Source organism: Arsukibacterium sp. MJ3 (assembly GCF_000987765.1).
GTDB lineage: Bacteria > Pseudomonadota > Gammaproteobacteria > Enterobacterales > Alteromonadaceae > Alishewanella.
The window spans coordinates 1-115,343 of the sequence record NZ_LAHP01000003.1; the positions used below are offsets into that span (position 1 = coordinate 1).

Consider the following 115,343-nt stretch of genomic DNA (forward strand, 5'->3'; position numbering starts at 1 on the left):
ACAGGTGGCCGGATGATGCCGAAATCAGTGGCCGGATGATACCGAAATGGGCGGCCGACTCATGCCGAAATCGCTGGCCGGATCATCCCGAAATACGCAACTCAATGGCGTTGGTCGTATAAATCGCTTTGCGGATATCCGTAGGGTAATTAAAGATGGTGTTTAAGTTCTGCCAATGTGCTCGCCATGACTTACTGATCTGCGGGTATTGCTCGTCCCAGGTTTCACTGAAACGCTCTAGTTCAAGCAAGGCTTCCTCTTCTGTACTTGAACGATAAACCCCCTTTAAATCAGTCGTAACCGCCTTGTAGTCTTTCCAAGAAACGTATTTAAGCGAATTACGCACCATGTGCACGATACACAGTTGCACATGGGTTTGTGGGAACACCGCGTTAATGGCATCAGGAAAGCCTTTGAGGCCATCCACACAGGCAATAAGGATATCTTCTACACCACGGTTTTGCAGCTCAGTCAGCACGCTTAACCAGAACTTGGCGCCTTCGTTCTCGGCTATCCACATGCCCATTAGCTCTTTCTGACCTTCGGTATTAATGCCAAGGGCGAGGAAGATCGATTTGTTGATAACCCGCTTGTCTTGCCGAATTTTGACCACCAAGCAATCGAGGTAAACAATAGGGTAAATGGGATCTAGTGGTCGTGATTGCCATTCGGTCACTTTATCGATAACCGCATTGGTGACACGTGATATCAACGTGGGTGAGATGTCTGCCCCGTACCATTCATCAAAGGCTTTAACGATTTCTCGTGTGCTCATGCCTTGCGCATATAGCCAAAGAATTTTGTCATCCATGGAGGTAAATCGAGACTGGTTTTTTTTAACCAAGATAGGCTCAAAAGAACCATCACGGTCACGCGGAGTATCGAGGGCGAACTCACCCTCTTCCGTTTTTATCCGCTTAGACGTCGTGCCGTTACGACTATTCTTTACGACTGACTTGGCATGTTTCTCGTAACCTAAATGCTCATCCATCTCAGCGTTTAAAGCAGCCTCAACGGTTATTTTCTTCAGCATTCGGCTGAAATCATTTAAGTCTTGTGGGGTTTTTATGCCTTTGGCCGCTTCTTTAGCGAAAGCCTCTAGTTCTTTTCTGTTCATTTGCATCTGCCTATCCTTAACTCTCAGTAGAGTAATTTATGATAAGCAGTTACACAAAATTCGTTACATCCTCTAGGCCGTTTTTTGCTCTGGCACGTAACATACAACTTAATTTTGTTCGAAGCCCCAAATCCTACATATAAGAAAAGCTGATCAATGCCAGCTTTTCTTACGCAAATGCAAACCGTCTCTGTCTTTAATAAGCCGGCACTGAAGCTTCAGGCTGCTCTGTCTTTCTTACATCAACGCTTAACACGCCTTGTTCGTATTGCGGTTTTAACTGATAACCTAACTTGTGCAAGCATTTAAGCAAACGCTGGGACGTCAATTTGTCTACTTTCCAGTTCATAACGCAACTTACCTGCGGCTGATTTAAGCCCAATGCTTTTGCGGCCTGCTCTTGGCTCAAATCACGGTCTCTGACAATAGATGAAAGCACCTGCATTAAATTAGCACGCAGCAGAAGCTCAGCCGCTTCCTCTGGTTTACTTTCTCGACCTACTTCGAAAATATTAGAATACTTGATTCCCATAGGAGCCTCTAAAAATGTCAGACATTCTAATTATATTCGTTTTGATATAATTAGCAAGTCGCCCTATACTTTATAACCATCACGGCGCAAATCCTCCAACATGGCTTTATAACGGGCTTTTACTAACTCCATAGCCGGTCTATCTACTCCATTCGTCGTCTTGACCCAGCTATGCAGCAAATAAAGTCGGTTGGCGAACCTTACGCAATAAACTACCCGATAAGCAGGGCTGCCATTGATGGAAAGTTGAATAACGCTTACCCCTTTGCCAAGCCCCTTTAGCGATTTGCTGGTAACTCCATCACCGGTGTAATATTCGTCTTCAGGTAACACCCCCTGATCACCAGCCACTGCATTCAACGTTACCCCAAACTGGTCTCTTTCATGTTGAGGTATTTCTAAATACTCTCTGCAGGCTCGTTCACTTACAAAATGAAACTCCTTCAATAGTTAGCTCCTAGCTGTAAAATTTTTCAGGATATTAGCACACAATAAAAAGTATGAACCTACCAGACCATAGCCCGTTAAATTTAGAAATGTTCAGGTGATACAGCTCAATTAACTATACCCACTAATCGAAAATATTTGTGTCCAGCAAACACTTTCGCACCACATATGGCACCACAGCGAATGAAAACACGCTGCAAAGCCTGTTATGCCTACTTGTTCGATTCCTGTTCCGGCAGCCAAAGCAACAAAGATGCCCACCATAAAGCCAGAACAACTGCCGGAACTAATGAAAGCCTTAAACTAGCGCAAAACTAGCCTCTGTTGAATAGATCAGGTATGTGGTTTATTCTTACTATCTTCCAGCCCACCTGCAGGAGCCCCAGTGGCGAATCACTCCAGCACATCAGAGGGTCCACCCGGCTGCCGTAATCAACCAGGCAGAACCATGAGAGTACTCAATGTCGTATTCAGTTTCTGCTTCTGGCTGGGCATATGGGCATTGCTGAGCAGCGCAGAGGGCTGGGCATTCGGGATACCTCTGGCAGCGATCGCAACCTTCGCCGGCTACCGCCTCGAACTGCGCATTGGCTCATTGCGTTGGCAAGCGATACCAGCTTTTCTGGGATTCTTTTTGCGCGAGCTATTTTCAGGTGGCTGGGACGTAGCCCGCCGAGCGCTGCACCCGCGTTTACCAGTGTCACCGGCCTGGAAGACGTTCGCTCTGACCAGCCGGGATCCGCGTGTTTGCCTGTTGTTATCGGCCATGGTTGGCCTGTTGCCCGGTACACTCTCATCGCATTATGAAGATCAAACGCTGCATGTGCATGCGCTGGATCAGCATCAAGACTGGGGAAAAACCGTGGCACAACTGGAATTACACTTGTCGCAATTACTCAAAGAACAAATCGCATGATAATGCTTGCTACCATATTGCTCGCAAGCATTGCCGTGGGTCTGTGGCGCGTGGTGCGCGGCCCGAGTCGTGCCGACCGCCTGCTCGCCGTGCAGTTGTTAGGTACTACCGGCGCAGCGGTGCTTTTATTGCTGGCCCATACTCAGAGTCAACCGGCGTTGATCGAAGCCGCGCTGGTGTTGGCCGTGCTGGCTGCAGTGCTTAGCGCGGCACTAGTCCAACTATTACGCCGGAGCCAACATGATTGAGTTGAACACTTGGCTATGCTGGCTTAGCTGGCCGTTTCTGCTGGCAGGGTTATTTTTCTTTCTGGCCGGAACCGTGGGGCTATTACGTTTCCCCGACGCCTACAGCCGCCTGCATGCTGTCACCAAGGCTGACACCTTGGGCCTAGGTTTGCTCGTGGTCGGTCTGTCGCTGCGTAGCGACAGCTGGCAATCGGTTGCTCAGATGCTGCTGGTCTGGCTGCTGATCATGGCCTCCGGGGCGACTGCCTGCCAACTATTGGCGCGCTACCAGCGTGACGCGGATAGGGTTGACGCCAAAACCATTCAGGAGCAACCCTCCGATGGCCGCTGAACAGCTCTTCGATCTGACGCTGATTCTGTTGCTACTTGGCCTCGCTGGTGCGGCGCTGCACACGCGTAGTCTGTATACCTCCATTGTACTGTTCATCGTATTCGGTCTCATGCTGGCGCTCACCTGGGCCCGGCTGGGCGCTGTCGACCTGGCACTGGCGGAGGCTGCGATTGGTGCCGGACTGATCGGCGTCATGCTGCTCGCAGCGCTGGCTCGCAGCGCCGCAGACTCTACCTCCCAACCAGCCCGTGTGCCGCTGTCGATAAGCTTGCTGCTCGGGGTGCTAGTGCTGGCATTACTGATCCGCGCGATACAACCACTGGCGGACAGTAACAGTGTGCTACCCGCTTTGGTCGATACGCACCTGGACGAGAGTGGCGTGAGCCATCCGGTCACGGCGGTGCTGCTGAACTTTCGCGCCTGGGATACGCTGCTGGAGCTGGTGGTATTGTTACTGGCACTGATCGGCGTTCGCCAGTTGGGCAGCTCTGGTATGGCTTTACCGCCGACCTGGCCACTGCTACGCGCCTGGAGCCGAATGCTCGCGCCGCTGACGATCATCGTCGGTGGTTATCTGTTGTGGCGCGGCAGCCATGCGCCCGGCGGCGCCTTCCAGGCCGGGGCCGTGCTCGCTGCCGGCGCGGTCATGCTACGCCTCGCCGGCCTGCTACCTGCTATTCGCTGGAGCCGCTGGCCGGTCCGCGCGCTTATGTTGGGCGGCGTGGCAACCTTTGCTCTGGTAGCCGCTGGCACCCACTGGATGGGTGACGGCTGGCTAAACTACCCGCCCGGGTGGAGTAAGCAACTGATCCTGCTGATTGAAATAACCGCCACCCTATCGATCGCCACCAGCCTGACTGTTCTGGTGATCGGCGAAAACGAGCACCCTGCGCCGTGACCAGTACTCTGATTTATTTGTGTGGTGGTGTCAGCCTATGGGTGCTGGGCCTGCACGCCCTGCTGGTTCACCGCAATGCCTTACGCCGGATCATGGCGGTCAATGTGATGGGCAGCGGTGTGTTCATGGTCATGGTGGCGCTGGCCAGCCGGGACTCAGCCGTCGATCCGGTACTGCAAGCCTTGGTTGTTACCGGTCTGGTGGTAGCGGCCAGTGCCACCGCCTTTACCCTGCGCTTGGCAACGGCTGATCCGCTCGACGAAGACGACCAAGAGCGCAAATGAGCGCGGCGCTGCTCAGCCTGCTGATCCCGTTGCTGACCGCGCTGATCTTACTATTGGTAAGGGTCCGCGCCGGCAGCCTGGTGATACTGGCGAATGCCACTAGCCTGGGGTGCGCAGCATTGGCTTTGCACCAGGTGGTTATCAACGGCGCGCAGCAGCTCAATCTCGGCGGCTGGGAAACGCCGCTGGGGATCCGCTTCGAGCTCGGCCCGCTCACCGCGCTGCTGCTGGTGTTTACCGCCCTGATTCATCTGCTGGTGGCGATTTATGCCCAACGCAGCCGTCACAGTCAGACTCGTGATACCGACTTCTGGCCCCTCTCTTGTCTGTTGCATGCCAGCCTGGGCGCCCTTTGGCTGTCCCGCGATCTGTTCAATTGGTATGTCACTCTGGAATTGCTCGGGCTGGTCGCGGTGGCAATGGTGATTCTCTCGGGGCCGAGGTCACATGTACCAGCGCTACGCTATCTGCTACTGTCACTTGCCGCATCGCTGTGTTACCTGCTGGGTGTCGCGCTGCTCTACGGCCAATACGGCGTGCTGGATATACGTGCGCTCGCCGGTGTCACATCCAATGACCAGGTCACGCGCTTGGCCCTGCTATTGCTGACGCTGGGGTTGATGATAAAGGCCGCGCTCTGGCCTTTGCACCAATGGCTTCCAGCTGCCCACGCAGCTGCGCCCACGGCGGTTAGCGCGCTACTCTCGGCGCTGGTGGTCAAGGGCCCCCTGTTCATCCTCTGGATGCTCTGGGATAACGTGGCACCAGAAGAACTCGCTCGGCAGGCGGGTATCTTCTTCGCAGTGGCCGGTATTGCCGCCCTGGTCAGCGGCGGTCTGGCTGCACTGCGCACACCCTGGATCAAGGTGCTGGTGGCCTATTCGACGGTCGCCCAGCTAGGCTATGCCCTGCTGGCTCTGGGTCTGCTGCTGTATTGGCAGGACGCGACCATGTCCATCGCGCTGTGGCTGTTCGTGATTGCCCACGGCCTGGCCAAGGTATCGATGTTCCTGGCCGCCGGCGAGATACAGGCGACGTTGGGAAGCCGGCATGTCAGTGCGCTCAAGGGGGCCAGCCAGACCATGCCGATTGCCATGTTCGCGTTCGCAGTCGCCGGCGGCAGTCTGATCGGCCTGCCGCCCAGCGGCGGCTTCGTAGCCAAATGGGTATTGTTGCAGCCGCTGTTCCTGGAGCCTGCCCGCTGGCCCTGGGCCCTGGGCGTGCTGCTTGGCACTCTGGCCAGTGCCGGCTATGTATTCCGGGTGGTAGCCATCGCCTTTGATCGTGCCGACCCGAATCCGCCGGATTATGATCCCGATGTCTCGGCCCAGTGGCTGGCGATGTTGCCTGCCCTTATTGTATGGGCCATGGCCTTGATAAGCGAGCCGCTGATCGAATGGTTCCAAGAGGTGGGGCTGTGATAACCGCCTGGACCACGCTGCTGCCGCCGGCAATCATACTCAGCTCGCTGTTGCCCGGCCTGGTCATATTCAGCCTGCGCGAAGATCAGGTGAAGCTGCGCATCGGCCTCAACCTGTTTGCCGTCATCCTCAAGCTATGCCTGGTCGGGGTGATGCTCTGGGGCGTCAATCAGGGGCTGGAATTTCGCTTCGCCATTGGCTTCCTGCCCGGTGGTGGCCTAGTGCTGCAGGGGGATGCCACCTCTTTGCAGTTCGTTACCCTGTCCTCGGTGCTATGGCTGGCGACCACCGTCTATGCGATCGGCTATCTCGAGGATTCGCCACTGCGCTCACGGTTCTTCGGCTATTTCAGCCTGTGCGTCAGCGCGACGGTGGGCTTGGCTCTGGCCGGGAATCTGGTCACCTTTCTGCTTTTCTACGAACTACTAACGCTAGCAACATTTCCGCTGGTGGTTCACCGGGGCACAAAGAAAGCACTGCACGCCGGACGTGTTTATCTTGCCTACACACTGGGTGGCGGTGCGCTTCTAATGATGGGCATTGCACTGTTACACAGCATCACAGGCAGCCCCGAATTTCAGGCAGGTGGCTACCTAGGCCCCCTGCTCGATGCTCATAAGCCCAGCCTGATACTGGCCTTCGCCCTGATGATCAGTGGTCTGGGCGTCAAGGCCGCATTGATTCCCCTGCACGGCTGGCTGCCCCTGGCAATGGTCGCACCGGCGCCGGTCAGCGCTCTGCTGCATGCTGTCGCGGTGGTCAAGGCTGGCGCCTTCGGCATCGTTCGGGTGGTGTATGACGTTTATGGCGTTGAGCAGGTGCAGACCCTTGGACTGGCAACACCACTGCTGGCGCTGGCAGCAGCAACGATCCTGTACGGTTCATTTAAGGCGTTGCAGCAACAGGAATTGAAGAAAAGACTGGCCTACTCCACCATCAGCCAGGTGTCATACATCACCCTTGGTGTCGCGTTGATGGGCCCAATCGCCGCCGTTGGCGCGCTGGCGCATCTGGTACACCAGGGCCTAATGAAGGTGACACTGTTCTACTGCGCCGGCAATTTCGCAGAAACCCTGGGCATCCATCGGATAAACGAAATGAACGGCGTTGGCAAACGTATGCCGCTGACAATGGCTGCGTTCACGTTGAGCGCACTGGGTATGATCGGCGTACCGCCTACCGCCGGCTTCGTCAGCAAGTGGTATCTGGGTCTGGGCGCCCTGGAGGTCGGGCAAGATTGGGTGTTGCTGGTGCTGGTGCTTTCCGGCCTACTCAATGCCGCCTACTTCCTTCCCCTGATCTATCGAGGCTGGTTTGCCGAGCCGCCGACACAATGGCCGGAAGAACACGCCCTAGGTAACGGGCGACCAGGGCTAGGAGAAACCCACTGGATGCTGCTCGCTCCGGTACTGTTCACCACACTGCTGGCCCTGTTGGCCGGCGTGCTGGCTGGCAGTGAGCTAAGCCCGCTGGCCTGGAGCCAACTGATCATCAATCGGCAGTTCGGCTTATGAGTGCTCTATTCTGGTTGCTTGTGCCTCTCTCTCCGCTACTCGTGGGCGCCCTGCTGTGGCGCTGGCCGAATCGCATCGGCCCCTGGCTCTGGTTGTGCTGTCTACCAGCACTGCTGCTCAGCCTGTGGCCAGCTCCAGCACTGGAGCTGGGAATACTCTGGCCGGGGGCAGCATGGGCCGCGGAGGATCTGCTCGCTCGCGCCTGGTTGGCATTCAGCGCACTACTCTGGGGCTGCGCAAGCCGTTTCGCGCACACCGATCTGGTCGACGATCAACACCGTTTTCGCTTCTGGTCCTGCTGGCTATTATCCCTGAGCGGAAATATGCTACTGGTAATAGCCCAGGATGCCGGCAGCTTCTATGTGGGTTTCAGTTTAATGAGTCTGGCCGCCTACGGGTTGATCGTGCATGAGCGCGGCCCTGCACCGCGGCAGGCCGGACGGCTCTATCTGCAACTGGCCATCTTAAGCGAGATGCTTATTTTCGCCGGTATGCTACTGCGTATTCACGAAGCGGGCGGCGCGCTAGAGCTGGCGGCCTGGCAAGCGGTGCCCGTTGGCTCGCTGACAGCAATCGTACTGTTGCTTGGCTTTGGGCTGAAAGCTGGTTTTTGGCCACTGCACGTCTGGCTTCCGCTGGCTCATCCGGCTGCACCGGCGGCCGCCAGCGCAGTGCTGTCCGGCGCAATGATCAAGGCGGGGATTCTGGGTTTGTGGCGGTTCCTGCCAACGCAGGACCTCTGGTTGCAAAGCGTCGCCCTGGGGTTATTGGCCATCGGTGCCATCAGCGCATTCTATGGTGTGGCTCTGGGGCTGATACAAAGCAAGGCCAAAAGCGTCCTGGCCTACTCATCCGTCAGTCAGGTTGGCTATCTGTTGGTGGTGCTTGGTCTGGCCTGGCTGCACCCCAAGTCCAGCGCCGCGGCTGCCACCTTATTGGCTCTTTTTGGCGTGCACCATGGTCTGGCCAAGGGTGCCTTGTTTATGGGTGCAGGCCTGGCAAGTCATTATCGGCTCAGCCCTTTGCACTGGCTGTTGATGGCTTTACCGGCAATGGCGCTGGCGGGATTGCCGCTAACCAGTGGTGCAGCGGTCAAGATATTACTAAAGGATGCCGTTTATGCCAGTGACGTCAGCCACTGGCTGATACTATTGACAGCAGGCTCCGCAGCAACGGCGATACTCTTGCTGCGCGCCCTCTGGCTGATGTGGCGGCACCAGCCCGAAGGCTGCACAGACTCGCCCCCGAAGGGTCAGTTAGTACCCTGGGCACTGCTCTGCGTGATGCCGGCTCTGTTGCCGTGGCTTTGGCCCGCATTGCGCGAAGCACTGGTAGCCAGCCTGCCAGTAAAGGCCTTGTGGTCGGCAAGCTGGCCACTGCTTTTGGCAGCGGCTACCGCCTGGACAGTCCACCAGTCAGGCTGGACCATTCCCGGGGCACTGCAGAAGTTGCCCAATCCAGCCCGTGCCGGATCGCTGAGGCTCAAGAGAGTTATGCAACGCCCACCCTTGCCGGCGGTTCAGCCGCAGATACAACGCAGTCGCTGGCGCGCTATGGAGCGACGCTGGAATCGACTCTGGGCCAACGGAGCCGTTACTACCAGCGCCTGGATTATCAGTGTGCTGCTGCTTCTGGGTTGGCTGGGCTGAACAGTGTCAGCAGCCCTGTCAATACTTCCGGCGGGATTGCCTCGCCATTGAGCTTAATTTGGCCATCCGAGTACCTCAATTTAGTTACCAAATTGTCTTCTTCTTGCCTGGCCAGCTTGGTACTTTCAGCCAAGGTGGCGACCATCTCGACGACTATAACGTCTATATGGCCATTCGACTCCCGCAAACGCTATTACAAAACAAACGGTTCGGTATCTAAGACAAACTGTGGAATAAGCTGGCTGGCGCTGGCCAATATGCTTTTGTTTTTTAAATGCATAATCCGCACATTTACCTGAGCACCACGCTGGCTTTGCTGCACAGTGCCACTAAGCACATAATCAATTTGCTGATTAGCAGCAACCTGGCCAGCCCGGTTGCTAAATACCTGATCACCCGCGTTAGTTAGCATGATGCCGCCAGTAAGTTTATGATCAACCATAATAAGGCCGTAACGCGGCATTTGTTGCAAAAAACGCTCTGCCAGTGCATTACCCAGAGGATGTAAAGCGTCACGCGCTGGCGTTAAACTGGTAAAACCTGCCACTGCCACAATATGATTGGCAAACGGCTCGGTGCTATTGTGATAAAGCTGCATGGCTAATTGTGCGACGTAATCATCTAACGATTTTTGACTGGCATACAGCCTGTTGGTAACCGGATACGTCATTAGTACCTGCTCCACTGCAACAGGATGTGCACGATTATCATTACTGTGAGTAAGTATATAAGGCGTTATCGCTGGTGCCGGCTGGGCATGCGTTTGCTTGCCAGGCAGTAAGCTACTGCAACTGGTTAGCAATAATACAATGGTGCCAGTAGCAAGTAGTAGTATGTTTTTTATCATAATAAATCCCGATATTCTAAAATCTATTCTAGTATATCGGCGCTACAGCCATGTTCTTTAGTGGTTTTGCTATTTAATCCGCATAACTTGTTCACCCTGACGGGAGATTACCGCCTGTACAATATGCCGTGGAATAAAGCTGCGAGCAGCGGAAATAACCCGCTTATTATCGATTTGTACCAACCGCGCATTCACTAATACGCCCTGCTGATGCGTGGTCAAGGTGCCGGTTACCACATAGCGAATGGCCACTTCTTCTGACAGCTCCTGATAATTACGGCTTAACACGAAATCACCACTTTCAGTTACTCTGATATAATCGGTTACTTTGTAGTCCAGTACCGGCACACCAAATTTATGCAGATCATAAATCATGGCTTCACTTAAATGGTTACTGAATACCGAGCCTTCATCTAATGGCGAGTCAACGTAACTAAAGTCGGTTACTCCTACCTGGCTGTCGCTGTCCAGGCTAAGTTGTAGCGCCATTAATTCGTGAACCAGATTACGCACATAATCGTTCACCGTCAGTAAGGGTTGCTGTGACGGGCTGTATTGCTCATTTCCAACCGGAGATACGCTGGTTGGCAGCTGCGTTATTCGCTGCGCTCTGCTGCTTTGTTTATCAGCCTGCTGGCCGGTAACCGTTACGGTGCGATCTGATGCAGCACAGCCGCTAAGCAGTATGGATAGGGCTAAAATAGTAAACTGCTTCATTTGGTATCTCCTGCCGGGCTTTGCCGATAAAACATCGCACCGCGTTTATTAACCTGCTGGGTGCTCCACAGCACGTTAGCCGGAATATAATCGGTTACTGCGGCTAACACCTGCTTTGATGGAATGTGAATAAGCCGGGCGTTGACGATCACGGCATCCTGTTGCAAGGTATAAGTACCGGTTAACAACGTATTGGCTGTGCCTTTAGCATTAATATCTTGTAGCTGACGGGTCAGTGCCTGCTCAAAGTCGCCAGCCAGCATGACTTCATTACTTAATCGGTACTCATAAACCGCGTAGCCAAACTGCCGGCTGTGAGCCAGCATACTTTCACTGAGCTGATTAGCAAAATCACGCTGTTCGCTATTAGCATCGTGTAGATGCAAAGCCGAAGCGGGCACAAAACTGCTGACGGCAATTTTCGGCCGGGTCAGCCACAACGGGCTGTCATCTAACTGGGCAAACAATTGCCGGGCTAAACGCTCAGTATAAAAACCAAGCGGATGTTCACTTAACGCCATCTCTGCCGCCAATGCGGATACCGGCGGCACCGAACGCGCACATCCAGAAAGCATTAAGCCCGTTAGCAAAATACCTACCGCTAACCATAAACCCTTCATATTTACCTCATTCTTGCCAGCTTACTTGCCGTTAGCATTGCAACAGCAAGAACTAGGCCAAAATAACAACTAATACCCTGTCATTAAATCGCCACCGGCGCTTTAATGTGCGGATGAGCCTGGTAGTTTTCTAACGTAAAATCGGTAATGCTAAAACCAAAAATATCCGTAATGTCCGGATTAAGCTGCATGCTGGGTAACGGATGCGGCTGCCGGCCTAGCTGAACATTCACCTGCTCTAAATGATTTAAATACAGATGGGCGTCACCAAAGGTATGCACAAAATCGCCCGGCTTCAGGCCACACACTTGCGCCACCATTAACGTTAATAAGGCATAACTGGCAATATTAAACGGTACACCGAGGAAAATATCGGCGCTTCGCTGATATAACTGGCAGGATAGGCGGCCATCATTTACATAAAACTGAAACAACGTATGGCAAGGCGGCAAGGCCTGTTTACCCATAGCCGCGTTTTCTTTAGGCGAATAGTGTGTATCGGGCAATACCGCCGGGTTCCAGGCACTGACGATAAGCCGACGCGAGTCGGGGGTGCGTTTTATGTCATTAATAAGCTGACTTATCTGGTCAATTACCTGACCATCATGGCTAGCCCAGCTGCGCCACTGTGCACCATAAACGGGGCCTAGCTCGCCGCTTTCGGTCGCCCACTCATTCCAGATTGACACGCCATTATCCTGCAAATAACCAATATTGGTGTCACCTTTTAAAAACCACAATAATTCATGAATAATGGAGCGTATATGGCATTTTTTAGTAGTAATTAATGGAAAACCCTGTTGCAAGTCAAAGCGCATTTGATAACCAAACACACTGATAGTGCCGGTGCCAGTGCGATCAGTTTTACGGTGGCCCTGTTCCAAAACATGGCGCATTAAATCCAGATACTGCTTCATTTAGCACCTCGAACCGGTGAAGATGGTTTACTGTTTAGATAAATAATTAAGCCAAGACCGGTAGCAATCATTGGCAGGCACAGCCATTGCCCCATTGTCATGCCCGCCGATAGTACGCCAAGATGTGCATCCGGCTCTCGAAAAAACTCCACAATAAAACGAAACACACCGTAGCCTAGCAAAAATACGCCGCCCAAGGTGCCGGTAGCGGGTTTTAAACGTCTGACTAATACAATAATAACAAACAATAGTATGCCCTCAAGCGCTACATGGTATAGCTGTGAGGGATGACGCGGCAAACTACCGGCATTCGGGAACAGTACTGCCCAGGGTACATCCGTTACTCTGCCCCACAGTTCTGCATTAATGAAATTACCCAGCCGGCCAGCTGCCAGACCGAGCGGAATGAGTGGCGCAACAAAATCACCCAGCTCCAGATAAGATTTGTTATAACGCCTGGCGAACCATAGCATTGCCAGTAATACACCTAATAAACCACCATGAAACGACATGCCACCTTGCCAGGTTTTAAACAGGTAAAGTGGCTCGGCAACGAACTGGTCAAAATTGTAAAACAATACGTAGCCAATACGGCCACCAACAATTACCCCTAAAAACCCGAAAAATAGTAAGTCGCTAACCTGCTCTTTTGTCCAACCAGAACCGGCTTTTTCAGCTGCCCGATTGGCAAGCCAATACGCCATGCCAAACGCCACCGCATACATCACGCCATACCAATGAATACTGACCGGGCCGATTGACACCATAACCGGATCGATATCGGGAAAATTGAGATAAGAATTTGTCATAATTGTCCTTAAAAAACACTTACTAGCTAAATACCATTCTGGCCGCAACCAGCATCAGAAAAACCCCAAACACTCTTTTAATCATCAGTACCGGCAAACGCTGGGTCATGGCTGCGCCAAAGGTTGCCGTAAACACCGACGTTGACACAATGCCAAATAATGCTGGCAAGTATATATAGCCAATAAAGCCATCTGCCAGCCGGTAATGCTGCCAGCCGGCGATAACATACCCTAGGGTGCCTAACACAGCAATAGCGATGCCACTGGCAGCGGCGCAGCCAATGGCACGGCGCATATCAACCGAAAAATAATTTAATACCGGAACTACTAGCGCCCCGCCCCCTATACCCATTAAACCGGAAATAGCGCCAAGCACAGCAGCAATAGCGGCTAACAAGGGCTTAGCCGGAAGCAACGCCCGGCCAATAATACTGCGCGAGCCGAGCATTCTTAACGCGAGTAAAAATACCGCCAGGCCAAAAAAAATTTTTAAAGTAGCGCCATTAATATGATGGGCTAATAAGCCAGAGACACCGGCACCGATACCCGCGCCGAACATAATAGTGCCGGCTAATGTCCAGCTGACATTATTACGCTTATGGTGGGCACGAATAGATGAGCTTGAGGTAATAATAATAGAGGCTAATGACGTGGCAATAGCAACCACCATTACCGCTTCTGAGCTAACCACGCCTAATGCCGGTAACAACACCACCAACACCGGCACTATCACCAGCCCACCGCCTATACCCAATAAACCGGCAAGAAAGCCAGCAAAACAACCAATAAGCGCCGAAATTAGAATAACTGTTAACAAGGTACTTCTCAATATAGATGCTGCGGCACAACCCGGTTGGCTGCGCTATTCAAATTGTGGTTAGCGTTACGCGCGTAACTGACTTAGCAGTTGTTTATGTTCTAAAAATTTCTGCACTTGCTGTTTAACTTGCTTCGGAGACTGGCACGCTAACACCTCAGGCAACAACGCCTCCAGCTCGGCGATATTAACCCGGCGTAATAACCATTTTATTTTGGCTAAATTACTGTTATTCATACTAAAACGACTATAACCCATGGCCGCAAGCACCAATACACCTGCCGGCTCACCGCCAAGCTCGCCGCAAATACTAATGGGAAAATGCAATTGTCTCGCCTGAATCGCCAATAAATGTAATGCGCGTAACACCGAAGGATGCAAGGCATCATACAGATTGGCAACCCGGGCATTATTCCTATCTACCGCGAGTAAATACTGCGTAAGATCGTTAGTCCCGACCGAACAAAAATCCACTCTGGCAGACAGTTCAGGCAGTTGATACATAATAGAAGGGACTTCAATCATTACGCCAATTTTCGGCTTGGGCAAGGCAATGTTAAGCTCGTCACTTACTTCAAAACTGGCTTGCCTTATTAACCTGATGGCTTCGTCTACTTCAGCCAAATCGGAAATCATCGGCAGCAAAATATGCAAATTATCCAGCCCAACATTGGCTTTTAACATAGCCCTTATTTGCACCAGAAAAATTTCTGGGTGATCGAGCGTAAGCCGAATACCGCGCCAGCCTAAAAAAGGGTTTTCTTCCACAATACTAAAATACGGTAAGGCTTTATCACCACCAACATCCAGCGTGCGCATTACCACGCTTTTGCCGGCGTAGCTGCTAAGCACTTTACTATACAACTCTACCTGTTCCTGCTCGGTTGGAAAACGGCTGCGTATAATAAACGGAAATTCGGTACGGTACAGCCCTACGCCATCGGTAAATTCAGCATTACTGGTTTCCAGCTCAATTGCCAGGCCACAGTTCACCATAAGCTTAAACGGCTTGCCACAAGCTGACTGTGACGGTAACGCGACCTCTTGCTGATAGCGTGCACTTAATGCAGCGTCTTCACTAATTAACCGTCGGTATTCAACACAAATGGCTTCCATTGGCGACAATAAAATCCGCCCCTGGTAGCCATCAACAATAACCTGCTGGCTTTGCCAGTGCAGCAGCGGCAATTCATTAACGCCCATTACCGCCGGAATGCCCAGTGCTCTGGCCATTATCGCAGCATGTGAGTTAACCGAGCCTCGTAATGACACAATAGCAACCAGTTGCTCACGCGGCACTTCGGCCAACATAGTCGCCGTGACGTTGTCAGCGACCAATACTACCCGTTGTGGCAGTTTTACCTTACGCTGCTCAGAGTCGAGCAAATTATTCAACACCCGTTGCCCCAGATCCCGGATATCGGTGCCACGCTCACGCAGATAAGGGTCATCCATATCGTCAAACTGCCGGGCAAACTTTTCTACAACCCGTTTTAAAGCGCTTTTGGCGCACCAGCCCTCGGCAATTTGTTGCTCGATTTCCTTACCCAAACTTGCCGCATCTAATAGCTGATGGTACACGTCAAAAATAGCCAAAGCATCAGCGGGAATATGGCCGGCCATGCGCTCGGCCAGCCGGTTAAATTCTGCTTTGGTAGTTTTCACTGCCCGGTAAAACAACGCCAGCTCTTTCTCGGGTTCATCCGATCGTTTTAGCGAGATAGCATCAAAGTCACTGGAGGGTTGTAAAACATATGCTTCACCAATGGCCATTCCCGGGGCCCCGGGCAAACCGGCAAGCTGACCCGATTGCTTCATGGTTGAAGGCCGTTGGCTGGCGGCATCGCGCATTTCTGCATTGGCTAACACTGACGCCAGCTGCGCGCCCAGCGTAACTAAAAAGGACTCTTCATCCTCGCTAAATACCCGCTCTGCCGATTGCTGAATGGTGAGCACACCCAGTACTTTACGATGATGAATAATCGGGCAGCCCAGAAACGCAGAAAAGCGATCTTCACTAACCTCCGGGGTTACCTTGAAGCGAGGGTGCAATTGAGCCTGAGCCAGGTTAATCGGTTCTTCCCGTTGCCCTACCCAGCCAATTAAGCCTTCAGAGAAACCAATAGCCACTGTACCAACCGCATCCTGGTTTAAACCATCGGTTGCCATTAGCATAAAATGTTGTTGCTGATAATCAGCCAGATAAACCGAACAGCACTCAGTAGCCAGTGCCGTTTTAATACTAGACACTAAGCCAGCCAGAGCATTGTCTAGAGCTGGCTCCTGCGCCACATCCTGAACAATCCGCCGAAGCTGGCTTAACATAAGTACCTCATTGTGCTGTTGGTTATACCTTTTTTTAATATTTTTTCTTGATATCTTTGCGGGTGAAGGGCAAAGCAACCGGGGCAAATTCACGCATGACTTTACGATACACTTCTCGTTTAAAAGCCACCACTTGGCGCACTGGGTACCAATAGCTGACCCAGCGCCAGTTATCGAACTCAGGATGCGTCGTTACAGCCAGATTTACATCTTCTTCACGGCAGGTCAAACGCAATAAAAACCACTTTTGCTTTTGCCCGATACACACAGGGTTACTGTCTTTGCGAATAAGCCGTTTCGGAAGTTTGTAGCGCAGCCAGTGCTTGGTAACACTGACAATTTCTACATCTTCGGGCCGTAAGCCCACTTCTTCATGCAATTCACGATACATGGCCTGTTCAGGCGTTTCGCCGTCGTCAATGCCGCCCTGTGGATACTGCCAGGAATGCTGACCATATCTTTTTGCCCAAAACACCTGTCCATTGGTGTTACAAATCACTATGCCGACATTGGCCCGAAAACCTTCGGCATCGATCACACAAACCTCTAGCGAGTCTATTTCTGCTATAACAAAGATTCTTTCACAAAGTGACAGTTACAGCAAACGGAATTTCAAAAGCATTACATTAAGCACTTATTAAAAGTTATCCACATTTAAAGCCCTAACCAATAAGCCAATGTGCACTTCTTCACAGAGTCTGTGGATAAAGCTGTTGTTAAGCGGCGTAGGGCCTTGTAATTAAAATTTACTTAGCACGAGCAACACCGATAATTCCTGAACTAAAATATATAATTACAATAACTTATGAAATTACTACTGAAAATTCTGATTATATAACGCTGTGCATAAGTTCGTTTGCTGCGTTTTTAAGCAGCGAACGGCTCTTAAAAGTGCTAGGGTACAACTTAGTTTACCTGCCAGATGTTTTAACGGCCGAAGATACAACAGCCAATGATTATCCAATGATTGTGACAGACTCCTTGAAAACAGCTGAGCAACTGCTACAGCGCTGCCAAGCCATAGCAGGCTTAACTCTTGGCCAACTGGCTGCCCAGTTGCAGCTGAGCGTTCCTGCAAACTTAAAATGTAATAAAGGTTGGGTGGGCCAGCTGCTGGAAATTGCCTTAGGTGCTGAAGCAGGCTCACAAGCCATACCCGATTTCCCCAACCTTGGCATTGAATTAAAAACCCTGCCTATTAACGCTCAAGGCAAACCACTGGAAAGCACTTATGTCTGTGTTGCACCGCTTACCGGGGTAACCAGCCAAACCTGGCCGCAATCCTGGATCTGCCAAAAGTTGCAACATGTGCTGTGGGTGCCGATTTTGGCTGAACGACACATTCCGGTTGCCGAGCGTATTATTGGCTCGGGGTTTTATTGGCGGCCGTCGCCGACAGAATCGCAGGCCTTGCAACAAGATTGGGAAGAATTAATGGAGCTCATTACGCTGGGCGGTATTGATCAAATTCGCGGCGCCCATGGCAAGGTGTTGCAACTACGGCCCAAAGCTGCCGACAGCAACGCGCTAACGAATGCGGTAGGGGCTAATGGCGAGTCTATTCAAACCTTGCCACGTGGCTTTTACCTGAAAGCCAGCTTTACCGCTGCAATACTGCAGCGGCAATTTGGTTTGGCGATTTAGTCCTGATAACGCTGCACAATTTTCTGGTATAAACCGTTTTGCTTAATGGTAGCTAATCCGCGGTTAAATTCAGCGACCAATTGCTCTTCAACCGACGCTTTGCTGAACATGACATATACATCGTTATTACCCAGAGTAATATCGTGAGGTTTAATCAGCGCTTCCAGCCCTTTTCGTCTTAATATTGAGGCAGCAACAAACCTGTCTTCCAATAAACCGTCTATTTCTTCATCTAATAGCCGCGCCATATTCATCTCGCTGATAATGGCGCCGACAAACTGCGGCTGATAATCAATTGCACCATACAACTTATCAATTTCATCGCCGTAATAATATTGGTTCACTATACCCAGTTTATAACCGGCGCTGATAAAACCAGTAATATCCGTTACTGGCAGGTTGATATCATCGCCCCGGACAAACAACTGAAACTGCTCTTGCCGGTAAGAATTTGAAAAGTATGCAAAAGACTGGCGGTCCTGTGTAATAGACGCCCCCAGCACAAAATCTATTTCTCCCTCTTTCAGTGAACCCAGTAGCTCAACCCAGCTACCTTGCACCATAGTCAGTTCGCACTGCATCTCCGCCGCAATTGCCCGAACCAGTTCTACATCCAGGCCGCTAACGGTATTGCCTACTGTCATGTATTGGTAAGGCTCCCAGGCATCAAAGCCCATGGTAAGAGTACACATAGGTGGCACAGCTGTCATTGGCTGAAATGGCCGCTCCGGCGCAACAGCTATTGCGGGTTCAGACACAGGCTGGCAAGACATTATTAACGACAGGACAACTAACAGCACTAAAATCTTGATAGACTTCATAAATCACCTCAAGGCGTTATGATCTTAGTACAAGCTTAGTGCAAATTTGATTTTTTGCGCAGCCGCCAACTTACTTATTCAGCGGCTTTATTCCTTGCAACCGATGTTGCTTTCACTGGCATCTGCAGTAATACGCGCCAAAGTGATTGCTGCCGTTTGCTATCACGAGCTTCGTGCCACATCCGGCGCCATTCGTAAAACGTAATAGTTAACGGGTTAGTCGAGCTAAACTCATCTGTAAGACCAAATTGACAGGGCTCATCCGCTTGCTCTGCCACGAAAGTGCCGAATAATTTATCCCAGATAATTAATACCCCGGCAAAATTCCGATCAATATAGCGGCTATTGCAAGCATGATGTACCCGATGGTGTGAAGGGGTATTGAAAATATGTTCTAAAAAACCAAGCCGGCCAATCGCCTGAGTATGCACAAAAAACTGGAAAGCTAAGTTCAGCGCCACCACCGCAAATACCAGCAGCGGATCATATCCCACTAAAATCATCGGCATCCAGAATAGCCACATACCGGATAATGGATAGGTTAAACTTTGGCGAAAAGCAGTACTGAAATTCATATGGCGGGAACTATGATGAGCAACGTGCGAAGCCCATAACCAGCGAATGTGATGTGAGCCACGATGGAACCAATAGTACAAAAAGTCTTGCAAAATAAACGCTAACAGCACATTTAATGCCGTAAGTTCTATGTTGAACAAGCGGTACTGATGCAACCAATAAAATAACGGCATTAGCAGCAGTAACGCCAGCATGTCTGCGCCCTGATGCAGCAGTGCCAGCATGGCGTTAGCTAAGGTATCTCGCCATTGGTACCAGTTTTGATGCCTGATAACAGCATAGTGCCACTCCAACACCACGCAAATAATAAACACCGGGCTTAACAGTAATAAAATCAGTTCTATTGGCGGCATAGGCAGTTATTCCAATATGTTGTTAGCGCACCGGTAAGTCGAAGCTGTCGAACATGCGATCGATCTCTTCTTGGTTTCGCAATAAATTGGCCCGCTCCACCACGTCTTTGGTTAGGTGAGGCGCGAAACGTTGGATAAAATCATACATGTAAGTTCTTAAAAACGTCCCTTTACGAAAGCCAATTTTAGTGGTGGAAGCTTCAAATAAATGGCTGGCGTCTAGCGCCACTAAATCCTTGTCTAATTGCGGATCAATCGCCATGGAGGCAACAACACCCACCCCTAAACCTAATCTAACGTAAGTTTTTAATACATCGGCATCTGTAGCGGTAAAAACAATGCGCGGCTCCAACCCTTTAGCGGCGAAGGCCCGGTCTAACTCAGAGCGACCGGTAAAACCAAAAACATAGGTAACAATAGGATGTTGAGCAATATCTTCCACCGCTATATTACGGCCTAATTGCGCCAACGGATGGTCCTGGCGCACAATAACACTGCGATTCCAGTGATAACACGGCAGCATCACCAAGTCATGATATAAATGCAACGCTTCAGTTGCAATGGCAAAATCAGCCTCACCGCGCGACGCTGCCTCTGATATTTGTTGTGGTGTGCCCTGATGCATATGCAATGACACCTTTGGGTATTTTTGCATAAAACTGCTTATCACCGGCGGCAAAGCATAACGGGCCTGAGTATGGGTGGTGGCAATGTTTAATTTGCCTTGATCCGGCAAGGTATGTTCTTTTGCTACCGCTTTAATACTTTCAACTTTAGCCAGAATTTGCTGTGCTATCTCCATTACATCACGCCCAGCCGGTGTTACGTGCGTTAGATGTTTGCCGCTGCGACCAAACACCTGAATGCCCAATTCGTCCTCCAGCATCCGAACCTGTTTACTGATCCCAGGTTGCGAGGTATAAAGGCTTTCTGCGGTTGCCGACACGTTTAAGTTATGGTTTAACACCTCAACAATGTAACGCAATTGCTGTAATTTCATCTGGCCCAAGTCCGGTAAAAAGTGGTCTTAGCTAATATACCTGTCTTGTCAGATATTCCAACTTATTTTTATAAATGGCCGTGTTATAACTATTTCGATTAATGCAGCAAAGCGCCAGCCCTAATATAAACAAACTGGATTTACGCCATGGGAACACGTTAACCTAACCCTGAACAGCAGAAAACTGTTCTTTGCTGCCATTTCAGATTACTATCATTTAATTACACTATTTAAAGCGCGAATGCGGTTAGAGGTTTGCATGCTGTTACCTATTATCATCTCGCTAGCTATAGCTTTGGTGATCATCGCTGTTATCGTTAATGTTGTGCAACAACACAAAGAACGGATAGCTAAATTAAAACGGGCAGAATTTACTAAATTACGCCATTTACTGGATGATACAGAAGAGATGTTGGTTAATACGTCTAATGTGCCTTTTACCCCAGCCATAACCACTTTGTTATTAAAGCGCACTGCCAGCGCGCTGCGCGCTATGGTAGAACTTGAGACAGGAACCAGAGAATTAAAACAACGGTTACAAGAAACAGAGAATAGATTAAAAGACCCTGTCAGTGCAGATGTAACAAACACCGACACGCTAACGCTGCCCGATAATGACCAGCAACTTATTGCGCTTATTCGTGGCATTAAGAAACTACGTGCCACCTTACGCAGTGAGCATGCCAAAGGTACTATTGATACCTCTACTGTTATTACAGAGGATAAACGGTTAGAGGTTTTGCAATTGCGCATAAATGTTGAAAGCCAAATTAAGCGTGGTAGCCAAGCCCGAAATAACAAGATGTTGGGTTCAGCCAGGCAGTATTTTGAAAAAGCGTTAACGTCCTTAAGCAACAGCAGCCATCAGGATGACTATGTTACTCATCGTAAAGCTGAAGTTATACAAACGCTTGAAGATATTGCCACCGAGCTTAAAGCCGGTAATGTACGCGATCGGGAAAAGAAAGAAGAAAAAGAAAACAAAGATATTGATGAGCTATTTGCACCAAAACGTAAATGGTAAAATCAGAAAAGGCACCTACAGGTGCCTTTTCTGATTGAGTCATACCAACTCGTTTTATTTCACAACGGCTTTATCTTTCGTCGACACAACCCATTTACTCTTTTCATACCAGGCGGCCCAACCGGTTGCTTTGCCGTCTTTCTCGGTCATTACGTACTGTTGTTTGGTTTTGCGACTCCAACGCACAATACTGGGGTTCCCCTCTTTGTCTTTTACCGGTGCATCGGCCAGATAATAAAACTTAGGCGAAATTCGCTCCCGGAAGGTTTTAAGCTCACTTACCAATGGTGCTCTTGTTTCTCGTGATTTTGGAAAGGTTGCAGCTGCCAGAAACAAGCCCGCCGCCCCGTCGCGTAGTACAAAATACGTTTCAGACTTTTCACACTTCAACTCTGGCAAGTGTACCGGATCTTCTTTAGGTGGCGCCGCTTCGCCGCTGCGCAGTAACTTGCGGGTGTTTTTACATTCACTGTTTGTACAACCAAAATACTTACCGAAACGGCCCGACTTAAGCTGCATATCAGCACCACACTTATCACACTCAATAAGCGGGCCCTCGTAGCCTTTAATTTTAAAACTGCCTTCTTCTAACTCGTAGCCATCACACTCCGGATTATTACCGCAAACATGTAACTTACGCTGCTCATCAATTAAATAGCTGTCCATGGCGGTACCGCATTTGCCGCAACGTTTTTTCTGGCGCAGCGCTTCGGTTTCCAATTCATCATCATCTGATACTTTAATGGCTTCATCACCGGGCAGTAAATTAAGGGTAGTAGTGCAACGTTCTTTCGGTGGCAGATTGTAGCCGGAACACCCCAAAAACACCCCGGTAGACGCAGTACGAATGCCCATTTCACGGCCACAACTAGGGCATTTAATGTCGGTTAACACAAACTGGTTAACGCGCATGCCGCCTAGCTCGGGGTCTTGCTCTGCCAGTTTTAGTTTATCGGAAAAGCCGGCATAAAAGTTATCCAGCTCTTTGCGCCAGGTGCGCTGTCCCTTGGCAATGTCATCCAGGGTAAGCTCCATATTGGCGGTAAAATCGTAATTCATTAAATCATCAAAATTTTCAACCAGCCGATCGGTAACAATTTCACCCATTTTCTCGGCATAAAAACGTTTGTTTTCGGCCCGCACGTAACCACGTTCCTGAATAGTAGAAATAATGGCCGCATAAGTAGAAGGCCGGCCAATGCCGCGCTTTTCCAACTCTTTTACCAGGCTGGCTTCACTAAACCGAGCAGCGGGTTTGGTAAAGTGCTGGGCACTTTGCAATTGCTGCAATTGCAGTTGCTCACCTTTTTTAACATCGGGTAATTCGTTGTCTTCTTCACCTTTACGTTTCACCGCGGGTTGCACCCGGGTCCAGCCATCAAAGCGCAATACCCGGCCTTTAGCTTTTAATTCAAAATCTGCTGCAGCCACGATTATATTGGTAACATCGTATTGAGCCGGTGGCATTTGACACGCCACAAACTGACGCCAGATTAGCTCGTACAGTTTACGGGCATCGGCTTCCATATCACCCAAGTCACTGGCTAACACGCTAACGTTTGATGGCCGCACCGCTTCGTGTGCCTCCTGGGCATTAGCTTTACTGCCATAACTAATTGGCTCTGGGGTCAGATAAGCCTTACCAAATTGTTGCACAATATAATCACGGCAATTGCTAACGGCTTCAGAACTCAGGTTGGTTGAGTCGGTACGCATATAGGTAATATGCCCGGCTTCGTATAACCGTTGTGCCAGCATCATGGTCTTTTTAACACCATACCCCATGCGGGTACTGGCCGCTTGTTGCAACGTTGAGGTAATAAACGGTGCCTGTGGTTTACTGCTGCTGGGTTTATCTTCACGCTCTTTTACTTCGAACTGAGCATGCTGCAGTTGTTGTAATGCCTCATCAGCTTGCTGTTTGTTTACCGGCTTAAAGGCTTTACCTTGCTCGCGCACCACGTCCAGCTGCAAAGCCTGTTTGGCTTTGGTTAGCGTGTCGGCCGCCAATGTCCAATATTCTTCCGGCACAAAGGCTTTAATTTCCCGCTCGCGTTCTACCACCAAACGTACCGCTACTGATTGCACCCGGCCGGCAGACAAGCCCCGCGCTACTTTTTTCCATAACAGCGGCGATACCATAAAGCCTACTACCCGGTCTAAAAAGCGTCGGGCTTGCTGGGCATTAACCTGGTCAACGTTTACCTGGCCAGGCTCAACAAAGGCATTGGTTATTGCCGACTTGGTAATTTCGTTAAACACTACCCGCTTAAACTTTTCAGGTTCGCCGCCAATAATCTCCTGCAAATGCCAGGCAATGGCTTCGCCTTCACGGTCTAAATCCGTGGCCAGATATACAATATCGGCTTTTTCAGCCAGGGCTTTTAGTTCTTTCACCACTTTTTCTTTGCCCGGCAAGATTTCGTAGCGGGCTTTCCAACCGTGCGCTGGGTCAATACCCATGCGGTCAACCAGCGCGTTGTAGTCTTTTTGCTCTTTGCTCAGGCTCTTATCGACAACACGAACTTTGTCTTTACTACTACTGGTTGGCAGATCCCGGATATGGCCAACGCTTGATTTAACGACAAAGTCGTTACCTAAATATTTATTAATTGTTTTTGCTTTTGCCGGTGATTCGACTATTACCAGTGATTTCGCCATCTTAAAACCTGAATTCCCTAACTGTAGCCGCCTTTTGGCCGCCCTTTTTTAACATATATCCGCAAACCGCAGTTGTGACAAGTGAATAAACTGATTATTATGCAATTCGGGCCATTTTCAGGCTCACCGGCTATCTAATAGCCAACTCTGAATGAAGCAAATAAACGTAAGCGGCCGTAACAATAATAAAAACAGTGCCCCTTCCAACAGAAGGATATAAAGCAAAAATGAAGTACTTTGAAGCAAATTTCGATGGTCTGGTAGGACCAACCCATAACTATGCCGGCTTATCTGTCGGTAACGTGGCGTCGTTATCTAACGCTAACAACACTTCCAACCCAAAACAAGCTGCAAAACAAGGTTTGCAGAAAATGAAAGCGCTGCAAGACTTAGGTTTAGTGCAAGGCGTATTGGCACCACAGGAGCGCCCTGACGTATACACGCTACGCCGCCTTGGCTTTACTGGTTCAGACAGTGATGTCATTGCCACCGCAGCAAAACAAGCGCCAGCGGTATTTAGGGCGGTTTGCTCGGCTTCTAGTATGTGGACGGCCAATGCTGCCACTATTTCACCCAGTGCCGATACTGCCGATAATAAAGTGCACTTTACCCCGGCAAATTTAACTAATAAGTTTCACCGCTCACTCGAACCACAAACTACCGGCAGAATATTACAAGCTATGTTTGCCGATCCTGCACATTTTGCCCATCACCAACATTTACCTGACAATGATCATTTTGGAGATGAAGGCGCAGCGAATCATACCAGACTATGCAGCGATTACGGCAAAAAAGGTGTAGAGCTGTTTGTGTTTGGTCGTTATGCGTTCGATCAAACTAAAGCGGCACCGAAACGTTTCCCGGCCAGGCACACATTAGAAGCCTGCGAAGCTGTCGCTCGCCTGCACGGCTTAAGCCATGATCACGTGGTTTATATGCAGCAGAACCCGGACGTTATAGACCAGGGTGTTTTTCATAACGATGTGATTGCGGTGGGCAACCAGAATGTGTTGTTTTACCATCAGCAAGCTTTTGTTGACACCAACAATAAACTGGATGAACTACGACGCAAATTTGGCAATGACAGCGAACTGTTCCTGATTGAAGTGAACGATAATGAGGTATCAGTACAAGAAGCAATTAATACCTATTTGTTTAATACCCAGGTTGTTACCTTAGCCAATGGTGAAATGGCCATTATTGCCCCAACAGAATGCCAGGACAACCCAGCTGTAGGCCGATATTTAGCCGAACTAACTGGCCGTGGCACGCCAATAAAACATGTGCATTATTATGATGTAAAACAAAGCATGCGTAACGGTGGCGGCCCGGCCTGCTTAAGATTACGGGTTGCGTTAAGTGAGCAAGAGCACCAGGCAGTTAACCCGCATGTACTAATGAATGACCAGCTGTTTGCTACCCTGAATAACTGGGTTGATAAGCACTATCGTGACCAGATAGCAGAAGCAGACTTAGCTGATCCGCAACTGCTTAAAGAGTCACGGGCAGCGCTGGATGAGTTAACCCAAATATTGCATTTAGGTTCAGTTTATCAGTTCCAGCGTTAAGTAAATTTAGCCATTAAAAAAACCGCCAGCTGGCGGTTTTTGTTTTGTAATCATTAGAGAAGCCTATCGGCTCCTCTAATGTATTTAACCATTATTTACCTATCATCACTGACCGGCACTAACAATGAACTTGTTAAACCCGATGGTGCCGTAACATCTATAGTTAAGAAACCACTCAGTTTATTATTACCCTGACCAGCAGGTTCCTGGGTCATTGCGAAGGATAAACTTACTGGTACTCGACTAGTGGTATTAGGGAATGCGTAGCTGTCTGAGCCGACTAATACACCATTATCTACGCTAACATCTACTGAAGTACCAACTGGTAATGGATTATTGTACAAATCAGCTATAAACAAGAGTAACGAAACTGAGTCTGCACCACTACCAGAACTTAAATCTATTGAACTTACTTCACACATTTTACGGCCAACAGTTGATCCTCTTACCTCAAATACTTCTGGGCTTGAAGAGTTGCTATTAACTCTGACAGAACGTGCTGTTACTCCAGGTATTGCATTACAATCTGTAGCATAGGTTGTTAATCGGAAAAAAGCTTGATCACCAGACATAATTATTTCTTGGTTCTGGAAAACATTTACTAATTCACGACTGCATAATCCTGCCGTTTCGTCTTCTTGACGACATAGCAATCCATTGTAATTTCCGTTTGCCGAATTAAATATACCGTCAGTATTGTAATCCACGAACTCTTCAAACTGATCACCCTCAGGGGAAGTTGGTGAACAAGGGTTCGCTACATCATCACAACTATCACCACGAAACTTAGCATCTTCATTATTATCAATGAATGCTTCAGTTAAGTCATAAGCAATAACAAATTCACCTTGATCAAACCGGCCATTACCATTTAGATCGGTAAAAGACTCCTCACCAATTGAATAGGCGAGAATAGTTGCTCTTCCTCCTAATGGTTGATCAAAAGTTATACCATCATCTCTAACAATGCCGTAAGGACAAGGCTTACCAGCATCACATTTATCGATAATCGTGTTTGTAAAACCAACTGTAAATGGCCTTGGATTTTGACTGCGCCATTTAACGTCGCAACGGCCATTTAAGGTTGTACAGTTTGGTTCTATGGATCCACCTTCTGCAACAAAGTTAACGGCTGTGCCATCCGGTACAGGGTTGTTAAAGTGGTCAGCCATAAAGATGGTTACATCGACTTCATTACCATCGAAATTAAGACCGTGAACGTTAAATGCTGAACGCGATAACGAGAAGCTATTTTGATCCGCTAACCCGGTACTAACCGTTAGCACATCTGATGGAGCGGTTACTACAACGATACCACTCGCAATCGTCTGCTCACTGCGGGCTATGACTCTGGTTGGCGTTGGAACGATACCAGAACGAACGACTGTCTGGACAATACCATCAATATTGGTAAAGCCATTAAGTTGAGCCAGTTCTAACCCACCTACAGCTGTTGCCAAAGAGAAATTGACTTGTCTACCCGCTACAGCATTGCCATTTGCATCAATTAAACGAAAACGAACAATAGACGTTTCAGTGCGGTTAGCGCCACCAGTGCCTTTTAACGCCAATAGTGGTGCTGATACATCTAAAAACTCAATTGAACCTATTGCAGCTTCAGACACATTCACAACAACAGTGCCACTAACAGTATTACCGCCTGTTATAACAGTTGCAGTAATTAAGTCTGCACCAACGCAACCTGATGCACGATAGGTAGAACGAGCAACACCACCAATACTCGTTACGGCTTGATCAATAACGGCAAGGCCGGCTTGAACGCAACCTGAAGTAAACTCAACCCCTAATGGTGGCATGTAAGGCATACCACTTCTTGAAATATCAACTGATATTAGAGTTGACGATCCAGCAGCTAATGTTTCACCGACAGCTAGGCTAGACGTAACAACTATATCTACATCGACGGCACCAATTTCAAAGGCTTTAGTTCTGGTGGTGTTTATAGCAGTTACCGAAACCTCACCCGCACCAACATCACGACCTGCAACTAAATCTAATAATGCTATACCATTCTCATCGGTAATAGCCGTACCCGCTCTTGGGCTTATAGATCCAATAGTGGTTGTGGCAGACACTAAAGTTTGAGCCAATGGTGTCGTTGAGCCTTCACGCGTTACTTCGATGTATAAGATACCTGGTTTCTCGGCTGAGATACTGGTTGCTTCAATACAGCTATTAGGGTTTCGGGTCGCTCTAAAATCAACCGGACAATCGGTAAGAAGTCTAAAGTTAATGCTGGCTGTAACTTGATTCGGATCAACTTCATCTCCTCTGGTATAAAAGCCAATTGCAGCTGAAACACCCTGATATTGAGCACTTACGGTCCCTGCTCCCTCAGCAGTACCAGCAACAAGATTAATTCTTGCTTCACCCAAAGTGTTAGTTAATGCAGTACCTGTAGAAGGTCGCAAACTTCCAAGAGTTGAGCTAAAACTTACGACTTCATTTATAACTGGGTCACCATCATCGTTTAGTACCATTGCTACAACTTGACCACTATTAGCGGCACTTATTTCACTAGTTTCAGTACCCGTAACACTAGAAATTAAGCTTAAGCCAATAGTAAACTCTGGCGAGTTGCCTAGAAGCGGAGTATCACCTGCACTGGTAAAAGTGAAAGTTTCACTAACAATTGTTACATTTGCTAAAGTTACGTATTGTGCAACAATTTCGCCAGCACCAGCCACTGTCCCAGCAAGTAAGTCAATATAAGCTATACCAGTAGCATCTGTCATAACTCGCCCTGATGAGGGGTTGACCAGACCAGCAAAACGAGATTCCACTAAAATCAATTTGAAAGCGGAAGGCAAACCACCTTGAATTAATGATACTTTTACTCTGCGAGGATTTGCAAAATTAACATCGCGTACCACATTATCAGTTGCTGCCTCAACTACCTCGGCAGTAATAATAGTCTCAGCTGATTGGTCACCATTTGATTCAAAAACATAAGGAAGTGAACTCACCACTTCATCAACTGCTTGATATGTTGCAAAAACGATACCTGCCCCAGGCACATTACCAGCAAACAACTGAATCTGTGCAACACCAGAATTATCAGTTCTTGCGGTACCAACAGATGGAATAATTTCACCGACATCATTCGCTAGTTCGTAAGCAACTAACTGGTTTTCTAATGGAATACCATCAAATGTTAATGTCGCTAACAAAGAGCCTTGATTATCCTTGCTAACGTTTCTGGTAGTAATGCCTGAAGAATCAACCATGGTTAGAGTCATTAAGTACTTACTTTGAATCTCGTCACCTTTAGTTGAGAAACTTATTGTCTGTTCAACCGCTTGATAACGTGCAGTCAACGTGCCAGCACCTTCTAAAGTACCCGCCGTTAAGATGATTTGAGCTTCACCATTTACATTCGTCAAGGCTGTACCAAAAGCGGGTTGAATACGTCCAAGTGTACTCGTAAAACTAACTACTTGATTAACTACCGCTTGATTGTCCTTATCCAGAATACGCGCAGTAACTGAACCAGGATTAGCTTGCGATATCTCAGTTATTTCAGTTCCTGCAGCATTATTTAATGTTAGATCAATGGTAAAATTAAGATTATTACCTGGAAGCGGAGTGTCACCTGCAGATGTAAACACAAAAACATCAGATACGATCTGTGCACCTGCGCTATTCGTAAAGCGTGCTTGGGCTTCACCCGCACTCGCGATAAAACCAGCACGAAGATCAATCCGCGCCACACCGTTAGCATCAGTCATCGCTCGACCCGTTGTCGGGTTAATTTCACCTGCACCTTCAACACTAAATGTTACTAATTTGAACGGAACTGGAGTCCCATTTTCAGTTACCGTTGCGGTTAGCAGGCGGGGTGTTGCGAAAGCAACATCACGTACTAACTGATTACTTTCATCCAATAAGCTTAACGTCAGTGCACTTATTACCCGATCATCACCTAGAGAATCAAATACAAACGGTAGGGACTGAATAGTTTCATTTTGAATTGCTACGACCGCATTTATCTGACCAGTACCTGCAACCTGACCGGCCAAAAGACTTAACTCAGCAATACCTTGACCATTGGTTCTAGCAGTACCGCTAACAGGGGATAATTGGCCTATTCCTGAGCTTAGGCTAAAACTAACTAATTGGTTGGCAACCGGTGAACCGTTAAGACTCAATGTCGCTTGTACCTTACCAGGCTCAATCCTAGAAATAGTCCGAATATCGACATTAGAATTATTTTTTAAAGTTAATGATAAAACATATGAACTAATAACTTCATCACCCAAAGATGTAAATCCTAGGCTTTGACTTTTAGCTTGAAAACTTGCTTCAATAGAACCTGCACCAAAAATAGTACCTGCAGTCAATGTTACCGTTGCTTCACCTTGTTCGTTAGTTAAAGCAGTACCAAAGGCTGGTTGAATTCGTCCAAGAGTTGAAGTAAAAGATACAACTTCATTAACTACTGGCTGGCCTAAGCTATTTCTAATGACGGCAACAATTATACCGGGTTGAGAATTTGAAACCTGACTGATCACATTTCCAGCTTGGTTAGTCATAGTTAAGTTAATGCTATAAGCTGTTTCGTCGCCTTGAACAGGCGTATCACCAGCAGTAGAAAATACGAAAGAATCGGATTTTACCACCAAATTGTTTGCAGTGGCAAAAGTAGCAGTAAGAGTACCAGCACCCGCTTCTATGCCAGCAATTAAGTCGACACGTGCAATGCCATTGATATCGGTCATTGCAGAGCCGTTAATTGGGTTTAAAACACCCAAAGAACCTAGCTCAAATTTTATAAGTTGAAAAGCACCTGGCTGACCATCAACAAGCAATTTAGCTTCAGCAATACCTGGAGAAAAATGAGAAACCTCACGAGCCACGGTACCATCATGTTTTAACAAGCTTACCGATAGTTCAGCAGATAATCCACCTAGCACAGAAGCATCAAACACAAATGCATTGGAAGATATTGTTTGATCTGTTGAAACTTGATAAGTCGCAATGACTTGAGCAGACCCTGAATTCTCACCAGCTTGCAGTTGAATTTCTGCAACACCATTTTCATCAGTTCTTGCACTGCCCTCCTCTGGTGAAAGCTTACCAACATTACCATCCAGAGTAAATTTGACTAGTTGATTCTCAAGTGGTTGGTTGTTTTTTCTTAGGCTAGCCCTGAGTTTACCTGGAGATGCTGTAGTGACCTGGCGAACTTCTTCACCGGCAGAATTAATAAGAGCAACAGTAAGAGTGTAATTATCTGTTACACCACCACCAGAACCGCCGCCACCGGTGCCGCCGCCCGAGTTGTTATTGTCCAAAGTACCGCCGCCGCCGCAGGCGGCCAGCGATGTAATCATTAATGCAACAAGAAGTTGCCGGATGTTCCGCATGAAAACTCTCCCTAGCTGTTTTATATATAGTTTTTGTTAATTGCATCTTAAACCATTAATTATCGCTACGTCACAGCAATTTTAAAAAAGTTTTACTGTGCCCTGCCCAATAGCACTGCAAACTGATAGTCTTAGCAATATTCTGCACTGATATATAACATTACAATGAGCAATAATAAAAAACTAGGGTTAACTGCCCGTATTGTTATCGGCATGGTTGCTGGTATTTTAGTTGGTTTCTTTTTTAAAGCTATTCTGGCTGGTCAGGAAGAGCGAGAACTGGTGTTTTTTGGCTTTTCCATGCCATTAAAAGCCTTTTTTATCGATGGCGTCTTTCATGTTGGTGGTGAAATTTTTATTGCCAGCTTAAAGATGCTAGTGGTACCACTGGTATTTGTATCGCTGGTGTGTGGTACTTGTTCGTTGTCTGATACGTCGTCTTTGGGCAGGCTTGGCGGTAAAACTATTGGCCTGTACCTTATTACCACGGCAATTGCTATTAGCCTGGCGATGACAGCAGCCATAGTCGTTGGCCCCGGCAAAGGCGTTGCCATGCAATCAGATGCCAGCTTTGACATTTCAGAAGCGCCATCGTTGGCTCAGGTATTTATCAATATTTTTCCCAGTAATCCAATTGAATCGATGGCTCAAGGCAATATGCTACAAATTATTGTATTTGCCGTGTTGTTTGGTTTAGCCATGGCGTTAAGCGGTAAACCTGGTGAGCGTTTGGCGATGGTATTTACTGATCTTAGTGAAGTAATAATGAAACTGGTCAACATTCTGATGAATTTAGCGCCCTATGGCGTGTTTTTCTTAATGGCTAAATTGTTCACCACTCTGGGTTTTGAAACCATTGCCAGCCTGGCAAAGTATTTTGGGGTAGTACTAACGGTATTGTTGTTCCACGGACTGGTCAGTTACAGCATTATTCTGAAATTACTCACCGGTTTAAACCCGTTAATATTTATACGAAAGATGCGTGATGCTGCTTTATTTGGCTTTAGTACCTCTAGCAGCAATGCCACCATGCCAGTAACGATGGAAACGGTAACTAAAAAACTGGGTGTTAAAAATAGCATTGCCTCTTTTACTGTGCCATTAGGTGCCACCATTAATATGGACGGCACGGCAATTATGCAGGGTGTTGCTACGGTATTTATTGCTCAGGTATTTTTAGTGGATTTAACCATAGGCGATTACCTGATGGTTATCTTAACGGCTACCTTAGCCTCGATAGGCACTGCTGGGGTACCTGGGGTTGGTTTAATTATGCTGGCCATGGTATTACAGCAAGTAGGCTTACCGGTTGAAGGTATTGCATTAATTATTGGCGTTGACCGGCTGCTGGATATGACCCGCACTGCAGTGAATGTTACCGGTGATGCAATGGTGTCATGTGTGGTTGGTAAAAGTGAGAAGCAATTCGACCAGGCGGTATTTGATGATGAAAATGCCGGTTTAAAGGATGAAAGCGTTGATTTTCATCATTTGCGTTAATTCACCTCCTAAAAAATAACAGTAAAAAACAGGCTTAATAGCCTGTTTTTTTATTGTTTAACACCTTGATTAACGCTGCCAATATTGATGCACCAGCTTTTGCCACCATAGCGCCAGCACATTGGCTGAGCCGATACCGACCTTTTCTGCCAGGCCTTTTTTTAGCTGGTACTTCACCGTAAACAAACGATGGCTGGGTAGTTTTGCCATTACGTAATCGTCACTGGTTTGAATATGATCAACCAGGTTAAGCTCCAGCGCCTGATAGCCAAACCAATGCTCGCCGGTAGCCACCTTCGAAATAGTTAACTGCGGTCGGTGCTGTTGTACAAAGGTTTTAAACAAATCATGCGTGTCTTCCAACTCTTGCTGAAACTTTTGCCGGCCTTTATCTGTATTTTCACCAAAAAGTGTTACCGTGCGTTTAAATTCACCGGCGGTAAACTGTTCAAAGTCGATATGATTTTTCTGTAATAACTTGTGAAAATTGGGCAACTGCGCAATAACGCCGATAGAGCCCAGAATGGCAAATGGCGCAGCTAAAATTTTATTGCCAATACACGCCATCATATAACCACCACTGGCAGCAACCTTATCCACCGCCACGGTTAGGCTAATATTCTGCTGGCGGATCCGATCCAGTTGTGAGGCAGCCAGGCCATACCCATGCACCACACCACCACCACTTTCCAGCCGCAGCAAAACTTCATCTTGTGGTTTAGCAACAGCGAGTAACGCAGTAACCTCTTCGCGCAATGAATCGGTCTCGCGAGCATCCATCGAGCCATTAAAGTCAAGCACAAATAGGCAAGGTCGCTCCGCTATTTGCCGCTTGTCAGCTTTTTGTTGTACTTTTTGCCACTGCTTAAAGGCTTTTTTGTCAAGTAAGCGTTGTTGTAACTCTGCAGTTTGTTGCTGATAGTGTTTACCCAGATCAGTAAATTCCAGCTGACCTTTCTTACTTTTAGGCTTGTGGCTAGCACTCACCACAATACCCACCACCAAAGCGATAGCAAAGACAATGGTTGCTGCCTTTGCCAAAAACATACCGTATTCCAATAAAAATGCCAAAGTTATACTCCTGTTTGTTTGAATATCGTTATTCTATCTGGATTAAGCAAAAGAAAAAGCCCGGTGCATTTGCAACCGGGCTTAAAAACAGTGCAACAATAAAATTAATTACCGCTGGCTAATACCGTTGGGTTAGATACAAACAAACCTTGACCTCTGTTTAAGAAGAAGGTCACACTCTGTGTTTGCATTTCAACGGTTGCTGCAGGGCTGGATACCGGACTTAAAATAGAACCATGATTGCCAGTACTAAAGCGCGCTATCGCATTGTTACCATTTAAACCTAGCCCACCGGCGCTGGCAGGCACACTAATTGCACCTAACAACCGAGCCAACGGCTCTGTACCGGCTAATGGCATTTTACCCGCCGCTAACGCCGCTAGCGGATTAAAATTACCGTTTGGAATAACTTGATCCGGCAGATTATTAGCACCATCTCCCACTACTTCAATCATGTAAACCGGCGTTTCGCTATTAACCAACCGCTCTGCGTAGTTATTGGGATCACCCGCATCCGTTACCGTCTGTGCGGCAAACGCAAACTGGGTTAAAGTAGCAGCTACCCGCTGTTGCTGAGCCGCATTTGCAGGCTCAGTTAAGGTCATCAAATAAGCATTTACTACCGGCGCAGCGCAAGCTGGATATGCGGCAGCAGTTTCTGCCGTAGGCATGCCGCAACTGGTATTAGCCGCAACATAGCCTACAAACTGATTCGTTAACTCACCACCCGCACCCAACATAACGCTGGCTTTAATTAACGGACCAAACGATGCAGAATCAAGCAGGAAATTGGCCACAGCGCCACCTGGCATTGCTAACACTGCAGTTTCTACACTGTATAGCGCATCTAAAGCGGGTATACCGGTTGTAGTATTCGCCAGTGCCACCATAGAAGTACCACTAATGCCACCTAACGAATGGCCTAAAAACTGCACACGACTGGTGTCTAAATCAACGCCTTGCACAAAGTTAAGGGCTAAACGCAGTGCCAGCATATCGGCAATACTTTGCCGCAGATTATCGCGGGTAACTAATAAGTTACTCAGGTTCATGTACACCGTAGCACTACCGCTACTGGCGTTTATTGGACCAAAACCACGATTGCCGTGTAAGGGGTGATCAATGGCAACAGTAGCAAAGCCTTGTGAGGCTAAAGTGCCGGTAATGGCCAACATATCAGAGCGACGTGAAGTAATACCATGTTGCAGAATTACAATGGGCCAGCCGGTAGCAGGCATCGGAATGACATTGGCATCAGGCACGGTCATCTGTACATCAACTGTTTGATAACCATTTATTTTTGGAATGGTATTAAACTTTGTCAGGTGACGGGCAGAGTCAACCCCTAAGTCACGCAAAGCACCACCGCTAAATGCCTGACAGGCACCATCATTTTCAGATACCGGCGTGGCAGGTTTCATGGCCGGTGGCAACGCCGCAATAATAGCACCACTGTCACAGCGCGCCGTCCAGCGGGTATTCAATGGCGCGGTTGGGTTAGCTTCCGTGGGTAAGCCAAGATAATAAGCCAGATTTAATGAACCCGTGTAATAGCGGGTAATGCCAAAAGCCGGGTTACCGGCAAAAGCAGGGTTTAACTGTGATACGGTTAAACCGGTATTATTTACCACTAGTGGCGATGGACCATATCCCGTTGGCGTCGGTGATGCCATCAACTGTTTTAAGGTAGACAACACCGCGCCCACCGACTGAGTGGTAATGGCAGCAGTATAAATAATGTTATCTTTATCTAAGCCTTCGTCCCGCACCATAACATTTTCAAAACTGTTGATCACAGCTTGCAAACCACGCTGCGAGGCAGTAGCCAGTGGCAAGGTAGCCGCGTCCTGTTTTACCAATTCATAAGCAGTAGACGGTTTAATTGACTCGCCATTGCTGTCTTCAAGTATGCTGGTTAAAGCCAGTAAATACGTGGTGGCGTTATTAAGTGGTCTCAATGGTATAACGGCCACACTATTACCACGCCCTGCTGTGATAAAGTCCCGACCGAACTGTAATTCTTCAATAATTTGGCAGGCAGCACCACGTGGTACTGCAGTACAAGAAGCTTCTGGTGACGAAGGGTCACCCATTAATGCCTTAAACACCCGCACTGCGCCCGGCCGCTGAGCAGTAGCGGCATCTAAAGTTACACCAGCGGCAAAACTCAGTTCAATAGCAAAAGGATTCTGTGTTGACCAGCCATCCAGTGCACCTAGTGCTACTTGCGGGTTGGTATAATCCGGGTTAGCACCACTGTCCAGGGTTAATGTACCGTCGGTAGTTCCCTGAAACAGTAAATCATTTGGTACCGACACCCTGCCCGCAGTTGGGTCGAATACTACTCTGGAAGCCGGTGCAACCGCACCTTGCTCAGCAACATCCTGCTTTATATCTTCTAATGAATCACCACAACCAGCCAGGCCGACCGCTGCCGCAACAGCGATACTAATAGCAAGCTTTTTCATATTGTCTCCCCGTCCTTAAACGCTTATTTTTTTATTGCAAAGCAATAACGTTGCTTCGCTTATTACGAATTCTTATTAGTGTAAAGTGGCTGCCCCTGTTGAACAGCTACGACCAGTTAAAGTTAACTCAAAGTCTGGCAGATCGCTAGCGCAAAAATACAGTTGATAGCAAGAAAGATGCAAAATAATTGATTTAAGCGTATGCTTGCGCCGTTTTTCAGTGCTTACAGGTTAGAATACATGCATAACTACACTGCGCCTGCAGAGGCCTTAAAGAATAAAGTTATTTTAATTACCGGAGCTGGTGACGGCATTGGCCGCTGTGCGGCCTTAACATTCGCGCGGTATGGCGCCACAGTAATTTTACTGGGTAAAACAGTAAAGAAACTTGAAGCAGTATATGATGAAATTATAGCCGCTAACGGCGCCGAGCCGGCCATTGTGCCACTGGACTTAAAAGGGGCTACCGCATCACATTATACGGATATGGCAGCGACTATTGCCCGCGAGTTTGGCCAACTCGATGGCGTATTACACAACGCCGGTTTGCTAGGGGTGTTAAGCCCGTTTGAGCATATTAATCTCGCCAGCTGGCAAGATATTATGCACATTAATGTCACAGCCGCCATGCTGATGACTCAGGCATTAATGCCCGTGCTTAAAAAAGCACCTTTGGCATCAGTGGTGTTTACCTCTTCCGGGGTTGGCCGCGCAGGTAAGGCGTATTGGGGCCCTTATGCGGTCTCAAAATTTGCCACTGAAGGCCTTATGCAGGTAATGGCTGATGAATATGCAAACAGTACCATCCGCGTAAACTGCATTAATCCGGGCGCCACCCGCACCGCCATGCGTGCAAAGGCTTATCCGGGTGAAAACCCGGCACGCTTAAAAACCCCGGCTGATTTAATGTGGTTGTATTTGTATTTAATGGCCGATGACAGCCAGGCAGTAAATGGTCAGTCACTAAATGCACAGCCTTAACAGTGGCTAACAGTGGCGCGCATTGCCGTTATCTTTAAAGTATGAAAAACCGGCTACATAGCCGGTTTTTGTATTAAAAAGTAACCCTTTGTACATTTCAGACTTAGCGTTTGTCTAAAATCTCAGCGCCGTTTGCCACTGCCCACTCATTCCAAATTAACACTTTTGAATTAAAGTTCTCAACAGCTTGTAACGTAGCATCTGCAATAAGAGTGTCAATGTCTTTGGCAAACTTTTTATCAACTTTCGCAAGAGGCATTACCTGAACTCCGCGCTGTTGTAAGCCTTTTTTCATAGTGTGAGTCCGCAGTAACTGTAACTGACCATTCTCAACATAGAAAAACTGACTGTCTTTGTTAATCGTTTTAAATTTAGGTTTTACCGGACGTTTAACGCTACTGGCTTCACTGTGCTCTGCTACAACGACATCACTACTTTGTTTATAACCCAATTGCTCCATGGTAAAACCTTGATCTTTGGCATATTGTTCAACCCGAGCGATAACCTCAACTTCCTGTTGCCGCTCAGCCATTACGCTATTTAAAGTTTCAATAACATCAGTTAATTTTACCAGCGTTAATTCTTTAGCCGCTTTCTTTAATTCTTTTTTATCAGATAATATAGACACTATTTGCTCCTTAAATGAAATTTAATAGAGAATAAACAATTTAACGCGTGAAATAAAGCAAGCCGAGCGTTTAGAACAAAGATAAATGATAATAAAAATTATTCTATTCAGACTCTATTAAGAAGCGCTTTATATCAGCCGTTTTTTGCTGCATTAAGCCAATATCACCTTTTGACTCTACGTTTAACCGAACAACATTTTCTGTATTAGAAACTCGCAGATTAAAGCGCCAATTACCAAAATTCATGCTTAATCCATCAATATCATCTGTTTCAATTGCTTGTGGCGCATAGTACTCAGCTAATCTTGTAATAACCTTAGCCGGCTCATTAATACTAAAGTTTATTTCGCCCGAAGACGGATAATCGGCAATCATTTGACTGACTAACTGTGACAGTTTTTTACCTGATAAAGATAATAACTCGGCCACTAGTAACCAGGGGATCATGCCGCTATCACAGTAGCTGAAATCACGAAAATAATGATGTGCGCTCATTTCTCCGCCATAAATAGCGTCTTCAGAACGCATTCGCTCTTTAATAAAGGCATGGCCTGTTTTACTGCAAATTGCCTGACCGTTATGCTGTTTAACAATGGCGGCAGTATTCCAATACAACCGCGGATCGTGAATTATTTTGGCCCCCGGTTGTTTTTGTAGAAAAGCGGCTGCCAGTAAACCAACAATATAATAGCCTTCGATAAATTCGCCCTGCTCATCAAACAGAAAACAACGATCGAAATCGCCATCCCAAGCAATACCGAAGTCAGCCTGATAATGGCGCACGGCTTCTGCCGTTGCCTGGCGGTTTTCTACTAGCAAAGGATTGGGTATACCGTTAGGAAAGTCACCGTCAGGCTGGTGCTGAATTTTAATAAAGTGCACAGGAATAGCATGTTGGATAAAGGCCTGCTCTAATGCATCCACAACATGACCAGCAGCGCCATTACCGGCATTCACCACCAATTTTAGTGGCTTAATAGTGGCGCTGTTAATATAACTGAGCAAATGTTCAATGTAGGGAAGCAGAATACTGTGTTTTTTATAACGCGCGGGCCCCATTTGCCAATAGGCTTTACCAGCAAGTGTGTTACTTTGGTGTTGTAATGTTGCCAGCGCTTGCGGGTCCATGATATCGGTTAGCAGGCGTTGCGTTTCGTCACGAATAGTTAATAAACCGGTATCACCGCTTATTGGTCTGGCACCTGCTCTGACCAATTTCATGCCATTGTAGTCAATAGGATTATGGCTGGCGGTAACTTCAATGGCGCCATCAATTTCCAAATACTGAGCAGCAAAATACACTTCTTCAGTACCGGTCATGCCCAAATCCAGTACCTCAACCCCTTCGGTTAGTAATCCTAAAGCTAATGCCAACTTTAGCGGCTGAGAGCTGTGCCTTATATCGCCACCCACTGCCACACGGGTCGGTTTAATAACGCGAGCATAAGCACGACCAATACTGTAGGCAATTTGCTCGTTAAGCTCATCACCAAGCTTGCCCCGAATATCGTAAGCTTTAAAACAGCTTAGGTTAATCATCTTAACCCCGGCCGTATTTGTCGGCAAACCTAATAATATCATCTTCTCCCAGGTAACTACCTGATTGTACTTCAATCAGTTCCAGCGGAATTTTGCCGGGGTTTTCCAGTGAATGAATAACCCCAATAGGAATAAAGGTTGACTCGTTTTCAGTTACCATAAACTCCTTGTCACCGTTTCTGACTAAAGCAGTACCACTTACCACCACCCAATGCTCTGCCCGGTGGTGATGTTTTTGCACTGATAATTTTGCGCCCGGTTTTACAGTAATATGTTTTACCTGATATCGGTTGCCTTGGTCGACTGAGTCATACTTGCCCCATGGCCGAAATACTTCCCGGTGCACGTCAACCTCGCTGCGACCATATTGTTGCAATCGTTGCACAATATTTTTTACCTGTTGAATATCGTCTTTATTCGCCACCAAAACAGCATCTTTTGTTTCAACCACGATAACATTGTTAAGGCCAATTACTGCCACCAGCCGTTCTTCAGCATTAATGTAACTGTTGTGTGTTGTCTCCAGCATAACATCACCACGACAGGCATTACCCTCGGCGTCTTTGGCCATAACCTGCCATAACGCATCATAACTGCCAACATCGCTCCAGCCAGCATCTAACGGCACCATTACCGTATTAACTGATTTTTCAAGCACCGCATAATCCAGTGAATCGGCAGGACTAGCGCTAAAGGCAGCACTATCTAGCCGGACAAAGTCTAAATCTGACGAGGCGTTAATAACCGCTTGCTGACACGCACTGACAATGTCGGGAGCAAATTCTTTAAGTTCTGCCAATAAGCTGCTGGCTTTGAACATAAACATGCCGCTGTTCCAGCAATATTCACCCGATGCCAAATAGTGTTCTGCTGTATTTTTATCAGGCTTTTCTTTAAATTCTGTTACCTGGTAGGTATTCGGCATGTTCGCTATAGTTTGCTCACTGCGGCGAATATAACCATAACCGGTATGTGCGCTATCCGGCACAATACCAAAGGTGACTAATTTACCCGCTTCTGCGGCCAGCCTGGCTTCAGCCACGGCTTGCTGAAAAGCAGGAATATTCTGAATGACATGATCGGCAGCGAGTACTAATAACACAGGATCTTGCTGATCTTTTAGTAATTGCATGGCCTGAATCGCCGCTATAGCAATAGCCGGCGCAGTGTTTCGGCCAACAGGCTCTAGCATTATACAGGCATCATGGATATGCAACTCGCGTAATTGTTCTGCCACCATAAAACGATGGTCTTCGTTACATACTAATAATGGCGCCGCTAAGCCTTCAATACCTTTTAAACGTAATAAGGTATTTTGTAGCATACTTTTTTCGTTAACTAACGGTAAAAACTGTTTCGGTTTTTTGGCTCGGGATAAAGGCCAGAGCCGGGTACCCGACCCTCCAGATAATATAACTGGGATCATTGCAACTCCTTGCGCGACTTTCCATAATGAAAAAACTAATATTTAACATAGTATAGCCAGCTTTTTCAGCTGGCGTCATCCTGAATATTTTTCATAGAGAAACCTAATCTAATCAAAGTAACCTTTAATAAGTCTGCTCGGAACTGTTAGTTGCGGTAGAATCAGCTATCTTAACCCGACTTTTTTGCTGGACAGGTGTTATGCCAAATTTTAAAAACTTATTTATCAAAAACAGAGACTGGGCAGATCGCATTGAACGCGAGCAACCCGGTTTTTTTAAGCGGTTGTCAGAACAACAAGCGCCAGAATATTTATGGATAGGCTGCTCTGACAGCCGGGTGCCCGCCAATGAAATAGTAGGATTGCTACCAGGCGAGTTATTTGTGCATCGCAATGTTGCCAATTTAGTGTTGCATTCTGATATGAATTGCTTATCGGTTTTGCAATATGCTATTGATATTCTTAAAGTAAAACACATCATCGTGGTCGGCCACTATGGCTGTGGTGGTGTAAAAGCGGCCATGATGAAACAGCGGGTGGGATTTGTTGATAACTGGCTGCGTCATGTTAAAGATGTTTATGCCATGCACCGGCATGAATTAGACTGCCTTTCTGATGAAAATGAACGGCTTAACCGCCTTATTGAATTAAACGTGATGGAGCAAGTGCGTAATTTATGCCATACCAGTTTTGTGCAGGAAGCTTGGGAGCGGGGCCAGCCACTGGTTATTCATGGCTGGGTGTACAGTTTAGATAATGGCCGGGTAAAAGATCTTCGGGTCAGTCACACCTCTGCCGATAAAATTGATGACATTTATGCTATGGACCCGCTGGAAAGCTTGGTTAAAGCTGCGTTGCCAGAAAACTAAACATGTTAAACGTATCGTGTTTTAGCACTACTTAAAGCACTACGGTTTTATTGCCATGCACCAACACCCGGTTTTCTACCACCAACTGCAGCGCACGACTAAGCGCTGCTTTTTCAACATCCCGGCCTGCTTTAGCCATATCATCTGCACTAAAATTATGATCTACAGTGCGCACTATTTGTTCAATAATCGGCCCTTCATCTAGCTGCTCATTAACAAAATGTGCGGTAGCACCAATAATTTTCACACCGCGCTCAAACGCTTGCTGGTAAGGGTTAGCACCGATAAAAGCAGGTAAAAAACTATGATGAATATTAATAATCCGCTGCCGATACTGAGCCACAAAATCGGCAGTTAAAATTCGCATAAATTTAGCCAGCACTAAAAACTGCGGCTGATAGGGCGCGATCACTGCTAGCATTTTCTGCTCGTGCTCAGTGCGACTCAGCCCCTGATGGCTAATATAGTGATAAGGAATAGCAAATTTATCAGCAAGGCTTTGCAGTTCAGGATAATTTCCAACAATAGCGGCGATATCGAGCGCCAGAGAGCCATCAAACACTTTTATTAAAATATCACCAAGACAATGTGCTTCTTTGGTAACGAGTATTACCACCCGCTTTGCTTCATCACTTAATACACTACGGCGGCTACCAACCGGTAAAGCACGATCTAAATCAAACAATAACGTGCTGTCATTAAATACCCCTTCCAGCACCGTTCGCATATAAAACTGGCCAGTGACCGGGTCAACATATTCGGTATTCCGAATAATATTTAACTGATGTTTGTAACAAATATTGGTAATTTGAGCGATCAATCCTTTAGAGTCAGGACATTCGGTTAGTAGCGTTTTCCGTTCCATCTTTTATCCTTTAATTTACCTCGTCAGTGTTATTCTTACTTAATAACCGTATAGCGTCAAAGATATTTAGATGGCTATACTATTACTTGTTGTTTGCCTGTGGCAACTGCATAATGCCGATTAAGCAGGATGATGGCGTAATGTTTCTACAATGAGTTCCTTTCAATTTAATGTTATTGGCACTATTGAGTCGCCCTATAAACAAAAGTTTGCTATTCCACGTCAACCTGGCCTGATAGCTGAAGCCCGCGGCAAGTTGGTGTTAGAACCGCCTTACGCTGATGATGATATTATTCGGGGTATCGACAGCTTCAGTCATTTGTGGCTGCTGTTTGTGTTTCATCAAACCGCTGACAAAGGCTGGTCATCATTAGTCAGGCCCCCTAGGCTTGGTGGTAATACCCGAAAAGGTGTTTTTGCTACCCGCGCAACATTCCGACCAAATCCAATTGGCCTTTCTGTCGTACAACTAGACAGGGTTTACCGACAAAACGGCAAATTAATCCTGGAACTTAGTGGTATCGATCTACTTGATGGTACACCGATTTTAGACATTAAACCGTATTTACCCTATGCTGATGCCCTGCCGAACGCCTTAGGCGGTTTCGCCGACAGCGCACCAGAAACTCAAATGACGGTAAGCTTTAGTGAGCAGGCTAGCACCTATTGCCAAAAACAACCGGACTATCCCGGCTTGGCGATATTAATCGAAAAGGTGCTGAAACAGGATCCACGGCCATCTTACAAGAAAAAACGACAGGCCGAACAATACTATGGCATGACGTTGTATCACTTTAATATTAAATGGACTGTCAATGGAGAACACAATCATGTTACTGAAATCTCTCAGCTATTTTAGTTTGTTAATGGCTGCAGCCAGTAGCATAGCCATACCTGCTTTACCTGAACCGGTAAGCAATAACAGCGTTACCAGTACCACCGTGCGGGGTAAAACCTACGTTATAAGTTCCATGGGTATTGGCCCTGGCAAACAAGGCAGTGATATTCATAACAAAGTTTGGATGCATACCGTAGGCGATTTTCGTTGGGAGCAGTTACCCGATGTACCCAGCCAACAGCGGTTAACCGGCCGTATTGCGGCCAGCACGGTAGCGTTAAATAATAATTTTTTTCTGTTTGGTGGTTTTACCATCAAACCGGATGGTAGTAAGCAGACTGCCGCCGACAGTTACCGGCTAGACCCGGTCACCCGGCGCTATACCCGGATTAACGATATGCCGGTGGCCGTTGACGATGCCGCGGCGTTGCCCTTTGAAAATCGTTACATATACCTGGCAAGTGGCTGGAGCGATTATGGCAACGTTAACCTGATGCAGTTGTTCGATAATTTTACTCAGCGCTGGTCTCAGGCTACGCCATTCCCGGGTAAGCCGGTGTTTGGTTTAGCTGGCGGGATCAGCGGTAATACCCTGCTACTGTGCGATGGCGTATCAATAGAATATCTGGCGTCCAAACCACGAAATTTTGTTAGCGAGCCTGCTTGCTGGCAAGGTAAAATAGGCAGCAACCCTAATGAAATTGCCTGGCAACAAGTACCACATCCTACCGGCAAAGCCCGTTTCAGAATGGCGGCAACCGGCACCGTATTAAACGGTGAAAACGTTATCGTGTTCGTTGGTGGTAGCCAAACGCCTTATCATTATAGTGGATTGGGTTTTAATGGCCAAAAAGCCGAGCCAAGTAATGAGGTATGGGTTTATTCCGTTGCCAAGCAGCAATGGTTAGCCGCGGCCAATAGCACTGCCGTGATGGATTTACGCAATTTGCTCGACATCAATGGCGAACTTTATACCCTTGGCGGAATGACATCCGGGCAACAAACCATAAATAAGCCAATTAAACATCAGATTGAACTTCTGCCAAACTAAATGACTTGCTAGAATGAAGGCAAATTTTAGACCACATTTGAGAGCAGTATGCGTACCAGCCAATATTTATTATCTACGGTAAAGGAAACACCGGCCGATGCCGAAATTATCAGCCATAAGCTGATGTTAAGAGCGGGCATGGTTCGTCGGCTTGGTTCAGGTATGTTCAGCTACTTGCCAACGGGCGTGCGGGTACTACGTAAAGTTGAAGATATCGTTCGCCAGGAAATGAACAAAGCCGGTGCCATAGAAGTATTAATGCCGATGGTGCAACCTGCCGAACTATGGCAAGAGTCTGGCCGATGGAACACGATGGATGCTGAGCTGCTGCGCTTTAAAGACCGTCATCAACGCGACTACGTATTAGGGCCGACACACGAAGAAGTAATTACCGATCTGGTGCGCCGGGAAATTACCAGCTATAAGCAATTACCGCTGAATTTATACCAAATTCAAACTAAATTTCGGGACGAGCGCCGGCCACGCTTCGGCGTAATGCGCGCCCGCGAATTTTTAATGAAAGATGCCTATTCATTTCATTTAGGGCAAACCAGTTTGCAGCAAACCTATGACGCCATGTACAGCGCTTACTGCAATATTTTTAATCGATTAGGGCTGGATTACCGGCCAGTGCTAGCAGACAGCGGCGCTATTGGTGGCAGCGTTTCACATGAATTTCATGTATTAGCAGAGTCTGGTGAAGATGCCATCGCGTTCTCTGACGCCAGTGATTATGCAGCCAATATTGAAATGGCTGAAGCATTGGCGCCAAAAGGCACCAGGCCCGAGCCGGCTCACGCACTAAGTGAAGTAGCAACGCCAGCTGCTGGCACAGTAGCAGAAGTAGCTGAGCTGTTAAAAATAGAGCGCAACATTATTGCTAAAACGTTGTTTGTGCTAGGACAAGCCGACGAGCAAGGCCAGCAACCATTAGTGGCATTGGTACTGCGCGGTGACCATGAACTCAACGAGCTTAAAGTGGAAAAACTGCCAGGTATCGCCAGCCCGTTACAATTTGCTTCAGAAGAGCAAATTCGGGTGCTATGTGCTGCTGGCGCCGGTTCAGTCGGCCCGGTTGGTTTAACAATTACGATCATCGTTGACCGCAGTGCTAACACCCTGGCTGATTTTGTGGTTGGTGCCAATAAGGATGGCTATCATTTAACCGGAGTGAACTGGGATCGGGACATCAGCCACTATCAGGTCGCCGATATTCGCAACATCGTTACCGGTGATGCCAGCCCTTGTGGTTTTGGCAACTTGGTAATTAAACGCGGCATTGAGGTTGGTCATATATTTCAACTGGGCGAGAAGTATTCCAAAGCACTGAAAACCGGCGTATTAAACGAAGAAGGCAAGCATCAAATATTAACCATGGGCTGCTACGGCGTAGGTGTTTCGCGTATTGTTGCCGCAGCAATAGAACAAAATCATGATGAATACGGTATTATCTGGCCAGATGCCATTGCCCCATTTCAGGTGGCATTAATACCGATGAACATGCATAAATCGGTACGGATAGCCGAAGTTACGCAGCAACTTTATCAGCAACTAACCGCTGCTGGCATTGAGGTGTTGTTTGACGATCGCCGTGAACGCCCCGGCGTGATGTTTGCTGATATGGAATTGATAGGCATACCTCACGCTATAGTGATTGGCGAGCGCAATCTGGATAACCAGCAAGTCGAATATAAAAATCGGCGTAGTGCTGAAAAAGTACTGCTAGACATTACTAATGTCGTTGCTGACATTAAGCAAAAGCTGACAAGGTAATTCATACAGACTAGCAGGTTAGTTGCAACATTAGCGTTGCGAAAGCCTGTTAGTTTCCTCTCAAAAACAAATCGTATTTCCTTCAAACCTAATTAGGGCCTTAGCGCGCTATTCGCCCCTTATATTTGTGCCATATTTGGATCTTTAAATTAGAATAGTCTAAATTTTAATTGCAGCTTACTTGATATCTCTCTACAATAACTCCACGTTATATGCATATTCTTTTTTGATATATGGAGGCAAAATGTTAGCCTTATTAGGTGCTATTATCATTGGTCTAAGCCTTGGCCTGTTCGGTTCGGGTGGTTCCATTTTGACAGTACCCGTACTGCTTTATCTTATTGGTATGTCCGCACCGCTCGCCATTGCCTCATCATTGTTGATTGTTGCCGGGATCAGTTTATTTGGTTCAGTGCACAATGGCATCAAGAAACTGATCAGCTGGCGGCACGTACTTTGGTTTGGTATACCTGGCATGTTAGGCACTTACGGTGGTGCCTGGCTGGGAACACTTATCGATAGTCGTTGGCAATTATTGGTGTTTGCGCTGTTAATGATTGTTGCTGCGGTTTTTATGTGGCGTAGCAAACTACAGGATACGGCCAACCAGCAACCTTTTAACAAACTAAAGGTTATTGCTGATGGTTTAGCAGTTGGGGCTATTACCGGCTTTGTAGGGGTCGGTGGCGGCTTTTTAATTGTACCAGCCCTGGTGCTAATGGGTGGCCTGCCGATTGCAATCAGTGTCGCTACCAGCCTGCTGATTATCGCCATGAAATCTTTTGTAGGTTTTGCTAAATATTATTCGGTGTTTAGCGTTCAGGGTTTACAATTTGACTGGTCGATCATTAGTTTAATGATTGTCGCGGGTATTGCGGGTAGCTATCTGGGCGGTTGGATAGGCCGGCGTTTACCTAAAGAAAAGCTACAACGGGGTTTTGCTGTATTCCTGGCAATTATGGCCGTAGTTGTTATTAGTCAGTCAGTACTGTAAATCCAAGCATGTCAATGACAGGAGCAATTTATGAAAACATCACAACAGCTGATCGCCGAAGCGAAAGGCAATATTAAAGAAGTCAGTGTTACTCAGCTAACAAGTTACTTACAACATCACCAAGAGCCAAGGCTTATCGATGTGCGTGAACCCGCTGAATTTGCTCAGGCACACATTATTGGTGCAGTAAATTATCCTCGGGGGGTATTAGAAATGCAAATTGCTAACCACCCTGCTATCGCGGCCAGTGGCTGTGCTGCTGATATAGCCTTACAACAACTGGCTAATGAACCGCTATATCTTATTTGTCGTTCTGGCGGGCGCTCAGCGCTAGCCGCAGAATCATTGCAGCGAATGGGCTTTACTGACGTCTATTCAGTAGCCGGAGGCATGCAAGATTGGCTTGAAGCCAAGTTGCCAACCACTATAACTAATGAATAGCTAAGGATTTTTATGGATAATTTTACGCCTGTTTCAGCGCTTATTGGCGGTGGCTTAATCGGGCTTGGCACGTTGTTACTGATGGCAACGCTGGGCCGCATAGCGGGTATTTCCGGCATTGCCAGTCTGGCCATATTGCAACGTGATGGTCGCAGCTGGCGACTAGCATTTATTGTAGGCTTACTGTTAGGGCCTTTGTTGGTCAGTATCATCATTAACGATTTTACTTACAGCACACCAGATCTCAATAGTCGTACGCTTATTGCCGGCTTGTTAGTAGGTTTGGGCACGGCTTGGGGTAGTGGTTGTACCTCCGGCCATGGTATTTGTGGTATAGGCCGTTTTTCCCCCCGCTCCATTGCCGCCACCCTGATGTTTATGGCAACCGGTGTTGCTGTAGCCAGCTTTTTTTAAAGAGTGAGATCACTATGCAACTTTTTTTCGCACTACTATCAGGCTTACTTATCTCAGCAGGTATTGCCATTTCAAAAATGATCGATCCCCTTAAGGTCATCAGTTTTTTAGATTTGTCCGGTAATTGGGATCCTAGCCTGGCATTAGTGATGTTGGGGGCTCTGGTGGTTTATACGCTCGGTTTCAAGTTGGTCTTAAAGCGGTCAGCACCCTTATTTAGTAGCCATTTTAAACTGCCAACCAAGCAAACATTGGATAAACCATTATTACTCGGTGCTGCAATTTTCGGGGTAGGTTGGGGCCTGGCAGGCTACTGTCCCGGTCCAGCCATTGCGGCCTTGCCGGCAGCCAGCACCGGCACCCTGGGTTTTGTATTAATGATGGTATTAGGCTGGTTAGTGGCTGCTAAAATACCGCTTAAACTTTAAGGCGTGTTTACATTGCTGCGAATGCGCTGGATAAAGGCTGTAATTCAATGAGTTGATGTTAGTCAGCGGCTTATTTCATTGCTATAGTAAACCAACACATCTAGCAATAAAGCGGGTTGAATGCCCGCGATAATTGATTAAGTTGGTTAATGTGAATACGTCACTTGAAAACATTTTACTCAATGTATCGCTTAGCACGGTGCTTGATAGCGGAGACAGTAAGGCTGCAGAGCTATTATTAATGCAAGCCTGTTTGGATGGTTTACGCGTTGCCTGTGTCAGCCTCTGGTGTTACAACGATAAAAGAGATGTAATCACCCGAGAGTTACTGCTAGATAGCAACCAGCAGCAAAACAATGATAAATCTTCTTTTTATCGTGATGATTTACCAACTTACTTTAAGGCACTGGACCATCAGCGGGTTATCCGTGCCGATAACGCCCTCACTCATCCGGCCACGGCAGAGTTTACCGAAAACTATTTAATTCCAGCCAATATTGTTTCAATGCTGGATGTGCCCATCCGCTTTAGCGGCGAAATGATTGGTATTATTTGTTGTGAGCAAAAAGAACATTTAAAACAGTGGACGGATGATGAAACTCACTTCGTTGCTGCACTTGCCGATCTGTATGGCCGGGCACTTACTGCAAAACAGAAAAAACAATATCAGCACGAGCTTGAACAGTTAAACCTGCAACTTGAACAACGCGTAGCCGAGCGCACAGCGCAACTGGAACAGCATATTATTGAGCTGCAGCAAACTCAGGCACAGTTGGTAGAATCTGAGAAAATGGCCTCATTAGGCGCCTTGGTTGCCGGAGTGGCGCATGAGGTAAACACACCGCTGGGAATTGCGATTACCGCTAACTCGCACTGCGTTGAGCTTACCGGCAAACTACACGCTCTGCTCGCAAGTAATACCTTAAGTCGAAGTAAACTGGAACAGACCATTTCAGCACTGCATGACAGCCATGCTGTGATTGAGCGCACGTTAAATCGCTCGGCAGAGCTGGTAGTGAATTTTAAAAAAACCGCAGTAGATCAATCCAGCTTTGAAATACAAACCATTAATGTAGCCGACTACATTCACACCCTGGTGTCAACACTGCAGCCTTATACTAAAGCCTACAATGTTAAGCATATTATCCGTTGTCCGCAGCCGGTTAGCATTACAACCTATCCTGGAGCGATAGCCCAGGTTATTACTAACCTGGTAATTAACGCCTGTATTCATGCTTTTGAACAACACAAAAACGATAATCAGATAATTTTTTCAATTAAACAAAATAGTAAAAATAATATTGAAATAAGTATCGAGGATAGCGGAAAAGGTATTGCAAAAGCAGAGCAAAAGCGGATTTTTGAGCCTTTCTATACTACGAAACGCAGTAATGGCGGCAGTGGCTTGGGGTTGGCTATCGTCTACAATTTAGTAGCCAGCACGCTGGGGGGCACTATTAATGTCGATTCAGCACCCGGCAGAGGTGCAACATTTACACTTACCTTGCCGGCAATTTGCCCAGCTGTAAGTAAAAAAGTATCAAGTATGACTTAACAGGCTACACGAACCTGATAATAACAATACTTAATTAGTTAACGAAGGATACTACAGAGTGGTGTGTCTGTTTGTACACAAACTGAATTGGCGGAGCGGACGGGACTCGAACCCGCGACCCCCGGCGTGACAGGCCGGTATTCTAACCGACTGAACTACCGCTCCGCAATCAGAAAGCGTGTTGTTGCTATGGCGGAGCGGACGGGACTCGAACCCGCGACCCCCGGCGTGACAGGCCGGTATTCTAACCGACTGAACTACCGCTCCGAAGAAGCAACAAAAATTGGCGGAGCGGACGGGACTCGAACCCGCGACCCCCGGCGTGACAGGCCGGTATTCTAACCGACTGAACTACCGCTCCGCGCTAATTACACCAGACAATTTCATTTGGGTATCGTCTGTTGCGGCGTGGATGATACGGATAAGCCGAAAGCCCGTCAACTCCTTTTTTGCCGCTTTTGGCTATTCCTTAATCATCCGGTAAGGAAAGATCCAGAATATCATCCAAATCGTTGTTTTTTTGTGCTTTTGTTGGCGTAGCCGGTTGTTTTTTATTGCTGCCGGTTGCAGATGCGGCTTTTTTCTTGGTATCAGTGCTGGCTGACGGCTTACGCCAAAACAACAGGGAACTACGTTTTTTACCACTGACAACAAACCAAATTGCCACGCTACCACTTAGTAGAATAACCAGGTTTATCGCAATAACCATGCCCCAAGGGAATTCGGCTAAGTGCTCTGGCTGTTCAACTGGCATCGTTACCAATTCTTCGGGCAATTGCTCTAATGCTGGTGCAGCAACCGTTTGCTGGTTAACAACAAAACTTAATTCGGGCAGGGTAAGCATAAACTCGCGGCCATCTTGCCAATTACCAAATACCGCCAACTCAAGAATGTAACTACCAAAGCCTTTGTTCAGCAAGCTTAGCGACAATTCAGTATTCTCTGCCGTATTTAGCGCGAACTGATCAACACTGCCATCAGGGTAGCGTACCCTACCTTGAATAAGCACACTGTCTGCTACAACCCCAGGCTCTGTTAAATGAAACAGTACCTGATGATTCCCGGTGTCTGTTGTCGCCAACACCACTTCGGGTGTTATTGGTGCAGGTTTTAAAATAAGCGGGGCTTGCTCAACCTCTCTGGTATAAAGTGCGGTGCGCACAATGTATTTAGGCGTCCACTGGCCAGCAACAAAATCAAGTTTAAATTCACCGGTAAATACCCCATCCCTAGCCCGCTCATCATAACCGCGGCCATCATCCCGAAAGGCCGCAACATGAATAATCCCTCGGCCAAAATTACTATATTCAGCATTATTAGTACTGATAAAAATGACTTCCAGCATAAGCACTTCGCCAAAGTCACGGGCATTTACCGCCGCGCCGCCATTTAATAACCGCGCGGTGACTTTAACGGTTTCCCCCACCATTAGATTAGCGGGCAGCGGGTCGACATCAAGCTTAATATCGGTCAGTACCATAATCCGGCTTTCAGGCAATAAATTGCCTATGGCCTGCCATGGACCTGGCATCGGATCATTAATTTCAATTAAATCGTAGGTTGTTGCATCATGCCAGCGAACTTGGTTTTGCTCTGCAGTATTAAAATGCAATTTACTACCATCGGGTCTTACCAACACCACCGACGCACTGCCTGGACGGCGGAAAAACAGCAAGGTGATGGTGTCAACTTCACTGTCAATCCGAAAACGATTTTCAAAAAAAGGGATTTGATTTTTCGTTGGTAAATCCGCTAATAAGGAAAAACCTTCTACCAGCGCACTCGATTGCGCGTCGGTTGCTGGCAGCCCCGGGTTGTCCTGCAGGGCATGTACTGCAGCAGGTAACAGCAATATTGGCAACAACAGTAACCCATAAAGCCATAAACTTAATTTCGCCACAGGCAGCTTCCCCCTTTTTTCTGAACTATATCAAGCCGGCTTTCATGTGCTTGTAGTTCATCGGCCGAGGCAGTTATAACCTTAAGCTTACTACTGCGGATTAGTGCAATGTGGCCAATATCGCCAGATCCGTCTTGTTCTTGCTCTGCCGCCAAATTTAAGCTGCCCTGGCCACCGGTCATCAGTAAATAAACATCGGCCAAAATTTCCGCATCGAGCAAAGCGCCATGTAACGTACGGTGGCTGTTGTTAATGTCGTAGCGACGGCAAAGCGCATCAAGGTTGTTTTTTTGGCCTGGATGCAGTTCACGGGCTAATTTAAGGGTATCTAGCACGGTACAATACTCGCTTACCGGCGGCAGTGCCGGCCGCAGTCTGGCAAACTCGTGATCCATAAAGCCTATGTCAAACGCCGCATTATGAATAACTAGCTCAGCACCTTGTATATAGTTATAAAAGCTTTGGGCAATTTCTCGAAATTTCGGCTCGGCGATCAAGCGCTGGTTGGTAATACCATGCACCGCTATTGCTTCCGCTTCGATTTCCCGTTCCGGATTAATATAAACATGAAAGTTATTGCCAGAAAACCGACGGTTTATCAGCTCTACACAACCTATTTCAATAATACGATGGCCTTCGCGGGGGTTAATACCTGTGGTTTCGGTATCCAGAATAATTTGTCGTTTTGCCATGATAGATTTCGCTTTTTACTACATTTAAGGTAGATTATACGCCGTTTTGCTTCGAGGAAAGGCTTTATGCAGAAAACTGTTGCGATTTTCACTGACGGATCTTGCCTGGGTAACCCTGGGCCTGGCGGTTACGGTGCTATTTTGGTGTATCAGCAACATCGCAAAGAACTCAGCGGTGGTTTTCGGTTAACCACCAACAATCGGATGGAGCTACTGGCTGCTATTATTGCGTTAGAAAGTTTAACCAGCCCCTGCTCGGTCGATGTCACCACCGACAGTCAATATGTACGTTTGGGCATAATGCAATGGCTGGCCGGTTGGAAACGTAATAATTGGAAAACCAGCCAAAAACAGCCAGTTAAAAATCAAGACTTATGGCAACGGTTAGATACTGCAGCAGCCAGCCATAATGTTAATTGGCACTGGGTAAAGGGTCATGCTGGCCATCCGGAAAATGAACGGTGTGATGTGCTGGCTCGCACTGCAGCAGAGGCTAAGCCCAGTACTGTAGATTTAACTTTTGAGCAAAGCCAACCAGCAAAAAGTTAGTACTGCCAGCCATTAACCGGATCTGAGATACAAATTCAACTGCAGCTGGAACCTCGATTTGCTTATCACAGAGTGCCTGAGCCCGAGCTATAGCGAGGGCGAGTTGCTGTGATAAGCCAAGGCGAGCGTTGCAGCCGCAGTTGAATACACTAATCTCTATTACTCGCCAGCTTTCTCTATGCCAGTTGCAGCATTCGCCGCCAACATTTTTTCCAGCTCGGTAATAAAGTCTTTATCGTCTGGTGTGGTGCGGCTACCAAAATGTTTTACGGTTTGTTCGTCGCTGCTAATCAAATACTTATTAAAGTTCCAGCTTGGTGTTTCACCCGTTTTAGCAATAAGCGCTTTAAATACCGGATTAGCGTCATCGCCTTTTACTTTTGAGCTGGCAAACATTGGAAATTTTACACCATACGTCAGGTAGCAAACTTCTGCCGTTTTTTCAGCATCATCATATTCTTGCTTAAAGCTGTCTGACGGAAAGCCTAATACCACCAGACCTTTGTCTTGGTATTTCTGGTACAAAGCTTCAAGCCCTTCAAACTGTTTAGTAAAACCACATTTACTGGCCGTATTAACGACCAAAATAGTTTTACCCTGGTAACTTTCACATAAATCGACACTTTCACGGGTATTTAGCTGCTGCATAGAATGACCTAAAACGTCACCACACTGATTCGCCATTGCCGGAGTGGCGAGGACGGTAGCTGCAATTGCCGCGGCACTTAACCATGTTTTCATTTTTTATCTCCGTTGGTGCAGTTAAACCTATCGCTTTGCATACGCCGGTTTAACCTAAACCGATCTGTTGTAAATCGGTAGCAGTTAATTAAAATCGATAGGTTAGCTTTGCCCTGATGGTACGTGGTTCTATCGGGTGTGAATGACGATCTTCTTCGCCCTCAGCCGGTTCCCCCTGTAAGCGTGAAGCATAAAAATAATCAATATCGTTATCGGTACTGTCAAGTATGTTTAATAAATCTAACGCTAATTGCCATTGTTGCCAGTCGTACTGATAACCGGCATTTAATACTGTTGTGGTATCTGAACGTTGCTCGTTGAAGCTATCCAGCGTGCGTTTTCCAAAATGACGCAGCCTTAAACTGGCCTGCCATGAGTTATCCGCTTTGTAAATCAGTCCCATACTGGCGACCAGTGGCAAGGAACCATCAACAAAATTACCTTCGCCTTCCTCCTGCTCAGTAAAACGTGAGCGGGTGAATGCCAGTTCCACATCCAGACTCCAGTTACTGCCCAGCCAATAGTAAGCGGCCAGTTCCACACCATAACGTTCGGTACTGCGGCTTGGCTCATTGTTACCAGCGTCGCCAACATATAATAGCTCAGAATCAACCTGCAGATACCATAGTGCTACTGATGCATTAAAAGAGGTATAGTCGAAAAAGCGTAACCCCAGCTCTGCACCATTGGATTTAACCAGTAAATCTACTGGTGCTATACGCGCTAGCGTTACTGGATCGGCAACGGTAGTTGCGCCCCGAGCATCATTCGAATGAAAGCCCTGCCCCGCATTTATATAACCCTGCCAGTTGGGCGCAAACTGATAACTTATGCCCGCTTTTAACGACAGAATATCATCAGAGGCGTCGCCAGAATTGGCGGTGGTTAACGCACTGTTCACTGCAACGTCCATATAGTCATAACGCAGCCCCAAGTGCGCAGTCCAATCAGCAGTTAGCTGAATGTCAGATTGACTATACAAGCCTACAGAGCCCTGAGTTATGCGGTCGCTTCGCACGGTATTTAGCCGTTGCCGCAATCGGGTATTATATAACCCAACCTCATCGATATCGTCATACCGAAGCGCTACCCCAGCAACATGCTCTAGCGCAAACTGCCCCAGCCGATGGTGCCAGTGACGGCTCAGTTGCCCGCCATAAATGCGACGGTTATCAACCTGTTCAAACTGATCGCCATTAACCGAATCAGTTAAAAAGTAAGTAAAATTAGACCATAAATCCATTTCTGATGTTATTACATACGCATTTGCCTGCCAGGCATCACTGTACCAGTTAGTCGAAAGGCTATAACGATCACTGTTGCCACCAACGGTGGTATCTAGCGAACCCAGCCGGTCAATCTGACCACTGGCAACCGCTCGTGCCGGTATTTGATCTGCCGCATTCCAGCTGTTGTTATAAGCCATAGCCGTTACTGACAATTGACCACTGGCCAATGGCTGACTATAACGTAGCACACCATTTAACTTATCGACATCTTCATCAATATCTGTCCAGGGGCCATCGTATTGCTGTAGCTCAGCCGCGGCTAACACATTACCACGGCCTAGCTGGCTGCTGCCTTTTGCCACCAAACGCCGATAGTTGTCCTGGCCCAGCGCTAAAGAAACCTGATTCGCAGTGCGGTTTTGCACACTGAAACGGGCAGAGCCGGCCGCCGAAAAATCGCCGCTATTGGCATGGTAAGCGCCTTTCTGGTAATCAATTTGACTGATCAGTTCGGGCAATATAAAACTTAAATCGGTATAACCTTGACCATGGCCGTGGCTGCGCATATTTACCGGCATACCATCGACAAAGGTACTGAAATCGGTACCATGATCCAGATTAAAGCCACGTAAAAAATATTGGTTAGCCTTACCGCTGCCACTGTGTTGCGTTACCACCATGCCAGGTATAAATTCCAGGATTTCGCCGGTGCGAAGCAATGGCCGGTCGCGTATTTCAGCATTACCAATTACGCCTTCGGAGGCAGAGCTGGCCTGGCCAAGCAAGTCGGTTTGCCGGCCTTTAATGATAATTTGCTCCATCATATGAGCAGACAGCGGATCAGCTGCAACGTCAGTTGATTGCCAACTTAATGCTAATGCGCTAAATAAAACACTGTAATGATAAGTTTTCATAATTCATCCACAATGAAAAATTTATTGTATGGGAAAAACAATTGACTCTGCCGACAACACGGCATTAGCACTGGCTGTCGGAACCTGCCATGACAGCAGCAATTTATGGCTGGGTTCGCTGGCAAATAACGCCTGATAAGTAAGTTGCCAGTTATTACTGCTATTACAACTGACAGACAGTGGCAATAACAGATATAAATCTCGCTGTAAGCGCTGTAACTGCCAATCAGCTGCGGCAGCTGGCGTTATTTGGCAAGACTTACCATCACTGCTAAAAGTGATCTGTTCGGTTAGGTAAGCATTAAGCGTTGGCGCGCTATCCAACACCTGTTGCCAGGTGACCTGATGGTTGTCTTTGCTGGCAATAAGCCGTGCCTGCGCTAAATCATGTAGCGCAACTTTCCACACCATGACCGGTTGGCCCTGCAGGCTTTTTACATCCATATACGCCGTACTGAATTTATGCGCCAGCGCATTAGCAGCAAATAACCCGGTTAACCCTAAATACAAAATTAATTTAAGTCGTTTGTTCATCGCGATATCTCTTTAAGCCGGGATAGCGCCAGTTTACTTTGCTGCAGCAGCTGAAAGTCATCAGGCTCTTTGGCACTTCGATAGTTAAGTTCCGCCCAATACACTGCAGCTTGCGGGTTCGGTTCAACTTTCAAAAAATAATAGGCTAAATCGGCAGTATGGTCGGTATCGCCGCGGGCCAGCCTTACCTCCACACGCTGAGCTAGTTCAGCAGCAAACGATGATTGTTCAGACAATTGCCGTTCAGCTACAACCAGCCTGATCAGCAAGCTGTCGGCAAGACCAATAGACTGCTGCTTTACCGACAGTTTTTGATAAACCTGACTGGCCTCGCCCAGCTGCAGACTGAGATCTGCCCACTTTAACCACAAACTGGTGGGTGCCGCTGCCACTACCGGACTAAGCCAGGCTTTGGCCTCACTAATTTGACCTAACTGCTCGGCTTGTTCAGCTAAAATCCCCCGATACCAAAGATCAATTTGAGCGGGAAGCAACGATTGCCGCCGATACAGCGCTATCAGCGCCGGATAACTTTGTGACCAATCGCCTTTACGACCGGCTACTTCATAACTGCAAACAGAAAATAAAAATAACTCTTGCTGCCACAGCCGGGCGCAAGCGTTTTGAGCAGCCTGATGCTGAGCAGTTGCCAAATAAATGCGGGCAGCCATAAGGCTGGCAGAAATATGTTTGGGTTGCTGCATAAAAACCTGATTAAGGCTGATTAATGCGGCTTCAAACTGGTGCTGTTGCTGCTGAATATCGGCAAGTAATAACCAATAATTGACAGAAGTATAAACGTTTGAACTTACCGTGCTCAACCAGTGGTCTGCTTCATGAAACCAGGGTTCAAAACCAGGTTGACGAGCCCCTTGCAGATACAACGCCACCAGCTCAAGCGCGGTGCTATCGCTCTGTTGCACGGCCAGTTGCAGTAATAATTGCTGCATTTGCTTAGTTAACGGCAACGGTGTACCTAGTGCTAATGTATCAGCGGCTGCGGGTTTATAACTTTCAGCATGGGTTACCGAGCATAGTGCTAAAAGCAGTATAAATACGATGTATTTCATAGGCGTGCCTTGATAAAAAACGGGGCGAATAATCGCCCCGTTTTAGTGCTGCTTAGAGGCCATCCAGCAGATCGGCATAATCTGCCTCTGCCATGGCGTCCATGGTGAAGTTACGACCATTAACAGACAACGGCGTGGCGTCTTCTTCCTGCGCAAAAGCAGTGCGGGAATAACTTAAAAACGACACTGTTGCTACTTCAACCGTAATATTTACCTGGCCTGCAGCTGAAAGTTCACCGTCAGTAACCGTAATAGCAAAACTATCACTGCCGGTAAATTCTGCAGATGGGGTATAGGTAAAATTACCATCTGCCGACAGCGTTACACTGCCGTTAGCCGGCTGTGCGTTAAGGGCAAACGTAAGACGGTCACCATCGATGTCTTGTGCTGCGACTTTGTCTGTAATAGCGACATCGGTCTCGGTAACAAAGCTATTGACACCGATTAGTGGTGGGCTGTTTAACTTTGTATCTGAATTACACCCTGTGAGCACAGCGGCACACAACAGTGTTACGGCTAAACTATATTTATTCGTTTTCATTATTTACTCCTTAGTTGGGTGAGCCGGCCAGCGGCGTTAGCAAGTAAGGAAAGCTGCTATCAAACATAGCGGCATTTATTGGTGCGCCATCAGTAAAGGGGACATTACCTACCGGGGCATCTTCTGGCAAACAATAGCCCAGATTGGTTGGTGTGCCGTTCACCGGAATGTCATGACACAGCGCGCCCATTACTACCCGTAACGCAATATCAACGACATCATCACCAGGCCGGCGACCGTTAGGGAAACCTGCTAAGTCATTACCGGCGACACCAAAGGCAGACTGCATCGCCGCAGGCTTAGCCGCTATCGCGGTGTTTAAGCGCAACATTTCTGAAGGAGTAACGGTAGCCTGTTGATTTACACCCTCAACACCGGTTAAAAAGGCATTAACCAGGTCAAGGCGTGGAAAGTTAGACGGTGCTAAATCTTCAATATTGGTTCCCAACGTAGTATTTACCGCGTCTTTAAACAGAATATTCAACAATGCCGGTAAGCTTGGGTGTGTAACGTAATCAGCAAACTGACCATCATCAGCCGGCTTACTGCTATTAAATTTATCTTTGTCGGCCAAACCAATAACCAGTTCGTTTACCAGTGGGTTACTTAAGCGTGATACCTGAACTAAAGCACCGCCGTTAACTTCTGGACGTGCAAAGGTTGCATTCGGGTTTAAAATGCGTGCTTGCGGTAAACTGGCTGTAGTCCAGGCACCAATTACGCCATTACCGCCACCAACCACACAGCTCTTCGGCACTTCAATAGCCAAGGTAGTAACATTTTTATCCGCTAAGTCATCGTTAGCATTGCTTTGGGTAATGCCGCCAGGAAAGCCACCGCCGTCGCCTGCGCCTGCTGCGCTGTCACCTTCTACCGGCACATAATTAACTAAATCGAAGGTTTCACCCAGGTTAACAACAAAAGAGTCCTTACGCTGGCCTACAAAAATTCGTGCCATCGCGTCGCAACCTGGCAGGGTAACATCATAGGCATACTGATCTGCGTAAGCCTGATAAGCAGCACTGTTGCTAAACGTTTTATTTCCAACATAATCATATGGCTTAGTGAATTGCATTGCACCATCCGGTGGGCTTAGCATCGTACCACCGCTACCCGAGTCCACTTCTACTGTGTAGTTTTCGATAAAATTAAGTGAAGCCGAATTACCCGCCGCCACACCACCAACATTTTTAAGTGGTACCGCCACCATTTTCTGGTTACCCGCAGGTCCGATGGGCAACTTCACACCAGCACCATCATTGGCTAAGGTATTTTTAAAACGAAAGTTAAAGCTCATATTGGACATGGCATCGCCATCATTATCAATATGTATGCTGTACACTGCCGCCGGATCCAGCGCAAAATAATTTGGCCCACCGTAAGCGTCTTGCAGTGGAATGTAGTTTGCAATAACCGTGACATAGCCTTCACGTCCGGTTTCATAGCTGTTAAACAAGTAAAAATCGGTTGCATCGACTGTTGGTGCGCGGGTAATGCTTGGCGCTTCACGATGGCTTGACGCCTGCGCATTACTTAGCAGGGTTATTGCGCTGATTGCCGCGGTTACGGCAAGAAAGGTTGCTGTACGTTTCATATTATGTTTGTCCTTTAGATTAAATTGCGACCTAGAAACGACTGACTTACTAAACTAGATGCAGTAAATGAAAAATAAATGAATAAACCGTTAAAACGGTTTATTCATTTCCTTACAACGTGATAATTTCAGCGGTAAACAACACCGGCCCGCTGGGTGCGCCGGTTATTGAACCGCCAAGCGGTTCAAAGCTGACTGCCAGAGCAGCGATAGCTATACCCTGCGCAGCATCAGGCCAGTCTAACGTTTTCTCGCCTTGTTGTGGTAATAGGCCTAACGATATCGGCGCTGCTCCGCTTGCCGGGAGCATCCATAACTCATAGTCGTTACGTTGCTCTGCTCCCACCGCCGCAGTCGCTTTTACTGTGAACTTTTGCTGTGCTTTACTAACCAACCACCAAGCTTTGGCCTCACTCGTTTGAATAACCGCTATATCTTGAGGCGGCAAACTGCCAAGCATTGGCCTAAGCATAACTACCGCCAACATTAGTGTAGCAGCCAGTGCCAAACCCACCCATAACGGTCTTATTGCCGCACGCTGTGGTTTAACAAAAGAGGCATTTTTCCATCCCAAACGCTGTTGAATTCGCTGCCAAAGCTGCGAGTTCGGCATGGTTTCTGGCAAGCTTTCTGCCAGTGGGTTTAAATGCTGCTCCCAGCGCCATAACGTTTGGCGCACCACTGGTTTGGCCATAATAAGCTGTTGAAAACGCCGCCTTGCTGCACCGCGCATTGCGCCCAAAATAAAGTCAACGGCAAGGGCATCGAGTAATTTCTGATCTTGATACTTCATGCTTCAAGGCACCTTTTAAGTTGAGTTAAACCGCGTCGGATCCAGCTTTTAACTGAGCCAAGTGGCGAACCAGTGTGTTGGGTAATTTCCTGATGGCTTAGTCCGTTAAAGTAAGCCAGCTGAATAGATTGTCGATGCTCATCGGTCAGCCCTTGCATACAATCGTCCAGCTTAACTTTTTCCCGAACCAAGCCTATTACCTCCCCCGGCTGGACCTCAAAAGCTTTTTCATCCGCTAACTCATCGCTTATGTCTAAATGTTCGGCCTTAACCCGGCGAGACTTCAACAGGTCTAACGCCCGATAGCGAGTGATACTGATCATCCAGCTCATGACACTGCCTTTTTCGGCATGATAATCAGCCGCGTTATGCCAAATACGAACATACGCATCCTGCAATACATCTTCTGCCCAATCATTGCGCCGCAGCAAATGCAAACTTATTGAAAACAATTTACCTGAAGTTGCTTGGTATAATTGCTCGAACGCCTGCTTGTTGCCTTGTGCCGTGGCGTAAAGCCAGTGCAGCAATTGTTGCTGTGATTGCTCCATAATGTTCCTTGTTTAGTTACCACTAAGTAATAATTACGAGTTAGCATTAAAATTAGATGCACTCTTTGGCGTATTAAATCGACATTCTTGCTTCTTTAGAAACGATCAGCTGTTATCAGTCTCCATTTTTCTGCTGCTCTCGTATGCTTGTGTTAATGGCTAAACCATAACAGCTAATCTGAGAAATTTAAGTTCTACACCGCACATAGTTCCCAAGATTAACAACAGCAAGAGCATAGAGTAATTCCTGATACTTCATGCTTCTTTTATAACGATAAGCTATCATCAGCTTCCATATATCTGCTGCTCTCGTATGCTTGTGTTACTGGCTAAACCATAGCAACTAATCTGAGAAATTTATGCGTATTTGTTTTTTGATGTATCCGTGGGAAAAAGTAATGCCCGACGGCGACAGTACCATCCGGATGATCCATGAAGCAGTAAGCCGCGGTCACAGCGTAGCGATTACCCATGCCAACAATCTGACAGTTCGAGATAGCATTGCTCAGGCATTCTGTAAAGTGGTGGTAAAAGGTCAGAAAATCTCTAATAATATCGCCAGCTTTTATCAAAAAGTTGAATTTAATCAACAGAAATTACCGCTGGCAGCTTTTGATGCAATCTTTATTCGGTTGAACCCACCGCTCGACCCGATAGTGTTGAATTTTCTGGATTCAGTGCGCGAAGATACCTTTATTATGAATGACTTAGATGGCATTCGCATTGCAAACAATAAAATGTATACCGCATCACTGCACGATCCTGCTAATGAGTTTATTCCGGTTACTCATGTTTCTAAAAATAAAGACTACCTGGCGCGGGTGCTGGCTGAATCCCCTAACGATAAAATGATCTTAAAACCGTTAAACGGCTATGGCGGTAAGGGCGTTATCATTATGGAAAAATCGGCTGTACAAAGTGCCCGTTCTTTACTGGATTTTTATATTGGCGATGGTGACAAAGGCAATTACGTTATTTTGCAAGAGTATGTTGAGGGCGCAGAACAAGGCGACATCAGAATTTTAATGCTTAATGGTAAGCCAATTGGGGCAATGCGCCGTATTCCACCGGCAGATGATATGCGCTCAAACGTGCATGCTGGCGGCTCTGTGGTTAAGCATCAGTTGAGTGAACAAGAGAAAAAACTGTGCTCCCATATCGGCCCGCGACTGGCACGTGACGGCTTATTTTTTGCTGGTATCGACGTTATAAACGGTAAACTAATTGAAGTTAATGTAATGAGCCCTGGTGGGATCGCCAGAATAAACCGGCTGAACAAGGTGCGTCTTCAAGAAAAGGTTATTGATTTTATTGAAGATATTATTTCAAGCAAACAAAATATCTCGCCACGTAAACATGTATTTCAACCTTTGCTGGCTGCAGCAGAACAACAAATTGATGCTAAGTAAAAAAATTTATCGTTAAACACAAAATTATTCACTGTTGTATCCGTTGAAAAAACGGTAAATAGGCAAAAATAACCGAGGTATTGTCTATGTTAGAAACCGTAAGCCCCGAGTTTGAAGCTGAAGATCTTGCCACTGATATTGAGCTGCGTAAAGAAGTTGGCAAAGACAGTAAAGCAAAACAAAAGTACGAAGCACGTCGGCGCATTGACGATTTACTCGAGCAAAAGCGGCTACGTCAGCTATTAGATGATTGGGAAGTGGAAGACTGAACGACCGGCTTATTACGCTAATAGTAAGAACGCGATAAAAAACCAACAAAAAAGGTGCATTAGCACCTTTTTTATGTTTCAAAACATTACACTACTGCTAACTAAACCGCTTTTCTGGTTTAATAACGCGCCAAAAACTCCGCACGGGTTCGGCCGTCATCTTTAAAGATACCACCAAGTGCTGTGGTCTGAGTTTTAGAATTCATATCCATTACCCCGCGCGATTTAACACAGTAGTGCACCGCATCCATGGTCACTGCCACATCTTTAGTTTGCAGCAACGTTTGCAACGCCAATAAAATCTGCTGGGTTAGACGTTCCTGCACTTGTGGGCGCTGCGCAAAAAAGCGCACAATACGATTAATTTTTGATAAACCGATAATTTTACCCTGTGGAATATACGCCACCGTCGCACTGCCATCTATGGTAACAAAATGATGCTCGCAAGTACTGGTAAAGCTAATATCCTTAACCTTAACCATTTCCCGCACCTGCATTTTGTTATCAATCAGGGCGATTTTTGGAAAGTTACTGTAATTAAGGCCGCTAAAAACTTCATCGACATACATTTTAGCAATGCGATGCGGCGTTTCACTTAAACTATCGTCAGTTAAATCCAGGCCAAGGGTACTAATAACCTCAGTCATTAATTTAGAAATTTTCTGATACTTTTCATCTCTGGACAAGCCATTGTCCAACATGGGTGTTTCAAGCCCTTGTGCTTCAAGAGCACTACGCACTAAAACGGCTTCATCTGGCAACATACTTTAAATCCAACTAAATGCTTTGTGATGCTTTTACGGCACAACAAAACCAATAGTTTAGTAATTAACTTAATTTTCTGCGAAAGCGCCGACAGTAATCGCTTTAGAAAGTGCTACTGCACCCTCGCCAGTGATTCCAGCAGCTCGCGTGGCTCTACTTCCAAGCCATTTAAAGATTCATCCCAGTTAGTACCAATTAATACACCGTCATCGTACATTTCTTTTAACCAACCGTCACAAAATACATCAAGTGGAATGGCTTCAGGTTTATAACCAGCCCATTCATCCGAACAATGGGCTTGGGCATCGGCTTTATTTGACCAGAATGGCATAACGTCAGTTTCTTCAAACTCGACAGACTCCACCACCAGTAAATCTTCACCATCGGCTAAGGTCCAGACAACGCCATTGGTTTTGGCTTCTTCAACAAACTTTTGATAACTCGGATCGTGTTCAAACTCGGCCATAATATACCTGCATTTTATCAGCTAATAATGGTTGCTATTAGAACAGATTTAGCGGGTAAAAAGCCATCATTATCGTTGGTCCAGCCATTGGCTTTCCTTGATGGGCCAAAATAACGTACAATTTGTATTATCTTTAATAACAGGCAGCAAGAGCATTATGGCGCAATATATTTACTCAATGTATCGGGTGTCGAAAGTTGTCCCACCGAAAAAAACCATTTTAAAAGATATTTCGTTATCGTTTTTCCCTGGCGCCAAAATTGGTGTACTGGGCCTAAACGGTTCAGGTAAGTCTACCCTGCTAAGAATTATGGCCGGGGTAGATCCTGAGTTTGAAGGCGAAGCGCGGCCTTTAGCAGGCACTAAAATTGGCTATTTACCGCAAGAGCCAGTGCTGGATACTAGCAAGACAGTGCGGCAAATTGTTGAAGAAGGGGTGGCCGATGTTAAAGACGCCCTGAACCGGCTGGACCAGGTTTATGCTGCGTACGCGGAAGAAAATGCCGATTTTGACGCGCTAGCCCGCGAGCAAGGTGAGCTGGAAGCGTTAATTCAGGCTAAAGATGGCCATAACCTTGACAACACGCTCGAGCGGGCCGCAGATGCACTACGTTTACCACCATGGGATGCCAATATCGGAAAGTTGTCTGGTGGTGAACGTCGCCGCGTGGCTATTTGCCGCTTGTTACTGGAACGGCCGGATATGTTATTACTGGATGAACCAACTAACCACCTCGATGCAGAGTCAGTAGCCTGGTTAGAGCGCTTTTTGCATGACTATCCGGGAACCGTGGTTGCCATCACTCACGACCGTTACTTTCTGGATAACGTGGCCGGCTGGATATTAGAACTCGACCGCGGCTACGGTATCCCATGGGAGGGCAATTACTCTTCCTGGCTGGAACAAAAAGATGCTCGCCTGCAATTGGAAGAGAAAACAGAGAATGCCCGCCAGCGTTCCATTAAGCAGGAACTGGAGTGGGTGCGCACAAACCCCAAAGGTCGTCATGCTAAAAGTAAAGCCCGGATGGCACGCTTTGAAGAGCTACAAAGCCAGGATTTCCAAAAGCGCAACGAAACTAACGAGTTATTTATTCCACCAGGGCCAAGACTGGGCGATAAAGTACTTGAAGTTAATCACTTACGTAAATCCTTTGCCGACCGGCTACTGATTAATGATTTAAGCTTTAGTGTACCGAAAGGCGCCATAGTCGGCATTATCGGCCCGAATGGTGCCGGTAAGTCAACGTTGTTTAAGATGATAACCGGTGATGAACAGGCCGATAGTGGCAGTATTGAAATTGGCGATACAGTGCAGGTAGCCAGTGTTGATCAGTTCCGCGATAGTATGAACCCGAAAAATACCGTATGGCAGGAAATTTCTAACGGTCAAGATATGCTGCAGATTGGTAGTTTTCAAATCCCCAGTCGGGCTTATGTTGGCCGCTTCAATTTTAAAGGCAATGACCAACAAAAGTTTATTGGTGAACTGTCTGGCGGTGAACGCAACCGGGTGCACTTAGCGGCCCTGCTAAAAGCCGGTGGCAATATGTTATTGCTGGATGAACCCACCAACGATTTAGACGTAGAAACACTGCGCGCCTTGGAAAACGCTCTGCTCGATTTTCCTGGCTGTGTTATGGTTATTTCACACGATCGCTGGTTTCTTGACAGAATAGCAACCCATATTCTGGATTATCGTGATGAAGGGCAAGTAAACTTCTTTGAAGGTAACTATTCTGATTACGAAGCCTGGTTAAAAGCGACCTATGGTGCGGCAGCGCTGGAGCCACACCGGATTAAATATAAGAAAATTTAAAACAGCAATCACCATCAGGCGGCAGAAGCAGCCTGATGGTGATTCATCACTCTGCATGTTACAAGCCACGTTATACCCAACGTACTGTTAACCTAGACAACGTTAATAGAGGCTTGTCATCAGTTGACAATCGCTGGCTGCCCTGTTGTTATAACCGCACTTTTTCTTACTCTGACAGATGATTATGATCGGTATAAAACCACTAGTAAAAATGGGCAGGCTATTAACAATAGCCAGTGTAAGTTGGCTATTAGTTGCATGCTCTGAACCTGCCTCGAAAGCTCCTGAAGCCGTTAATGTGGCTGAGCAACCCCGCACTATCTCACTGCAGTTTCAGCAAGATGTGCATTATACGTTGGTCAACAATATTGATAATGAGAAAGCCAAGCCACCTTATTTGGTGGAGTACTTTTGGTTTGGTTGTCAACATTGTCAGCAGTTTGAACCCGTGCTTGAAGCTATTTTGTTGCGTCGGCCAGAACTGACTTTAGTACGTAAACATGCCGCTGTAGTGCCACAATGGCAAAGTGATGCCAGAATTTTTTATAGCTTGCAACAAATGGGGCTGGAACAGCTTACCACGGAGCTGTTAGAGCTTTACAAAGAAAAACGCCAGTTATCGCCTGCAGATTTACAACAGTTTTTAACCGCACACCAGGTTGATCAGGCTGAGTTTTTTGCAATTGCTGAAAACAGCGAGCAGGTTGTCGAAAAAATGCGTATAAGTGCCCGTGAAATGCAAAACAACAATATCGGTGGTGTGCCAGCGCTGGTGGTAAATGGTCGCTTTTTAATAACACCTAATGCCGATATTAATAGCCTTGATGCTTATCTGGCGCTAATCGATTATTTGCAACAAAAATAGCGCTAAATAGGCTCAGCGAAGTACGTTAACGGTTTTACGTAGCCACCAGCAATAACTGCATACCAAACTGATCTAAAACAGCAATGCTCGTCTAGTGTTGATATTACAATAGGTGTTTGCAAACAGGAGCGGCCGATGACCCTTTGGCAAGGTGGAGCCTGGCTGTTATGGCTAGTGCTGTTAATAAGGTTTTTTCCGCGTGAATTACTGCCAAGGCTAAAAGCCGATGCTGGCTATCAGCATTTATTATTCAGCTCGGTACTGGTGATTGGCCTGCTATGGTTGGCACGAGCGGGTATTGAACCCGGGCTGGAACTGCACTTACTCGGTATAACCACGCTGGTGTTATGTCACGGTTGGCGTATAGCGTGGCTGATTGGCAGTTTGGCTACGGTGATACTGGTTGCAGTGGGAACGATAACATTAGCTGATGCCGGTAGTGTGGCATTATTAACGGTAGTGCTACCGGCATTGTTTAGTTATCTGATATTTTCGCTATCTTACCACTATCTGCCACGACACCTGTTTATCTATATCTTTATCGCCGGTTTTGCCAATGCAGCATTAACTATTACGCTGAAAATACTACTGACGTCACTGTGGTTTTACTGGCAAGGCCACTATAGCTGGCATAGTATTTATCAAAACTATCTACAGTTGGCGTTACTAATCTGGTTTGCCGAAGCATTATTAAATGGCATGGCCATTACATTAATGAGTGTTTACCGGCCACATTGGCTTAGAACCTTTTATGATAATGAGTACCTGTCACCCGATCGCTAACGGTATTCAATCGATAACGTCGTGTTGCAATACCATTACACCACACCCTGCTGGATCATCGCATCGGCTACCCGCCGAAAACCAGCAACATTAGCACCTAAAATAAAATTAGTCGGCTGGTCAAGCTCAGCAGCAGTGTCCCGGGTCCGCTGGTAAATACCTTGCATAATGTCTTTTAACTTCTGGTCAACTTCATTAAAACTCCAGTGCTGCATACAGGCATTTTGCGCCATTTCCAACTGGCTGGTCGCTACGCCACCCGCATTAGCGGCTTTACCCGGCGCATAGGCAATCTTGGCCTCTATGAACAAATCAACTGCCTCAGCGGAACAGGGCATATTGGCGCCTTCACATACCGCCATGCAGCCATTGGCAAGTAATGCTTTGGCATCTGCCACGGTTAATTCATTCTGAGTTGCACAGGGGAAGGCTACCTGGCCGGCAAAACGCCATACCGCATGGCCATCCTCAGGGTAGCTGTCGCAACGAATATATTCAGCATCGGGGTGACGTTTTGCATAGTCACTCAACCTGCCGTGCTCCACTTCTTTTATCTGCTTTAAACTTTTCACATCAATACCGCTTTTTTGATAAATGGTGCCACCGGAATCGGTGCAGGTCACTGGCTTAGCACCTAATTCCAGCAGTTTTTCAATGGTATAAATGGCAACATTACCTGAACCTGACACCAGACATTCTTTGCCTTCCAGGCTATTTTTATTACCTTCCAGCATATGCTCGGCAAAATACACGCAACCATAGCCCGTCGCCTCTTTGCGCACTAACGAGCCGCCCCACAGTATATCTTTACCGGTTAGCACACCATCAAACCGGTTAGTCAGTTTTTTATACTGGCCAAACATATAACCAATTTCGCGGGAGCCAACACCAATATCACCGGCAGGCACGTCGGTATTGGCGCCAATATGCCGATAAAGTTCATTCATAAAGGCCTGGCAAAAACGCATAATTTCAGCATTTGACTTGCCCTTAGGGTCAAAGTTAGCGCCGCCTTTTGCGCCGCCCAGAGGCAACCCGGTAAGGGCATTTTTTAACACCTGCTCAAAACCTAAAAACTTGATAATGCTAGCATTGACACTGGGATGAAACCGCATGCCACCTTTGTAAGGTCCTAACACCGAACTAAACTCTACCCGGTAGCCTTTATTTACCTGCACCTTACCGTTGTCATCAACCCAGGCCACCCGAAACATAATTTGCCGCTCAGGCTCTACCATTCTCTCAATGATTGAATGTTGACAAAAGCGGCTATCTTCATCCAATACCGAACCCAGCGAGTCGAGAACTTCTTCAACTGCTTGATAAAATTCAGTCTGGGCCGGGCTACTTTTTTGCAATTTCAAAATGGTGTTATGAGTATAGGGCATACATTAACCTGCTATTTACTATGTTAGGCTGCGCAAAACCATGCTGCCAGCAAAGCTGTTATTTAACGTCGTTGACTGGCACAATGGCCTTTAAACAAGAAAAGCTCAATGCGAATCAACAATATTAGTCAATTAACGTTGAAAACACCCGTTATGGATCATTCACTTAGTTTATGCCTGACTGGCTATAAAAATAATTTACAATTAGCCGCGCTGGCTAATCAGCCCGCCTTTAAGACCGGGCAGCAGCCGGTGTTGTGCTTGCATGGTTGGTTAGATAATGCCGCCAGCTTTATCCCGCTGGCAAAAGAGCTGACGTCGTTGCCCCTGCTAGCACTTGATTTCCCCGGCCACGGTCACTCGCCATTTCGCTATGCTGACAACCATTATTATTTTTTTGACTGGGTGGAAGATTTGGTAGCCTTGTGCCAAACCCAAGGCTGGCAACAGCTAACTATTATCGGTCACTCGATGGGTGGTATGGTGGCGACCGCGTTGGCCGCGGCTTTCCCAGAGTTAGTCAAGCGCTTGGTATTAATTGACAGCCTGGGGTTTGTTACTGCAGAAGCCAGTAACTGCACAGAGCAACTACGTCAAGGCATTGTTTCCAGACTGAAAAAACCACCAAGCCGCCGGCCATATTATACGAATTTAACTGCAGCGGCCACCGCACGATTAAGCCAAAGCGATTTTAGTTTAGCCGAAGCCTTGTTACTGGCGAAGCGCGGCACCGTGGCTGATCAGCATGGTTTTAGCTGGGGCAGTGACTACCGGTTACGGCAGAAATCGGTGCACCGGTTAACCCAAGATCAAGCACAAAATCTGTGTCAACAGGTACAAGCACCAGTGCTGGCGGTGTTAGCCACTGATGGTCCTGTTGTTGCTAAACTAGCTGAAATGCAACACTGGTATTCGCAGCTAAGCGTGCAGCAAGTCCGCGGCGGTCATCATTGCCATATGACAGCGGCTACTGAAGTGGCCAGGCTAATACAAGCCTGGCTGTAGGGCTTTTTATTATTGTAAAATATAGCTAACGCTCAAACCAAAATTGGCGCCAGCGGTGGCATAACCTCGACTGGTGTAATACTGTTTATCCGTTAGGTTGGCTATTTTAGCCCTTAACGTAAACGCTGAGGTAATGGCATAACTTAACCCTATACCCAATACAGTATGAGCCGGCGCCACTGGGTAACTCTCGCCGCTAAAAAAGTCTGCGCCCTGATAGGTAGCACTTTGATAATCGGCAGTAAAAAAAGCTGACCAATTATTAGCCGTATAACTGCCACGCCAGTTAAGGGTGTTTTCAGGGCGGCGTTGCAGCGGCAAACCGCTGCTGCGGCTTTCAGTATCGAGCCAGCTATAGTTAAGCTCACCGGCCCATTGTTGCCATTGTTGGGCAACCCTGAACTCTAGCCCTTTGACACTGGCTAATAATACATTTTCTGCCCGTTCTATGCCCTGGATCAGGTTAGTCACATCGCGATCAAACCAGGCTACATACACTTGCAAATTTGCGGCCCGATAACTTAAGGTCACTTCATCTGCTACAGACTGCTCAGGCTGTAACGTCGGATTAGCAAAACCAGGGAAATATAACTGATTAAATGATGGTACCTTAAAAGCAGTGCCGCGGCTAAGCCGTAACTGCCAATATTCACTTAGCTGATAACCTGCTGCCAGCTGCCAGGTAGTTTCAGCAGCATAGTGATTAATAGCATCATGACGCACGGCAGCTTCGAGCAACACGCTATCATGCTGGTAATTCAGCCCAGTAAAGACTGCGCGATTAATTCTACTGGTTTGCTCATAAGCCGTAGCCGATTTACCAACATGCTCCTGATACCAGTTGACGCCGCCGAGCCATCTTAGGTTATTAGTGAGTTCGTTTGCCGCCTGATAATTTAACTCGTCGCGCTCGGTAACAAAGGGGCTGCGTGACACCGGACCGAAGGTATTATCACTATCCAGGCTGCGACTAAGCTGCGCCTGATGTTGCCAGCTCCCGTGCTGTTGTTGCCAACCTAATAAGTAAGCCCGGCTTAAGGTATTGGCTTCATCTTCGGTACCGAAACTGGTATCAAACTGATAAAAACCGGAATTTACATCAGCCTGCGCCGTCCATAAACCATAAACTGACCGATAATCAGCAGCCAACTTTATATACTGCTGCTGGTAACCATCACTGTCGGGGTCTTGCTGCGGTTGGGCGTTAAAACCATCTGCCTGGCTAATACCAGCACTCGCCGACAACGTAACGTCAGCGCGTTGCTGACGAACACTGATATCGCTGCCAACCTGGCCATAACTGCCGACATTAGCGTGCAATTCCAGGGTACTGCTGCGCCGGGTAGTAATAGCGATGACTCCGGCCAGCGCATCAGAGCCATACCAGGCCGCTCTTGGGCCGCGTACCACTTCAATTCGTTCAATTAAAGCCAGTGGCAACATCGACAACGTTTTATAACCCAAAGTAGCCGAACCACTGCGAACACCATCCACAATAATTAGAGTGTGACCAGCATTACCTCCGCGCAGATAAATACTACTATTTTGGCCCCGTCCACCGTCACGAGACAGGTTTATACCGGGTAACTGCGCCAATAGTTCGGGTAAATCATTGGCTTGACGGGCAATAATATCGGCGCGCTCCAATACGGTAACTGTCGCTAAAACGTCATGCTGCGGGGTAGCAATCCGGTTAGCATAAATACTAATATGTTCAATATTTTCAGTTTCAGATGTGCTTGCCGCAGCCGCATAGCAAGATGCAACCAAGGTGGCCGCAAAAGCAGGTTTAAACATGTAAGCTCCTACAACGTGCCCACCGCACATTTAGTTGGTTAATCGACTTTTTAGGCCGGTCTCCGGGCTTACAACCTGCTTGCGCCAATGCTTTACCTTCCCATCAAATGACAGTGGTTTTTAAAGCCTTGATAGTTGTTTACCGTTGCGGGGGCAGCTCTGGCTTTAACCAGATTCCCGTTTAACTGCAGCGTGCTGCAGCACCTAAAAAAAGCGGCCCTCAAATAGGCCGCGTGCAGTGTAACTGTGACGCTAAAAATGTCAATAGGCCTCTAGACGCCTATTACCAAATAGCATTACGCAGCCCCGTTGTGCCAGGTAAACCGTTAGCGCCTTAATCGCGAAAATTGGTAAACTGAAACGCCTGTTCTAATTCGCTACTGCGAATTAACGCCATAGCTTCTTGTAAATCGTCACGTTTTTTACCGGTAACCCTGACTTGTTCGCCCTGAATAGCAGCCTGCACTTTTAATTTATTATCTTTAATCAGTTTAACCAGTTTTTTTGCCATTACCGTTTCAATACCCTGCAGTAGGGTCAGGCTTTGACTGTAGGTTTTTCCTGAATGAACTACATCACCGTCTTTAAATGAACGGACATCAAGGCTGCGCTTAATGGCTTTGGCTAAAAATATTTCCAGCATTTGTTGCAGCTGAAATTCTGCTTCTGCCGTCATGGTGATCAGGGTATCTTTTAAGGCAAATTCTGCATTTACCCCTCGAAAATCGAAGCGGGTGGCCAGTTCACGATTAGCATTATCAACAGCGTTAAGTACTTCCTGCTGATCCAGTTCTGACACGATATCAAATGAGGGCATCTCATTCTCCTAAGGTTTACTTAATGGCGTAGTAGCGATTATAACCAGAAAGCTGCTACAATCCGAGCCTGATTTTTTGGAGATAGTACTGTGCCAGTGTGGTTTTATCGTGCCTTATTTGTCTTATGCTTGTTATTAGCTACCGCCGGATTTTTGGCAGAAATTAACGGCCATCGCATCACCGGAGGCATTTTACATGCAGATAAAATGGCACACTTTGCCATTTTTGGTTTATTAACCGCATTAACGTGGAAAGCTTTTAAGCCCAAATTTTATCTGGCATTGCTTTTTTTAGGCGGCTATGGCCTGGCAATAGAGTTAATGCAGCACTATTTTACTGCTCGCCAAGGTGATGCCTGGGATTGGCTGGCCGACGCAGCTGGCATCGCCAGCTTTTATTTGGCACGTCAACTGTGGCACTTATGGCGCCCGCGCAGTCGGCGTTAAGCTGGGTATGTGTTGGTAGTGGCGCCATTGGCCTACTGGCCAGTGCCCGCTTGCAGCTAGCCGGCTATAACATCACGCTGTGGCTAAAGCAGCCAACGCAAATCAACCTGAAATTTACGGATAGTAAGCAACAGTCGCAACATTTACTGTTGTTACCCCAACCCCGCACTGCAGCCATAAGCCGATTACTTGTGCCAGTCAAAGCTCATCAGGTTATACAGGCAGTTACTGAACTGTTACCCTATTTAGCCGATAACGCCCAGCTCGTCCTTAGCCATAATGGTATTATTGCGCTTGAACCGCTCATCCAGCAATTGCAGCCTAAGCAAGGCTTGTGGTTTTTATCCACCAGCCAGGCAGCCTATAAGCCAGCACCCCATTCGCTGGTTCATAGTGGTGCTGGCAGCAGCTTTCTGGCGAAATTAACCCATGCTGACAATAGTGATAATGAGCAGGATGTAATCACCACCATGTCTGCCGCGCTGGGGCCGTTAACTCTGGTTAACGATATTTACCCGCTGCTTTGGCAAAAACTGGCAGTTAATGTGGCTGTTAACCCGCTGAGCGCTTTGGAGAATTGCCAAAATGGCCAGTTAGCAGCAGCCCGCTATCGGCGGCAAATTACCACATTAGTCACAGAGGTCTGTAAGGTGGCTACAGCATTGGGTTACCCCATGACCGCCACTACTACAATAGATAGGGTGTATCAGGTTATTGCTGCAACAGCGCTTAATTACTCTTCTATGCAACAAGACGTGCAAGCGCGCCGGCAAACTGAAATTAATGCCATATGCGGTTATGTCTGTCAGCAAGCGGCGCAACTACAACTTGCAACGCCGGCAAACCAACAGATGTTACACGCCATACAGGCATTGCCACATTACTAAAGTATTACTGCGTTAGCATAAACCGACATGTAACTCGTCTATTACCCTAACCACCTGGCAAACTCCCTTCCTACCATACTATCTGCTTAGTTTGCTAATAGCCGCTTAGTTTGCTAATGGCTCCAGGCTAATAGGATCAGATTGTTTTGCCTTACCTTGCAAAATAGAGATTTCCACCCTACGGTTACGCCGTCGGTTTAATTCAGAGTCGTTTTCAACCAAAGGTCGGGTGTCAGCATGACCCATGACCACCACGCGTTGTCGATCAAACTCAGGCGCACGAATCAGCTCTGTTGCCACAGATACCGCACGCTTGGCCGACAACTCCCAATTATTGCTATGTAATTCGTCGGACACCTGAATATCATCAGTATGCCCACTCACCGTAATTTCACCCGGAACATCATTTAATAACGTACCAATTTGCTGAATAATCGGCCGAAAACGTGGCTGTAAAAAAGACGATCCTGAAGGAAATGAGCCGTTCTCGCGGATCCTGATAATGATTTGCTGTCCAAGCGACTCTAGTTCAATAGCGCCATCTACAATTTGTTGTTCTAGTTGTTCAGCCAGCTTTTTTACCATCTCATTGGTTTGTTGCTGCATTGCTTCAGCGTTTGCTGCTGCAGCGGCCGCTAACGCTTCTGCATCAGCCGTTTCCTCCGCATTAGCGGCCGACTGTCCGCCGGTCATATCGTCCCGTTGCTCCTGCCTGCCACCGGCAGAGTCTTCTTCGCCGGCCTGAAATTCGATAACCTGCTGGGTAATTTCCATCGTTTGCTGTTGAATGGTTTCAATTGGTGTTGGATCTGGCCTGCCTGGCCGAAACTCCATGGCAATAACGCTAGTGCCCTTAGGAATATCTTCCACTTCAATTTTATTCTGCACCCCAAAAGCAAACTTCATTGAACCGGCTATTTGCTTAAATTTTAAAACATCCATTTCTGAAAACGCTAAAAGCAGTACAAAAAAACACATTAATAGCGCCATTAAATCAGCAAAGGTACCCATATATTGAGGAAGGCCCGGAGGCGGGCATTTGCACTCTTCTTCTTCGTCGTTCATGCCGGTTCTCCAGCAACCTCGCGTTTACCCTGTGCCAGATAATTGCGTAAGATACCTTCAATAACTTTCGGATTCTGGCCATCTTGGATCCCCAAAATAGCATCGAGTATCAGCTGATTATTTTGTTTTTCCTGCTGGTTACGAATAGCCAACTTGTCTGCCAACGGAATAGCAATAACGTTAGCTATAAAGGCACCATACAATGTGGTAAGTAATGCCACCGCCATGGCAGGCCCAATAGCTTTAGGGTCATCCATGTTAGATAACATCGCCACCAGACCAATCAAGGTCCCTATCATGCCCATTGCTGGTGCTACGTCACCTAAACTCCGAAATATGGCAATACCGGTTTCATGCCGCTTTTCGGTTAAACTAATGTCTTTCATTAGGGTTGCTCTGACCACATCAGCATCATGGCCATCCACTAACATATTGATTCCTTTTTGCATAAAGGCGTTGGGGATTTCAGCTTCCTCCAGTGCCAAAAAGCCGCCCTTACGTGCCGAATCGCCTAATTGTACCGCTTTCTCAATCAGCTCTTCCGGTGCTTCAATTTTAAACATAAAGGCTTTAACTGCTACTTTACCTGCCCCAAGGAACTGACCAAGAGTAAACTTCGATATTACGACAAAAATCGAGCCACCAACCACAATTAATACCGAAACTAAATCAGCAAACATAGCTGGATCGCCGCTACTGCCTATAATCATAGCCATTACTACAAAGCCGATGGCACCAAGCATACCAACCAGGGTTGCTATATCCACTATTTACTCCTTAACAAACGCCCCAAACGGGAATTATAATTATTTTATATTAGCTTATAGTCGGTTATCGACAAAACTTCGTAAAAGTTAAGCGTCCAATAATGCAAAAGAAGCAATTAAGGCTTTCACTTATCCGTTATGATTGACCATAATAGCCTGCTAGGGTAACGTTGCGCACAGTTTTTTTGAGGATTGTATGAGTAAAAAGAAAGCCGACCTTAGTCAGTTCGAACATGCCATGGCAGAACTTGAGACTATAGTGCAACAATTAGAGCAAGGCGACTTATCGCTTGATGCCTCATTAACGCAATTTGAACGCGGTATCAGCCTGGTAAAACAAAGCCAGCAACAGTTACAAAGCGCTGAGCAAAAAGTGCAACTGTTATTACAACAACAGCAGCAAGAAAGCCTGCAAGCTTTTACACCACCGCCAGGAGAATAACTTGGCACCGAACAGCCTAATACTTTATCAGCAACGGATAGAACAACAATTACAGGTATTGATGGCTGCTCAGTCGCAAACTGCAGCTCGCTTACATCAAGCGATGAGCTATAGCCTGACCAATGGTGGCAAACGTATCCGTCCATTTTTAGTGTATGCCTGCGGTTCGATGCTAAAGGTTAACTTATTGGCTCTGGACAGCGCAGCGTGCGCTATTGAATGCTTACATAGTTATTCGCTGATCCATGATGATTTACCCGCGATGGATAATGATGATTTGCGCCGGGGCAAACCGACGTGTCACAAAGCCTTTGATGAAGCGACGGCTATCTTGGCCGGAGATGCCCTGCAAGCACTGGCTTTTAGTGTATTAAGCAAAAACGATTGCCAAGCGCTAAGTGCTGAGCGTCGGCTAAAGCGGCTGCATGTGTTGGCCAATGCCAGTGGTATAGCAGGCATGTGTGCTGGCCAGGCTATTGATTTAGCGCAAAGCAATCAGCACATGGAATTAGCCACACTGGAACAAATGCACCGGTTGAAAACCGGCGCGTTGATTGAATGCGCCGTGCAGTTAGCCTATTTTAGCAGTGAGCTTGAATGCCCCGCAACGCTCGAGGGATTAACACAGTTCGCCAGCGCATTGGGTCTGGCCTTTCAGGTGCAGGATGATATTCTGGATATTGAGAGTGACACTACCGTGCTTGGTAAGCCACAAGGTTCTGATTGTAAATCGAATAAACTCACTTACCCGGCGCTGTTAGGCCTGGAAGGCGCCAAGGCTAAAGCCCATCAGCTTTATCATGATGCGTTAGCTGAGCTGGCAAAGCTACCTTACAATACTGATGAGTTAAAAGCCTTTGCTCATTACATTATTGCCCGTAAGTTTTAAGAGAGGCATAAAAGATGGCATTAGATATGACCGATTTTCCGCTGTTAGCCAAAGCCAATTTGCCAGAGCAACTGCGCCAATTACCCCAAGACACATTACCCGCCTTAAGCGCAGAATTGCGCCGGTTTTTACTAAAAACCGTGAGTCAAAGTAGTGGCCACTTTGCCTCAGGCCTTGGCACTGTTGAGCTGACTGTTGCCTTACATTATGTCTACAACACGCCTTTTGATCGGCTGATATGGGATGTGGGTCATCAGGCCTATCCGCATAAAATTTTGACAGGCCGGCGCGATAGGATGCACAGTATTCGCCAAAAAGATGGTCTGCACCCATTTCCTTGTCGGGATGAAAGCGAATATGACACCCTTACCGTAGGCCACTCCAGCACCTCAATCAGCGCTGCTCTGGGTATGGCAATAGCGGCCAACCAAGCAAAAAACAAACGTAAAGTAGTTGCAGTAATTGGCGATGGCGCTATTACCGCAGGGATGGCGTTTGAGGCGCTGAACCATGCTGGTGAAGTACGACCCGATATGTTAGTTATTTTAAATGACAATGAAATGTCAATTTCTGAAAATGTCGGTGCATTAAACCAATACTTCGCCCGAATTTTGTCAGGCAGCTTTTACACTAGCTTGCGTGAGGGTGGTAAAAAAATCCTCAGTGGCGTACCGCCACTGCGTGAATTGGCTAGTCGTGCAGAAGAGCACTTTAAAGGTATGGTTACCCCTGGTACTTTTTTTGAAGAACTGGGTTTCAATTACATTGGTCCAATTGACGGCCATGATGTAATTACTCTGGCAGACACTATTCGCAATATGCGCAATATGAAAGGGCCTCAGCTATTGCACATTGTAACTAAAAAAGGTAAAGGCTATGCCCCTGCAGAAGCCGATCCTATTGGTTATCATGCCGTTGCCAAGTTTGATCCGGATGCCAGTAGTCAGCCGCTCAAAAAAGCGGGCAAGCCGAGCTTTTCTAATATTTTTGGCAGCTGGTTATGCGATATGGCGGCACAAGACGAGCGGTTGCAGGGCATTACTCCTGCGATGCGTGAAGGCTCTGACATGGTGCGTTTTTCTAAAAGTTATCCCAAACGTTATTTTGATGTCGCTATTGCCGAGCAACATGCGGTAACACTGGCTGCTGGTATGGCCATTGAAGGACTAAAACCCATAGTGGCTATTTATTCCAGCTTTTTGCAGCGGGGTTATGATCAACTGATCCATGATGTTGCACTGCAAAATCTGGACGTGCTGTTTGCCATTGACCGGGCTGGTATTGTTGGTGCCGATGGTCCTACCCATCAAGGTGCTTTTGATATAAGTTTTATCCGCTGCATTCCCAATATGCTGTTAATGGTTCCGTCGGATGAAAATGAATGCAGACAAATGCTTTATACCGGTTATCAGCACCTTGGGCCTGCTGCAGTAAGGTACCCACGAGGTGTCGGCACAGGTATTGCTGCCGAACAGCAAATGCAATTATTACCGCTGGGTAAAGCTAAAGTCGTTCAGCAAGGTAAAAAACTGGCCATTTTAGCCTTTGGCCCTTTATTAACTAGTTGTCAGGCAGTAGCTACCGAATTAAATGCCACCCTGGTGGATATGCGCTTTGTTAAGCCATTAGACGAAGCCTTATTGCAAGAACTAGCACACAGCCATACGCATGTTGTTACCGTAGAAGACAATGCCTTGATGGGTGGTGCCGGTTCTGCTGTTAACGATGTTATTTTACAGCAACGGTATGCCATGAAAGTTCTGAACCTGGGCTTACCAGATCACTTTATAAAACATGGTACCCAGCAAGAAATTTATGCCGAACTTGGCTTAGACAGTGCCGGCATTAGCCAGCAAATAACCGTGTTTAGTAATAGCTAACGACCAACCAGCCAGGCCTATCACAGTGCCTGGCTGTCGCCTTGGTCAAACCAAACCAGACCTTCTGCCAGTAATTTTTCAATTTGTGCTTCAATATGAGCAGACTCTTCAAACTCAAATGCGTCTAGCTGCGGGTCAAACGCCAGAGTAGCAACGGCATTTTTACCGTTGTGTTTAACGTGGTACAACGCTAACTCTGCCAGCTGCAATGACACTTCCCAATTAATTAACTGGCCACCCAATAGTGGCAACGGATAATGGGCATAACCAATTGAACACGCTAAGCGAACCACCTTGCCATCGGGTAAGTTAAAGGCAGCTTTAGCAACCTGCTCGTTCAGACGGTAACTAAATTGACGAACTAGGTCGATTTGAATATCACGCAGCACCAAGATAAAAGCGGCTCCACTAAAGCGGACCACATAATCAGACCCGCGTGTTTCACGTATTAGCAAGCCACTTACTTGTTGTATCAGGCTATCACCGGCACTATTGCCATACTGATCGTTGATTTGTTTAAAATTGTCCAAATCAACATGCATTAAAGCTAAACATTTTCCTTGTGCCTGCATCGATTCACGATTGCGCTGAAAATGCTCAATATCTTTTGGCAATTGCTCAAACATAAAGCGCCGGTTACGTAAGCCAGTCAAATTATCTTTATGGGTTAATTGACTAAGTTGCTCGTTTAGCTCATTCAACCTGACATTACTATTCTCAAGCTCTTGGGTGCGTTGTTTTACCAAACGCTCTAATTGCAGCTGCTTATATAATGTATTCCGTTTAACTAACCACAAAATACCGTATAAACAACAAAGCAACAGTAACAACCATAACGCCCGATATAACAGGGTTTCATCAAAACGCTCGGGCACGACCAGTTGTAGCTCTGTAACTACCGCATCTTGCCAACTATAGCCTTCCTGACGTACTTGTAACTGAAACAAGAAGTTGCCTGCAGGTAAGTTGGTATAAACCGCCTCACGCCGCTGAGCGACCTCATGCCAATGTTTATCAAAGCCCTCAAGCCGATATCGAAATTGCAACGCATCGGGTTTAATAAATTCCAACGCCGAATAATGCACAGTCAGATTTCGCTCATTCATCTCCAGAACCTGCCGTTGCTGACCGGCAACAATGGCATAATGCTGATTGGTCGTGACCTGTTTAATTAACGGCGTTAATGTCTGCTCAGAGGTACGCTTTAAATTAGCATGAACCGCAATTAAACCCTTTAATGTTGGAAACCAGTACTCGTCTTGCCAGCGCACTATTTTGGCGTGGCCCGCACCATTACAGCAGCGGTTAGGGCCACTGCCTAACTGACGATCGAAGGGTGTCAATACGGCTTCAATAACATAAGGCTGGGTGTTGTCAGTGGGTAAACTAGCCAGTGACAGCCGAAAAATCCCTTTGTGGCTACTGATCCATACCATTTGTTGTTCAGCGTCAAAACTAAAACTAACAGCTGGACCATGTGGCATGCCATTAGCACTGTTAAGCTGTAACCATTTGCTATCAGGGCGGCGGATAAAAATACCATCATCGATGGTACTGACCAGTAACGTGCTATCTGGCAGCTGCAATGCCGCTAGAATATAGCTATTGTAAAGCGCCATTCCCACGCCAAGCCGCTGTAACTTATCTTGTTTATACTGATATAAGCCCCGGGTGGTTCCGATAATCAACTGCTCCAAAGTGTGCTGCACCACGGTAATATTATGCGACTCGAATTGCTCATTTAAGGCAGATAATACTAGTTGGTTATCGGCGGCATAATACAAGCCCCTTGCTCCACCAAGCCAGACACCACCATCGATTGCAGGCTGCACCACTTTTATCGCGTTGCCTTGTAAACTAGGGAAAGGAGTGCTGAGCTCTCGGCTTTTTAGGTTGTACTGCAATAACCCACTATCGGCGCCTAACCATAGCAAAGCCTCTTGCGGCCAATACAAATCGTTGATGGTCTGGCCGCCCAATATGGCAGCATTAAGTAAGGTGGTAAATTCGCCGGTACTACTTAACATTTGCAGCGAAGACTGGCTGGCTATTACTAATTCGTTCGCCGGGGATACCCCGACGCTTCGTACAACAGGATCCGCTAAACCACTAACCAAACGGCGAATATGTCCAGACGTAGCCCGGTAAATGCCATCGCTATAGCTGGCCAGCCAGATATTTTGCTGCGCATCTTCAAATATTTCACTAAACCACGGCGTGGTGCCTAATTCAGCCGTGGTAACAGTTTGCCAATTTTGCTGGTGCTGCTGATAAAATAATTTGCGGTAGCTGGATATCCAACGTCCTTGCTGGCTGTCTTCAAACACTTTATAAACCGGGCTCTGTTCAGTGTCTGGTAATTGGCACTGCTGAATGTCACCGGCAGCAGTTAAATGATAAAAACCACTTTCGCTCGCCAGATGCAAGCCCTGCTCAGTCACTGATATATCATAAATCGGCGTTTGTGCCAGCTCCAAAGGTAATGAGTAACTATTCAGTTGCGTAGTCCCATCCAGCGACAACTGATAAAGCTGCTCGGCCGTACTAACCCAAATGGCATCGTCTACTTTTTCCAGCTGATGAACCTGGCTTCGCACTGCTTCGATCCGGCTTATTATTCCGGCTTTAATTCGAAATAAATTATCGGCTGCAACCCAAATTTCATCATCTGCAACGGCAATAATAGCGGTAACCTCTGCCACTATTGGGTAACGCTCAAATTTCATAGTGGCTGGATTAAAACCGGATAAACCCGCCTTAGTACCTACCCATATATAACCGCTATTATCCCGTAACAGCCGGGTAATGGCATTGCTGGCAAGGTGACGGGTATTGTCGGTAGTAAAGTGATCAAACTGCAGACCATCGAAACGGTTTAGCCCATACAGAGTACCAAGCCAGATATAACCTTGCTGGTCCTGAGCAATTGCTCGTACCGAATTGCTTGACAAGCCATCGCTACTGGTCCAATGCCGGATGTCAAAGTCGTATACTGATTGGTGTGATGTTACAGATTGCGCAGAAGCGATTGCTGGCACTGAAACCGTTTCCTGAGCAACGCTTTGGCCTAACAGACAAACTAAAAACACTAACCCCAGTAACATGACTTTTTTCATTCACTTGCCCTGTGTCGTCGTCCATACAAACCGCTCATTTCAGCAGCAGCTAACTCAGTACCTGATAATGTAATAGTGCTTGCAGTATCAGCCAACATGGCACAGCAGCCAATAAGTCATCGAGCATGATACCTAAACCACCGTGAACCTTTTTATCAAACCATCGAATTGGCCAGGGTTTTACAATATCAAAAAATCGGAATAATAGAAAACCGGCTAATAACGTTTGCACACTCAGCGGCACCAACAGCATGGTTAGGGCGAAACCTATAATTTCATCCCAAACAATGGCACCATGATCATGCTCACCAACATCTTTTGCCGCTTTGCCGCAAACGTAAATACCTAACAAAGTACCCACAGCCAGAAAAAGCCCATACCATATTACCCCCAGCGAGGCGAAGGCCACAATAAAGGGAATGGCGACCAGGGTGCCAACCGTACCCGGCGCCTTTGGTGCCAAGCCGGCACCAAAACCAAGGGCTAAAAAATGCTGCCAGCGGCGAAGCTGAAATTTAACATTATTCATGGGAAATGGACAAAACCCTGATGTTGATAATCAAATGGTTGCTCAGCGGCTTTTAATTCAAGCTTACCGGTAACGCCGGTGATACGGCCAATACAGCTAAAGGGCACGCCATAAGGCGATAGTAGTACATCGAGGCTGCCGCGCTTGTTCTCTGGTACCGTAAACAACAGTTCATAATCTTCACCACCCGATAGCGCCATTTTAAGCGCCATTGATGGCTCACAGCTGTCTCTCAGTGCTTGGGATAGTGGCAGTTTGTTAACATCAATATAAGCGCCAACGCCTGAGCGGCGTAAAATATGCGGTAAATCACCACATAAGCCATCAGAAATATCAATAGCACTGCTGGCAACATTACGTAATGCATGACCCAATGCAACTCTGGCAGAGGGGAAGTGAAAGCGCTGTAATAAGTGGGCCTGATGTTTTTTACTTGCTTCAGCCTGGCCCATACATATTTTCAGGCCCATGGCAGCATCGCCCAACGTACCTGAAACATAAATATAGTCACCGACTTTAGCGCCGGCACGGGTTATGGCCCGGCCACGGGGAACCAAGCCTTTTGCCATCATCGTCAGGCTTAATGGGCCACGGGTGGTGTCACCACCAACAAGCCGGCAATTATAGTAGTCAGCCGTCTCGGCCAAACCAGCTGAGAATTGGCGCAACCAGGCCTCATCTACCTGGGGTAACGTCAATGCCAGTGACAACCAAGCAGGTTCAGCGCCCATTGCCGCCAAATCACTGACATTGACTGTAACCAGTTTATGACCAAGCGCCCTGGGGTCAACGTCTGGAAAAAAGTGCGTACCGCACACCATGGTATCGGTAGTAACAACCAGATCATAGCCGTCGCGCATTTGCAGCACAGCGCCATCGTCACCCACCCCAACAATGACATCTTGCCGGGCAATACCGGCATCAGCAAAAAAGCTGGCGATAAGTTCAAATTCACCCATAGTATGCAAAAAAGCCAACAAATGCCGGCTCTCCGTTAGTTAGTACGAAGTACCCGCACGGCTTTATCCAAAATACCATTAACAAATTTATGACTGTCATCGGCAGCAAACGCCTTTGCCAGCTCTATGGCTTCATTGATAATCACTTTGTAAGGCACATCAAGACGGTATTTAAGCTCGTAAGCCGACACCCGTAATACTGCTTTTTCAACCAGATCTACATCTTCAAATGGCCGCTCTAAAAAAGGTTTTAACACCTCATCCAGCTTGCTGTGATGTAATACCACACCACGTAAGATATCTTGAAAATACGCTACATCTAGTTGTTTAACGTTGTTTTCTAGCAATAGCTGTTGCTCAATGTCGGCAATAGGGTTATGGCTTACTTGCCAGCTATAAATCCCTTGTACCGCCAGGGAACGCGACTGACGACGCACATTTGGTTTCATAAAAATTCCTGTTAAAGCTGGTCCAGCAGATTAACCATTTCCAATGCCGACATAGCGGCTTCTGCGCCTTTATTGCCCGCTTTGGTGCCTGCGCGCTCTATTGCTTGTTCAATACTGTCAACTGTAAGCACCCCAAAAGCCACCGGTAAGTCATGTTGCAAAGCAACCTGACCAATCCCCTTGGTACATTCACCCGACACATATTCAAAATGCGGTGTACCACCACGGATTACGGCACCCAGCGCAATAATCGCGTCGTACTTTTTACTGGCAGCAACCCGTTGTAAGGCTAGCGGCATCTCAAAGGCACCAGGAATGCGAACCACAGTAATATCTTGCTCAGCAACTTTCCCTACCCGTTTTAAGGTATCAACGGCGCCTTCTAACAAGCTTTCAACGATAAAACCGTTGAAGCGTGCTACAACTAATGCGAACTTCTTGCCACTGGCTTCATAGCCGGCTTCAATTACTTGCATGGTAAATCCTCTCAGATCTGGGGCTGCAAAATCAGCCGCGCATAATATCATAAAAACCGCAGGTACAGCATTGCTGTTACTCTGAAACGTAATCCACTACTTCCAGGCCAAAACCTGACAAGGCGTGGTATTTTTTCGGCTGACTCAGTAAACGCATTTTTTTCACACCAAGACTGGCTAAAATTTGTGAGCCTACCCCAACATTACGTGAAGTGCCTTTCCAAGGCGAGGTTTTAGGCTGTTCGCCTTTATCCTCGGCCTCAAACGCTTGCACTGTTCTAATCAGCTCAGCGGTAGATTCATGCTTACCCAGCAACACCAGAACCCCACCTTCAGCAGCAATTCGTTTCATCGCCGTGTGTAACGGAAAACTGCGGTTTGCCGCCCGGTCAGCCAGCATCAAATCAGAAAAGGTATTATGTAAATGTACCCGTACCAAGGTAACGCCATCGGGCTTAATCTCGCCTTTTAACAGGGCAAAATGCAATTGATTATCGATGGTATCTCTAAAAGTGACTAACTGAAAATCACCCACTTCGGTGGGTAGCTGACAAGTAGCGACTTTTTCTATGGTGGTTTCGTTTAAATTACGATATTCAATTAAATCAGCAATAGTGCCAATTTTGATATTGTGCATGCTGGCAAACACTTCCAAATCTGGCCGACGGGCCATGGTGCCATCATCGTTTAATATTTCAACAATTACTGCGGCGGGCTCTAAACCTGCCAGCCTGGCTAAGTCGCATCCCGCTTCTGTATGCCCTGCCCGGATCAACACACCACCATCTTGCGCCATTAACGGAAAAATATGGCCCGGTTGCACAATGTCAGCTGGACTGGCATCACGAGCTACCGCCGCTTTAACTGTCCGCGCCCGATCTGCTGCCGAAATACCGGTGGTCACCCCTTCAGCGGCTTCTATTGACACAGTAAAGTTAGTGGCGAAGGGTGATTTATTAGCGTCAACCATCAGTGGCAAATGTAATTGCTTGCAACGTTTTTTACTTAACGTCAGACAAATAAGGCCGCGGCCGTGCTTTGCCATAAAGTTAATTGCTTCCGGGGTAACGTAGTCAGCCGCCATCACCAGATCGCCCTCATTCTCGCGATCTTCGTCATCCATCAGTACTACCATTTTGCCCTGACGAATGTCTTCGATAATTTCAGCAGGTGTATTAAGTTGCATAGAAACCCTTGTTAAATAAAGCCGCGATGGCGTAATAAAGCTATATCGAAACCACTGGCAACGCCAGCGGCTAAAGCTGGTAATAGTTTAGTTTTCAGGTATGTCTGGTTTTGTTAGCAACGCTGTTAACCGAAGATCTGACCCCACCTGACAGATATCGCTAAAATCAAACCGTTTGGCTTGTGTCAGCTTGGTTAGTTCAGGCAGCATTGCCATAGGCAGCCCTCGCTGCCCAAGCAATAGGGGGGCCTGATACAAAATAAACTCATCAGCAAGTTGCTGCTGTAATATCGCACCCGCTAAGGTCGCCCCCGCTTCAACCCAAATACTTCTTATTTGGCGCTGAGCTAACGCCTGTAATATTGCTGGCAAATCAACATTGCCATCGCTGGCTAATGGTAACGCCAACTGCTCTACCTGAGACGGCATAACGCGTAATACTTGCCCAGGCGCGACACAAAGCAAAATAGGCCCGGGCAAACTAAACAATGGCTCAGCACCAGTTAATTGCTGGCGCCGGTCTAAAATTACCCGCAGCGGTTGACGCAACTGGCCATTATTTAAGGTGCTTATTTGCTTTACACCGTCTGGTTGCCGCACATTTAAGCGGGCATTATCCGCAAGCACCGTGCTGGCGGTAGATAATATGGCACTGCTTTGAGCCCGATAAAATTGCACGTCTGCTCTGGCCTCTGGCCCGGTCAACCATTTACTTTGGCCATTGGCCAATGCCGTTCGACCATCAACACTGGCAGCAAGTTTTAACCTTAACCATGGCCTCTGCCGCTCCATAGCACTTAAAAACCCCGGATTTAATGCTCTGGCCGCAGCACTTAGCAAACCAGTTTCAACGCTAATACCCGCTTGTTGTAATAACGTTACACCCCGACCAGCAACCTCGGGGTTAGGATCGAGCATCGCAATTACAACCCGGCTTACCCCGGCAGCAATTAAGGCATTAGCACAGGGTGGAGTACGACCAAAATGACTACATGGCTCAAGCGTAACATAACATACCGCACCGCGAGCTTGCTTTCCTGCCTCTGCTAAGGCAAACACTTCAGCATGCGCCTCACCAGCCTGATGATGATAACCCCGCCCTACCACTTCATCATGCAGAACAATTACGGCCCCAACATTTGGATTAGGATCCGTGGTGTAACGGCCTTTAGCTGCCAGTTCAAGGGCCATGGCCATAAAGTGTTGGTCTGCTGAAGAAAACGCCACTACTGTTCTCCTAAGCGGGCAATTTCCTCACCAAATTCACGGATATCTTTAAACGATCGATACACCGAAGCAAACCGAACATAGGCTACTTTATCTACTTTAACCAATTCATCCATTATCAGATTACCCAACATATTACTGGCCAGTTCGCGTTCACCAGTAGCGCGCAACTGTGACTTAATTTTTTGGATAAGTTGCTCTATTTGCTCAGTTGATACCGGTCGTTTCTCCAACGACCGCAGTAAACCATTTCGCAGTTTATCTTCGTTAAACGGCTCACGCGAACCATCACGTTTAATGATCCTCGGCATGACTAACTCAGCTGCTTCAAAGGTGGTGAATCGTTCATGACAGGCTAAACATTCACGGCGCCGCCTGACTTGATGGCCATCAGCAACTAATCGGGAATCGATAACTTTAGTGTCATCAGCATTACAAAAGGGACAATACATGGGCAGTTCTCAGAGATAAAAATGGCCGCAAATGCGGCCATAATAGCACTAATTTAATGCTTAAGCATAAACCGGAAAGCGGCTACATAATTCGCCAACGTCCGCTTTTACCCGGGCAATGACACTGTCATCAGCAATATTGTCCAGTACGTCACAAATAAAACCAGCCACCTGACGGGCCTGGGCTTCTTTAAAACCACGACGGGTTATCGCCGGCGTACCAATTCGTAAACCGCTGGTCACAAAGGGTGAACGCGGATCATTGGGTACCGAGTTCTTATTTACCGTAATATGCGCCTTGCCTAACGCCGCATCGGCATCTTTACCTGTAATATTTTTGTCGATTAAATCCAGCAAAAATAAATGATTTTCAGTCCCGCCTGACACCACTTTATAGCCACGCGTCATCATTTCATCGCACATGGCTTTAGCGTTGTTCAGCACCTGCTGCTGATACACTTTAAATTCTGGCTCTAATGCTTCTTTAAAGGCCACCGCTTTGGCAGCAATAACATGCATTAATGGCCCGCCCTGAGTGCCGGGAAACACCGCCGAGTTTAGCTTTTTTTCTATAATGTCATTTTTGCGGGCCAGAATTAAGCCGCCGCGTGGACCGGCCAGCGTTTTATGCGTTGTGGTTGTCACCACGTCAGCGATTGGTACAGGATTCGGATATAGACCAGCAGCCACCAAACCAGCAACATGCGCCATATCTACTAACAAATACGCACCGACTTTATCGGCAATATCACGAAAACGCTGCCAGTCAACAATGCCAGAATAGGCCGAAAAACCGGCTATAACTAATTTCGGTTTATGCTCTAGCGCTAACGCTTCGGCCTGATCGTAATCAATAACACCGGTTTCGGGGTGCAAGCCGTATTGCACCGCTTTATAAAGCTTACCTGACGAGCTAACGTGCGAGCCATGAGTTAAATGGCCACCATGTGCCAAGCTCATACCCAAAATAGTATCGCCTGCTTCTAACAACGCTAAAAATACCGCGGCATTCGCTTGTGAGCCAGCATGCGGTTGCACATTGGCATAATCGGCAGCAAATAATTGTTTGGCACGGGCAATGGCTAAATCTTCAGCAATATCGACAAACTCGCAGCCACCGTAGTAGCGTTTGTGCGGATAGCCTTCGGCATATTTATTGGTAAGTTGCGAACCTTGAGCTTGCAACACCCGCGGGCTGGCGTAATTTTCAGAAGCTATTAACTCGATATGAGCTTCCTGACGGGCCGTTTCATCGCTCATTGCCTGCCATAATTCCGGGTCAAAATCGGCAATATTCATCTCACGCTTTAACATGCTTTCTCCTGGGCGCGGGTTACGCTTACTGGTTCAGTAGATTGGGGAACTCGTTTTCCAATATTCTACCCTGATTCAATTCAGGATGCATTGAAAAATTAGCCATCCAGGCGTCTTCGGTGACTTTAAAAAAATGCCAGTATAATAAAAATGGCCAGCCCACTTTACAGCTCTGGTTCCTTTACAACCGTTAACATGGGGTTTATCATGCTGTATATTAATACAGTTAAACAAAATTTATGATCAGTCAGCGTAAAATTATTCACATCGACATGGATTGCTTTTTCGCCGCAGTGGAAATGCGGGACAATCCCGCGCTGGCAAAAATACCCTTGGCTATTGGTGGTAGCCGAGACAACCGTGGTGTGATAGCAACCTGCAATTATCCTGCTCGCGTTTATGGTGTTCGGTCTGCTATGCCCACCAGTCAGGCTCTTAAATTGTGTCCACAACTGCATTTAATGCCCGGCAGCATGGAAAAATACAAGACAGTTAGTAAGCAGATACGGGCAATTTTCCAACGTTATAGTCCACTAGTAGAACCCTTATCATTAGATGAAGCCTTTCTTGATGTCAGCGATAGTGCACATTTTAATGGCAGCGCCACTCTTATTGCTGAAGATATCCGGCGAGTTATACTTGCCGAAACCGGGCTGACCGCCTCTGCGGGCGTTGCACCTAATAAATTTTTAGCCAAAATAGCCAGCGATGAAAATAAGCCTGATGGTTTATTGGTGATTACCCCGGCGGAGGTGGCAGGCTTTGTTGAAAAACTACCACTGGCGAAAATACCCGGCGTTGGCAGTAAAACGGCTGAACGCTTGGCGCAGCTGGGGTTAATTCACTGCCGGGACATTGCCGGCTGTGATTTAGCAATTCTGGTAAAACATTTTGGCGCAATGGCCGATAGTTTATTAAAACGTAGCAAAGGCATTGATGAACGCCCGGTTCGGACAGAGCGTCATGCCAAATCGGTTGGTGTAGAACACACTTTGGATACTGATATTGATGTCTACCATGACTGCGTTAGCGCCATGACGTCTTTGTGGCCAAAACTCCAGCTGCGGTTGGCTAATCAGGGCGAGCAAGGGCTGCAAAAAATTGGGGTGAAACTTAAATTCAGTGACTTCCGGCAAACCACGGTGGAATGCCAGGCCAATAGCGTGAGCTTAGAGCAATTTTTGCCTTTGCTGCAACAAGCTTGGCAGCGACGACAGCACCAAGGAGTCCGTTTGGTTGGCTTGCAATTAGGTTTTACACCACCTAACCCAGGTCAGCTTTGCTTTTCATTTTACCGCTGAAAAGCTATAATAAAAAAGCCGACTCACTGGTCGGCTCTTTACAAAAAACTATCAGATTAACCGGTTACAGTGACGTTTTCAGCCTGTGGACCTTTCTGACCTTCGGTAACTTCAAAAGTTACACGCTGACCTTCAACTAAAGTTTTGCGGCCGGTGCCATTGATAGCGCGGAAATGAACGAATACGTCTTTGCCGCCTTCGCGCTCGATGAAACCAAAACCTTTATCTTCGTTGAACCACTTAACTGTACCAGAAATTAACTGTGACATAACACTCTCTTACTTTAACTAAATTTGCCGAAATTACGGCGACTTAAATATTACCGGCCAGGTAATCGAGCAGATAAATATTCAAACGCATTATCAGTTAAGCTGATCATGCGGTCAACATAAATACCAGACGAGCAGAAAATATATTTCCTAACAGGCCGTACCGGCTTATTCGCATCTGTCATCGGGGTTTAACGCCAATTAACACGGTGCAAGCTTTCTCAGTGTAGCAGCAAAAACGCTGCATATTTAACCAGCCACTGATTTATTTTTTGCGACGAACCGGGCCACTACCATCATCGCCACCTTCAAAAAACGGCACAGCTTTACTTTTATGACTTGCTGCTGTGGTTTTTGGCGTTTTAGCAACGTGGGTAGCTGTGGCTGATTTTTTAGCAAGCTTGGGTCGACTAGGGGCTGCAGCAATACCTGAAAACTGCGCGGGCAATGCTTCTACCACCGAAAACTCAATCGCCTGTCGTAAAAAACCCTCAATATTCTGTAAGCTCGGCCAATCTTTTGGTCCAACTAACGAAATAGCGTGCCCTTTAGCTCCTGCGCGGCCGGTTCGGCCAATCCGGTGAACATACTCTTCCGGGTGTTTCGGTAAATCAAAATTAATAACGTGCGACACCTGCAGTAAATCAAGGCCGCGAGACGCTAAATCGGTGGTAACTAATACCTTGAATTTACCGGTAGCAAATTGCTGCATTACACTATTACGTTGCTGCTGGCTTAATTTTCCACTTAAGCCCACAGCAGATAAGCCCGCTGTTTCACATACTGTAGCTAAGCGCTCAGCATCGGCTCGGGTCGCGGTAAACATAATCAGTTGCCGTATATCTTGCTGCTTTAAAAAGTGGGTCAGTAAAGCTTCTTTATGACTGAGGTTATCGGCCAGAAAAAACTGTTGCTCAATATCCTGATGCGGCTGATAACCTGCGCCAACAGCTACCCGGTAGGGGTTTTTTAATAGTGCCAGCGCCAGATTATCAACCTCAGCGTGGTCAAGGGTGGCGGAAAACAGCAGCGTTTGTCTTAAGCGATGGGTAGCCGCTTTGTTTATCACCGTTAATTGTGGCAAAAAACCTAGGTCAAGCATCCGGTCGGCTTCATCCAGAATAAGCATTTCCAGCCCTTGTAAAAACAAGGTTTTGTGCTCAAGGTGGTCAACAAAACGCCCCGGTGTGGCCACCACGATTGTTGGTTGGCGTTTCAGGATTTTTTCCTGATCGTTAAAGTTTTCACCCCCCACTATTAACGCTGCAGTAACCGGCGTATTGGCAACCAGCAACCGCAACTGAGCATAAACCTGTTTTGCTAATTCGCGGGTAGGTGCCAGAATTAACGCCCGGGCATCTTGCTTTGATAACGCACGACTTTTTAACAAGCGCTGCATCATCGGTAATAAATAAGCCAGTGTTTTACCCGAGCCGGTTTGCGATGACACAATTAAATCACGCCCTACCATTACTGCAGGTATTGCTTCTTGCTGGATTTCAGTAGGCTTATCAAAGCCTAAATGCTGAACTGACCTTAATAAGCGTGGATCTAACGCTAAATCTTTAAATGGCAAAATTAACCTCATCAACTAGGGGTACCGTTATATGATAACCGAACTAGCCAATTTGAGTTAATAAGATTGCTTAAGGTACACTATAACGCTTGTTCACTTCCTAACCTGAGTAGCCCAAAATGAGTAATGCGTTTCGTGACCAGCTGCTAAAAGCAGGCTTGGCTGATGCCAAAAAAGTAAAAAAAGTAAAAAAGGAAAAACACCAGCAAAAAACCCAAGCTGGCAAAAACAATATTATCGACAGCAGCTCGGTAACATTGGCGCAGCAGGCCAAAGCCGAACAGGTAGCGCGCGATCGCGAGTTAAACCGGCAAAAACAAGCTGATCTGGCCCAAAAAGCCGTAATAGCTCAAGTAAAACAAATGATAGAAACCAATACCATTAGCAGTAAAGGTGAAATGGGCTTTAATTTTGTTGACGGTAAATTGGTTAAGAAGTTGTATGTGGCTAAAAAAGTGCATGATGAGCTCAGCCGGGGTTTGCTGGCAATTGCCAAACTTAACGAGCAGTATTGTTTGATCCCGGCCGCAGTAGCTGAAAAAATTATGCAGCGTGATGCCAGTAGTATTGTGCTGCTAAATACCAAGCAACAAAATGTAGACGAAGATGATCCTTATGCCGATTATCAGATCCCTGATGATTTAATGTGGTAGCTAATGTGTTCACCAAAACACACACAATTTTTAATCAAGGAGACCCCATGCATTTATTGGTTAAGTTTATAAGCCTATCTTTATTATTGGTTAGCAGTTCACTCTGGGCTGCCAGCGTCTGGAAAGTCAGTAAAGATGGCAATCATTTTTATCTGGCAGGCACCGTCCACTTACTTAGCAAAAGTGATTTTCCGCTGCCATCCGCTTACGACACCGCCTTTAATACCAGTAGTCAGTTGTTATTTGAAACCGACTTAAATGCACTGACCAGCCCAGCCGGGCTGACAAAAATGATGCAACAAAATACCTACAGTGATGGAAAAACCTTAGAGCAAGTGTTATCGCCTGAGATTTATCAACAGCTTAAAACCTACGCCACTGAGCGCAATATGCCGGTTGCGGCTATCAGCCGTTTTAAACCGGGTTTTGCCGCCATGATGTTAGCCAGTGTTGAAATGCAACGCTTAGGTGCCGCTGAAACCGGAGTAGATATGCATTATATGCAGTTGGCGCAACAGCAAGGTAAATCGATTAAGGGATTAGAGACGGTGGATGAGCACCTGGCGGTGCTGGAGGGAATGAATCAGCTTGATGCCAACTTAACCATCCAATCTACTCTGCAAGACATGCATAAAGTTGAAGGCCAACTGGTCGAGATGAAACACGCCTGGCGATCTGGTGATAGCGCTAAACTAGAAAAGCTATTTATCGGTGATTTACAGCAAATACCGCAACTGTATGACATTTTACTGGTTAACCGCAATCATGCCTGGCTACCGCAGCTGCAAGCTCTGACCAACCGTAAACACACAACGATGGTTTTAGTTGGAGCCTTACATCTTGCCGGCGCAGATGGACTATTAACGCTATTACAACAGCAAGGCTACTCGCTACAGCAGCTTACCGAATAAGCACAAGCCATGCCCGCACTGACACTGCACAGTTATCGACATCCTTTGCGGGCACTTACCCCTTTAACCCCCTCGCTAAACGCGGGGGTTAATTGCCAGCGTGGCCGGATAGGTGTTAGCGGTAACTCACGTTTACGGGCCACCAGCAAATAACATCCGGCAAAATAATTCAGATAGGTCTCAGCAAAACGCTGCATACTATTATTAGCATATTCATTGACTAACATACTGCCATAAAAAAAACGTTGTTCAGATAACACTTCAAAACCAATAAGATGTAACCAGTCTTTTACCCGACCAGCAGAGAAAAACCGTCCTTGCCAAGGATAACGTTGTTTTAACCACGGCGCCGAACCCGCCAGCGCCAACAAGCTAAATGGATTAAAGCCGGTTAATAATAAATATCCATCTGGGATCAGCACCCGATGTGCTTCCCGGACGATATGGTGAGGATCGCTCTGATACTCCAGGCACTGGCTCAGCAGCACTGCATCAATACTATGGCTATCTATTGGCAACGTATCGGGTAAGCCTATTAGATGACTATTGCCGTTATCTGTACTGCCTAAATGCACCTGGTGCTTGATTTTGCAGCCTGGCAAAACCAGATCGCTACTCAAATCACCTACTTTTAGTAAATAATAACCAAATATTTGCTGCCACCATGGCTGTAAATGCTCACCAATTGCTTTTGCTAAGGCCGGACCTTGCAAAAACGCCTGCCAACTGGCCGGTACTTGCGGTTCGTTTTCGTTCAATGCCGGTTTCATGATAAAGTTATGCCTGCTTTAACGTTAAGAGAGGATCTGATGCTGACAATAAGCCCGCTAACTGCCTTTGAGGATAACTATATTTGGTGTCTGAGTCAGCCTGCCAGCCCTTTTTGCGTGGTCGTTGACCCCGGTGACGCTAAACCAGTATTGGACTATTTGCAACAACAGCAAAAAAGCCTGTATGCTATTTTGGTGACACATCACCATCCAGACCATACCGGCGGTATCAACCAATTACAAGAGGCTTACCCCAACGTCAGAATTATTGGGCCCGCAGCCGAACAGGCAAAAATAACCTCGTTGACTGAGCAAGTCAGGCAAGGAGATGTTATCGAACTTACCCCTTTTAACTATCAATTTCAGGTGCTGGAGCTACCGGGCCATACACTGGGCCATATTGGCTTTTACACTGCACCTTACTTATTTTGTGGTGATACTTTATTCAGCGCTGGCTGTGGCCGTTTATTTGAAGGTAGCCCGGCGCAATTACATCACTCTTTACAGAAACTGGCAGCACTGTCAGATAACACCCAAGTGTATTGCACGCATGAATATACCCTGGCCAATTTACGTTTTGCCTTAAGTATCGAACCTGAAAACCATGCGTTAATTCAATACCAGCAACTCTGTCTGCAATTACGCCAGTCCAGCCAACCAACCCTGCCCGCAAGCTTAGGCAACGAAAAAAAGGTAAACCCGTTTTTACGATGTGAAAACAAAGGCTTGCAACAACACTATCGAGAAGATACTTCGCTTGGCTTATTTACCCGGCTGCGTTCAATGAAAGATCAGTTTAAATCCTGACTTGCAATCAGGCTTTGAACAGGTAACATACATTTTTTTTGTGCGGAATAAATTAATGCTTTTTAAAATCTCTGCCGTCATGTTAGTTGCGCTGCTTAGCGGCTGTGTCGGCACCACAGGTTCCGTTCCGGAAATTACAGAAATCATTAAAAAAAAGACGACGTCGGTTAAGTTATCGGGTGCTAGCGCTGAAGATATTGCCAATCGATTGTGGCTTGGCGATAATCCGCCGGAACAGTTAGTACCGCTTGATGCCACCGAATTAGAAGACCTATGGCAACGTATTCAACTACAACTTACGTTCAACGTGCCGCAAACTCGGCCAATTGTTGAACAACGTAATTTCTACAGTCAGCATCAGAGCCTTCTTGACCGGGTGTCGAATAGAGCACAACCGTTTTTATATTATATTGTGCAGGAACTTGAAAAACGCAATATGCCACTAGAATTGGCGTTATTGCCGATTGTTGAAAGCGCCTTTGATCCTTTTGCTTATTCACATGCCCGCGCGTCAGGCATGTGGCAATTTATGCCCGCTACCGGCAAACGCTTTGGCCTGAAACAAAATTTCTGGTACGACGGCCGACGTGATGTTGTTGAATCAACCCGGGCAGCATTGGATTATCTTCAGTATTTACACGATACCCTAGAACACGACTGGTTAAATGCTATTGCGGCCTATAATGCTGGCGAAGGCCGGATTGGCCGGGCTATTCTTGCCAACAAAAAGCGACGGCTGCCTACCGATTTTTGGTCACTGGATTTACCAGCTGAAACCACCGTTTATGTGCCTAAACTTTTAGCACTGGTTGATATTTTAAAGCGACCAGATGATTTTGATATTGTCTGGAAATTTATTGCTAATGAACCCAAAATTACCATAGTGCCCATTGATGGTCAGATTGATCTGGCCATAGCCGCAGATTTAGCTGAACTTAGTGTCGCCGAGCTACAAGCTTTAAATCCTGGCTTTAATCAGTGGGCAACCGATCCGGAAGGTCCGCATCAATTGGTACTGCCATTGGCTAAGGCTGATAACTTCAGTAAATTATTGGCACAAACACCGGTCGCAGACCGGTTGCAATGGCAAAGCTATACCGTTAACGCTGGTGATTCGCTGGGTAAAATTGCCAGCAAATATCAAACCAGCATTGATGCTATCGGCCGGCTTAATAAGCTTAGCGGCAATACTATCCATATTGGTCAGCATTTATTAATCCCCGTGTCTGCACAGGCTGCAAATAGCTATGAACTTAGCAAGCGCAATCGTATTGCCAAGGCACAAAATCGTCCTGCCGGTAGCATTAAAACCGAGTACATTGTAAAAAGTGGTGATACGTTATGGGACATTAGTCGAGCCAGTAAAGTAACCGTGGCAGACTTAGCTAAATGGAATGGCATGGTGCAGCGCGATCCATTAAAACCAGGTCAGAAACTGGTGATGTGGCATGGTAGCGATAGCAATATCAGCAGCGCAATTACCCGCACGGTTAACTATAAGGTGCGAAAAGGTGACTCGTTGGCACGAATTGCCCAGCGCTTTAGTGTGTCAGTTGCTGAAATTATTAAATGGAATGACATTAATACTGAGCAATATTTACAGCCTGGCGAGCAGCTAAAGCTGATTGTTAATGTCACTCAAGTGTAATTGGTTATACTTATTCACACTGTATTACGGAGCAACGAAATGAAAACGTGGATCATCTTGATCAGTTTGTTGTTTAGCCTGCCGGCTTTTGCTCAATTTCAACTTATGGGTAATGGCAGTTATACATTGCAAAATGGCAATAACGTGCCGCTGCAATATGGTTTTAGCTATATTCGCCAAGACGGTGAATTTCATTTTACTGCGGGTAAGCAAAGCCTGACGGTTAGCAGCTTACCGCAAAAATATTCATTGGCACTGATCTTACAAAATGAAGATGAAGTCTGGGTGCACGATTTTATTAATGCCCCCATTAGCGGATTTGATTACGACATAAGTGGTTTTAAATTAACCTTAACTCAGGATCCGTCACTAAAAGACGGCCGCGGTAACTTCATTTTACATTATGACGGTGGCCGCTACCGCTTCGACCGTGGTCCGGGCCAGATTAATTTTGTGTTTAACGATGAGGGCATTGCCCGGCTAGAAATTAAGGGTATGTTTAAATTACCCAATATTAAAGTACAAGAAGAGGTTAAGTAAGTGGAACTGTCAGGTAAGTTAATCTGGTTCGCGTTGCAACTGCAGCGCCGGCAAGCTACCTGAGCCGATACATAACAGTGGTGCTAACAACGTCATAAACCAATAGCTTTGTAGTTGAACGCCATGCCACAGCGCGTACAAGGCAGCGCTTAATTGAAATACCACACCAAACAAACCAATATAAACCAAGGTGCGGTTTACAAGACGCTGGGGCATGGTAAGTAGTGCTTTATGTTTGGCCTTTGCAACAGGCTTTAATTCAGCCATTACTATACGTCATCATTATTTTATTCATTATAACCAGACTTAATCATCACTATAATTGGGCATCACTATAATTGCGCATCACTTTGTTGCTCGGGCGCTGCCAGCGCAAAGCCTGCCAATTGCTGACAATGATGATAAACCCGGCTTATGGTTGGATATTCCAGCGTATCAAGCTTAAACCGCAACGCGTTGTACATTTGCGGCACCAAACACACATCAGCCAAAGTAACACTGTCACCATAACAAAACTCACCGGCAGTTTTCAGCAATCGCTGTTCGAGGGCACCAAAGCCAGTATGCAACCAGTGATGGATCCAGGCTATTTTCTGCTGTTCATTCAGAGCCAATGGCCCAGTTAAGTATTGCAACACCCGCAAATTATTTAACGGATGCATGTCACAGGCAATGTCTAACGCTAACGAGCGCACCTGAGCTTTAGCAGCAATATTTTCTGGCAGTAATGCCGGTTCCGGATACATTTCGTCGAGGTATTCAATAATAGCCAGTGACTGATTCAAACTAAGCTTGCCATCAACGTAGATCGGTACCAGCTGATTGGGGTTAAGCTGCTGATACTCAGCGCTATGTTGTTGGCCACCATCTTTAAGCAGATGCACAGGTATTGTCTCAAAGCTTAGTTGCTTCAGGTTCAGTGCAATACGCACCCTGTAGGCAGCAGAAGAGCGCCAATAGCTATAAAGTTTCATAATATTACCTTTAGCACTTAGAACCCGCTGCTGCTGGGAACGTAGTTAAGCTTTATATTGCACCACTTGCTGGTCGATAGCACCAAAAATACTCTGACCATCGCTATCCAGCATCTCCATTTTAATGCTATCACCAAACTGCATAAAGGCGGTTGATGGTTTACCATCCCGAATGGTTTCAATCATCCGGATCTCGGCAATACAGCTATAACCCACACCACCCTCGGCGATGGCAGTACCGTATTCGGTACCCTGCTTGTTCGACACCGTGCCTGAACCAATTACCGCACCAGCACCCAAATTGCGAGTTTTAGCAGCATGAGCAATCAACTGGCCAAAGTTAAAGGTCATGTCGACACCAGCATTGGGCTTACCAAAGGCTTTACCATTGTAAGTGGATAACAACGGTAAGTGCAGGCGACCATCTTGCCACTTGTCACCCAGCTCGTCAGGCGTCACGGCTACCGGACTAAAACTGGAGGCAGGTTTTGCGTTAAAAAAGCCAAAGCCTTTGGCCAGTTCGTTGGGAATTAACCCGCGCAGCGACACGTCGTTAACCAGCATCAACAAACGTATTTTCTGCAGCGCTTGCTCAGGACTAGTCGCCATAGGTACATCATCAGTAATAACAGCCACTTCACCTTCAAAGTCAATACCATGCTCTGTGCTGATCGCTTCAATCTGGTCACGGGGGCCAATAAAATCGTCAGAGCCACCTTGGTACATTAACGGATCAGTCCAGAAACTTGGCGGCATTTCGGAATTACGCGCTTTGCGCACTAACTCGACATGATTAACATAAGCGCTGCCATCGGCCCATTGATAAGCACGCGGCAACGGCGATTCCGCTTGCGATGAATCAAACGCTATTTCACCTGCTACCTTACCGCTATTTAGCGCCTGATATACGGCATTAGCTTTGCTGGCTAAAGTATCCCAATTATCTAGTAACTGCTGCAAGGTTGCCGCCACGGCAGGTACTGCCACGCAGCGGCTTAAATCACGGCTAACGACGACTAACTTACCGTCGCGGGTATTGTTTTTTAAACTTGCTAACTTCATATCAATCCTTAACTTGCCCAAACTTAGGGTGCGGTTTTCCAGCTATTAACATAATCGGGGTTTTCGGTAGCCAGTGCCGCCTCGCCAAATGATAAAGCATCGCGGGTATCCAGCATTACTGCCACTTCATCGGTAAACTTCTTTTTATGCTCACGGCCGGCAGCAAAAGCTTTGGGATGTGGGCCATGAGTAAAGCCCGCCGGATGAAATGTCACCATGCCTTTTTCTATGTTGTCACGACTGAAAAAATCACCGGCATGGTAAAACAGCACTTCATCATAATCATCATTATTATGGAAAAATGGCACTTTTAACGCCCCGGGGTCGCTTTCAATTGGCCGTGGTACAAAGGTACATACGACAAAGCGCTGCGCCACAAAAGTGGTATGTGCTGATGGTGGCAAATGATAGCGATGACTCATCAACGGCCTTATATCCCGCCAGTTTATGCGCATTACCGTTAAATCGCCGTGCCAGCCAATAGCATCGAGTGGATTATAAGGGTAGGTAATGACAGACACCTGACCATGGCGTTTCACTTCAACCTGCCAGCGTTGCTCGCTGTACTGTGCTTTAAATTGCGGGTTAATCTTTGGCGTGTCTAGCATGGCAGGATCAAATATCGCATGGTTGCCTACCAAGCCTTTTTCTGGCAGCTGGTAGCTGTCATTGGTCGCTTCAACCAATAAAATAAACATCGGCTCTTTCGGCACCAAGCGCCACATCGTTGAGCGTGGGATAACAACATAGTCACCATCACGCAGTGTCATATGGCCATAATCACAGTACAACTCTGCACTGCCTTCATGAATAAACAGCAACTCATCGCCATCAGCATTACGTGCTAGTTTACTCATGCTATCACTAAGGCGCCACGTCCGCATTTTGCAATGGCTATTAAACAGCAAATCCGGCACCGCCCACGGCGATTCAGTGTTATCCAGCCCAATGTCATTAAAGTTGAACAGGTGCGGCCTTAGTGGCCCCTGCCAGTCACTCCAGCCCGTTGGCGCATGAGTATGATGAAAATGTGTTGCCGGGCCAAAAAAACCATTTCGACCCGTTTCCCGCTCATAAATAGCTTGCTCAGGAAAATCAGCATGCGCCTGTCGTGATACATCGCCTTCCTTTAACGGAAAAGATGCCCATTTACGCATTACTTAACACTCCGCGCTGAATTTGATCTTCTTCGATAGACTCAAACAAAGCTTTAAAGTTGCCCTCGCCAAAGCCTTCGTTGCCTTTACGCTGAATAATTTCAAAGAATACCGGGCCAATCACCGTTTTAGTAAAAATTTGCAGTAAAATACCGTCTTTCATTGGTGCACCGTCAATCAGGATGCGTAATTCACGCATTTGCTCAAGATCTTCTTCGTGGCCTTCAACTCGGTCGTTAACGTTGTTGTAATAGGTTTCCGGCGTTGGCATAAAGTCCATACCCCGGCTGCGTAGCGTTCGCACCGTTTCATAAATATTGTCAGAGGTCAGTGCGATATGCTGAATACCCTCGCCTTTATATTCACGAATAAACTCTTCAATCTGTGACTTATCATCCGAGGATTCATTAATTGGGATACGAATTTTGCCACAAGGCGCAGTCATTGCCTTAGAAACCAAACCGGTCAGTTTGCCTTCAATATCAAAATAACGGATTTCACGGAAATTGCCGATATTTTCATAGAAACCAGCCCACAGGTTCATATTGCCGCGCATGACATTGTGTGTTAAATGATCAAGCACTTCCAAACCAACACTATGCTTAGCCATTTCAACTTGCCAGTTAGCGTAATACTTAAAATCAATGTCATAAACTGAGCTGGCACCGTAGCGGTCGACAAAATACAGTAAGCTACTACCAATACCATACACGGCAGGAATATTGAGCTCCATTGGACCAATCTGATTTTTATACTCTTTAGCGCCATTAGCCAGTGCATGCTTTAAGGCTGCAGCAGCATCGGTAACCCGAAAGGCCATTGCACAAACTGATGGGCCATGCAAACGGGCAAATTCTTCAGCCTGAGAGTTAGGTTCGGCATTAATAATAAAGTTGATATCACCCTGTTTGTATAGCCAGGCTTGTTTTGAGCGATGTTTAGCTACTTCAGTAAAGCCCAGAGAACTAAATAAGTCTTTCAGTTTTTGAATACCTTCAGCATCAGCCGCCGTGTATTCAACAAACTCAAAACCATCTGTACCCAGTGGATTAATAGTATTTTTAGTATTTTGCATTAAGAGACGCTCCAAACAACAAATGTGGACGCTATCATGCGCTTACCAACAAAAAAAGGAAGAGGCTACCTAGCAGTAATCGTCTGGACCCACGCCGGAAAAATCGTACACATTTAAGTACAAAAGCTAAAGCATTACATTTATGTCAATATAAAGGCCGGCAGGTAAGCCTGCCAGCCCATATAGAGTAAACTTAATGCTACAGGCTGTAATTATATTTTTACAGTCTTGCGGTTAATGCCGTAATCCCGCAGCTTGTTGGCGACGGCGGTATGGCTTAAGCCAAGCTTTTTTGCTAACTGGCGTGAGCTTGGATAAGCCGGATATAGCTTACGCAATAAGTTAGCTTCAAAGCGTTTTACTGCCTCATCCAGCGTACCGTCAAAATCCTGCTCTAAATAACCAAAGTCACTGGTGTAGCTGGGCAATTGCAAATGATCTTTTTCCAGTTCATAACCATCGAGCAAGGTCACGGCCCGGTACAGTGCATTCTCCAACTGCCGAACATTACCTGGCCATGGGTATTGTTGCAGAAACTGGCCACAGCTTTCCGTTAGCCTAGGTGCTTTACGATTAAGACGAGCAGCAAACCGGGCAATAAAGAACTCTGCTAGCGGCACCACATCTTGCTTACGATCACGCAGTGGCGGTAATGTTAAGGTTAATACGTTAAGCCGATAGAATAAATCTTCCCGAAAGCGACCTTCTTGCACCATGCCAGGTAAATCTTTTTGGGTAGTACAAATAACGCGCACATCCACTTTCACTTCGTTTTCATCTGCCACCCGCCGAAAACTACCATCCTGCAAAAAGCGGATTAACTTCGTCTGCAACTGTTGCGACATCTCACCGACTTCATCCAGAAATACGCTACCACCATTAGCTTGCTCAAAAATACCCTTTTTACCCTCAGCACTGCCAGCAAAGGCATTTGCGCCATAACCAAACAATTCTGACTCGGCAACGTTATCGGGCAACGATGCACAATTTACCGCTAAAAAGGGTTTACCAACCCGACTACCAGCCGCATGACAGGCGCGCGCCAGCAGCTCTTTACCAGTACCTGTTTCACCCATAATAAGAATAGGCGCATCCAGCTGAGCCATTTTTTTAGCTTCCCGAACCACTTTTCGCATCAGGTTACTGTTGGCCTGCAAAGTATTGAAACTTTCCTGATCACCCTTTTTAAAAGCCACCATATGCTGACCTAAACGGCTCTCAGACTTTAAATTTATTACCGCACCAGCCAAAATTTGATGGCCAGTTTCATCTGGAACCATTACCGGTAAAATATCAGCGATAAACCGTTTCCCATGGATTTCAAAACGACGGGTTTGAGCTAATACCTCGTCATTTTCCAACCAGCGTTGGAAATTAAACCCTTTAACCATGCTCTGCAAAGACTGGCCTTCAATATCGTGCTGGGCTACTGACAACGCGTCCAGTGCCGCATCATTAATTATCGTAACATTGGCTTTTACATCAATGGCAATAAGGCCATCGGGTAACGTTTTAAGCAAGGTGGTCAGTTCATTATGCTCTCGTTCGGATGGCAAAAATGCGGTAGTTTTAACGTCCACTACTCCGGCAATACGCCGGATCTTAGCCATTAACTCCTGAAATCTTTCAAAATTAACGGTCGGAAACGACACGTACATCCGATTAAGTGAAGGGTCTACTTCAATACCCCGTAAATCGAGCTGGTAGCCCACCAGAATATTTAATACTTCCTGGGCAAGCCCCAAGCGGTTTTGACATTGAATTTCTAAACGCATAACAGCGACACATCCCGAAACCTGTTGATAATGGCATAATACGGCAGTAGACAGCTGTCAGACCAGCTTTTTTGTAAAGATATATGCACAATTAAGGCCGAAGGGGGTGTTATTGCGGTAGGTAGCGGCTTAACGACAACAGCGTACCTGTTGTAACTAAGCCGCGAAAACTCAGATTAACCAGCCAGTAACTGGTCGGTTTTAGCTGCGCAGATAAAATCGTTTTTATGCAAACCTTTAATCGAGTGCGACCACCAGGTCACCGTCAACTTACCCCATTCCAGCAACAACGCAGGATGATGTCCTTCATCCTCAGCCAGTTGCGCCACTTTATTGTGAAAGGCCCAGGCTTGCTTGAAGTTTTTAAACTTATATAACCGTTCTAATTGCAAAACACCATCGCGCGATACAGGGGTCCAATCCGGAATTTGCCGCATCAGTTGCGGTAACTCCGCATCGCTTACTTTGGGCGCATCAGCCTTGCAGGCTTCACATTTCATTGTTGATAATTCAGTCATTTTCAATCCTAACTTGCTTGTTTTTGTTTTGGAGCAAACCGTGGTTCATGTAAGCCCAGCGCTTTGGCCCGTTCAACTAATGCCATCATGTCCAGATGCGCGACATCGAATAAATCGTCAATATGATCAAGCATAAAATATACCGGCTGCATAATATCGATCCGATAAGGTGTGCGAAGCATATCAACCGCATCAAAAACTTTGCGTTCAGGGATGGCAGACTCCAGCGCATACAAGGTTTCGCCTGGTGAGGATAAAATACCACCACCGTAAATTCGTAAACCGTCTTTGGTATTTAATAAACCAAACTCTATAGTAAACCAATATAACCTGGCCAGAAACACCCGGTCTTGCTTACTGGCTGCCAGCCCAAGTTTACCGTACGTGTGAGTAAACTCGGCGAAAGCCGGATGAGTTAACATCGCGCAATGGCCAAAGATTTCATGAAAAATATCCGGTTCTTGCAGATAATCAAACTCTTCACGTGAACGAATAAAAGTGGCTACCGGAAACTTTTTGTTGGCTAGCAACAGAAAAAATTTATCAAAACTGATTAGCGCTGGCACCTCGGCACATTCCCAACCGGTGGTTGCACGCAACACTTTATTCACTTCTTCTAATTGTGGGATCCGATCAGTGGGCAACTGTAACTTTTCCAGCCCAGCCAAATACTCGTCACAGGCTTTACCTTTTACCACACTAAGCTGTCGGGTTATTAACTCATGCCAAATCTGATTGTCTTCATCTGTCCAGGCAATAATACCGTTAGCATCGGATTCTTTAGATAGGTACTGACTTGTCTTACTCATATACAACCTGTTGCGTAAAAATTAGCGGACTGTGCCCCCTTACTGGTAACCGGATACTAGAGGATCAGGCCGCAACTGGGTATCTAGTGGCATGTAAAAGCACTGTAAAGCTGCAGCCTTTGCTGTAAAGTTAAGATTACATAGCATGGTTTGACTGCAGCAGAGCACTCTATTAGCCATGTTTTTGCATTTTATCCAGCGCCTGCTCAAGGTCTGCAATAATGTCTGCAACATGCTCCAGCCCCACCGACACCCGGATTAAGCCATCGCTAATTCCAGCCATTTGCCGCTCTTCTGCCGTATAAGGGCTGTGCGTCATTGATGCCGGATGCTGAATAAGTGACTCGGCATCACCCAAACTGACGGCAAGACTTAGTAACTTACATTGATTAATAAAATAACGACTTTGTTCCAGGCTGGCATTCAGTTCAAAGGCCAGTACGCCACCGGCACCCTGCATTTGCTCGCCTAAAAAACGATACCCAGGATGCGATGGCAACCCCGGATAATATACTTCTTTTACCGCCGGATGAGCCTCTAAGAACTCGGCGACCTGCTGCGCATTTTGGCAATGGCGTTCCATCCTGACCGCCAGCGTTTTTAAACCCCGGATAATCAACCAGGCATCATGCGGGCTTATGGTTGCGCCCATATCTTTTAACGTCGTCATCTTTATCGTGGCAATTTTTTCGCTGTCAGCAACAATAATGCCGGCGACTACGTCACCATGGCCATTCAGATATTTAGTAGCGCTGTGGATCACGATATCGATACCGTACTTGGCTGGCTGCTGCAATAACGGTGTTAGAAAGGTATTATCGACCACTGAAATAAGCTGGTGTTGTTGACAAAAGCGGCCTAAAAAAGCCAAATCAAGCACCACCAGATTAGGATTAATCGGGGTTTCTGCAAACAACATTCGGGTATTGGGTTTTAACGCTGCAGCTACTGCCGTATGATCGGTCATATCAACAAAGCTTACCTCAATACCATAGCGGGCAAACATATGGTTGAACAGTGCAAAACTGCAGCCATAAATCGCTTTACTGGCAATAAGATGATCACCCTGCTGTAAAAATGCCATGGTAGATGCCGCCACAGCACCCATGCCGGTAGCGGTAGCCGCAGCGTCAGCCATGCCTTCTAACGCAGCGACTTTCAGCTCCAGCTCGCGGGTAGTCGGATTGCCCAACCGGGTGTATATATACCCTTCTTGCTCGCCAGCAAAACGGGCCGCACCTTGCTCAGCGTTATCAAACACAAAAGTAGACGTTTGATATAAAGGGGTAGCTAAGGTGCCATATTGGTTTTTTTCTTTGCCCGCGTGAATACACAAGGTATACGGATGAACGTTTTTAGTCTGCATTTTAATACGACGTAGGGTAGTTTATAGACACTACAGGTTTAACAGATCTGAAAATTTTTGGAAGCATGCCAGACATCTTGCAGTCTGGCAGTCGCTACTTTTCTATATTAGCAGTTACTCTTTGCTGGCAGCATTTTTCCCACGCAAGCGCTGCAGTAAATTTTGACTAAGTTTAGCAATATTCACCCGCTGTTTTTCGGTCAACGGTAAAGGCCGTAATTGTTGCATTGCCATATTACCCAGCCGGGCAACCAGCAAGCCGGCAATAACCCCCTGCCCGGCCCTCGCTGACAATTTAGCAGTAAGTTCGCTACTCATCACATCAGCGGCCATATCCAGTGCCAGCTCGCTGCCTCCGGCCCATAATATTGCCGCCAGCGCCCGTTTTAACATCACTAAGCTGCGTAATTGGCCGACCGGCGCACCATAAAGCGCCGCCAACTGACGTAACATACGGCTACTGCGCCACACCACCATAAGCATATCTGCTAACGCAAACGGGATCACGGCCACGGCCAAACTGGTATCAGAACCCGCACGCAATACTATCGATTTGGCTTGGCTATCTAATGGTGCCAGTACTAGTTTCTCCAACAATTGCAGCTTTTCAAGATCACTGTGCTGAACTTGCGCTGCACTTTGCCAAAGTGCGGCGTTATGCTGCTGCGCCGGGTTTCGCGGTAATTGACTGATAATCTCCAGACATAACGCGTCGGCTTCACCATACTGTACGCTCTGGGCAATACGCTCGGCACTACGTTGCCAGTGAGTGTTTTGTTTTAAGCGTTGCCATAGCCGCCACTCCCGCCATAACAACCAGCCAAAAACACTCAACAGGCTGATACTGGCCACGCTAAATAACGCGCCCTGAAACGGGTTTTGTTGCCAGCTGAGTAGTATTGAATCAAGCCACTGCCAGCCAACTAGAACTGCTAGGCTTAGCAACGACAGCCAAATTAACTTGCTCAACAGCTTGGGTTTAGTGTCAGTTGGCACGGTGTCTGTTACCGGTTCACTTTGCCAGTTTGCTGGTGCAAACTCAGCACGATTTTTCAGAGCCACTTCCGTTTCCGGTTGGTTACCCTCAGGCAAATCGAATACCTGAGCAGGTTTTAATGCTGTCATATCAGTTTATCTCCCAGCAGAAACTGCAAAGTATGGTCCATCCTGATATGCGGTAAGTTAGCTTGCATGGCTAACGGTAGCGGCTGCAACGATGGAAAACTAAACTGATGCTTCGAAAATACGGCAGCATCAGGTACCGTTGCCGGCACATCACCGGGAAACAAGTTGATTTTTTTCCCGTTAGCACTATCAATACCGGTTATGCATGGTTGCTTTTGCCCCTGCAATTCAACATATCCAGCGTGACTGGCACGTAACGCTGCAATAGCCATAGCCTCTACTTTTGCCAGCTGATACGTTGTTTGCTTCAGTGGTTGGCGCAGCAAGCTTTGCAATAGCAAGGTTAATGCCTGATGTTGTTCCGGGGTAACATGATCAGCCTTACTGGCCGCAAACAATACTTTACTGATTTTTGGCTTAAACAAGCGCCGCAACATACTAGATGGGCCATAGTGAAAACTTTTCATTATTAATTGTAACGCCTGGCTAAGCTCGGCAGTGGCAGCAGCACCGGCATTTAATGCACTTAAGCAATCTACCAATACTACCTGGCGGTCTAACTGAGAAAAATGTTGTTTATAAAACGGCTTTACCACGTAATCACGATAGCTTTGATAATGGTTAGCAAGCTTTTTACCAAGTGCACTGTTCTGGGACAGCTGCTCGGGTAATAGCGGTAACAACTGCAACATGGGTGCACCGGCCAGCTCACCTGGCACCAATAACCGCCCGGGTTGGTTTAAAAAAGTGCCTGCAGTGGCACTAAATTGCAGCAGTAAGTTTTTATAAGCTTCGGTTAACGATTGCAGCTGCTGTTCGCTGGTATCGGTTAAATCAGTGGCTGCCAATACGCTGCTAAATGCAGCGGCTAATGCCTGTCGATGCGGTTTGGCGAATAATTGCCAGCTAAACTCACACCACTGCTGATAATCCAATTGCAACAGTGGTAAATCCAGCAACCATTCGCCCGGATAATCAACAATATCCAGTTCTAACTCACTATGCGACTGCAGGTGCGACCTTAACCCCTGCCCGGCTTTATAACGCAGCGCCAGGCTAAGCTGGCTCCAGCCGGTGGTAGAGGGAGGCCACTGCGGTGTGGCCTGCTGTAAAAAACTGAGATTATGTTCATAAGGAAAACGCGGTATCGTTAAAGCCTGCTCTGCCGCCAACTGCCCACCCAAATAGCGCCCTTGTTGCACTACGGCAAAAAAAGGCAAATTCTGTGGGCTATCGCCCTGTGTTAGCTGATGCACCAGCGAGGTAATAAAGGCGGTTTTCCCGGCACCACTTAACCCCGTAACGCCCAGGCGGACATGTCTGTCCAGGGCGCGATGACGAAACTGACGACTTTGGTGTTGTAGCTGATCAAGCCAGGTCATAATTCTCCGTTATAAGTTATTAAGTTCCCGGTTTAATTGAAAGCGGCTTGACGTAACATGACGTTCCATATCCTGCAGCCGCAGCTCCAGCCCTTGGTACTGATTAACCAGATGTTGCAGCGCCTGCGTAGGTGCCTCACCACGTTGCCACATGCGCGTTTTAACTTCAACCGCCTTCTCCGTCGCCGGGCTTAAGTTAGCCGTGCTGTTGGTTTTGAAAGCGGCTTTTGACTTTTTTTCTAACACCACCCAAGCCGCAATATACAACACCATAATTAAGCCGCCCGCGCCAAGAAAAAAGGCTGACACGGTTACAATTCTTACCAGCCATAATTCCCAGCCAAAGTAGTCAGCAATTCCGGCACAAACTCCCGCCAGCTTACCGTTAGTATCATCACGCAATAACTCGCGTTTTGGCTTAATCATGTTGGCTTCTCCAATTCCGACTTTCTGCATCTAATATAGCTTCCAGTGTTTTAACACGTTCTGCCATTTTTTCTGCTCGGTGCGCCAAATCATTTAACTGAACCAGTTCCTGACTCGACAAACCTTGTCCCATTTTATTTTTGCTTCGATAGTGCATTATGACCCAAATAGGCGCCACAAAAATCGTAAACAGAATAAACGGGATACCAATGACTTCTGAAAAATCCATGTCAACTCCTAAACGTCTGACATTCAGACGTTTTTATCTTTTTGATTAACTTTAGCTTTTAATGCTGCCAGCTCATTATCAATTTTATCCTGCGCTGCTAGTTCTGCAAATTCGTCTTTCAGGGTTTTTTTGCCTAAATCATAAGACTCAACCTGCGCTTCCAGCGAATCAATTTTTTGCTCGTAGCGTTCAAACTTATACATTGCATCGTTGATCCGGTTACTATCAAGTGATTTTTTCACTTCTAACCGGTTTTCAACAGTGGTACGGCGCATTAGCATCGATTTCTGCCGCGCTTTAGCATCCGCTAATTTTTCCTGTAGTTGCGACACTTCATCCTGTAATTTGTTGATATGCTCATCAAGCACGGACATATCGCGCACTGAATTGTTAGCCTGCTCTGCCGCCTTTTGTTTTTCGATAAGAGCAGCACGAGCCAAATCGTCACGCTCTTTACTTAGCGCTAGCTCTGCTTTGGTCTGCCAATCGTCAGCTTCGGCTTGTAACCGGTTAACCACCCGCTGCAACTCTTTTTTCTCAGCAATGGTTTTCGCTGATGACGAACGAACTTCAACCAGCGTATCTTCCATTTCCTGAATAATCAGCCGCACCATTTTTTCTGGATCTTCAGCTTTATCCAGCAACGAATTGATGTTTGAGTTCACAATATCTGAAAAACGTGAAAAAATACCCATTGTAGTTACCTCTGTCTGTTAATGTTATTACACTATTGTTTATTCAGGATCCTTGCCAACTTTTTAATTACCCATAACCCGCTAATATTAAATAACTTTAATTATTTCCGTTAAAAGCTTTAGCTCTTTCCGTTTATGAAATACACTACTTATTAGCCAAATTAACTATTTAATAGCTGCCCATGAATAGAAAATACCAACAAGATAACCTGATTGGTCAAGCCAATAGTTTTTTAAATGTGCTGGACCAAGTATCACAACTGGCACCGCTGGATAAACCGGTACTGATAATTGGTGAACGGGGCACTGGTAAAGAGCTTATTGCGGCCCGCCTACACTTTTTATCGCAACGCTGGGATCAGCAGTATCTTACCCTCAACTGCGCCGCACTAAACGAAAACCTACTGGAAAGTGAATTGTTTGGTCATGAGGCTGGCGCGTTTACCGGCGCCAGTAAACGGCATGAAGGCCGCTTTGAACGCGCTAATGGCGGCACTCTGTTTCTGGATGAGCTGGCTAATACCCCCGCTTTAGTTCAAGAAAAATTATTGAGAGTAATTGAATACGGTGAGTTTGAACGGGTAGGCGGCAGCCGACCGGTGCGGGTAGATGTCAGATTAGTTTGTGCTACCAATGAGGATTTACCCAGCATGGCCGACAACGGTGAGTTTCGGGCTGACTTGCTGGACAGGCTGGCATTTGATGTTATTACGTTGCCACCGATGCGTGAGCGTCGTGAGGATATTCTTATTCTGGCAGAACACTTTGCCATTAATATGGCCCGTGAACTGGGCTTTGAACTGTTTAGTGGCTTTAGTGAAAAAGCTAAAAACACCCTGCTCGATTACCATTGGCCCGGTAATGTTAGGGAGCTAAAAAACGTGGTAGAACGCAGTGTTTATCGAACCAATAACCCTTATGTTCCTGTGCATCATATTCAGCTAAACCCTTTTGAGTCGGCTTTTCGCCCTACTCAGCGCATTAAAACACGGCCACAAGCTATAGTTAAACTCCCAGAACCGCTAGCATCAGCGACCAATACGGTTAATAATATGCAGGGCGCGGTACCCTCTTTAACGGTAAACGAGTCCATAAATTTTACTGATGGTGTTGATTTTAAAACCTTGTCACAGGATTTTGAAATAAAATTGATTAAAGATGCCCTTAGCGCCAGCCAGTTCAACCAGAAAAAAACCGCAGACTTACTAAACCTGACCTATCATCAATTACGTGGCTATATGAAAAAGTACCAGTTGTTGGAAAGTCAGCAGGGATGAATTTGTCGAATTATTGTAGTACCCATACTATTTATTGTTGTGCTTATACAAAATACGCCGCAGCGCTTCTTGTTGCTTGGCTGATGTTAAGCGGTTGTCAGCCACAAATGCCACAAACGGCCCGCAGTGGCTTAGTGTATTGCTCTGAAGGTTCACCAGAGAGCTTTAATCCACAATTAGTGACCTCTGGTACCACTATCGACATTATTAGCCAGCAACTATACGACAGGTTAGTCGACATCGACCCAGACAATGGTGATATCGTTGCCGGCTTAGCCACCTCCTGGCACGTCAGTGCAGACGGCACCCGTTATCAGTTTAACTTACGCGACAATGTCAGTTTTCACAGCACGCGATACTTTAGTCCCAGCCGCAAATTCAATGCTAACGATGTGCAGTTTACTTTTAACAGAATTACTGACTTAAACCACCCTTTTCACTTCGAAGCGGGCGGAATATATCCCTATTTTCAAAGTGTAGACTGGGCAAACCTGGTGAAAAAGGTAGAAGCCATAGACGATTATACCGTTACTTTTGAATTGCAACGACCGGACAGCTCGTTTTTATCTAATCTGGCTACCGATTTTGCGGCTATTTTATCGGCAGAGTATGGCCAGCAACTTTTGGCCGCAAAACAACCCGGCCAAATTGACCGACTGCCAGTGGGTACCGGCCCATTTCGCTTTCGCGAATACCAAAAAGATATTTTGGTCCGGTTCTATAGGCATAACGATTATTGGCGTGGTAACACCCAGCCAGAGCAGTTGGTATTTGATATTGTCCCGAATAACGCCAGACGAATGGCCAAGCTGTTTACTCATGAATGCGATATCGTTGCTTACCCGCGGGTGGCCGAACTAGAGCTGATAGCCAAACGGGAAGACGTCACCGTGCAGGAAAGCACCAGCATGAATGTCGGTTTCTGGGCCTTTAACACTCAGAAACCACCTTTTGATCAATTAGAAGTCCGCCAGGCACTGGGCATGGCGATTAATCGTGCCGCCATCATGCAAGCTGTTTATTATGGTAAGGCTACCCCGGCTTACGGTATTTTACCGCCAACATCCTGGGCCTATAATGCCGGGCTGCCTGCCCCGATGTATTCGCCGGCCAAAGCACGAGCATTATTAACTAAAGCTGGCTATCCGAATGGCTTCACCATGAATATTTGGGCAATGCCCGTGCAACGATTGTACAACCCGAACGCGTTAAAAATGGCCGAGTTAATGCAGGCTGATTTAGCGCAAATTGGTATTAAAGCCAATATCATTTCCTATGAATGGAATAGTTTTCGCCAAAAGCTAGGGAATTATGAACATGACTCAGTATTAATTGGCTGGGCTGCCGATAATGCTGATCCTGATAACTTTTTCAGACCGCTGCTTAGTTGCGCCGCCAGAGACAGTGGCAGCAATCGGGCAAACTGGTGTGATCCAATGTTTGATGACATTATTGGGCAAGCATTGTTAACCGCCGATCAACAACAACGACGGGCATTATATTTGACGGCACAACAGTATTTGCATCAACAGCAACCGTTAGTGGCCATTGCTCATTCGCAACGCTTTCAGGCGATTAGTAGTAGCGTTAGTGGGGTAAGTATAAATCCTTATGGTGGCATATCCCTGCAACATGCTAAAAGAGTGTCGCCATGAGCCGTTATTTATTACGTCGTTTATATCTCATGGCATTTGTCTTTCTGGCGTTAAGTTTGTTTGCCTTTAGTCTGGGCTACTTATTTCCGGGAGATGTCATTCAAAACTTAAGTGGTTTGCGGCAAATTGACGATGAGCAGCGCCAGCAACTGATTAATTATTACCAGCTAGACCAGAACTATCTGCAACAATATCTGGCATTTCTTAGCCGGATAGCTCAAGGAAACTGGGGCTTATCATTTGCCAGCCAGCAGCCGCTGTTACAAGAAATAAAACTGTTGTTACCCGCCACTCTGGAACTGACAGCCTATGCATTATTGTTGTCATTTATTTTGGGTATACCGTTAGGGATAGTGGCTGCCTTTAAGCCGCATAGTCTTATTGGTAAATCAATATCTGCGCTGGCAATAGCAGGCTATTCATTACCAATATTTTGGTGGGGGTTATTGCTCATTATGTTATTTTCACTAGCGCTCGGCTGGTTGCCTTCAGCCGGACGGCTGGGGGTGCTGTATGAAATTCCGCACAGTAGTGGTTTTATGTTAGTAGACATTTTGCAAGCTGATGTGAAGTACCGCTCTGAAGCGTTTCATAATGCATTACGACACCTGTTATTACCAACTATTGTGTTGGCAACATTCCCAACCACGGTAATGATTCGTTTCGTTCGCGATGCGATGCTAAATGTTTGGGAACAAAATTATATTAAAACAGCACAGGCTAAAGGCTTAAGTAGGGGCCAGGTGTTATATCGCCACGGCCTTCGGAATGCTTTACTGCCGGTTATTCGACAAATTGGTTTACAATTTAGCACTTTAATCACCTTGGCTATGCTAACCGAGGTAATTTTTTCCTGGCCAGGCATTGGCCGTTGGCTTATCGATAGTATTTATCAACGCAATTACCCGGCTATTCAAGCGGGTTTGCTGGTTATCTCTACCATGGTGATCACGATAAACATGCTGACTGAAATTTTGCATGCGCTGTTTAATCCGCTGGCAAGACGAGGCTAGCATGAGCAAATTCCGTTTATATCTGGAAGAAAATAACCGCTCACCGGTTAAACAATTATGGCGCGAGTTTAAACGTCAGCACTCGGCGATGACTGGCTTGGTATTATTTATCAGCTTTTTTGTTATCAGCCTGCTGGCGCCCTTTATTACACCGCACGATCCTTATTTACAGGTAGATGAATTATTACTACTGCCACCATCCTGGAGTGCTGCAGGCTTGGTGCAATATCCATTTGGTACCGATGATTTGGGCCGGGATTTGTTATCGAGGATGATCAAAGGCACCAGCTATACTTTTGGCTTTGCTCTTATCACGGTCACCGGCGCATTACTGATGGGTTTACTGCTTGGCGCATTAGCAGGCATGAGCAAAGGCGTTAAGTCCAGTGTCTTTAATCATGTACTGGATTTAGCACTGACTATTCCGTCATTGTTACTGGCTATTATTATCGTCGCAATTACCGGCCCAGGCTTAATGAACACCACCTGGGCCATTATGTTGGCACTATTACCACAATTTGTGCATGGCATTCGCAATGCTATTGATGAAGAGTTAAAACAAGATTATGTCATCGCTTACCGGCTGGACGGCGCTAATGACTGGGATGTTTTTAGCCGGCTAATTTTACCTAATATTTGGGAGAAGCTAACCATTATGGTGACAATGGGTATTTCTACCGCCATTTTGGACATTGCGGCTTTAGGTTTTCTTGGTTTTGGTGCTCAGGCGCCACTATCAGAATGGGGTGCAATGATTAGTGATTCACTTGACCTGATCTATCTGGCACCAAGCAGTGTCGCCATCCCGGGTTTACTTATTTTCAGCGCGGTATTATCTGTTAATCTGGTTGGTGATGGCCTGAAAACCGCAATTTTGAAAAGGCGGCAAAGCTGAATGTTATTGCTGGATATTAAAAACTTAACCATAGAGCTGGAAACCGCCGATGGGCTGATCCGAGCCGTTGACAAGGTGAGCCTCAGCTTACGCGAAGGTGAAACCCGTGGTCTGGTGGGCGAATCAGGCTCAGGAAAAAGCCTTATTGCTAAAGCAATAGTCGGCGTACTCAATAGCCGCTGGCGGGTTACCGCCGACCGTTTTCATTGGCTAGGCCAGGATTTACTCCGATTAAGCCCGGAGCAGCGGCGGAAAATTATCGGCCGCGATATAGCGATGATTTATCAAGAACCTAGCCGCAGCCTCGATCCTACGGCAATTATTCGAGAACAATTGGAAGAAGCGATCCCAGATAATTTACTTAGTGGCCCCTGGTGGCGCCGCAGCGCTAATCGACAAAAAAAAGCCATTGGTTTGTTACATAAAGTAGGCGTGCGAGAGCATCAACGGGTAATGCAAAGCTACCCCTACCAGTTATCTGAAGGGATCTGTCAGAAAGTGATGATTGCTATGGCCATTGCAAAGAATCCAAAACTACTGATTGCCGACGAGCCAACTACGGCTCTGGAAAGCA

At 46.8% G+C, this 115,343-nt stretch carries 110 protein-coding genes, 3 tRNA genes, 1 pseudogene and 1 riboswitch (1 of these 115 running past the window's edge); of the genes and pseudogenes, 45 read left to right on the forward strand and 69 right to left on the reverse strand.

The features are described from left to right. Window positions 1–100 precede the first annotated feature (100 nt). The 3 genes and pseudogenes from VT06_RS02830 to VT06_RS02840 form a co-directional block, all read right to left on the reverse strand. A pseudogene (locus VT06_RS02830) lies at window positions 101–1,117 on the reverse strand (IS256 family transposase); the annotation flags it as partial. Between the two features lie 196 nt (window positions 1,118–1,313). Further along, window positions 1,314–1,649 (reverse strand): helix-turn-helix domain-containing protein, encoded by a 336-nt coding sequence (locus VT06_RS02835; protein WP_046552770.1) that lies wholly within the window; start codon window positions 1,647–1,649, stop codon window positions 1,314–1,316. A 63-nt stretch (window positions 1,650–1,712) separates the two neighbouring features. Beyond that, entirely contained in the window at window positions 1,713–2,096 is a 384-nt protein-coding gene (locus VT06_RS02840; protein ID WP_046552771.1) for a type II toxin-antitoxin system RelE/ParE family toxin, read from the reverse strand. Window positions 2,097–2,544: 448 nt separating this feature from the next. Between VT06_RS02840 and VT06_RS02845 the strand changes: the two genes are divergently transcribed. From VT06_RS02845 to VT06_RS02880, 8 genes are read left to right on the forward strand one after another with little or no spacing between them, the layout of a single operon-like run. Further along, complete coding sequence (locus VT06_RS02845; RefSeq protein ID WP_046552772.1) at window positions 2,545–3,012, forward strand: Na+/H+ antiporter subunit E; 468 nt, start codon at window positions 2,545–2,547, stop codon at window positions 3,010–3,012. Further along, window positions 3,009–3,260, forward strand: coding sequence for a monovalent cation/H+ antiporter complex subunit F (locus tag VT06_RS02850; protein ID WP_046552773.1), 252 nt, complete (start codon window positions 3,009–3,011; stop codon window positions 3,258–3,260). The genes VT06_RS02845 and VT06_RS02850 overlap by 4 nt, the downstream gene beginning before the upstream one ends. Next, a complete protein-coding gene (gene mnhG / locus VT06_RS02855) occupies window positions 3,253–3,591 on the forward strand; it encodes a monovalent cation/H(+) antiporter subunit G (RefSeq protein WP_152658970.1) in 339 nt (112 codons plus the stop codon). Before VT06_RS02850 ends, mnhG begins: the two co-directional genes overlap by 8 nt. Continuing rightward, on the forward strand, window positions 3,581–4,489 hold the full coding sequence (locus tag VT06_RS02860; RefSeq protein ID WP_046552774.1) for an MnhB domain-containing protein: 909 nt from the start codon (window positions 3,581–3,583) through the stop codon (window positions 4,487–4,489). The genes mnhG and VT06_RS02860 overlap by 11 nt, the downstream gene beginning before the upstream one ends. Next, window positions 4,486–4,773, forward strand: coding sequence for an NADH-quinone oxidoreductase subunit K (locus tag VT06_RS02865; RefSeq protein ID WP_046552775.1), 288 nt, complete (start codon window positions 4,486–4,488; stop codon window positions 4,771–4,773). Before VT06_RS02860 ends, VT06_RS02865 begins: the two co-directional genes overlap by 4 nt. Next, on the forward strand, window positions 4,770–6,194 hold the full coding sequence (locus VT06_RS02870) for a complex I subunit 5 family protein (RefSeq protein WP_046552776.1): 1,425 nt from the start codon (window positions 4,770–4,772) through the stop codon (window positions 6,192–6,194). The genes VT06_RS02865 and VT06_RS02870 overlap by 4 nt, the downstream gene beginning before the upstream one ends. Further along, on the forward strand, window positions 6,191–7,708 hold the full coding sequence (locus tag VT06_RS02875) for a complex I subunit 5 family protein (RefSeq protein ID WP_235357341.1): 1,518 nt from the start codon (window positions 6,191–6,193) through the stop codon (window positions 7,706–7,708). Before VT06_RS02870 ends, VT06_RS02875 begins: the two co-directional genes overlap by 4 nt. After that, the gene (locus tag VT06_RS02880) at window positions 7,705–9,357 is read left to right on the forward strand and encodes a complex I subunit 5 family protein (protein WP_046552778.1); all 1,653 of its coding nucleotides are present in this window, start codon (window positions 7,705–7,707) and stop codon (window positions 9,355–9,357) included. Before VT06_RS02875 ends, VT06_RS02880 begins: the two co-directional genes overlap by 4 nt. Here the strand turns inward: VT06_RS02880 and VT06_RS18815 are convergent. The 9 genes from VT06_RS18815 to rppH form a co-directional block, all read right to left on the reverse strand. Continuing rightward, a complete protein-coding gene (locus VT06_RS18815; RefSeq protein WP_369796883.1) occupies window positions 9,323–9,502 on the reverse strand; it encodes a DUF945 family protein in 180 nt (59 codons plus the stop codon). The two genes, VT06_RS02880 and VT06_RS18815, sit on opposite strands and share 35 nt — an antisense overlap. Before the next feature lie 48 nt (window positions 9,503–9,550). After that, window positions 9,551–10,204 carry a FlgO family outer membrane protein gene (locus tag VT06_RS02885; protein ID WP_052750152.1) on the reverse strand — a complete coding sequence of 218 codons (654 nt, stop codon included), beginning with the start codon at window positions 10,202–10,204 and terminating at the stop codon, window positions 9,551–9,553. A 69-nt stretch (window positions 10,205–10,273) separates the two neighbouring features. Continuing rightward, a complete protein-coding gene (locus tag VT06_RS02890; protein WP_046552779.1) occupies window positions 10,274–10,921 on the reverse strand; it encodes a FlgO family outer membrane protein in 648 nt (215 codons plus the stop codon). After that, window positions 10,918–11,541: a FlgO family outer membrane protein gene (locus VT06_RS02895; protein WP_046552780.1), complete on the reverse strand. Its 624-nt coding sequence runs from the start codon at window positions 11,539–11,541 to the stop codon at window positions 10,918–10,920. Before VT06_RS02895 ends, VT06_RS02890 begins: the two co-directional genes overlap by 4 nt. An 83-nt stretch (window positions 11,542–11,624) precedes the next feature. After that, window positions 11,625–12,458: a thymidylate synthase gene (locus VT06_RS02900; RefSeq protein ID WP_046552781.1), complete on the reverse strand. Its 834-nt coding sequence runs from the start codon at window positions 12,456–12,458 to the stop codon at window positions 11,625–11,627. Next, window positions 12,455–13,267 (reverse strand): prolipoprotein diacylglyceryl transferase, encoded by an 813-nt coding sequence (gene lgt / locus VT06_RS02905; protein WP_046552782.1) that lies wholly within the window; start codon window positions 13,265–13,267, stop codon window positions 12,455–12,457. The genes VT06_RS02900 and lgt overlap by 4 nt, the downstream gene beginning before the upstream one ends. Window positions 13,268–13,289: 22 nt before the next feature. Then, window positions 13,290–14,084, reverse strand: coding sequence for a sulfite exporter TauE/SafE family protein (locus tag VT06_RS02910; RefSeq protein WP_046552962.1), 795 nt, complete (start codon window positions 14,082–14,084; stop codon window positions 13,290–13,292). Window positions 14,085–14,150: 66 nt separating this feature from the next. Then, window positions 14,151–16,409, reverse strand: coding sequence for a phosphoenolpyruvate--protein phosphotransferase (gene ptsP, locus VT06_RS02915; protein WP_046552783.1), 2,259 nt, complete (start codon window positions 16,407–16,409; stop codon window positions 14,151–14,153). A gap of 34 nt (window positions 16,410–16,443) precedes the next feature. Continuing rightward, window positions 16,444–16,947: an RNA pyrophosphohydrolase gene (rppH, locus tag VT06_RS02920; protein WP_046552784.1), complete on the reverse strand. Its 504-nt coding sequence runs from the start codon at window positions 16,945–16,947 to the stop codon at window positions 16,444–16,446. Window positions 16,948–17,372: 425 nt separating this feature from the next. Here rppH and mutH point away from each other — a divergent pair, with 425 nt between their 5' ends. Continuing rightward, entirely contained in the window at window positions 17,373–18,053 is a 681-nt protein-coding gene (gene mutH, locus VT06_RS02925) for a DNA mismatch repair endonuclease MutH (protein WP_046552963.1), read from the forward strand. Here the strand turns inward: mutH and VT06_RS02930 are convergent. The 3 genes from VT06_RS02930 to cysB form a co-directional block, all read right to left on the reverse strand. Then, window positions 18,050–18,874 carry an ABC transporter substrate-binding protein gene (locus tag VT06_RS02930; RefSeq protein ID WP_046552785.1) on the reverse strand — a complete coding sequence of 275 codons (825 nt, stop codon included), beginning with the start codon at window positions 18,872–18,874 and terminating at the stop codon, window positions 18,050–18,052. The genes mutH and VT06_RS02930 overlap by 4 nt on opposite strands. 74 nt (window positions 18,875–18,948) lie before the next feature. After that, the gene (locus VT06_RS02935; RefSeq protein WP_046552786.1) at window positions 18,949–19,803 is read right to left on the reverse strand and encodes a sterol desaturase family protein; all 855 of its coding nucleotides are present in this window, start codon (window positions 19,801–19,803) and stop codon (window positions 18,949–18,951) included. Between the two features lie 22 nt (window positions 19,804–19,825). Further along, complete coding sequence (gene cysB / locus VT06_RS02940; protein ID WP_046552787.1) at window positions 19,826–20,803, reverse strand: HTH-type transcriptional regulator CysB; 978 nt, start codon at window positions 20,801–20,803, stop codon at window positions 19,826–19,828. Between the two features lie 259 nt (window positions 20,804–21,062). Between cysB and VT06_RS02945 the strand changes: the two genes are divergently transcribed. Continuing rightward, on the forward strand, window positions 21,063–21,827 hold the full coding sequence (locus VT06_RS02945; RefSeq protein ID WP_046552788.1) for a hypothetical protein: 765 nt from the start codon (window positions 21,063–21,065) through the stop codon (window positions 21,825–21,827). A gap of 54 nt (window positions 21,828–21,881) precedes the next feature. Here the strand turns inward: VT06_RS02945 and topA are convergent, their stop codons facing one another. Beyond that, window positions 21,882–24,488, reverse strand: a complete 2,607-nt coding sequence (gene topA, locus VT06_RS02950) for a type I DNA topoisomerase (protein WP_046552789.1) — start codon at window positions 24,486–24,488, stop codon at window positions 21,882–21,884. 227 nt (window positions 24,489–24,715) lie between these two features. Here topA and astB point away from each other — a divergent pair, with 227 nt between their 5' ends. After that, window positions 24,716–26,056, forward strand: coding sequence for an N-succinylarginine dihydrolase (astB, locus tag VT06_RS02955; protein WP_046552790.1), 1,341 nt, complete (start codon window positions 24,716–24,718; stop codon window positions 26,054–26,056). 95 nt (window positions 26,057–26,151) lie between these two features. Here the strand turns inward: astB and VT06_RS02960 are convergent, their stop codons facing one another. Then, complete coding sequence (locus VT06_RS02960; RefSeq protein ID WP_052750153.1) at window positions 26,152–31,443, reverse strand: hypothetical protein; 5,292 nt, start codon at window positions 31,441–31,443, stop codon at window positions 26,152–26,154. 165 nt (window positions 31,444–31,608) lie between these two features. Here VT06_RS02960 and VT06_RS02965 point away from each other — a divergent pair, with 165 nt between their 5' ends. Further along, window positions 31,609–32,943, forward strand: coding sequence for a dicarboxylate/amino acid:cation symporter (locus VT06_RS02965; protein ID WP_046552791.1), 1,335 nt, complete (start codon window positions 31,609–31,611; stop codon window positions 32,941–32,943). A 69-nt stretch (window positions 32,944–33,012) separates the two neighbouring features. Here VT06_RS02965 and sohB read toward each other — a convergent pair whose 3' ends face one another. Both sohB and VT06_RS02975 read right to left on the reverse strand, forming a co-directional pair. Continuing rightward, complete coding sequence (gene sohB / locus VT06_RS02970; RefSeq protein WP_046552792.1) at window positions 33,013–34,014, reverse strand: protease SohB; 1,002 nt, start codon at window positions 34,012–34,014, stop codon at window positions 33,013–33,015. 104 nt (window positions 34,015–34,118) lie between these two features. Continuing rightward, complete coding sequence (locus tag VT06_RS02975; protein WP_046552793.1) at window positions 34,119–36,482, reverse strand: VolA/Pla-1 family phospholipase; 2,364 nt, start codon at window positions 36,480–36,482, stop codon at window positions 34,119–34,121. A 240-nt stretch (window positions 36,483–36,722) separates the two neighbouring features. Between VT06_RS02975 and VT06_RS02980 the strand changes: the two genes are divergently transcribed. After that, entirely contained in the window at window positions 36,723–37,463 is a 741-nt protein-coding gene (locus tag VT06_RS02980; protein ID WP_200897894.1) for a YciK family oxidoreductase, read from the forward strand. A 103-nt stretch (window positions 37,464–37,566) separates the two neighbouring features. On the opposite strand, the gene VT06_RS02985 is transcribed toward VT06_RS02980, so the two are convergent. The 3 genes from VT06_RS02985 to VT06_RS02995 all read right to left on the reverse strand — a co-directional run bounded on the left by VT06_RS02985 (window position 37,567) and on the right by VT06_RS02995 (window position 41,057). Beyond that, window positions 37,567–38,091 (reverse strand): hypothetical protein, encoded by a 525-nt coding sequence (locus tag VT06_RS02985; protein ID WP_046552795.1) that lies wholly within the window; start codon window positions 38,089–38,091, stop codon window positions 37,567–37,569. Window positions 38,092–38,194: 103 nt separating this feature from the next. Then, window positions 38,195–39,631, reverse strand: a complete 1,437-nt coding sequence (locus tag VT06_RS02990; protein ID WP_046552796.1) for a phosphomannomutase/phosphoglucomutase — start codon at window positions 39,629–39,631, stop codon at window positions 38,195–38,197. A 1-nt stretch (window position 39,632) separates the two neighbouring features. Further along, window positions 39,633–41,057: a mannose-1-phosphate guanylyltransferase/mannose-6-phosphate isomerase gene (locus tag VT06_RS02995; protein ID WP_046552797.1), complete on the reverse strand. Its 1,425-nt coding sequence runs from the start codon at window positions 41,055–41,057 to the stop codon at window positions 39,633–39,635. Between the two features lie 200 nt (window positions 41,058–41,257). On the opposite strand from VT06_RS02995, the gene can reads away from it, so the two are divergent. After that, a complete protein-coding gene (gene can, locus VT06_RS03000; RefSeq protein ID WP_046552798.1) occupies window positions 41,258–41,926 on the forward strand; it encodes a carbonate dehydratase in 669 nt (222 codons plus the stop codon). A 31-nt stretch (window positions 41,927–41,957) separates the two neighbouring features. Here the strand turns inward: can and purU are convergent, their stop codons facing one another. Further along, a complete protein-coding gene (purU, locus tag VT06_RS03005; protein WP_046552799.1) occupies window positions 41,958–42,791 on the reverse strand; it encodes a formyltetrahydrofolate deformylase in 834 nt (277 codons plus the stop codon). 151 nt (window positions 42,792–42,942) lie between these two features. On the opposite strand from purU, the gene tsaA reads away from it, so the two are divergent. The 8 genes from tsaA (at window position 42,943) to VT06_RS03045 (ending at window position 50,285) form a co-directional block, all read left to right on the forward strand. Beyond that, window positions 42,943–43,650, forward strand: coding sequence for a tRNA (N6-threonylcarbamoyladenosine(37)-N6)-methyltransferase TrmO (gene tsaA, locus VT06_RS03010; protein ID WP_046552800.1), 708 nt, complete (start codon window positions 42,943–42,945; stop codon window positions 43,648–43,650). Beyond that, on the forward strand, window positions 43,622–44,680 hold the full coding sequence (locus tag VT06_RS03015; RefSeq protein WP_046552801.1) for a galactose oxidase: 1,059 nt from the start codon (window positions 43,622–43,624) through the stop codon (window positions 44,678–44,680). The genes tsaA and VT06_RS03015 overlap by 29 nt, the downstream gene beginning before the upstream one ends. Before the next feature lie 48 nt (window positions 44,681–44,728). Beyond that, entirely contained in the window at window positions 44,729–46,453 is a 1,725-nt protein-coding gene (locus VT06_RS03020; protein WP_046552802.1) for a proline--tRNA ligase, read from the forward strand. Window positions 46,454–46,697: 244 nt separating this feature from the next. Then, on the forward strand, window positions 46,698–47,447 hold the full coding sequence (locus VT06_RS03025) for a sulfite exporter TauE/SafE family protein (protein ID WP_046552803.1): 750 nt from the start codon (window positions 46,698–46,700) through the stop codon (window positions 47,445–47,447). 30 nt (window positions 47,448–47,477) lie between these two features. Further along, window positions 47,478–47,888, forward strand: a complete 411-nt coding sequence (locus VT06_RS03030) for a rhodanese-like domain-containing protein (protein WP_046552804.1) — start codon at window positions 47,478–47,480, stop codon at window positions 47,886–47,888. A 12-nt stretch (window positions 47,889–47,900) separates the two neighbouring features. Next, window positions 47,901–48,302 carry a YeeE/YedE family protein gene (locus tag VT06_RS03035; RefSeq protein WP_046552805.1) on the forward strand — a complete coding sequence of 134 codons (402 nt, stop codon included), beginning with the start codon at window positions 47,901–47,903 and terminating at the stop codon, window positions 48,300–48,302. Window positions 48,303–48,316: 14 nt separating this feature from the next. Continuing rightward, a complete protein-coding gene (locus tag VT06_RS03040) occupies window positions 48,317–48,730 on the forward strand; it encodes a DUF6691 family protein (RefSeq protein WP_046552806.1) in 414 nt (137 codons plus the stop codon). A 151-nt stretch (window positions 48,731–48,881) separates the two neighbouring features. Beyond that, on the forward strand, window positions 48,882–50,285 hold the full coding sequence (locus tag VT06_RS03045; RefSeq protein WP_046552965.1) for a GAF domain-containing sensor histidine kinase: 1,404 nt from the start codon (window positions 48,882–48,884) through the stop codon (window positions 50,283–50,285). 88 nt (window positions 50,286–50,373) lie between these two features. Here VT06_RS03045 and VT06_RS03050 read toward each other — a convergent pair. The 5 genes from VT06_RS03050 to dnaQ form a co-directional block, all read right to left on the reverse strand. Continuing rightward, window positions 50,374–50,450, reverse strand: a tRNA-Asp gene (locus VT06_RS03050). 25 nt (window positions 50,451–50,475) lie between these two features. Next, window positions 50,476–50,552, reverse strand: a tRNA-Asp gene (locus VT06_RS03055). A 17-nt stretch (window positions 50,553–50,569) separates the two neighbouring features. After that, window positions 50,570–50,646 (reverse strand) — tRNA-Asp (locus tag VT06_RS03060). 108 nt (window positions 50,647–50,754) lie between these two features. Next, window positions 50,755–52,185 (reverse strand): TIGR03503 family protein, encoded by a 1,431-nt coding sequence (locus VT06_RS03065; protein ID WP_052750155.1) that lies wholly within the window; start codon window positions 52,183–52,185, stop codon window positions 50,755–50,757. Then, window positions 52,173–52,877, reverse strand: a complete 705-nt coding sequence (gene dnaQ, locus VT06_RS03070) for a DNA polymerase III subunit epsilon (protein ID WP_046552807.1) — start codon at window positions 52,875–52,877, stop codon at window positions 52,173–52,175. The genes VT06_RS03065 and dnaQ overlap by 13 nt, the downstream gene beginning before the upstream one ends. 66 nt (window positions 52,878–52,943) lie before the next feature. On the opposite strand from dnaQ, the gene rnhA reads away from it, so the two are divergent. Beyond that, window positions 52,944–53,426 carry a ribonuclease HI gene (gene rnhA, locus VT06_RS03075; RefSeq protein WP_046552808.1) on the forward strand — a complete coding sequence of 161 codons (483 nt, stop codon included), beginning with the start codon at window positions 52,944–52,946 and terminating at the stop codon, window positions 53,424–53,426. A gap of 159 nt (window positions 53,427–53,585) precedes the next feature. Here rnhA and VT06_RS03080 read toward each other — a convergent pair whose 3' ends face one another. The 8 genes from VT06_RS03080 to VT06_RS03115 all read right to left on the reverse strand — a co-directional run bounded on the left by VT06_RS03080 (window position 53,586) and on the right by VT06_RS03115 (window position 61,393). Continuing rightward, window positions 53,586–54,167, reverse strand: a complete 582-nt coding sequence (locus VT06_RS03080; RefSeq protein ID WP_046552809.1) for a glutathione peroxidase — start codon at window positions 54,165–54,167, stop codon at window positions 53,586–53,588. An 88-nt stretch (window positions 54,168–54,255) separates the two neighbouring features. Beyond that, on the reverse strand, window positions 54,256–56,310 hold the full coding sequence (locus tag VT06_RS03085; RefSeq protein WP_046552810.1) for a TonB-dependent receptor: 2,055 nt from the start codon (window positions 56,308–56,310) through the stop codon (window positions 54,256–54,258). A gap of 21 nt (window positions 56,311–56,331) precedes the next feature. Then, window positions 56,332–56,844 carry a hypothetical protein gene (locus VT06_RS03090; RefSeq protein ID WP_046552811.1) on the reverse strand — a complete coding sequence of 171 codons (513 nt, stop codon included), beginning with the start codon at window positions 56,842–56,844 and terminating at the stop codon, window positions 56,332–56,334. Continuing rightward, window positions 56,841–57,914, reverse strand: a complete 1,074-nt coding sequence (locus tag VT06_RS03095; RefSeq protein ID WP_046552812.1) for a lipopolysaccharide assembly protein LapB — start codon at window positions 57,912–57,914, stop codon at window positions 56,841–56,843. Before VT06_RS03095 ends, VT06_RS03090 begins: the two co-directional genes overlap by 4 nt. 52 nt (window positions 57,915–57,966) lie before the next feature. Continuing rightward, window positions 57,967–58,455 carry an Ig-like domain-containing protein gene (locus tag VT06_RS03100; protein ID WP_046552813.1) on the reverse strand — a complete coding sequence of 163 codons (489 nt, stop codon included), beginning with the start codon at window positions 58,453–58,455 and terminating at the stop codon, window positions 57,967–57,969. A gap of 10 nt (window positions 58,456–58,465) precedes the next feature. Further along, window positions 58,466–60,049 (reverse strand): DUF4331 domain-containing protein, encoded by a 1,584-nt coding sequence (locus VT06_RS03105; RefSeq protein WP_046552814.1) that lies wholly within the window; start codon window positions 60,047–60,049, stop codon window positions 58,466–58,468. A 112-nt stretch (window positions 60,050–60,161) separates the two neighbouring features. Further along, the gene (locus VT06_RS03110; protein ID WP_046552815.1) at window positions 60,162–60,842 is read right to left on the reverse strand and encodes an anti-sigma factor domain-containing protein; all 681 of its coding nucleotides are present in this window, start codon (window positions 60,840–60,842) and stop codon (window positions 60,162–60,164) included. Further along, entirely contained in the window at window positions 60,839–61,393 is a 555-nt protein-coding gene (locus VT06_RS03115; protein WP_046552816.1) for a sigma-70 family RNA polymerase sigma factor, read from the reverse strand. The genes VT06_RS03110 and VT06_RS03115 overlap by 4 nt, the downstream gene beginning before the upstream one ends. Window positions 61,394–61,752: 359 nt before the next feature. Between VT06_RS03115 and VT06_RS03120 the strand changes: the two genes are divergently transcribed. Both VT06_RS03120 and VT06_RS03125 read left to right on the forward strand, forming a co-directional pair. Next, complete coding sequence (locus VT06_RS03120; protein ID WP_046552817.1) at window positions 61,753–62,802, forward strand: glutathione synthetase; 1,050 nt, start codon at window positions 61,753–61,755, stop codon at window positions 62,800–62,802. Window positions 62,803–62,888: 86 nt separating this feature from the next. After that, complete coding sequence (locus tag VT06_RS03125) at window positions 62,889–63,071, forward strand: PA3496 family putative envelope integrity protein (protein WP_152658972.1); 183 nt, start codon at window positions 62,889–62,891, stop codon at window positions 63,069–63,071. A 119-nt stretch (window positions 63,072–63,190) separates the two neighbouring features. Here the strand turns inward: VT06_RS03125 and folE are convergent, their stop codons facing one another. Both folE and VT06_RS03135 read right to left on the reverse strand, forming a co-directional pair. Next, window positions 63,191–63,835 carry a GTP cyclohydrolase I FolE gene (gene folE / locus VT06_RS03130; RefSeq protein ID WP_046552819.1) on the reverse strand — a complete coding sequence of 215 codons (645 nt, stop codon included), beginning with the start codon at window positions 63,833–63,835 and terminating at the stop codon, window positions 63,191–63,193. Window positions 63,836–63,948: 113 nt separating this feature from the next. Next, window positions 63,949–64,302, reverse strand: a complete 354-nt coding sequence (locus tag VT06_RS03135) for a DUF2750 domain-containing protein (RefSeq protein WP_046552820.1) — start codon at window positions 64,300–64,302, stop codon at window positions 63,949–63,951. A gap of 157 nt (window positions 64,303–64,459) precedes the next feature. On the opposite strand from VT06_RS03135, the gene ettA reads away from it, so the two are divergent. From ettA to VT06_RS03150, 3 genes are all read left to right on the forward strand, one after another. Further along, window positions 64,460–66,121, forward strand: coding sequence for an energy-dependent translational throttle protein EttA (ettA, locus tag VT06_RS03140; RefSeq protein WP_046552967.1), 1,662 nt, complete (start codon window positions 64,460–64,462; stop codon window positions 66,119–66,121). 184 nt (window positions 66,122–66,305) lie between these two features. Continuing rightward, window positions 66,306–66,986, forward strand: coding sequence for a DsbA family protein (locus tag VT06_RS03145; RefSeq protein ID WP_161795032.1), 681 nt, complete (start codon window positions 66,306–66,308; stop codon window positions 66,984–66,986). A gap of 135 nt (window positions 66,987–67,121) precedes the next feature. Then, window positions 67,122–67,769 carry an energy-coupling factor ABC transporter permease gene (locus VT06_RS03150; protein ID WP_046552821.1) on the forward strand — a complete coding sequence of 216 codons (648 nt, stop codon included), beginning with the start codon at window positions 67,122–67,124 and terminating at the stop codon, window positions 67,767–67,769. 35 nt (window positions 67,770–67,804) lie between these two features. Here the strand turns inward: VT06_RS03150 and gdhA are convergent, their stop codons facing one another. Further along, the gene (gene gdhA / locus VT06_RS03155) at window positions 67,805–69,157 is read right to left on the reverse strand and encodes an NADP-specific glutamate dehydrogenase (protein ID WP_046552822.1); all 1,353 of its coding nucleotides are present in this window, start codon (window positions 69,155–69,157) and stop codon (window positions 67,805–67,807) included. A gap of 108 nt (window positions 69,158–69,265) precedes the next feature. On the opposite strand from gdhA, the gene VT06_RS03160 reads away from it, so the two are divergent. Next, complete coding sequence (locus tag VT06_RS03160) at window positions 69,266–70,162, forward strand: alpha/beta fold hydrolase (protein ID WP_235357342.1); 897 nt, start codon at window positions 69,266–69,268, stop codon at window positions 70,160–70,162. A gap of 9 nt (window positions 70,163–70,171) precedes the next feature. Here the strand turns inward: VT06_RS03160 and VT06_RS03165 are convergent, their stop codons facing one another. Further along, a complete protein-coding gene (locus tag VT06_RS03165) occupies window positions 70,172–71,959 on the reverse strand; it encodes a TonB-dependent receptor domain-containing protein (RefSeq protein WP_046552823.1) in 1,788 nt (595 codons plus the stop codon). 35 nt (window positions 71,960–71,994) lie between these two features. Further along, a riboswitch (cobalamin riboswitch) is annotated at window positions 71,995–72,182 on the reverse strand. 111 nt (window positions 72,183–72,293) lie between these two features. Further along, window positions 72,294–72,776, reverse strand: coding sequence for a YajQ family cyclic di-GMP-binding protein (locus VT06_RS03170; protein ID WP_046552824.1), 483 nt, complete (start codon window positions 72,774–72,776; stop codon window positions 72,294–72,296). 90 nt (window positions 72,777–72,866) lie between these two features. Here VT06_RS03170 and VT06_RS03175 point away from each other — a divergent pair, with 90 nt between their 5' ends. Then, the gene (locus tag VT06_RS03175; RefSeq protein ID WP_046552825.1) at window positions 72,867–73,223 is read left to right on the forward strand and encodes a VanZ family protein; all 357 of its coding nucleotides are present in this window, start codon (window positions 72,867–72,869) and stop codon (window positions 73,221–73,223) included. Next, complete coding sequence (locus VT06_RS03180) at window positions 73,199–74,110, forward strand: ketopantoate reductase family protein (RefSeq protein WP_046552826.1); 912 nt, start codon at window positions 73,199–73,201, stop codon at window positions 74,108–74,110. The genes VT06_RS03175 and VT06_RS03180 overlap by 25 nt, the downstream gene beginning before the upstream one ends. 105 nt (window positions 74,111–74,215) lie before the next feature. Here the strand turns inward: VT06_RS03180 and VT06_RS03185 are convergent, their stop codons facing one another. Beyond that, on the reverse strand, window positions 74,216–75,175 hold the full coding sequence (locus VT06_RS03185; protein WP_046552827.1) for a flagellar motor protein MotB: 960 nt from the start codon (window positions 75,173–75,175) through the stop codon (window positions 74,216–74,218). Further along, window positions 75,172–75,942 carry a flagellar motor protein PomA gene (gene pomA / locus VT06_RS03190; protein ID WP_046552828.1) on the reverse strand — a complete coding sequence of 257 codons (771 nt, stop codon included), beginning with the start codon at window positions 75,940–75,942 and terminating at the stop codon, window positions 75,172–75,174. Before pomA ends, VT06_RS03185 begins: the two co-directional genes overlap by 4 nt. Before the next feature lie 196 nt (window positions 75,943–76,138). Between pomA and VT06_RS03195 the strand changes: the two genes are divergently transcribed. The 3 genes from VT06_RS03195 to dxs are packed head-to-tail and all read left to right on the forward strand — an operon-like array spanning window position 76,139 to window position 79,153. Further along, window positions 76,139–76,384, forward strand: a complete 246-nt coding sequence (locus VT06_RS03195) for an exodeoxyribonuclease VII small subunit (RefSeq protein ID WP_046552829.1) — start codon at window positions 76,139–76,141, stop codon at window positions 76,382–76,384. A 1-nt stretch (window position 76,385) separates the two neighbouring features. Continuing rightward, a complete protein-coding gene (gene ispA, locus VT06_RS03200; protein WP_046552830.1) occupies window positions 76,386–77,273 on the forward strand; it encodes a (2E,6E)-farnesyl diphosphate synthase in 888 nt (295 codons plus the stop codon). A gap of 14 nt (window positions 77,274–77,287) precedes the next feature. Further along, window positions 77,288–79,153 (forward strand): 1-deoxy-D-xylulose-5-phosphate synthase, encoded by a 1,866-nt coding sequence (gene dxs, locus VT06_RS03205; protein WP_046552831.1) that lies wholly within the window; start codon window positions 77,288–77,290, stop codon window positions 79,151–79,153. A gap of 20 nt (window positions 79,154–79,173) precedes the next feature. On the opposite strand, the gene VT06_RS03210 is transcribed toward dxs, so the two are convergent. The 9 genes from VT06_RS03210 to glyA form a co-directional block, all read right to left on the reverse strand. Beyond that, a complete protein-coding gene (locus tag VT06_RS03210; RefSeq protein WP_046552832.1) occupies window positions 79,174–82,269 on the reverse strand; it encodes a ligand-binding sensor domain-containing diguanylate cyclase in 3,096 nt (1,031 codons plus the stop codon). Between the two features lie 49 nt (window positions 82,270–82,318). Beyond that, window positions 82,319–82,798, reverse strand: coding sequence for a phosphatidylglycerophosphatase A (locus VT06_RS03215; RefSeq protein WP_046552833.1), 480 nt, complete (start codon window positions 82,796–82,798; stop codon window positions 82,319–82,321). Then, on the reverse strand, window positions 82,795–83,778 hold the full coding sequence (gene thiL / locus VT06_RS03220) for a thiamine-phosphate kinase (RefSeq protein WP_235357345.1): 984 nt from the start codon (window positions 83,776–83,778) through the stop codon (window positions 82,795–82,797). Before thiL ends, VT06_RS03215 begins: the two co-directional genes overlap by 4 nt. A gap of 14 nt (window positions 83,779–83,792) precedes the next feature. Next, the gene (gene nusB, locus VT06_RS03225) at window positions 83,793–84,206 is read right to left on the reverse strand and encodes a transcription antitermination factor NusB (RefSeq protein WP_046552835.1); all 414 of its coding nucleotides are present in this window, start codon (window positions 84,204–84,206) and stop codon (window positions 83,793–83,795) included. Between the two features lie 11 nt (window positions 84,207–84,217). Further along, entirely contained in the window at window positions 84,218–84,682 is a 465-nt protein-coding gene (ribE, locus tag VT06_RS03230) for a 6,7-dimethyl-8-ribityllumazine synthase (RefSeq protein WP_046552970.1), read from the reverse strand. A 76-nt stretch (window positions 84,683–84,758) separates the two neighbouring features. Then, window positions 84,759–85,868 (reverse strand): bifunctional 3,4-dihydroxy-2-butanone-4-phosphate synthase/GTP cyclohydrolase II, encoded by a 1,110-nt coding sequence (gene ribBA, locus VT06_RS03235; RefSeq protein WP_046552836.1) that lies wholly within the window; start codon window positions 85,866–85,868, stop codon window positions 84,759–84,761. 87 nt (window positions 85,869–85,955) lie between these two features. Then, window positions 85,956–87,095 carry a bifunctional diaminohydroxyphosphoribosylaminopyrimidine deaminase/5-amino-6-(5-phosphoribosylamino)uracil reductase RibD gene (gene ribD / locus VT06_RS03240; RefSeq protein ID WP_046552837.1) on the reverse strand — a complete coding sequence of 380 codons (1,140 nt, stop codon included), beginning with the start codon at window positions 87,093–87,095 and terminating at the stop codon, window positions 85,956–85,958. Continuing rightward, window positions 87,095–87,547, reverse strand: coding sequence for a transcriptional regulator NrdR (gene nrdR / locus VT06_RS03245; RefSeq protein ID WP_019674770.1), 453 nt, complete (start codon window positions 87,545–87,547; stop codon window positions 87,095–87,097). Before nrdR ends, ribD begins: the two co-directional genes overlap by 1 nt. Window positions 87,548–87,607: 60 nt before the next feature. Further along, on the reverse strand, window positions 87,608–88,861 hold the full coding sequence (gene glyA / locus VT06_RS03250; protein WP_046552838.1) for a serine hydroxymethyltransferase: 1,254 nt from the start codon (window positions 88,859–88,861) through the stop codon (window positions 87,608–87,610). Window positions 88,862–89,100: 239 nt separating this feature from the next. On the opposite strand from glyA, the gene dinB reads away from it, so the two are divergent. After that, the gene (gene dinB / locus VT06_RS03255) at window positions 89,101–90,162 is read left to right on the forward strand and encodes a DNA polymerase IV (protein ID WP_046552839.1); all 1,062 of its coding nucleotides are present in this window, start codon (window positions 89,101–89,103) and stop codon (window positions 90,160–90,162) included. A gap of 56 nt (window positions 90,163–90,218) precedes the next feature. Here dinB and VT06_RS03260 read toward each other — a convergent pair whose 3' ends face one another. Continuing rightward, a complete protein-coding gene (locus VT06_RS03260; protein WP_019674773.1) occupies window positions 90,219–90,431 on the reverse strand; it encodes a cold-shock protein in 213 nt (70 codons plus the stop codon). Between the two features lie 265 nt (window positions 90,432–90,696). Next, a complete protein-coding gene (locus tag VT06_RS03265; protein WP_046552971.1) occupies window positions 90,697–92,007 on the reverse strand; it encodes a DEAD/DEAH box helicase in 1,311 nt (436 codons plus the stop codon). 119 nt (window positions 92,008–92,126) lie between these two features. Between VT06_RS03265 and VT06_RS03270 the strand changes: the two genes are divergently transcribed. Together VT06_RS03270 and VT06_RS03275 are read left to right on the forward strand one after the other, a co-directional pair. Then, complete coding sequence (locus VT06_RS03270; RefSeq protein WP_046552840.1) at window positions 92,127–92,660, forward strand: DUF2058 domain-containing protein; 534 nt, start codon at window positions 92,127–92,129, stop codon at window positions 92,658–92,660. A gap of 47 nt (window positions 92,661–92,707) precedes the next feature. After that, a complete protein-coding gene (locus tag VT06_RS03275; RefSeq protein WP_046552841.1) occupies window positions 92,708–93,571 on the forward strand; it encodes a TraB/GumN family protein in 864 nt (287 codons plus the stop codon). A gap of 32 nt (window positions 93,572–93,603) precedes the next feature. Here VT06_RS03275 and VT06_RS03280 read toward each other — a convergent pair whose 3' ends face one another. Then, window positions 93,604–94,341, reverse strand: coding sequence for a methyltransferase domain-containing protein (locus VT06_RS03280; RefSeq protein ID WP_046552842.1), 738 nt, complete (start codon window positions 94,339–94,341; stop codon window positions 93,604–93,606). Window positions 94,342–94,350: 9 nt separating this feature from the next. On the opposite strand from VT06_RS03280, the gene gloB reads away from it, so the two are divergent. From gloB to VT06_RS03295, 3 genes are read left to right on the forward strand one after another with little or no spacing between them, the layout of a single operon-like run. Then, complete coding sequence (gene gloB / locus VT06_RS03285) at window positions 94,351–95,148, forward strand: hydroxyacylglutathione hydrolase (RefSeq protein WP_235357347.1); 798 nt, start codon at window positions 94,351–94,353, stop codon at window positions 95,146–95,148. A gap of 55 nt (window positions 95,149–95,203) precedes the next feature. Continuing rightward, complete coding sequence (locus tag VT06_RS03290; protein WP_046552972.1) at window positions 95,204–96,796, forward strand: LysM peptidoglycan-binding domain-containing protein; 1,593 nt, start codon at window positions 95,204–95,206, stop codon at window positions 96,794–96,796. Between the two features lie 39 nt (window positions 96,797–96,835). Next, window positions 96,836–97,336: a hypothetical protein gene (locus VT06_RS03295; RefSeq protein WP_046552844.1), complete on the forward strand. Its 501-nt coding sequence runs from the start codon at window positions 96,836–96,838 to the stop codon at window positions 97,334–97,336. A gap of 18 nt (window positions 97,337–97,354) precedes the next feature. Here the strand turns inward: VT06_RS03295 and VT06_RS03300 are convergent, their stop codons facing one another. From VT06_RS03300 to pspA, 14 genes are all read right to left on the reverse strand, one after another. Beyond that, the gene (locus tag VT06_RS03300; protein ID WP_046552845.1) at window positions 97,355–97,603 is read right to left on the reverse strand and encodes a hypothetical protein; all 249 of its coding nucleotides are present in this window, start codon (window positions 97,601–97,603) and stop codon (window positions 97,355–97,357) included. Between the two features lie 65 nt (window positions 97,604–97,668). Further along, window positions 97,669–98,310 (reverse strand): maleylacetoacetate isomerase, encoded by a 642-nt coding sequence (gene maiA, locus VT06_RS03305; RefSeq protein WP_046552846.1) that lies wholly within the window; start codon window positions 98,308–98,310, stop codon window positions 97,669–97,671. A gap of 45 nt (window positions 98,311–98,355) precedes the next feature. Then, on the reverse strand, window positions 98,356–99,372 hold the full coding sequence (locus VT06_RS03310) for a fumarylacetoacetate hydrolase family protein (RefSeq protein ID WP_046552847.1): 1,017 nt from the start codon (window positions 99,370–99,372) through the stop codon (window positions 98,356–98,358). Window positions 99,373–99,395: 23 nt separating this feature from the next. After that, window positions 99,396–100,529, reverse strand: a complete 1,134-nt coding sequence (locus VT06_RS03315; protein WP_046552848.1) for a homogentisate 1,2-dioxygenase — start codon at window positions 100,527–100,529, stop codon at window positions 99,396–99,398. Continuing rightward, window positions 100,522–101,604: a 4-hydroxyphenylpyruvate dioxygenase gene (gene hppD, locus VT06_RS03320; protein ID WP_046552849.1), complete on the reverse strand. Its 1,083-nt coding sequence runs from the start codon at window positions 101,602–101,604 to the stop codon at window positions 100,522–100,524. Before hppD ends, VT06_RS03315 begins: the two co-directional genes overlap by 8 nt. A 212-nt stretch (window positions 101,605–101,816) precedes the next feature. Next, complete coding sequence (gene tyrR / locus VT06_RS03325) at window positions 101,817–103,379, reverse strand: transcriptional regulator TyrR (protein WP_046552850.1); 1,563 nt, start codon at window positions 103,377–103,379, stop codon at window positions 101,817–101,819. A gap of 176 nt (window positions 103,380–103,555) precedes the next feature. After that, the gene (locus VT06_RS03330) at window positions 103,556–103,897 is read right to left on the reverse strand and encodes a 4a-hydroxytetrahydrobiopterin dehydratase (protein ID WP_046552851.1); all 342 of its coding nucleotides are present in this window, start codon (window positions 103,895–103,897) and stop codon (window positions 103,556–103,558) included. Window positions 103,898–103,905: 8 nt separating this feature from the next. Next, the gene (gene phhA / locus VT06_RS03335; protein ID WP_046552852.1) at window positions 103,906–104,706 is read right to left on the reverse strand and encodes a phenylalanine 4-monooxygenase; all 801 of its coding nucleotides are present in this window, start codon (window positions 104,704–104,706) and stop codon (window positions 103,906–103,908) included. A gap of 172 nt (window positions 104,707–104,878) precedes the next feature. Beyond that, window positions 104,879–106,072: a PLP-dependent aspartate aminotransferase family protein gene (locus VT06_RS03340; RefSeq protein ID WP_046552853.1), complete on the reverse strand. Its 1,194-nt coding sequence runs from the start codon at window positions 106,070–106,072 to the stop codon at window positions 104,879–104,881. A 114-nt stretch (window positions 106,073–106,186) separates the two neighbouring features. Then, complete coding sequence (locus VT06_RS03345; protein ID WP_046552854.1) at window positions 106,187–107,197, reverse strand: TIGR01620 family protein; 1,011 nt, start codon at window positions 107,195–107,197, stop codon at window positions 106,187–106,189. Continuing rightward, window positions 107,194–108,579, reverse strand: coding sequence for a YcjX family protein (locus VT06_RS03350; protein WP_046552855.1), 1,386 nt, complete (start codon window positions 108,577–108,579; stop codon window positions 107,194–107,196). The genes VT06_RS03345 and VT06_RS03350 overlap by 4 nt, the downstream gene beginning before the upstream one ends. A gap of 9 nt (window positions 108,580–108,588) precedes the next feature. Beyond that, on the reverse strand, window positions 108,589–109,005 hold the full coding sequence (gene pspC / locus VT06_RS03355; RefSeq protein WP_046552856.1) for an envelope stress response membrane protein PspC: 417 nt from the start codon (window positions 109,003–109,005) through the stop codon (window positions 108,589–108,591). Beyond that, window positions 108,998–109,234, reverse strand: coding sequence for an envelope stress response membrane protein PspB (gene pspB, locus VT06_RS03360; protein WP_046552857.1), 237 nt, complete (start codon window positions 109,232–109,234; stop codon window positions 108,998–109,000). The genes pspC and pspB overlap by 8 nt, the downstream gene beginning before the upstream one ends. Window positions 109,235–109,257: 23 nt before the next feature. Further along, window positions 109,258–109,929, reverse strand: a complete 672-nt coding sequence (gene pspA / locus VT06_RS03365) for a phage shock protein PspA (protein ID WP_046552858.1) — start codon at window positions 109,927–109,929, stop codon at window positions 109,258–109,260. 182 nt (window positions 109,930–110,111) lie between these two features. Here pspA and pspF point away from each other — a divergent pair, with 182 nt between their 5' ends. From pspF to VT06_RS03390, 5 genes are all read left to right on the forward strand, one after another. Continuing rightward, window positions 110,112–111,206, forward strand: coding sequence for a phage shock protein operon transcriptional activator (pspF, locus tag VT06_RS03370; RefSeq protein ID WP_046552859.1), 1,095 nt, complete (start codon window positions 110,112–110,114; stop codon window positions 111,204–111,206). An 83-nt stretch (window positions 111,207–111,289) separates the two neighbouring features. Next, on the forward strand, window positions 111,290–112,861 hold the full coding sequence (locus VT06_RS03375; protein ID WP_046552973.1) for an ABC transporter substrate-binding protein: 1,572 nt from the start codon (window positions 111,290–111,292) through the stop codon (window positions 112,859–112,861). Then, a complete protein-coding gene (locus VT06_RS03380; RefSeq protein ID WP_046552860.1) occupies window positions 112,858–113,874 on the forward strand; it encodes an ABC transporter permease subunit in 1,017 nt (338 codons plus the stop codon). The genes VT06_RS03375 and VT06_RS03380 overlap by 4 nt, the downstream gene beginning before the upstream one ends. 1 nt (window position 113,875) lies before the next feature. Continuing rightward, window positions 113,876–114,769 carry an ABC transporter permease subunit gene (locus VT06_RS03385; protein WP_046552861.1) on the forward strand — a complete coding sequence of 298 codons (894 nt, stop codon included), beginning with the start codon at window positions 113,876–113,878 and terminating at the stop codon, window positions 114,767–114,769. Continuing rightward, window positions 114,770–115,343, forward strand: the 5' portion of a protein-coding gene (locus tag VT06_RS03390; protein ID WP_046552862.1) for an oligopeptide/dipeptide ABC transporter ATP-binding protein. Its footprint extends 422 nt past the window's final position; the window shows 574 of its 996 coding nt (coding positions 1–574); the start codon lies at window positions 114,770–114,772; its stop codon lies beyond the right edge, outside the window.

Coding starts and splice junctions, on each gene's coding strand:
- VT06_RS02835 (WP_046552770.1), bottom strand. CDS start 1,649: ATGGGAATCAAGTATTCTAATATTTTCGAAGTAGGTCGAGAAAGTAAA.
- VT06_RS02845 (WP_046552772.1), top strand. CDS start 2,545: ATGAGAGTACTCAATGTCGTATTCAGTTTCTGCTTCTGGCTGGGCATA.
- VT06_RS02850 (WP_046552773.1), top strand. CDS start 3,009: ATGATAATGCTTGCTACCATATTGCTCGCAAGCATTGCCGTGGGTCTG.
- mnhG (WP_152658970.1), top strand. CDS start 3,253: ATGATTGAGTTGAACACTTGGCTATGCTGGCTTAGCTGGCCGTTTCTG.
- VT06_RS02860 (WP_046552774.1), top strand. CDS start 3,581: ATGGCCGCTGAACAGCTCTTCGATCTGACGCTGATTCTGTTGCTACTT.
- VT06_RS02870 (WP_046552776.1), top strand. CDS start 4,770: ATGAGCGCGGCGCTGCTCAGCCTGCTGATCCCGTTGCTGACCGCGCTG.
- VT06_RS02880 (WP_046552778.1), top strand. CDS start 7,705: ATGAGTGCTCTATTCTGGTTGCTTGTGCCTCTCTCTCCGCTACTCGTG.
- VT06_RS18815 (WP_369796883.1), bottom strand. CDS start 9,502: ATGGTCGCCACCTTGGCTGAAAGTACCAAGCTGGCCAGGCAAGAAGAA.
- VT06_RS02885 (WP_052750152.1), bottom strand. CDS start 10,204: ATGATAAAAAACATACTACTACTTGCTACTGGCACCATTGTATTATTG.
- VT06_RS02890 (WP_046552779.1), bottom strand. CDS start 10,921: ATGAAGCAGTTTACTATTTTAGCCCTATCCATACTGCTTAGCGGCTGT.
- VT06_RS02895 (WP_046552780.1), bottom strand. CDS start 11,541: ATGAAGGGTTTATGGTTAGCGGTAGGTATTTTGCTAACGGGCTTAATG.
- VT06_RS02900 (WP_046552781.1), bottom strand. CDS start 12,458: ATGAAGCAGTATCTGGATTTAATGCGCCATGTTTTGGAACAGGGCCAC.
- lgt (WP_046552782.1), bottom strand. CDS start 13,267: ATGACAAATTCTTATCTCAATTTTCCCGATATCGATCCGGTTATGGTG.
- ptsP (WP_046552783.1), bottom strand. CDS start 16,409: ATGTTAAGCCAGCTTCGGCGGATTGTTCAGGATGTGGCGCAGGAGCCA.
- mutH (WP_046552963.1), top strand. CDS start 17,373: ATGATTGTGACAGACTCCTTGAAAACAGCTGAGCAACTGCTACAGCGC.
- VT06_RS02930 (WP_046552785.1), bottom strand. CDS start 18,874: ATGAAGTCTATCAAGATTTTAGTGCTGTTAGTTGTCCTGTCGTTAATA.
- VT06_RS02935 (WP_046552786.1), bottom strand. CDS start 19,803: ATGCCGCCAATAGAACTGATTTTATTACTGTTAAGCCCGGTGTTTATT.
- cysB (WP_046552787.1), bottom strand. CDS start 20,803: ATGAAATTACAGCAATTGCGTTACATTGTTGAGGTGTTAAACCATAAC.
- VT06_RS02945 (WP_046552788.1), top strand. CDS start 21,063: ATGCTGTTACCTATTATCATCTCGCTAGCTATAGCTTTGGTGATCATC.
- topA (WP_046552789.1), bottom strand. CDS start 24,488: ATGGCGAAATCACTGGTAATAGTCGAATCACCGGCAAAAGCAAAAACA.
- astB (WP_046552790.1), top strand. CDS start 24,716: ATGAAGTACTTTGAAGCAAATTTCGATGGTCTGGTAGGACCAACCCAT.
- VT06_RS02960 (WP_052750153.1), bottom strand. CDS start 31,443: ATGCGGAACATCCGGCAACTTCTTGTTGCATTAATGATTACATCGCTG.
- VT06_RS02965 (WP_046552791.1), top strand. CDS start 31,609: ATGAGCAATAATAAAAAACTAGGGTTAACTGCCCGTATTGTTATCGGC.
- VT06_RS02975 (WP_046552793.1), bottom strand. CDS start 36,482: ATGAAAAAGCTTGCTATTAGTATCGCTGTTGCGGCAGCGGTCGGCCTG.
- VT06_RS02980 (WP_200897894.1), top strand. CDS start 36,723: ATGCATAACTACACTGCGCCTGCAGAGGCCTTAAAGAATAAAGTTATT.
- VT06_RS02990 (WP_046552796.1), bottom strand. CDS start 39,631: ATGATTAACCTAAGCTGTTTTAAAGCTTACGATATTCGGGGCAAGCTT.
- VT06_RS02995 (WP_046552797.1), bottom strand. CDS start 41,057: ATGATCCCAGTTATATTATCTGGAGGGTCGGGTACCCGGCTCTGGCCT.
- can (WP_046552798.1), top strand. CDS start 41,258: ATGCCAAATTTTAAAAACTTATTTATCAAAAACAGAGACTGGGCAGAT.
- purU (WP_046552799.1), bottom strand. CDS start 42,791: ATGGAACGGAAAACGCTACTAACCGAATGTCCTGACTCTAAAGGATTG.
- tsaA (WP_046552800.1), top strand. CDS start 42,943: ATGAGTTCCTTTCAATTTAATGTTATTGGCACTATTGAGTCGCCCTAT.
- VT06_RS03015 (WP_046552801.1), top strand. CDS start 43,622: ATGTTACTGAAATCTCTCAGCTATTTTAGTTTGTTAATGGCTGCAGCC.
- VT06_RS03020 (WP_046552802.1), top strand. CDS start 44,729: ATGCGTACCAGCCAATATTTATTATCTACGGTAAAGGAAACACCGGCC.
- VT06_RS03025 (WP_046552803.1), top strand. CDS start 46,698: ATGTTAGCCTTATTAGGTGCTATTATCATTGGTCTAAGCCTTGGCCTG.
- VT06_RS03030 (WP_046552804.1), top strand. CDS start 47,478: ATGAAAACATCACAACAGCTGATCGCCGAAGCGAAAGGCAATATTAAA.
- VT06_RS03035 (WP_046552805.1), top strand. CDS start 47,901: ATGGATAATTTTACGCCTGTTTCAGCGCTTATTGGCGGTGGCTTAATC.
- VT06_RS03040 (WP_046552806.1), top strand. CDS start 48,317: ATGCAACTTTTTTTCGCACTACTATCAGGCTTACTTATCTCAGCAGGT.
- dnaQ (WP_046552807.1), bottom strand. CDS start 52,877: ATGGCAAAACGACAAATTATTCTGGATACCGAAACCACAGGTATTAAC.
- rnhA (WP_046552808.1), top strand. CDS start 52,944: ATGCAGAAAACTGTTGCGATTTTCACTGACGGATCTTGCCTGGGTAAC.
- VT06_RS03080 (WP_046552809.1), bottom strand. CDS start 54,167: ATGAAAACATGGTTAAGTGCCGCGGCAATTGCAGCTACCGTCCTCGCC.
- VT06_RS03085 (WP_046552810.1), bottom strand. CDS start 56,310: ATGAAAACTTATCATTACAGTGTTTTATTTAGCGCATTAGCATTAAGT.
- VT06_RS03090 (WP_046552811.1), bottom strand. CDS start 56,844: ATGAACAAACGACTTAAATTAATTTTGTATTTAGGGTTAACCGGGTTA.
- VT06_RS03095 (WP_046552812.1), bottom strand. CDS start 57,914: ATGAAATACATCGTATTTATACTGCTTTTAGCACTATGCTCGGTAACC.
- VT06_RS03100 (WP_046552813.1), bottom strand. CDS start 58,455: ATGAAAACGAATAAATATAGTTTAGCCGTAACACTGTTGTGTGCCGCT.
- VT06_RS03105 (WP_046552814.1), bottom strand. CDS start 60,049: ATGAAACGTACAGCAACCTTTCTTGCCGTAACCGCGGCAATCAGCGCA.
- VT06_RS03110 (WP_046552815.1), bottom strand. CDS start 60,842: ATGAAGTATCAAGATCAGAAATTACTCGATGCCCTTGCCGTTGACTTT.
- VT06_RS03115 (WP_046552816.1), bottom strand. CDS start 61,393: ATGGAGCAATCACAGCAACAATTGCTGCACTGGCTTTACGCCACGGCA.
- VT06_RS03120 (WP_046552817.1), top strand. CDS start 61,753: ATGCGTATTTGTTTTTTGATGTATCCGTGGGAAAAAGTAATGCCCGAC.
- VT06_RS03125 (WP_152658972.1), top strand. CDS start 62,889: ATGTTAGAAACCGTAAGCCCCGAGTTTGAAGCTGAAGATCTTGCCACT.
- folE (WP_046552819.1), bottom strand. CDS start 63,835: ATGTTGCCAGATGAAGCCGTTTTAGTGCGTAGTGCTCTTGAAGCACAA.
- VT06_RS03135 (WP_046552820.1), bottom strand. CDS start 64,302: ATGGCCGAGTTTGAACACGATCCGAGTTATCAAAAGTTTGTTGAAGAA.
- ettA (WP_046552967.1), top strand. CDS start 64,460: ATGGCGCAATATATTTACTCAATGTATCGGGTGTCGAAAGTTGTCCCA.
- VT06_RS03145 (WP_161795032.1), top strand. CDS start 66,306: ATGATCGGTATAAAACCACTAGTAAAAATGGGCAGGCTATTAACAATA.
- VT06_RS03150 (WP_046552821.1), top strand. CDS start 67,122: ATGACCCTTTGGCAAGGTGGAGCCTGGCTGTTATGGCTAGTGCTGTTA.
- gdhA (WP_046552822.1), bottom strand. CDS start 69,157: ATGCCCTATACTCATAACACCATTTTGAAATTGCAAAAAAGTAGCCCG.
- VT06_RS03160 (WP_235357342.1), top strand. CDS start 69,266: ATGCGAATCAACAATATTAGTCAATTAACGTTGAAAACACCCGTTATG.
- VT06_RS03165 (WP_046552823.1), bottom strand. CDS start 71,959: ATGTTTAAACCTGCTTTTGCGGCCACCTTGGTTGCATCTTGCTATGCG.
- VT06_RS03170 (WP_046552824.1), bottom strand. CDS start 72,776: ATGCCCTCATTTGATATCGTGTCAGAACTGGATCAGCAGGAAGTACTT.
- VT06_RS03180 (WP_046552826.1), top strand. CDS start 73,199: ATGGCGCCCGCGCAGTCGGCGTTAAGCTGGGTATGTGTTGGTAGTGGC.
- VT06_RS03185 (WP_046552827.1), bottom strand. CDS start 75,175: ATGAACGACGAAGAAGAAGAGTGCAAATGCCCGCCTCCGGGCCTTCCT.
- VT06_RS03195 (WP_046552829.1), top strand. CDS start 76,139: ATGAGTAAAAAGAAAGCCGACCTTAGTCAGTTCGAACATGCCATGGCA.
- dxs (WP_046552831.1), top strand. CDS start 77,288: ATGGCATTAGATATGACCGATTTTCCGCTGTTAGCCAAAGCCAATTTG.
- VT06_RS03210 (WP_046552832.1), bottom strand. CDS start 82,269: ATGAAAAAAGTCATGTTACTGGGGTTAGTGTTTTTAGTTTGTCTGTTA.
- VT06_RS03215 (WP_046552833.1), bottom strand. CDS start 82,798: ATGAATAATGTTAAATTTCAGCTTCGCCGCTGGCAGCATTTTTTAGCC.
- nusB (WP_046552835.1), bottom strand. CDS start 84,206: ATGAAACCAAATGTGCGTCGTCAGTCGCGTTCCCTGGCGGTACAAGGG.
- ribE (WP_046552970.1), bottom strand. CDS start 84,682: ATGCAAGTAATTGAAGCCGGCTATGAAGCCAGTGGCAAGAAGTTCGCA.
- ribBA (WP_046552836.1), bottom strand. CDS start 85,868: ATGCAACTTAATACACCTGCTGAAATTATCGAAGACATTCGTCAGGGC.
- nrdR (WP_019674770.1), bottom strand. CDS start 87,547: ATGTATTGTCCCTTTTGTAATGCTGATGACACTAAAGTTATCGATTCC.
- glyA (WP_046552838.1), bottom strand. CDS start 88,861: ATGTTAAAGCGTGAGATGAATATTGCCGATTTTGACCCGGAATTATGG.
- dinB (WP_046552839.1), top strand. CDS start 89,101: ATGATCAGTCAGCGTAAAATTATTCACATCGACATGGATTGCTTTTTC.
- VT06_RS03260 (WP_019674773.1), bottom strand. CDS start 90,431: ATGTCACAGTTAATTTCTGGTACAGTTAAGTGGTTCAACGAAGATAAA.
- VT06_RS03270 (WP_046552840.1), top strand. CDS start 92,127: ATGAGTAATGCGTTTCGTGACCAGCTGCTAAAAGCAGGCTTGGCTGAT.
- VT06_RS03275 (WP_046552841.1), top strand. CDS start 92,708: ATGCATTTATTGGTTAAGTTTATAAGCCTATCTTTATTATTGGTTAGC.
- VT06_RS03280 (WP_046552842.1), bottom strand. CDS start 94,341: ATGAAACCGGCATTGAACGAAAACGAACCGCAAGTACCGGCCAGTTGG.
- gloB (WP_235357347.1), top strand. CDS start 94,351: ATGCCTGCTTTAACGTTAAGAGAGGATCTGATGCTGACAATAAGCCCG.
- VT06_RS03290 (WP_046552972.1), top strand. CDS start 95,204: ATGCTTTTTAAAATCTCTGCCGTCATGTTAGTTGCGCTGCTTAGCGGC.
- VT06_RS03295 (WP_046552844.1), top strand. CDS start 96,836: ATGAAAACGTGGATCATCTTGATCAGTTTGTTGTTTAGCCTGCCGGCT.
- VT06_RS03300 (WP_046552845.1), bottom strand. CDS start 97,603: ATGGCTGAATTAAAGCCTGTTGCAAAGGCCAAACATAAAGCACTACTT.
- maiA (WP_046552846.1), bottom strand. CDS start 98,310: ATGAAACTTTATAGCTATTGGCGCTCTTCTGCTGCCTACAGGGTGCGT.
- VT06_RS03310 (WP_046552847.1), bottom strand. CDS start 99,372: ATGAAGTTAGCAAGTTTAAAAAACAATACCCGCGACGGTAAGTTAGTC.
- VT06_RS03315 (WP_046552848.1), bottom strand. CDS start 100,529: ATGCGTAAATGGGCATCTTTTCCGTTAAAGGAAGGCGATGTATCACGA.
- hppD (WP_046552849.1), bottom strand. CDS start 101,604: ATGCAAAATACTAAAAATACTATTAATCCACTGGGTACAGATGGTTTT.
- tyrR (WP_046552850.1), bottom strand. CDS start 103,379: ATGCGTTTAGAAATTCAATGTCAAAACCGCTTGGGGCTTGCCCAGGAA.
- VT06_RS03330 (WP_046552851.1), bottom strand. CDS start 103,897: ATGACTGAATTATCAACAATGAAATGTGAAGCCTGCAAGGCTGATGCG.
- phhA (WP_046552852.1), bottom strand. CDS start 104,706: ATGAGTAAGACAAGTCAGTACCTATCTAAAGAATCCGATGCTAACGGT.
- VT06_RS03340 (WP_046552853.1), bottom strand. CDS start 106,072: ATGCAGACTAAAAACGTTCATCCGTATACCTTGTGTATTCACGCGGGC.
- VT06_RS03345 (WP_046552854.1), bottom strand. CDS start 107,197: ATGACAGCATTAAAACCTGCTCAGGTATTCGATTTGCCTGAGGGTAAC.
- VT06_RS03350 (WP_046552855.1), bottom strand. CDS start 108,579: ATGACCTGGCTTGATCAGCTACAACACCAAAGTCGTCAGTTTCGTCAT.
- pspC (WP_046552856.1), bottom strand. CDS start 109,005: ATGATTAAGCCAAAACGCGAGTTATTGCGTGATGATACTAACGGTAAG.
- pspB (WP_046552857.1), bottom strand. CDS start 109,234: ATGGATTTTTCAGAAGTCATTGGTATCCCGTTTATTCTGTTTACGATT.
- pspA (WP_046552858.1), bottom strand. CDS start 109,929: ATGGGTATTTTTTCACGTTTTTCAGATATTGTGAACTCAAACATCAAT.
- pspF (WP_046552859.1), top strand. CDS start 110,112: ATGAATAGAAAATACCAACAAGATAACCTGATTGGTCAAGCCAATAGT.
- VT06_RS03375 (WP_046552973.1), top strand. CDS start 111,290: ATGTTAAGCGGTTGTCAGCCACAAATGCCACAAACGGCCCGCAGTGGC.
- VT06_RS03380 (WP_046552860.1), top strand. CDS start 112,858: ATGAGCCGTTATTTATTACGTCGTTTATATCTCATGGCATTTGTCTTT.
- VT06_RS03385 (WP_046552861.1), top strand. CDS start 113,876: ATGAGCAAATTCCGTTTATATCTGGAAGAAAATAACCGCTCACCGGTT.